This is a genomic window from Prosthecobacter sp. GW821-HT29F12, from assembly GCF_058803405.1.
The window spans coordinates 3,667,566-3,782,908 of sequence record NZ_CM179517.1 but is presented as its reverse complement, the minus strand read 5'-3'; the positions used below and the strand labels follow the sequence as shown (position 1 = coordinate 3,782,908).

Here is a 115,343-nt window from a genome sequence, read left to right as displayed (position 1 = left end):
CTGCACACAGCCCGAACCATACTGTATCACACAGATTGCTCCTGCTGAAATTGCGCGATCTCTATCCGCAGTCATGGTGTGCGAGGCTCTTTAGAGGTGAGATGATCACTCCAGGTAAGGCTGCGGCCTCTCGTTTTGCCTCGTGCATAAATGGAAAGCAGTTTGCGAGCCCACTTGTTATTCAGGATAAGCCGGGTGGTCGGAGTAAAATGGGCGTCGCTAAAGACATGCAGCCCGGGATTGATCTGATAGTAGCGGCAGTGAAGACGTGCCGCCAGAAACTCCAAGGAACGACGCTCGTAAAAAGTGATGTGCTGGCCTGCGTCAAATGCATAGTACCACCAGTCTTTGGAAGGATAAGTGGCCTGGAATGTGAGGGTTGAAAACACCAAGGTCCGGCAGTTGTATTTTTTGAACTGCTGATCAATGAACTCCAGCGGATTGTAAATGTGCTCAAGAACTTCGAATGCGAACAGGGCATCTGCATTGCATGAGCCAGGTGGCTCGAAAGTGCTTGCGAAGAGGTTTGGGCAGTAGGGATCGGTGGTAAAGCAGTCAAACCCCTTGTCTCTCAACAGACGTGTCAGCAGGCCGTATCCACCTGCCAGATCCACATAACGCGCATTGCCAGGAAAGGTAAGGGGCAGAAATGTTTGCAAAAAATGACTGTTCTCGATGTTGCGGGCCACCAAGCCGGTGTCTCCAGCGGAGATGGGTTCCTGATAGGCCTCTTCCAGCCAGTAGGGTGCTTCCGTTTGCAGCAGACCGCAGACTGGGCACGAATAATAACTCACGCTGAGTCGGCCAAGCACGGTTTCACGAAAGGCGAACTCCATCGGAGTTTGCGAAACTGGACAGATGATGTCCGCTGCATTCATGATATTGAATAAAATCTTCTACCGATCAGGGGTGTTCTGGACAAGCTTGAAAAAGCAGTCGGCATAACTCTCGTTGGAAGTGAGGTGGATCGGCTTTTCATAATGGTTTTGGAGAAGACATTGAACTGCGGCCAGGTTTTCATGGCGAACCTCAATGCAGATGGCTTTGGGGCGGAAGCGCTTGAAATCCAAACCGCGCAATACGTCGACTTCTGAACCTTCAACATCAAGGCTGAGGAGATCGAAATCTGGCGGAGTTCCTGTCATCTCGAGCACTGAGGTCAATGTTTTGATGCCCGCTGTGACCAGTTGCTCGCTTGTCGGTAAACCCTGCACTGCAAGCCCCTCCGCTGCACGTTGCCGCTCTTTTTCATCATCCCCCAACACTCCGCATGCCATGGTCATCAGACCGGCGTGTCTCAATTGCAGGTTATGACCTTCCGACTCTGGAGGTCCCAACGCACAAGATACCACGAGTGATTCTGGACGCCTTTGCCGGCATATTGCTGCGAGTTGTGGAAGGGGTTCAATCAGAACACCGCGCCAGCCCTTCATTCGTGCGAAGTAGTAGCTGTTGCTCTGCTGAAAACCATCATAAGCACCTGCCTCTACGAACCAGCCGTCACGTTGCGGTAGCAGCCGCTCGAGCGCGGTGTCGAGCCCGTTCAAAGAGGGGCGTGACAGGCAAGAAATGCCCAGGAATTCAAAAGCAGGCCTCAGCAGGTTCAGCAGGCGATCCCGTCTGGATGAAATGGGTTTGTAGGGAAGGCTGTTCATTTTCAACATTCTTGCTCCAAGGAACCATAGACAGCTGTCGGCCATTTTCCTCCCGAGTGGGGCAAAATACTGTGAGCGCGCATGAAAAGTGAAGTGCACCAGGTGTAGTCGTTTACTGGCCCAAAGCCATGAAAGTCGATCTCCACCAAGCCTTGGGCACGCAGCCAGGCGCAAACGTGTGGATGCCAGTCGGCATTGTCCAGAAGGAGAAACCCTCCTGGCGCGAGAAAGGGCAGCGATGCCTTGGCACTGTCAAAGCGCATCAGACCGTCGATGATGATCACGTGATAGGTTTGCCCACTGCCCAATGGAGCCTGCGCGTAGGCAGGCGCCTCTACAGGACCAATGACGGTCAGGTTGGCTGGAGCACACCGTCTTAAAGTCGCGGCCCATTCGCCCTCCCCTTCGACGGTGGTGACGGATTCGGCTCTTTCCGCCCACCAAAGAGAGCTTTGTCCGCCGCCGTATTCGAGTACGCTGGACTGTGAGAAGTCCAACTGACTGAGGTAATCAAGCGCCGGATAAGTGATCCAAGGAATCGGGCGACCCTGCGCATCTACTGGTAATCCTGTCCTAATGCTTTGCCACTGAGCACGCCGGACCATCAGCGTTTGCAGCACTCGCATCGCTTTGCCTGCTGGGGGGAGGAGACGATGAATCGCGCGTTCAAGAAGAGTCATGGCCGCTTTATCAATCCTTGCTTGCGACCAGACAGGCAAGCTCGTATTTGGGCCTGATGCGGGCTCCTCCTCTCATTGCAAATGTGCAGCACATGGTTTGGATCCTTGTTCCCGTCCATAACCGGCGTGTTATCACGAAGCGTTGTCTGGCACATCTGGAGACGCTTGGTATTCGTGCCTGGGCCAGTGTGCTGGTCATTGATGATGGAAGCATGGATGGAACTCCCGAAATGCTCGGAGAGGACTTTCCATGGGTTCACACCGTGAATGCTGACGGCAGCCTCTGGTGGGCCGGTGCCATCCGGCTCGGCATGCAGACGGCTCTTTCCGCTGGGGCTGAGTGCGTATGCTGGTTGAATGACGACAGCCTTCCGGAGCACGGCAGCTTGGAGCGACTGGTGCAGCTGGCAGTAGAGAGAAAGGCTGTTTGCGGCGGGGTCTGCAGGACTCCTGATGGAGGCTTTGTTTATTCCGGGGGGATCATGGAGAAGCGCTGGCCAAGATCCGCGGCTACTTCCCCAAATTCGACAGAACCTCCAATGCCCGTGGAATGGCTGCATGGAAATATGGTGGCCATTCCTGCATCGGTCTGTGCTCAAATTGGGCTCCCCGAGGGGCGCTGGATCAAACATAACTTTGCAGATGTCGATTTCACACTTCGAGCTCATCATGCTGGTATTCCTGTTCTTCTGGTCCCTTCGGCCGTAGGTGTGGCCGATCGCAATGATACGGCGACTTATTGGTCTTGGGCTGACGCTCGTCTTTCATGGATGGACATTGTACTAGGCTTTCTAAGTCCGAAAGTCTGGTGGTATGCACCAGGCCTGGTGCGCTTCAAAATAGTCCACTTCGGATTGCTGGGCGCGGTAGATTGCGGCTGGCTTTTTTTCAAGGCCGCGGCAATCATTATTTATAAGTGTCTGCCCAGCCAGTGGATGACATTCAGCAGCCGAAAGATCAAAAATTAGACTTCTTTGATGTCCGACGAATCCAAAACCAGTCAGCATCCCCTCGCGGGTTACCAATGGGTGGTCTTTGGGCCTGACTGGGGGCGTCATCCTTCGGTCAGTCAGCACCTCTTCAGTGAGTTTTTGGGATTCAGTCCGGTGCTTTGGGTGGAAACGGTTGGGCTGCGCGTGCCGCAGTTGAACAGGCGTGACCTCTGGCGTTCGGTTCAGAAAATCGTCGATTTCGTGTCTGGAAGGCGTCGTCGTTTTGCCGCAAGCCCTCATGGGCTGACGGTCATCTGCCCACCAACTCTACCGTTCACGAGCATTAAGTTCGTCAGACATCTCAATGCCTGGTTGGTGCGCCGAAGTGTGGCAAAAGCCACACGACAACTTCATTTTCAAAAGCACATGCTCGTAGTCACCACGCCGTCACAGATGGATTTTATCGGCAGGCTGGGAGAGACGCTGAGCATTTACTACTGCGCGGACCAGTATGCCATCTGGCCGGGAATGAATCAGCAGCACATTTTGCAGATGGAGCGCACTCTGATGGAGCGTGTGAATGCCATCGTGGCTGTCTCGGACCTTCTGGCTTCTCAACTGAAACGATCCGGCAAGCCCGTTTACACCTTGAACCAGGGGGTGAATCCGGTCCATTTTTCTCGTTCTCAGCCACTGCAATCCACCGGACATTTTGAGATTGTGTATTTTGGAATGATTGATGAGAGGGTTGATCTCGACCTCATTGTGGCAATCGCCCGCCAATTACCCAAGGCAGCCATCCGGCTCATCGGTCAAGCCACGATCCCTCTCCACAAACTCTCGGGTGTGGCGAATATTCATGTTGAGCCTGCCATGCCCTATGAAGATCTGCCGGAGAGCTTGAACACCACCAATTTGTTCATCATTCCTTTTGTTCTGACTGAACTCGCGCGCAGCTGCAGTCCTCTCAAAATCAAAGAGTATCTGGCATGTGGACGTCCTGTGATCTCTACAGCACTTCCGGAGGCTGAAGGGCTCTCTCAATTTGTCCATGTCGCCAAGGACCGAAACGCATTCGTCAAAGCTGTGGCCGCAGCCTCTGAAGGCCAACTCTCATTCGACATACAGGAAACTCAGCGCTTTATCGAGTCTGAAACCTGGCGGGCCAAGGCTGTGGAGTTTGGTCAGTTCGTGAGTGGGCTCCAAGTGTAAATTTCACCAGCAGATCCCCTCATACTGCCATGAAAGGGTCGATAATTCCCTCCAGCCATGAACATCGATCACGACTTGGTCCGGGCGCGCCAATTTCTCCAGCGTTTCAAAGGGGACGCATTTCTGGGAAACGACAATCACATCACTGGATTGCAGCACCTCTTTGGGGTCTTGCTTTAATAGCTGCGCGAGGTGCGGCATGCGGGCCTGGATTTGCTGCTCGTTGGCACCGATGAGGCGGGAAAGATTGATGTGCGGATCGTAGATGCTTAGTTTGTGGCCGCGTCCGAGCAACGTCTCCGCTGCGGCAACCATGGGGCTGCCGCGCAGGTCGTCCGTGTTCGCCTTGAAAGCTAGTCCAAGGAAGCCGATGCGGCGCTTCGACTTGCCTTCAATCAGGCTCACGAAGAGTTCCTGATGAGCGGCATTGGTGGCTGCAGTATTTTCAAGAAGGGGCAGGCTGAGGTTTTCCTGGCGAGAAAAGGATTTGAGCGCGGAGACGTCCTTTGGCAGGCAGGAGCCGCCGAACGGATTGCCAGGCTTCATGTAATAGCGGGAAATGTTCAGCCTTGTGTCGGCACAAAGCACATCCATGACTCGGGTGCCGTCTTCGCCAAGATGCTTGCAAAGGCGACCGATCTCATTGGCAAAACCCACCTTCAGGGCATGGAAGTAGTTGCAGGAGTATTTGATCATCTCGGCTCCCTCCCAGCGCAGAAGTTCGGGGTTTCCTCCGAGCAGTTCGGAGATTTCAATGGGTACAGGGGATTTGCCGTCCTCATTGCCGATGACCGCGAGCGATGGCTCGTCAAAGTCGCGAACTGCCGTGCCTTCACGCAGGAACTCGGGACAGTAGAAAATTTGCAGACGGCCGCCAGGGATCAGATCCGCCAGCACTTCAGCGACCAACCTGCGAGTGCTGCCCGGCAGCATGGTGCTGCGGAAGATAATGACGTGATCTTTTTGCACTGAGGACAAGGTATGGGCGATCTGCTTCGCGACGGACAGCACAAATTTCAGATCCAGGCTGCCGGAAGGCATGGAAGGCGTGCCCACACAGATGATGCTGGCATCTGACTGCGCGACGGCCTCCGCTGCGTCCAGAGTGGCGGTGATCTTGCCGCTTTCGCTGCCAGACTTAAGCAGCGCGTCCAATCCTGGCTCGACTATAGGAGAGATGCCCTGATTAAAGGCCGCCACTTTCGCCGGATGAAGGTCGACGCCGATGATGCGGTGTCCTTTTTGTGCGAGGCAGGCGGCGGTGACTGCTCCTACGTAACCGAGGCCAAAAACGGAGATATTCATGAAGGTGGTCGAGACGAAATGGGAATGTGCTGTCTGCTTATGGAATGCGGAGGCGTTTTGCAAATGCGAACTGATGGAAGGTTCAGAGATGCTTGTAGACGAGAAGCTTTCCTTTCGCGTTTGGGCCACGGGTGATGGGTTGATCGAAGTCGAGCACCCAGAGGCCGGGCGCGTTGTCGAGCGCACGTCGGAGCTGGCGTTCGTGTTCTTGCCGCAGGTCTTCTTCGCCTGACATATCGATAAAGACACGATTGATGTGAAGCTTGTCGAGACGAGTCAGCAGTTCTGCATCATCATGGCAAGCGAGCGTGTAGCCTCGGCCCATCCAGTCACTTGTGGAGAGTTCTTTGCTCCCGCGATATACGTGCAGAAGTGAAGGGGAGCGCTGAGGGCAGTGGAAGGCGGCGGCGGCGATGATGGCGCCTTCTCCGCGTGGATCGCCGGCCACGAGCCAATAGGCGGGTGGTGTGCCGATTTGAGGCAGTCCGGACGTTTCGACAGCCTGGGAGAAGCCCGAGACGCGCTTTTCAGGCCAGTGCGTGGTAAAGGCGAATGCGGCCAGCAGGATGGCGTAAAATGCCGGCCAGCGGACTTTGCCGAGCCTCGAGCAGATCCAGTTAACCGCAGTGACGGAGGCGATGAGCAGCACCGGCAGCACGGGCAGGAGGTAGCGGGTGCTTAAACCTGCCGGGACAAACAGAATGATGGTGGTGGTGCCGGCTAGAAGGCCGATGCTGGAGGCGAGCAGGGCGGAGGAATGAGGCGAACGGACGATGAAACGCAGACTTAAGCCGAGGCCGACGATGATGCAGCCGAGGAGCCACCAGCCAAAGACTTGAGGCATGGAGGTGCCATAAAAGAGTGCTGCCTCATGCAAATACGTCTGCATTGGCTGATGAATCATGCCCTCCGAGGTGATGTGCGAGGTAAGCAGCATCCAAGGTCCGGCGAGGAGAACCACAGGAAGTGCAGAGAGCCACCACGATGGCTGTTTGATGAGACGCAATTGCCCGGTGAGGAGTGTCGCCACAGGCGGCACAAGGCAGAGTGCGAGAGCGGAGCCTTTCGTGAGGATCGCCATGGCTGCGAGGAGCCCAAAGCCGAGCGCTCGGCGCTTGGTGGGCCGCTGCAGGTAGTCCGTCCATGCGGCGATGGCGAGCAGGCACAGCACACCGAGCAGGAGATCGGACATTACGAATTCGGCCTGCTTGAGCGTGAAGGGCAGAACCGCCGAAAGCAAACCCGCCGCTATTGCGGCGGGCAGCGGAAGGATCCGCGATGAGAGGCGATAGATCAATGTGCCAAACACAGCGGCCAGGACGGATTGGAGTGCGAAGAGGCTTTGAATCGACACGAAGGGCAGCAGCCAGAAGCCGGCGAGCAGATAGTAGCCTGGTGGATAATGCCCGAGTGCAACCTTTGGGAAGCTCTCGTAGTAGTTCTTGGCGAACACCATCGGTGACTGCCGCCAGCCGCCGCCAACGTAGTCGCGCACCATGAGGCTGGTGACGGCATGTGCGGCCTCATCCGGGTCACCACCGAGGTCTGAGGTCCACGCCCCGTGCATGGATTGAAAGCTGAGATGAAACGCCAGCAGCGTGATGAACAAGAACCAGGTAGTCTGGCGGCGGCAACGAGCCTGCCTCGGGGGTGGGGACTGACTGGCGGGAGAGGAATTCATGCCAGAGGTTTTTGTGCCAGCACAAGGTACTGCCCGCCAAGCGGTAGTTTGCAGAGCCAAGGTTCGAGTCCGCGAAGTGCTGCAAGGGGACCGGGGAAGACAAAGCACGAGTCGGTTTCCAAGATTTGGAAACCTGCGGCATGCAAAAGCTTGCGTGCTTGGAAAGGGAAGAGCATCTGGGCGTCTTTATCAAATGGCACGCGACTCATGACAAAGTGCACCGCCGGGTTCCAGCGGTTGTTTTCCCAGAAGGCAAACAGGCCGCCGGGCTTCAGAGCCCGCCAGACCAGCCGGGCGGCTTCCAGGCGCTGCTCTAAGGGGATGTGGTGAAAGACGCCATTGCAGAAAGCGAGGTCAAAGGTTCCTTTCGCGACAGCCGTCTCATCAGCGGTGAACTGGGCTGCTGTCCAAGGGGTTTGCTGGCGGGCTTGTAAAATGGAATCCGCCGAAGGGTCAAACCCCAGGTAATGAGCTACTCCCAGCCCATTGCGCAGGAACTCGGCCGAAGTGCCCGTGCCACAGCCAAAGTCCAGACATGATTCCGGTCGGCAGTCATGCCGCGTCAGTCTGGAGCGCAACCATTGCACCCGTCCCGCTGCATAATACTCTTTTGACTCGCCGGTCAACGCAAGGCCTTGGTTCAGAGCCGCATCGTAGTTAGCGGCGTAGGCGTCAAATTCGGCTGGAGTGGGGGTGTCGGACATGAGGCAAATTGCATCTAGGTTCACACGGGGGGGCTGGCAACTGATTCGATATGAAGCCGCAATTTTGACACAAAAATGTCAACGGGTTGACCTAGAGGGGGCGTGGTGCGAAAATTCATGCCATTGTGTAGACCGCACAATTCTCGGACATTCTTTTTATGCACCTTATCCTCGCAATTAGTCAATACTCCTTTTCTGGGGCTGCAACGAAACCGACACCGCATACTGGAACGCCCACGTCAAGGCGACACCAGAGCAGTGCACATTCCGGCATGGCTCCTGATTTTCTTCCACAGCGCTCATGAGTGCTGCCACACTCCGCGTCCTTCATGTGCTGGACTCCCTGGCTCCCGGTGGGCTCGAAAACGGTGTGGTGAATGTCGCCCGCCGGTTGCATGGCGAAGGATTCGACGTCCACGCCGCCTGCCTGCGGTTTCGCGGTGACTTCGCCGTTCGCATGCCCGAGCCGGACAAAGTCGTGGTCATGGGGAAGACCAGCGGTTTCTCGATGAAGGCCGTACGTGGGCTTCGATTACACATGAAATCGACCGGCGCTCACCTTTTGCACAGTCATAACCTAGGCACGCTGATCTACGCCGCACTGGCTACCTTGGGCGGACGCACACTACCCATTGTCCATGGCGAGCATGGGCAGGTGCAGCGTCAGGACTTAACGGCCAAGCGTCGTTGGCAGCGGCGGATTTTGTTTTCTGTCTGCCGTCATGTGCATGTTGTTTCCAGCAGCGTCCGGGACAATCTGCAAAGTCTGGGGCTGGATCCAGCACGCCGGATCATTGTGACACCGAACGGCGTGGACAGTGATCGATTTTCACCCGCTGAAGCACGCAGGGCTCTTGGCTTCGGCCCCGATGATCAGATCATCGGCATCGTGGGCCGCCTCGTGGCGCTGAAACGGCATCAGATGCTGTTTGATGCCTTCACGCAACTCGCGAAGGAATTTCCGCGTCTGCAGCTGCTGGTGGTTGGAGATGGCGGCGCAGAGAGGGAGCAGATCATCGCAGCGATGCAGCAGCACCCTCTGGCGTCACGCATTCGCTGGGCCGGACATCAGGATGATCTGCCGCCGTACTACCGTGTGATGGACCTCCTGGCCGCGCCGTCGGAGATCGAAGGCCTTTCAAATGCCGTGCTGGAGGCCATGGCGACAGCCGTCCCCGTCCTTGCCCACGCAGCTTGTGGCAATGCCGAGGTCATTGAGGACGGTCAAAACGGCTACCTCTCCCATCTCAACACTGCGGCAGATCTGGCTGCGGCGCTGCGAGCCGCGCTGTCCGCCCCTGCGGAGTTGTGCCGGCGCGGCGCTGCCGCTCGTAACACCGTTCTGCAACGCTACTCCATGGCGGCAATGGCGGAGAGCTATCGCCAGCTCTATCGTTCAGCGGTGAACGGCTCCAAGCTCTGATCGCCTCAGCCGGTGGTGGTCAGCAGTTGGTCCATCGTTTGGCGGACCATGGCTGTAGGTAATCCGTGGTTAGGCCATTGAGCGGCGATGGCCTGGGCGTTAGCTGTGACCACTGGGTGGCTCTTGAGCCACTTCGTGACGTTTTGTTCGAGGGCAAGCTTGAATTCGATGGCGACTTGGGCACGTCGCCGCTCAGGGAGATGGGGTATGACGCGTTGTTCGAATGCGGTGACTTGATCGTGCAATGCAGAGAGCAGGGCTTCGTCGTGTACGCTGACGGGCAGGAACTCCCGGCGGCTGCCAGGCAAGCGTGCAACATAGGAGGAGGGTGCATGCGCGAACTCGGCGAGGGTATGCTCGGCCTGAGTTCGCAGGTCGCCATCGCACTTGGTGACGGCAATGATGTCAGCGTACTCGATCAGCCCACGCTTGACCGCTTGCAGGCCATCGCCGCCGCCAGGATCCACAAGCAGGAGTACGAGATCAGCAATATCAGCGACATGCCGTTCGTTTTGGCCGATGCCGACAGTTTCGATGAGGATGAAATCATAGCCCGCCGCTTCGCACAGCCGCACGGCGGCGCTTGTGGAGGCGCCAATGCCGCCGAGTAGATCCGCCGAGGGCGATGGGCGGACATACGCGGCAGGATGATGGCTGAGTCCGTCCATGCGGGTCTTGTCCCCCAGCAGGCTGCCACCGTTGACAGGGCTGGAGGGATCAATCGCGAGCACCGACACGCGTCGCCCCTGCTGGCAGAGGCGGAGGCCAAATGCCTCGATGAAGGTGCTCTTCCCTGCGCCCGGCGCACCGGTGACCCCGAGCCGGAACGACGGTGCAGCGGGTGGCCCCAGGAGATTGAACAAAACAGCGGCGGCATCTTGGTCAGCCTCCCGAGTGCTTTCGACCAGCGTGATGGAGCGTGCCAGGGAGGTGCGATCACCCCTGCGAATGCCTTCGGCCAGGGCCTGTGGAGACGGGGTGGGGTTCATGATTTTGCCAGGCTGTCGAGCACGCTGTTGGCACAGTCTGGCAGACGCGAGCCAGGTCCGAAGATGGCGGCCACGCCGCTGGCAAGAAGGGATGGCTGATCCGCATCTGGGATGATGCCGCCGACGACCACGCAGACATGCCCGGCATCATTGCGTTGGAGTTGAGCCAGGAGTTCAGGCACCAGCGTGGTGTGGGCTCCGGCCAGGGTGCTGATGCCGATGACGTGGACGTCGTTATCGAGCGCCTGGCGGCACACCTCTTCCGGCGTGCGGAACATCGGCGCGAGGTCCACGTCGAAACCAAAATCTGCGAATGCTCCGGCAACCACTTTGGCTCCGCGATCATGACCATCCTGACCCATCTTCGCGACGAGGATGCGCGGCCTGCGCCCCTGCTGTGAGGCAAAGGCTGCCACGCGTTCGCGCACGGCAATGATTTCCGCATCGTCATTCATGTCCGCACCATACGCACCGGAGACCACTTGCACCACCGCGGTATGGCGGGTGAAGGCCCGCTCCAGCGCGTCGGAGATTTCGCCCAGAGTGGCGCGTACGCGGGCGGCATCGATGGTGAACTGCAGCAGATTGCCTGCACCACTGTTCGCGGCGTCTTCAAGCGTGGCCAGGGCGGCGGCGACACGCAGGGGATCGCGTCTGCTGCGCACCTCCTTGAGTCTGGCGATCTGGGCTTCGCGAACGCTCTGATTGTCGATGCTTCTGATCTCAATGGGGGCGTCGCTGTCGCGTTGAAAGCAGTTCACACCGACGATGCGGTCTGCCCCTGCATCAATGCGACCCTGACGTGCTGCGGCAGCGTGTTCGATGTGCCGTTGCGGGATGCCTTTGGAAATCGCCTCGACCATGCCGCCGGCGTTGTCGATTTCGCGAATCAATTCCAGCGCCTCCGTCGCGAGTGCATCGGTGCGCTCTTCCACTTCCAGCGAGCCACCCCATGGATCGACGACGGCACAGGCGTCCGTCTCATGTTGAAGGATCAGCTGAGTGTGGCGGGCGATCCGGGCTGCTCCGTCCGAGGGCAGGGCGACTGCTTCGTCGAGCGAATTGGTGTGCAGCGACTGCGTGTGCCCGTGAATGGCAGAGAGAGCTTCCAACGTCGTACGGATGACGTTGTTCATGGGGTCATGGCGAGTGAGGCTCCAGCCGCTGGTCTGACAATGGCAGCGCAGGGCGAGTGCCTTTGGCGAGCGGACGCCGAGATCCCAGAGCATCCGCGCCCAAAGGCCGCGTGCGGCGCGGAGCTTGGCGATCTCAGTCAGGTAATCCATGCCTTGCGCCCAAAAAAAGGACATGCGCGCGGCGAGTGTGTTCACATCCACGCCGGCTGCACGTCCTGCCTTGACATAGGCGATGCCGTTGGCAAGCGTGTAGGCCAGTTCCTGTGCGGCAGTTGCTCCGGCCTCATGCATGTGGTAGCCGGAGACGGAAATGGAATTAAACTTGGGCGCATGAGCGGACAGCCAGGCCATGATCTCCGCGACAATGCGCAGAGATGGCGCCGGCGGGTAGATGTAGGTGTTGCGCACCATGTATTCCTTGAGGATGTCATTCTGGATGGTGCCGCTCAGTGCGGAAGCTGGCACTCCCTGCTCCTCCGCAGCCACAATGAAAAAGGCCAGCACGGGCAGGACAGCTCCGTTCATGGTCATGGACACCGAGGTGCGGCCAAGTGGGATGCCATCAAACAGGCGCTGCATGTCCTCGACGGTGTCAATGGCCACGCCTGCTTTGCCGACATCGCCGGTGACACGCGGATGGTCAGAGTCGTAACCGCGATGGGTGGCGAGATCAAAAGCCACGGAGAGCCCGGTCTGGCCTCCGGCAAGGGCATTGCGAAAAAAGGCATTTGTCTCCTCCGCCGTGGAGAAACCGGCATACTGGCGCAGAGTCCACGGCGTCTTCAAATACATGCTGGCATAAGGCCCGCGCACAAAGGGCGGGAAACCAGGAACGCCCCTGTCTGCGTGCTTTGCACCCGTTGGCGGCAGCATCAGTTCCTCGAAGGTGAGGTTGAAAAGCGGTGGGATCGGATTCATCACTGGAAGTGGGTGACACCGACGATGATCCCTGGCGGGCAGGCGGCTGACTGCGCCAAGTCTTCGCCTGCTTCAATTTGTTGCAACTGGCCCCAGGCCGTGCGGGCTAGATCAGCTGTCAAGGTTTCGATCAGATAGCTGCCAGCAGTGGGATCGGCAACTGCACCTAACGCAGCCTCCTCGCGAATGATGTGGCCGACAGCCAGCGCCCGCCAGTGGGCATATTCATCGCCCGCAATCGGACTGATCTCCAGTTCGTCAGCCAGGCCTAAGATGCCCGCGACAGCCTCCACGGTCATGCGCACCAGGGCGTTGGCGGCATCTGCAGCATGATCTCCCTGCAAGCAGATCTGCACGCGGATCAACGGCTCTGGCCGGGTGCAGTGGCGGGCCAAGGCGGTGCTCAGCAGGCGAAAGGCACGGAGCTTGGCGATCGTGCGGAAGAGGGACGTGCCGGATGTCAGCACGACTCGTGCCGGCAGTGATGCATCAGGATTCTCTCGCCAGACTTGAACGAGTGCGGCGAGGGTGGTGGCGATCGCCTCCTTCTCGCCCACCGTTTGGCTGACGGGAATGGTGGCGGCAACCGGTGCGAGTCCATCCACGCCGACGAGTTGCCACGACCTCACTCCATCGCGCAAGGGGCGTGGTGCGGGTGCGTCTGCCGCCTGATAGAGCGGGCGAGGGTTTTCGCGGCCGGCTAGCTCGGGTCCCACTGCTGCAATCCATTCCTGCCAGGTGGCTGGAGGCCAAGAGTCCGCATGTGGAGAGAATGGATTCATGGCCTGCTACCGCTGCTTCCATGCTTTCAGGCGTTCGAGCATGGGGGTGTCTCCCCAAGTCATGCCGGTGACAAGCTTGCGCACGGTAGAGACCATCATCTTGCGATCATCCGAGCAGCGCCACATGACATAGTTCAGCCAGAGTCGGATGGGTTCCTGCGGGGTCGCGGGATCTTGCACCGCAACGGAGACTTGCAGGCGCAGGCGGTCGGTTTGGCTGGCGTTGCTGAGGTAGGCGGTCTGACGCTTGATCACGGTGCGCTGGTCCACGATGGCGGGTTCAAACGGTACCGGCAGGTGTTGCTCAAGCACCTGACGCTCAACGATGTCGAGGATCTGCGGATAGTTGGCAAAGTAGAGCAGGCCGGCACCATTGAGATCGCGATCGGGCACGATGTCATAGTGCACTTCCACGGGCTGGGGTGTGAGCAGGAGCCAGCCTGTGGGTGGAGTTTCGAATGCGTTGTTTTGATCGGCCTCGCGGCACAAGTCGGCGGAGTCTGGCGGGATTGCCATGTCCGGGATCAAGTCCATGCCGGGCTGGCAGGGCTTGGACCTTTTTAACCATTGTGCGCCTTGAAGCATCTTCACAAAAATGTTTGAGGTTCGGAAGTGAGGGGCACCACACTGCGAAGGGTCTTGGGGGGGGGCCGTGATTGGACCACGCAGCAGCCAGTGGTTGCCATCGAGCACACTGCCGCCGCTGGATTTGAGCGACGAAACGATATGGATCTGATCATTCTCGCCAAAAGCAGCCATTGGTGTGGCTTCGCTGAAGTTCACTTCAACATAATAGAAGGTGGCATAGAGGCGTTCGCCAGTGTCATCAGTGAGCAAACGGCTCGGCATGCCTGAGAACATGCTGATGTGCTGCCAGCGAAGGTCGCCGATTAGCTTGAGCAGCGGCGTTTCCCCCAGGTTGTTACGGCCAGTCAGGGGCATGCCGATTTCTGTGGGGTAGTGCAGGAAGCCTTGATCATCGAGCCACATGCTCTGCCGTGTCATTGGTGCTGCTGTCGCGGTTGGTGGAACTGCGACAGCAGGCAAGGGGGCAGCCACGGGCTTTTGCGGCAGACGCTTTTCGAGGAAGATGGAGGCTTTCTTGAGGGTGGCGAAGTGGTCCGAATCCGAGCCCTTCAGTGTGATGCCGAACTCCTTTTCGACGCGGTGAATGTAGTCGAGGAACTGCAGCGAATCCGCCCCGAGGTCGTCCATGACATGGGCGCCAGATTTGATGCGTGCTTCAGGGATTTTGACGACCTGGGCGAATAGTTGACGGAGTTTTTCTTCAATCATGTGGAGAGGGACTCAAAGCACATTCTGGCTACCTTTGCCAATGATTCGGCAGTGCGGCGGAGAGTGCACGGGTAAAGATCTCTTTGCCGAGGTTGTTCAAATGATCCTCATCTGCGAAATGATCAGCGGTCAGGCCGGGAATGGGATTGAGATCCAGGACACCAACCTGCTCCCGAGCCAATGTGGCCACCACACTAGGGTGCATGACATAGGGGCGCGGCATCGGTGCGACGACGACTGTCAGCCGAATGCCTCGTTGCTTCAGCCCCTGCACCAGGTGCTTGAGATGCGTGGTCGGGGCTTCGGACTGGGTGTCCGGCTTGGCCACGAGGGCGCCCTTCATGGCGGCACGATTGAGGATGAACCAGTTCTCTTGGTAGTAGGGTAGCAGCACGTTGAAAAGGCGCGGGCTCACCCGGTTGCGAAGAGTCATGAGGGTGAAAGACTTCCCCAGCATGAATTCAATCAGGCTGTCCGCAGAGGGGGCGTCATGACGCAGATAATACGGCACGTCCGACCATGACACATAATAGGCGCCAAGCTGCGCCTGATTCGTGGGTGCATCCAGCAGATGCACGCGGCCTGTGACGATGACCACGTCTTCAGGCAGCTGGCCTGGCTCAATAAAGTAACGATCCAGCAGGTAGTCCCAGATGGTGGCGTGCGACGAGTCTGGGTAGGCCGTGTAAACGCTAAGTTGCGGGTCTGCACCATGCTGCTTCGCCTCCGCGGTGAAGAGGGTGGGATCCAATCCCGCCTGAGTGATGGAGTTACCGATAAAAAGCACGCGCTGTGGCGGCGCCGCAGCCAGAGTCTTGGCCGTGCGACTTATCTCACGGATGTTTTCGATGTCATGCGAGAGGTGGTGCCCTGATACACAGAACATAACCTCCAGCGCTGCCAGCAGAGCCAGCAGGCTGATGACCACACGCGCCTCTGGGAGTTTAAAAACGGAAGTAAACGAACTCATTGGAACTCGGGGGAGGGAAGAAGAGCAGCAGCAGCAAAATGAATGCATAGCCCGCCGTGCGCCAGCCCCAGGGGACATTGGTGAGCGCCAGCAGATCATGGCGTTTCTCGGCCCAGATTTCATAGGCCATCAGGGGTACAGTGAAGAAGGCCAGGTAGGCATAGCCGAAGGAGGCGAAGTGAGTCCAATGCCAGCTTCGTCCGATGCTGCCCAACAGCTCACCAACCTGCCCGATGCTGCCGCAGCGGAACAGCACAAAGCTCAAGCAGACCAGGTGGAAGCAGCCTAGGACCTTGGCTGCGAGTTTCAAACCAGTGGAGTGCGGGGTGGCCGTAATGCCACAAATCCTGCGCCAAACGGCCTCCGCGCACAGCCAGAGCCCGTGGAAAGCCCCCCAGGCGACAAACGTCCATGACGCGCCGTGCCACAATCCCCCGAGCAGCATGGTGATGAGCAGATTTCGGCAGGTATAGAGCAGACTGCCCTTGCTGAAACTCAGCGGCATGAAGATGTAATCGCGCAAGGCCGAGGAGAGGCTCACATGCCAGCGCCGCCAGAAGTCACTTGGGTTCTCCGCGAGGTATGGATGCTTGAAGTTGGTCATGAGGTCGATGCCCAGCCACTTGGCCACACCTTGGGCGATGGAGCTGTAACCGGAGAAATCCCCATAAATTTGAAACGCGAGAGCATACGTTCCGAGCATGAACTCTGGGAATGAAACCTCCGCAGCAGGCCGGTTGTAAACGTGGTTGGCGATCACGGCCAGGTTGTCAGCAATTACCACCTTTTTGAAGAGCCCTGTGAGAACATGATACAAGCCTTCGCGGAAGGTCTCCTCATTCATGGGCGCGCGCGCTTCCTCAAACTGAGGCTGCAAGCGGTCCTGCCGTTCGATCGGTCCGGCAACGAGCTTCGGAAAGAAAGCCACGTAGAGCGCGAAGCACTCCAAATTGGTCGTAGCCTCGGATTTTTGCCGGTACACATCCGCCAGATAGGAGACTAGCTGGAAGGTGAAGAACGAGATGCCTACGGGCAGCGCGATGCTGACCACCCAGCCGGTCGGACTCTGACCGGCAAGCTTGAGGAGGGCATCAAGGCTCTCCACAAACCAACCGCAATATTTGAAAAAAAACAAGCTGCCCAAATTCCACAGCAGGCCGAGCGAGAGCCATGCGCGCCTTGCGCCTGGTGTGGCTCCTGCCTTGTCAATACGCAGAGCTACACCGTAGGTAAGCAGCGTGGCTGCTGCCAGCAGTCCGAGAAACCTCCAGTCCCAGCATGCATAGAACACATAGCTCACGAACAGCAGCCACAGGTTCTGCGCCCGCTGTCCGAGCCGCCAGTAGACGAGGGCGACAAACCCGAAAAAGATCCAGAATAGATAGCTATTGAACAACACAGCAGCGACAATGATGGGTGTAACAGCTCATTGCGTATCGCAATCTGCCGCGCTGCGCAACTGTGGCCGTGAAGTTTATCGGGACTCGCGCTCTTTCAGCGGCCGAGCATGTGGATGCGGATGCGATAGTTGGTGAATGAACGGAACCCTCTGGCGGCGCTTTTGATGGACTGGATGCGGCTGTTTAGGCCTTCGATAGTTGCATTGGTGATGTGGTGTTTGATGTAGTTGAAGATCTCGCGCCAATGGGCGTCGAAGAGTAGCGCCACCTTTTTGAGTGGCTCAAGCCTGCTGCGCTTCACCGCCCTGCGCCAGGCTTCGTAGAAGCGCTCGGCGGCAGTTGGCAGTGATCCGAACGCAGTGCATATGGCCATCCGCGACAATGCCGGACTCTATTTGCGCGACGGCGACGCCCGCCTGTGCATCTGAGCAATGTTGCGTGAGCCATGTCACGCACGAACCCTGCGGCGACGACGCATGCCAAGAGCAGCAGTCAGCGAACCAGTGAGAAGCCGTCCCTTTTCATGCGATACAAGAGTGCCGCCCGCGAAGAAAAAGTGCCCGTGCTCAAGCGTCGCGGCAGTGCGAATGAGCGCTGCACCTCGTAGCTCCCGTGGGGCACCGTGATGGCTGTCACGAGAGAGTAGTCAAAGTCCATGCCGTACTGCGTGGTGGAGTGGAAGCACATCACGAAGAACGCCGCCACACCGCGTCGGGCTCTTCGAATGGTGATGGAGCTTTTCCTTCATGTCACGGCAATGCAGAGGAGGCTTTCTTTTCAAATCTTGCGCGCAATCCCGCAGGCAGCATCCGTAACACACCGGCGCGTTCGTCACGAGTCATCACGAGTACGGTGCCGATGACGAACCAGGTGCAGGACACAAGTCCGATGACAGTGAGCACGATGTAATCCGGCCGTGCCCAGCGCAGCAGCAATGCGCATGGCGCGAGCACGAGCACCGCGCGGAGCAGAGGCCAGACGAGGAGGCTGGCCCAAATTTGCGCGAAGCTGATGCCGGCCACACGACTGGCAAGCCAGGGCCAGATGAAGGCGCACACGAGGCTTTGCTCGAAGCACGTCGCCCATGCTGCGCCAGGCGCTCCCATCCGGGCGACGAGGTGCCAGCTCAGTGCGAGATTGATCGTCCCGGCGATCCAGTCGATCACCGCCAGGCGCTTGTGCCGCGCCATGGCGAGAAGCAGCACCATGCTCGGTGTCTGGGAGATGTAGAGCGCTTTGGGCAGCACAGCAGGCAGCATCACGGCCCACGCGGCCTCTGCCTGCAAAGGCACCCAGCGCTGGAGAAAGGTCAGCCCGAAGAGCCACATCATCCCAGTACCGAGCACCGCGACCGTCGCACAGGCACGTGATGCTATGCGGAACTGACGCATCAGTCCTTCCTTGTCCCCGCTGCCAACGTAGTGGCTGAACAAACTGAGCAACTGACCGCCCGCAACGATGTGCGCGAGATCGACGAACAAAACTGGGAAGCGATTTCCGAGCGCGTAACCCGTCACTGCAGCATCACCCGCCTGCATGGCGACGATGATCGGATCCATCGTATTGCGCAGGCTTTGTCCGGCCATCATCACATAGGCGACGAAGGAATACTTCAAAATCTCCACCGCCTTCGACTTCTCGAAGTCGCGATAGGAAAACAGCAGCGGCGGCTCGATGCGATGCGCGAAGAACATCATGATCCCGCACTCCATAATGCCACAAGCCGCGTGGATGCAGGCAATGCCCATGAGACCCCAGCCCTTGTTCAGGCTCCACCAGATCAGGCAGCTCGAAAGCATGACTTTGAAGATGGAAGCCTGAGCAATGCGGTCGTAGCGGAGCTGGCCTTTGAGGTAACCTTGGAAAATTTGGCATGCCGTCTGCACCGCGAGGAAGGAGCCAAACGCCAGCACTATGCCGCGCGCCGTCTGTGGCGATCCCATGGTCGGGAACCATCCTGGTGCGAGCCACGCGACGACAAGCGTGATGCCGAACGAAATGACGGCCACAGTGCCAAAGGTCGTGGCGCCTGTTCCGGCCAGGACACGCAGTTGCTCCGCATCCTTGCTGCCGAGGGCACGCGCGAAGAAACGCGGAAATGAAATGCTCAGGCCGAGATCGAGCCAGCCGTATTGTGCAAACACGGCCATCAGCACGCACCACACGCCGTAGGGGCCGTCGCCGAGCCCAGCGACGAGCATGGGTGTCAAAATAAACGCGCTGGCGATCTTCACCACCTGGTCGATCAGGCTCAAACCCGCTCCTGTGGCGATGCGTCGCGCGAAATTCATTGCAGGTGATCGATGCGCACCAGCCCGCGACTCGCTGCAGTGAGATGTTTTTTCCGCACGAGTCGCATCTTTACGTACTCAGGAACAAACTTGCCGACAAACCTGCGAATGTGAGCAGCGAGGCTTTTCTTTGTTGCAGTCTGCTCGGCGGTCACAGTCTCATCACCCGCCTGCCAGCGCGCTGCGTAATCGCTCTGTTTCGGCCATGCGCTATACGGCGCGACGTCGGCAATCTTTTTCGCCCACACCAGAAGCAGCATCTCGTTTGGAGAGTCGAGAAGCGTGCGCACACCCGACTCCGCCGGATCGATTACGCGATGGATTTTGCCATCGCGATTTGAGAACTCCACGAGGAAAATGCGCACAATCTCGAAGCCATTCTCTGGTGAGAAAACTCGGAAATACAACTCCGGGCTGAACTGGTAAAAGCCATGCCCAAGCCACTGGTTTGCCGGCGATGAGCACATGAAGTGCCCGCCGGTTTTCACCAGCGACATGCAGTTCGCAATGGCGTTGGGGAAATGGAACACATGCTCCAGCGTGCCGCCGTCATAGACCAAATCGTAACCTTCGCGCGTTTGATCGCGTGGCAGCGGTTCATTCAGATCATGGACGACCGAGCAGCCCTGATACGCCGAGTGATCGAGGGACTCCACACGCTCCGCTCCGAGCCGCTTAAAGAACGCCTCCGCATAAGGTTCGCGTTTTTGATCCAGACCCGACACATCCGCGCCATATGTCACGCTGAGCTTTCGCAGCCAGTCCTCCGTGAGCATGGAATCTAGCCGCCCGAGGGTGAGCACCGACTTCATCGGCATCCCCTTCTGACGTGCAAACGCCACCAGCGCCGCTCCTTTGAAATCCAGTGCCATTGTTGCTGAAAGCTCGCTTGCTAAACGCTGGGGTGATTGATTTCAACATCCTTTTTCCACTGTTTGATTCCCGTCCTCTCACCATGAGAAATGAATGCCTGTTGACCGCCTCTTCCGCTGCGATCAAAACTTTTCATCAGTCCCATGGTATTCCGATCCCATTTTCGAACGCTCGGGGACAGAAATGCCGCTGTCGGGTTTGCATTCACCAACGCACCATCACCGCGCCCCACGACAAACCGACCCCGAAACCAACCAGCATGACTTGCATGCCGCTGCGGAGCTGTCCCTTCTTGAGTGCCTCATGCAGGGCGATGGGGATAGTTGCCGATACGGTGTTTCCACAGTCCTGGATGCATAACGCGAATTTTTCCACCGGGATGCTCATCTTTTGCCGCAGATGTTCGAGCATGTAGGCGTTGGCTTGATGAAAAACGAAGAGGTCAACGTCAGCCTGGGTGATTCCGGCACGCTGGCAGAGCTGCTCGACGCATGCAGGAACCGTCTCCAAGGTGAAGTTGAACACGGCGGGGCCGTTCATGCTTAGGTTCTGCGGCCCAGGTTTGTCGCCGGCTGTGGTACCGGCAGCAGGCTTTCTCTGGCCGCCTGCTTGCACTATGAGGTGCTCGGCGCCTCGGCCATCCGTGCCATAGACGAACGGGCCTATCGGCGGTTCACCCAAAGTTTCATCGGCACTCACCAATGTGGCTGCCGCTGCATCACCGAACAGCGTGACCACGCTCCTATCAGCGGGATGGATGTGCTTGCTGTAGGTTTCCGCCATGATGAGCAGCACGTTCCTTGCCTGTCCCGTTTCAATCATGCCTTTGGCGATGCCGAGTCCATAGATAAATCCCGAGCAGCCCAGATTGAAATCGAAGGCAGCCACGGTCGTGGGCAGTCCGAGCCGTGTTTGCAAAAGACAGGCCGTGGTAGGCAGGATATAGTCCGGTGACTGCGTGCAGAGCACCAGGGCATCAATGTCATTGCGGCTGCACGCGCCGGAGTCGAACAGCCGGTTAGCCGCTTTCTCCGCGAGATCGGAAGCGCATTCATCTGAAGAGGCGATGTGGCGTGTCGCAATCCCAGTCTTGGCAAAGATTCGATCAGCAGTCAACTCGGGGAATGTTTGTTCGATAGCGTGATTGGTGAGCGTGCGCCCGGGCAGGTAATATTCGATGGCGCGGATGCGTGCGTGGCTCATCATGACTGAAAGCATTGAGAGTGTGTTCAGGCAAGGTGTTTGGCCTGAAGGCCGATTTCAGTCTGCCACGCCCGCAGGGTGGTGGCCGAATCGTCGAAACGGGAACGCAGAACGCGCCGCTGAAGTGCCTCCACTGTGTACACGCAGGACCGCGGAAGCAAGAAGGGACTGGTGGAAGCGGCGAGCGAGCCTGGCACAGTCGTAACGGCAGTAGAAAAGCCAGCGCCCTCGACTGCGAGAAGTGCTTCGGGGCAGATGTCCGATGGCTGGCCGTTTGGAAAGGCGTAGTGGCGGCAACTGCCGTTGTGCTGTTTGATAAGATCGCGGGAAGTGATCAATTGCCGTCGAATTTCATCACGCCCCTGAGACTGGTTGAGGGGAAAATGTTCATGTCCGTGGGCGCCGATCACTGCACCGGCGGACTTGGCTTGGCTGACTTCGTCCCAGGTCATGAACCTGTCGCTGGTGAAGCGGCCCCTGATGTCTGCCCATTGGTCTGCTGACAAGAAATCCATCAACGCATGAGTGAGAACTATGCCAGATGAAGTCGTACATTCTTTAAGAGCGGAAGTTATTCTGCCAATGGCCCGAAGGCGTTGCCGTTCGTCGTTGAGGGAGAACTCTTCGCCAATGCCGGGGAGTCTGCACGATTTGCGGGCAGTGAGGGTCAGAGCGGCCCGAGCGACGAAGGTCGGCAGGAGTGTGTCGGTGCCTATTGCGGATGTGGTTAGATAGATGGTGAAGGGAATCCCCAGGCTCTCCAGCAGCGGGGCAACTAGCGTGGCGTTGTCCTGATAACCATCATCGAAAGTGAGCATGGCACAACGCCTGAGATCAGGCTTGCTTGCTTGCAAGCGCGCATGCAGTTCATCGGCATCAATGAGATGGAAGTGCCGCTTCAAGTGGTGGACGAGTGGCTCGAACTCATCCAGCGTTGTGTGCAGAGCCTGGAGCCTGGTATCGATAAGCTGACGCTGTACGCCGTGGAAGAACAGGATGAGCGGCTGGTACAGGGGGCCGTCGGCGAGCATGCCAACGGCTTTGTTCAGCAGCTTGGTCTTGGAGAGACAGACTAGAGCTTTACGAAGTGAAGGTTGCATTTAGTTGTGGATGCCCGGTCGACACGAGGAGGATGTCAGATTCCAATATCACCACAATTCATGGGCCAGCAGCCACCTTCAACGGGCAGATTCATTCCCTCGGGGGCATGCGCGTAAAAACGCTGAGGTATTATGCGTTTGCGGGCCAATCGAAAAGCAGTGCATGCATCCCGGATACCCGGTGACAAATGTGGAATATGAACGGCGCGAAAACCATGCCTGCGCGCCGTTTTGGTGATTAACCGAACCAGGCCTTGATAGGATTTGGCAGACGCATTCCAAGGCCAGAAATCCATCACATGCAGGGCGCCGTCACCATAGTGTGTGACTAGCGCAAACAACGAGGATTCAGGGGTGCCTCCTTTCACCGCAAACCATGTAAATGGCATTGTTGGATTCAACAAGGCATACCAGCGGAAGTAAGCTGCGTCCCTGACGGGGCCATGGGCGCACTGGTGCCGGGTCGCCTGCCAGGTTTCATTGGCCGCTTGCTGAGCCTCCTCAATCGTAAGTTTCGAATGCATTGAAACAAATGAGGGAAGAGTTTGAGAACTCCTGCCAAGCTTTAGCATGCCTCTGAAAACGCTATAAAGGCTGGCGACTAGAGTGGTGACAACGATCTCACTTCGAATCAGAGTCCACCCCCCATACTTTAGAATGGGAAGCATGGAATCAACCGATGTGGAACTGAAGTTCAACCGGTCGAAAACAAGTGTGTCGGCAAACATGATGACAGAGAGGCTGTGACTTCTAAATTCCTTGGAAACTCTCCACGTTGATCTTGCAGCGGCTAAGTGAGGTTCGCCGTTGATCGAGGTGTTCAATGGAATGCAGCAGTTTATGCCGACAATGACATCTCCTTCGATGAGTTTGACGCCCATCACCCATTCGGAGGACATGCTTGGATTGTCCGCCCACCAATGGTGAAACCTTTTCCTCCAAAACTCTTCCCCTCGGCCGTGATTATCATGGGTTGCGCAAAAAAGAACGGCTTTTTGAAGATCTTCTGATGCGAGTTGGGAAAGCTTCGTCTTAGTTTCCATAAGTTCTTCTCACGCCATGGTAGAAGCTAAATACATGTTTTGCAGATAGGCGCTTCAATAGTTTAAGATCATGCGAGTGACAAGCCACCGTCAACTATAAGAGCTTGCCCCGTGATCCAGCGAGCGCCAGAACTCAGTAAAAAAGCGATGGGCTGGGAGATGTCTCGAGGATGCCCAACACCCAAAGGATGCCGTGCCTGCAGCTTCTCCCATTGATCAGGAGGCAGGCCCGACTGGGCTGATTCAGTCATTTCGGTGACGACGTAGCCTGGAATCACGCAGTTGACATTGATACCCTCGCGGGCCAGCTCTACAGCAAGAGGACGTGTCATCGCCAAAACGCCTCCTTTGGAAGCCGCATAAGATGAAAGGCCGGGATAACCTCGAATGGCGGCGACCGATGAAATGAAAATAAGCCGAGCTTCGGGAGTTGCTCGGACGCGCTTTTGTCTAAAAGCTGATGCCAAACTGAACGAGGATTTGAGATTGATGTCGAGGATTTCCTCCAGTTTGGCCAAATCAAAAAAGCGCAGTGCCTCAGTGTGGGTAATCCCAGCAGAATGAACCAATCCGTGAATGGGGCCTGATTCGGATGCGGTGTCCAGCATCCAAGACGATGTTTGCTCATGCCGGGTAACATCGTAGGGTTTGATCAAGTGGTCTTTCCCATCCATCTGCGACAATGTTTGCCGCAGCTTTTCTTCATCGCGGGCCACCAGAATTACACGTGCCCCCAACTGGCTCAAAAAAATGCATGTGTCCCTTCCAATGCCCGACGAAGCGCCAGTTACCAAAACTGTCTTACCGGTCATGTTCATAGCGTCAAGAGCAGTATTCATTGTCACAGTTCTAATGGGTAAATTATAAGTTGGTAGGTGAGTCGAAGGTCAACGAGGATCGACTCCCTTGGTGCTCCATTGCTTCTGAAGGAAAAGGATCATTTCTTCGTCTTCGGATAGCTTTCCAGAACGATGGGAAGAAGCCATGCCCTTTTGTTGGATTTGAACAATTTTCGTGTCCTCTGCATTCAGAGCTTGCGTAAAAGCGAACGAGTTTTCAAAAAATGAATTGACCAAGCTGCTGGTTTCTTCTGTGAGAGGTCCCGGATCACAACCGAAGAAGTCGAGTGTGTACAGAGTCTCTTCAGCAGACAGAGGAAGAAATTGCTCAAAAATGGCGTTGAAACCAAAAATACTGCTGAAGCCCAGATTGGGGAATACAATGGCATGTTCATAATGCCTGGTGTGATGATGTCTTGATTGTAAAAGCCTGTTAACTCGTTCTGACCGTTTCAGCGCTGCCTCTCCAACTGGCAGATTGAGGCAGCAGTGCGCTCCAAAATATTCGAACGTGGCAGTACCGAGGTTGAGCTGACCAAATGTATCTGGATGGACACAATCAACATGATATGCCTCGGCCGAATTCTCGATCACCGCCTTCCAGTTGGCCGAGACTTTGCGTTGAATGCGACGCCTGAACGGCCCGATGGAGTCGATTAATGGACTCAGTCGGCTCTTCACCGGGGAAATGAAGTCGTTCCACGAGATCCCGGAAGGGTCAATTTGGACAAAAATTAAGGAACCCCAAGTCGCCACATTTAGTGAATGCAGGCGCAAATCGTCCATATCGTTGGGGGTGACATCGCAAAATCTAGGCTTTCGTGGAATGGCGTTAAGCGATCCGTCGTTGCGATACATCCAGCCGTGATACGGGCAAATGATCGGGCCATCGCCACAAGCGTCGGTGCGCAGCTGAGAATGACGGTGGGAGCACGAATTGGCAAAACACCTTAGATCCTCGCCATCACGCTGAACAAAATAGGACTTCCCAAATAACTCAAATGCAAGCCAGGCCGCCTCTCCCTTCAAGTCAAAGGTGTATCCAACAAAGAGCCAGCTGGGAAGGAAAAGCTTCTTCAGCTCCCGCTGATAGACAAGGGGGTCCGTATAGTCATTCGAGGTGAGTATCGGCTTCATGATGAATATTCAATGTGCGGTTGCTTGCTTCATTGGATCTTTCTTTCCAGGGAGGAAAGATCAAAAAATGAATCATGGGCGAAGCGTTCTGTGTCACTACGTTGAACAACAGGACACTCGCATTTGTCTAAAATTAGAGACTCTGTTATTGTCAAACATAGTCATTGAGCTGAACTATTAAAGTTCGATAAGCGGTGGGATTATCATTGGGCCAAGCTCGATAGCTGCCGCACCCCAAGACCAGCCGACTCCGAAGCCTACCAGAAGATAGCGGCGAGATGACGTCTGCAACTGGTCCCGTCTCTCAGTGACCAACGTCAGCGGGATGGAAGCGGAGCTAGTATTGCCGAACAACTTCAAACTGGTGGGGACTTTTTCAGATGGAATCCCCAGCTTATCTCCCAGCGTTTTGAGCATGAATCCATTGGCCTGATGAAAAACAATGTCATCACATTGCTCCAGAGTCCATTCTGCGGCTCGGAGGCATTCGTTAACCAACGGAGGGACTCCTTTCAGGGCGAAAGTGAAGACCTCGGATCCGTTCATATAAACATCCTCCTGAGATCGCACATTGCCGTCAGGTGTTACTTTAGGTTCTCGAGTTTCTGACGTGGACGGAATACGGAAGTGGCCAGCCTCAATGATGATATTCTTTGCTCCTGAGCCGTCCGTCCCGAGGCAGAAAACGGCTTTGCCGCCTGAACCATCGACTGGCCGTTCAACTGCAGTCGCCGTCCCTGCATGGCCAAACAAGGGAACCGTGGCGCGGTCCTTCAGTGGCATGTTAATAGTATCGCCCACAAGCAGAACAGCTCGTTGCCCTTGTTTCAAAAGCCGAGAGATCAGCCACAGTCCATAGGTGTAGCCGGAACATCCTAAGTTGACATCAAAGGCCGTGCATTCAGTGGAAAGGCCGAGCCGGTCTTGTAAAAGACAGGCCGTGGCAGGCAATACATAGTCCGCTGACTGGGTGACAAGAATCAGGTGCGAAATGCTGTCACGAGCCCACCCGAGGTCATTGATGAGGCGATTAGCAGCTTCAAAGCAGAGATCGGATGTGCATTTGGTGCCTGTGCGACGTTCTGCAACTCCTGTGCCTTTGACCAGTCGCTTTGCGTCAATCTCACCAAATGAAGCGGCAAGATCGGCTTCGGTCTGACGCGTTGACGGCACTGCGCAGGCAATACCACGAACGATGAGATTGGACTCGGATGCTTGTGCCATGGGGCAGGCTAGTCTGTCAGTTTGTCGCCGGCCAGCGCCACCAGATCTGCAACGGTACGACACGCTACCAGTGCCACTGGGGCCGGAGGCGAGCCGAATTGCTTGTCAAAAGCGGCCAGAAAAGCAACCACCGACAGGGAGTCCCATGCGGGGATGTCACAAAGAGCTTCGTCTCCCTTGATGGTTCCGGGCGGTGATTCGATTATCTGGTCGATAAGACGGTAGAATTCTGGTTTGTTCATAGTACGAAAAAGTAGCTGAAGTTAGCTGGGGCAGATTCGCAATCAATCAGTTTGTTGGCATGTGTCGCGACTTTGCAACGGCGACACCTTTTTCTGTAGAAAAAATAGTTCAGAGGAGTGAGTTGAATTATTTTCATGGCCCGGCCTGCGGTCGTCTGCAAGCGCCGCTGCATCTGCTCGATCAAAGGGGCGGCGGCAGGCGGCGCTCACTGCGGCAACGGTAGGCAATGCGGCACCCGTTAAGTAGATCTCGTCGATCAGCCGTTTATTTTCTCGATCCGGGCGCTTTTGCCCACCGGTGCGCATTTCAGCCTAGATCGGACCACGCCCGGCAGTTTGCATTGCTTTTTCATGCTCCGCGTAGCGTGTCGAGGCACAATGAGTTCTGCAACCCTCTATACACTCTGAGGCGGCTGGATTTTTTTCCCGCGAAGGCCAGCTTCAGGTAAGTTTGCCAAACTTGGAGTGCAAGTCGCTACAACCACGCTTTTCATGCTGCTCTCAAACACGATGCTTGCGTGCTGAGCTTATTTTCCAGTCCGACCTCTGCACCAGGATGCGTACTGAAACCTTTGGCGATTTACTGCATACTGTTGAGCCTCGGGATTATGTTTTTGTTTTTCGATTTTAATGGGTTGAATGGTGTTGGGTTGTCTGACCCAGTCCACAAACGCCATAGATTCATAACTCTAATCCTGATCTGAATTTCGGGGGGGCGTCTCAGGTTCAGCTCCGTGCTTGCAACGAACGCGCAAGCCCATGAAAGAACTCGGCGGACTGTCCGGTGACCATGTCCAGATCTTGAAAGGACTCCATCCAGCGGCGTGCGGTGAGCCCCATGCGCTCACGACGCTCCGGGTCGCTTCCTAATGTGACCAGTGCTTCAGCCCACGCAGTAGTGTCACGCGGCAGGCTGATGAAGTGCTGCCCCTCGTATCCGAACTCTCCGCCTTCATGTGGGAAGCCGAGGAACCGCGTTGACAGCACGGGCAGGCCTGAGGCCATGGCTTCTAGTACGGCATTGGGCAGGCCTTCGTGAAGGGAAGGGAAGGCAAAGACATCGGCCGCGCGATAAAACTCCTCAACTGTGCTCACATGCTCAAACAAACGAATGTCCGCCACCTTGCGCACCTCCTGCACGCGGCGGTCGAAGTCTTCGGCGAACTGAGCGTAGGCAACTCGATCTTTGTTGGCGACCGTCGGGCGGTTGGCATTGCCCCCAACGAAGGCGAGCACGGCGTCTGTTCTGTGCTCCTTCACCATGCGCTCCCAGGCATTGAGGAGAAAATCGACGCCCTTGCGCCGGGTCGCGCCACCGACGAACAGGACCACGAGCTTGTCTTCTGGTAGCCCCAACTTGCGCCGCAACTGCACCTTTTCCGCAAGGGTGCGCGCGGGCTGGAATCGCTGAGTGTTTACGCCGGTGACAATCACCTTGGCCCAGGACTCTGGTTTGCCTGCCGCCTGGCACAAGGCGCGGGCTGACACTTCACTGTTGGCGTGAATGGCCGTGACCGGCTTGTACCACTGCCGCTCCCTGATGACTCTGATCCAGTCGCGCGGGGAGAATTTTTTCACGGGTTCATGAAACATATGCACAGGCATGACGGAGGCAATCCCTTGCTGGGCTGCCCGGTGGAGGATGCTGGAGCTCAACGGCGTGGCATCCGTCGGCATTAGCAGATGAGCTTCATGATCGGAAAGGGGGTGGTGATCAATGATTTGGAGTGCTTCGCTCAACGACTCTTCATGTCCGTGGCCCGGCAAACCAAACCGCCCGGGTGTGTATCGGTGCCAATAGACACCGTTGATCTGCTCCACATCTGGCATCTCATCCGTTGCGCATGGCATGATCACATGAAAATGAACGCCTCGCTCCCGCCAGCGCGAGGTGTAGCTCAGCACCTGTGAGAAGCCGCCTGCCTTGATATTCTGAGGGTCAGCCCTGCCGCGGGTGGCAAAGTAAATGTGGGTGATGCGGGGCTTCGTGTCACTGGTCATGGGTGCGATTGAGGGTTTCCTCCAATGCTTCAATTTAGGGGGGCGGGAGAGACGAATCATCCATCTCTTACTGTTCCTGCCTCTCTTTATCAACCTCCGTCTGGCTGGACGGGAAGGCGACATAGCCGGACGAGCCCTTGTTTGAGATTGGCACGGCGGGGATGCCGGAGACGATCTCGCGCGGTGGCACATCCTTCACTACGACGGAGTTTGGACCCACCGCAGAATCATCGCCGAGCGTGATGCCGCCGAGGATCTTCGCTCCGCAGCCGAGGTACACGCGATCACCAACCGTAGGGCAGCCGGGTGTCTTGCTCCGCTGGTTGGTCTGGCCAATCGTGACACCATGACTCAGCGTGCAGTCCCGTCCGATCTCGGCGCGGGTGTTCACGACGATGCAACACAGATGTCCGAGGTAGAGGCCCGGTCCGATCTTCGACTCGAAGCTGATGTAGGTGCTGTACTTCACCTGCTGCCGGCGGTGCCAGCAGCGGAATAGATGATAGATCACCCATCGGCTCCACCATTGCGCGCGCAGGAACTTGCACCATCTCATGACGACCGTGAAACGAAAGCCGCTCTCCTGAAACCACAGCCTGAAAAAGTTCTTCCAGCCCACTCCGCCATCGTAACGGAATTGGTCGGCCACGATCAGGCTGCGAAGTTCTGTGAAACTCATGGGAGGTTGCAGTGACATCGGGAGGTGAATTTCTATCAGTGGTCGCTCTTCTCCGCGCAGACGGTCCATCCCAGACTGGAGTGTTGATTCGTGTCGAGGCGATCGATGGCGCGAAAACAAGCCTTTCTTTTGAATCCGAATGCAATGCCCCAAAAGAGGGGCAGGGCGGGCTTTAACCCCTTGGGCAGCACAGAAGCGAGGTACGCTTTCACCGAGCAGTGAAGCAGGGGGCCAAGGACACAAAAATGACCATCCCGCGCCGTTATGGCAGTGATCTTGAATCCGGCTGAGACGAGACAGTCCTCAATACCTTGCCGGGTGAAATTGAAATATTCACGTTTGACGGAAGCTGACAACATGGCTCATGCTGGCGTCTGGTAGCCGAGAAACTGAGTGGCATTGCATAAAATGTAGCCCTCGGCGTAGTCCACCTGATGAGGCATGCCTCGATAGCGGTTCAATGAAAGAATGCGCTCAATATAGTGGCGGTTTCTCTCGCACTCCTTGTTGCCGAGATTCAGCTGGGATTTGAAGACCTCCATCAGCGCACGCTTCTTTTCGATGAAATGAGAGATGTCCACCAGCAGGTTGGGAATGAGAGTGTTCCAGACTTCGTATTGCAGGACCATCCCATCATAGCTTGTGCGACGCAAGGCGTTGTCCAGCGCGACGTTCAGCCGCATGTGATCGAGGTGGCTGTCGAAAATCGAGGGAACACAGATGAGATCGGGCTTCACGTTTGCCATGAGCTGCTCAATGACCTTGACTGAATCTTCCACGACCACCGATTCACCGGCGATGGGAAAGCAATCGACGGGGTGTGCGCGAGCTCCAAGTAGCTCCATCATGCGTTTTGCCTCGGGCACCCGCACAGGATCCTGCCCCCGGCTGAACCAGGTGAAGGTCACTTGCGATCCACCCTCCGCCAGCGCTGACAGCAGACCACCAAGACCGAAGGCCTCATCGTCCTGATGCGGTGCAAGCAGTAGAACGTTCTTGAATCTGGCGGACATGTCGCGTGCCGTGATGCCTTGCGGCCAGGAACCGACGTTGTTTCCCATGAAGCTGCGTGTGTAGCGCAGCAGGTTTTGGACTTTGGTGAACTTCAGCCGGGCATGAAGCTGCGTGAATAGTGACAGCATAACCGTAATTGAGCTGGTTTTTATGGGTGCGAATTTGTAGCCGGCTGGTTTCCAAGGGGCGAAACACTCTCATGCAGCGCTGGATTTGGGGTCATGAAAAACCAGTCCTGAATTCCTCGCCGATCCTCGTTCAAGAGGGCGTCGATCTCGATAAACATCAACTGACGTAGAATGGGAAACTGTTTGTAGTCAAGGCCAGTGTTGGTGAACTGGGTGATCGAGTGCGTGGCGGCAAAAGCTGCGGTGACCGCATCGGTCACTCCGACGCGGAGACAGTCGTGCAATTCGACAAGGATGTCGGCTTCTCGCAGCCATGACACACCACCCTTGACTAGCAGCTCCACTTCATAGCCATCGACGTCGCAGATCAGCAAGGTTTTCCGCGGATCAATTTCACCAGCGAGCGCCTGAAGCTGTGCCGGGTCACAGCGGCCTCTGATCTGAACGCGGGACTGCACATCATTAAGTTTTGTCACGCGCTCCAGAAGCTCGCGGGAATAGTCGCTCATCTCGAAGGCAACGACCTTGGCCTCCGGCACTGCCAGCGCCATTCCCACGGAGAAGTAGCCGTCTGCAGCACCGACGTTGATGATGTGCTGGTACTGCCCCTTGGCGATCAACATCTGAAGCAGCGGATGCAGTTCGTGTTCATAACTGCCCACGATTTTCTGAAACCTGCAGCACGCATAGGCGCCGCTCGGGTATTTCATGCTTTTGAAGGGTCCTTTATGAACTACGTCGCCATAGCTGCCCTGGCTTTCCAGTTTCGCCATGAGATTGCGACGCCGGACGCGCTTGTGCTGATAGCTGAGGAAGTCCATGAACCTGCCAACCCATGAAATGCTTAAAAGTTTCAGGGTAGGGCGGTCTAAAAACTGCCTGATACGCTTCATAATAATAGATGACGTGTGCCATCGGTATTAAACAAAGAGCTGGCGTTGCCAAGGCTGTCCACTAAATTTCCACGTGGGAATTGAAATTCCGGACGTTTTGACGGGGGCAATGACGCACGGGTTATCAAATAATTGATGGAAGACTGGACGCTTGCATTGAATGGTGTTTCGTCCGGCAATCATTTTTCTCATGACACGGCTTAGATCCTATCAATATTTGGCACGTGTGCGTGCGCTGGAGATCCAGTATTGGCCGTTTGTGCGTGAGTCTGCGGGATGGGCAAGTGTTCTATCCGGACTTGTTTCGGCTAAACCCGCAGTGCGCGCTGCCAAACTGGCGCGGGGTATGGAGCTGATGGCTACCCAAACCTCGCAAAACCAGGTGGCGGCGATGCTGCGGAAAAGCCCCGGCTTTGAGTCGCCCGATGTTTGGAGGGAAACAATCGCCAACCACCATCAAAATGGCTTGGCTTTCAGCAAGCAGCCAGCCTTGAGCAGGTCCATCATTCTCAAGGCGCCGGCGGCGAATGGGGAGAAAGGCATCCTGCTGCTGACATTTGAATACAATTGGGCACGCCTGCTTCTCGGGGCAAGCAATGAAGCGCTGCGCTGGATTACCGAACGTTTTCACATCGTACTCTCATCGAGTTCGTCGCCGACAAACTATGCAGCCCTCTCGCTTGCACTCTCACGGATACCCGGCACCGTATTCGTTCAGGCGTGCAACCCGGACGAGTATGAACGCATTGAAAGTTTTCATCCGCGACTGAAGTGTCTGCCCGTGATGCCATGTGATTGGATCATGCCAGACCTTTACAAGCCCAAGCCCATGGCCGAGCGCACGCGCGACATCATGATGGTGGCGTTCTGGGGGCCGGTTAAGAGGCATTGGGAATTTTTCGACATGCTGACGAAACTGCCTGATTCCCTGCGGGTGACGATGGTTGGGCAGTCGGATGGTGTGAGGAACAAGGATGACATGATCCGCATTGCCCGCGACCTTGGCGTGAAACAGGATCTTGAAGTTCATCAGTCCATACGGATTGAGCAGGTGGCGGAGTTGCAGTGCGACGCGAAGGTCTCAGTGATCATGACTCGTCGTGAGGGCTGCTGTGTGGCGGCAGTGGAGTCTTTGTTTGCGGGCAGTGCACTTGCGATGCGTGCTGACGCCCATATCGGCCCCTTGGCATATATCAATGAGCAGACGGGTATGCTGCTGCGCCCGGGCCGAGTGGCAAAGGACATGGCCGCACTGCTGGAGCGTGCGCCGAGCCTGCGGCCGCAGGACTGGGCGAGTCAGAATGTCTCATGTTTTCGTAGCCAAGAGAAACTGAATGCCTACTTCAAACAGGTGGATACTCAGGAAAATAGACCTTGGACAGGCGGCATTGTTCTGCCGATTTGGCGACCACATCCAACCTTCGCTCGTCCTGAAGATCAGGCTGCTCTTCGTCCTGTGTATGCGGAACTTCATCAGCGTGTGCCTGAAGTCTTTCCAGTGGATCTCATCTCTGAGAGCTGGCGGTAGAAATGGAAAAAAAGGGGGGTATTCGCGGTGCCCGATGATGGTTCACCGCCGGTGGCGGTTTCTTTGCGCGATAAGTGTTGGCAGCTGCTTTATCCGGCTGAGCACTCGATAAATGCCAATTTTGTCTTTGGACGTTTTTGAATCACTACCTAGTATCACCTTCACGCCGCACTTTATCTTCTGTGGATTTTCGCATTGCTCAGTTTTTCTTGTTTTTGTACTTTATCCGCCCACAAGATTGGTTGGGGGCGATAGCCGGGACTAATATTATCAAGCCATTGATCTTGGCTTGGATCGTTGCGCTGACGGCGCGAAAAGAAAGGTCGCCCGTCAATGGATTGCTCTCGACGCCTCACGACTGGGTGCTGCTCATCTATTTTATCTATGTGGTGTGGAACGCACCTGATTCGGTGGATGCGTTCAAAAACTTCCTGCCGGTGGTCATATTCTATGTGTTTACCGTGCAATCCCTCACAGATTGGGAGCGGGTTTACTCCTTTCTGAAAACTTGGACGCTCATGATCGTAACGGTGGCGGCAATTGGCGTGGCAAGTCTTTACGGCATCGACATCACCGGGGCTAAGGAGATGACAGAACATAATTTTGGGAGACTTGCCATTGGGACCTGGATGTGCGACAACCCGAACGCTCTCGCTCATACTGTGGTTGTGGCAATCCCCTTGAGTTACTTTTTGTTCTTTTGGAGAGGTGGCCTGAATGGCAGAACGGTGTATTTCCCGCTCTGTGCCGTACTCGTCTGTACGTGCATGTATTACACCGAATCCAAAGGCTCCTTTCTCGTTGGAGGAGGGCTGATCGTTTTAATTTTTGTGATTGGAAGACCCGTGGCAGTCAAATTGTTTGCCGTCTCAACTGCTGCTGTTCTCGGGATCTCGTCGTTGAGTTTTCTTCCTCGAATGTCAACAATGGACAGCCTCAATTCAGAAGAGGGAGTCATGGGACGGTTGATGGCATGGAGGATCGCGAGAGACGTGCTGGATACTAAAAGCACCGGAGAAGGGTGGCTGCAGTTTGTTCCAATGATCAACTGGCAGGGAGAAATCATTCCTAAAAGCACCCACTCCAGCTATGTTCATATTGGTGCTGACCTAGGCTTGTATGGTCTCTTCTTGTTTGTTGCTGGACTTTGGACGGCCTGGCGCACCTTAGTTATGGTCTATCCTATTACCCTCGCTGACGACATCAAGGAACGCTGTCGTCGCAGCGGGTTGATTCTGCTGATCGCCTATGCCGTTTCCAGTTGGATGATCAACCGCCAGTACCACACGGAGTACTTCCTGCTGATCGCCGTGGCCGCTTCAATTCACCGACTTTGCCAAACTGAGGACGCTTTGGCAAAAGCAGAGTCCGCGGAATCGGCGCAGAGCGAAGAGGATGTCTCGGAAAATTTTACCCTCCGCGTACAATTGAAGAATGATCAGTACATGCCTTCCGTTGTTGTGCGTGACGGGCTCAACTCTGAAGGGAAAGCCCCCTTTTGGGTGCGTCTGGACCTGATGGATCTGGCCGCCAGCGCGGGTCTCACTTGGGTCGTATTGGCCATCTGGGATTATTGTCTCGAAAACTTGTGAAGCGATCGCCCTCTTCGGCTTCATCGCGCACTTCGAATTCTATCCAGCCAATGGAGGAGCAGTTTTCGATGGCGGCTCCTCGGCCTCCTCCTCGGCTTCCCAGTTGGAATCGTAGTAACTGGATGAGTAGTAGTAATAGGAGTAGTGGTTGGACCGTTTAGTGAAGTCCACTCGATTGAGGACAAATCCGTAGAAGTGGGCTCCCAGCTTTTGGAGCGCAAAAAAAGCATCCTCGACATCTTTTTTCGGGGTGCTGTCAGATTTAACAACCAAGACTACTCCATCCGCGTGGTTTTGCAAAAACGCAGTTTCACTAAGACCCAATACTGGAGGCGTGTCCAAAACGATGCGGTCAAAATCGTCTTTGAGTTTCTCGAGGATATTCGAAAACACCGCAGTGTTGAGCAGCTCGGTGCTGCCAGGCAGGACAGAACCGCGGGGCAGCAGCCATAGATTTTCGGCGGGAGACTTCTTAATGCACGCTTCGACGGTAGCCGCACCGGTCAGCAGGTCCGTCATGCCCGGGTGATTGACAACTCCGGCCACCTTGTGAACACGCCCTCGCCGCAAGTCACAATCAATCACCAAGGTGCGCTCACCCAAGGATGAAAACGCCCAGGCAGTATTCACTGCAAGAGTGGTTTTGCCCTCACCTGGCCGCGCGCTGGTCACCATCATAACGTGCGTGTCACCTTTAGGACTTTTGTTCAGGATAATGCTGCTACGGATCAAACGGAAGTTTTCCAGCAAGGCATTAGGTGTGGTGGCACCTACCGTGGGAGAACGGTTGACGTCCTCTAAAATTTGCGGGTCAGTGAGCGGTACCAGTCCGATGCCTGGAATCCCCAGGCTGAGTTCAAACTCGTTGAGGTCTGAAACAGATGTGCTGAAGCGCCGGAACAAAAATGGAATCCCGCCAGCGAGGCCAATGCCAAGCATGCACCCAATCATGGCCAGCTTGGATTTGCTAGGAGAAAGAGGGTTCTCGCTGCGAACATCGATGAATCCGCGGAACTCGATGTCAACCGCCCCGGCATCACCCCCGAACTGCAGGCCTTCGATCTGCTTGCTGAGCTCCTCATATGCCTTATCCCAGGCGAGTTGTCCCTTTTTCATGAGATCATAGCCCATTTTTTTCTCGTCGAAAGCCTTGGTGGCGCGGTGATAATCCGGCAGCTTCTCCTCAAGATTTTTGATCTGTTCCTTCGTATGGACGTATTCCAGCTCGAAGGCTTTGAGGGCCACCTCAAGTTCCAACTTCAGTGCGGAAGTCACTTCCCGCAGTTCCTCATTCATCTTGATCATCTCCGGGTGATCATCGAGAAACTTAGTGCGCGTGAGTCGCATCTTTTCCTCCAGCGTGCGTTTCTTCTTTTCAAGTTCTTTCCAGGGCTCGAGGCCGTCAACCATCTCGGGCTGTACCACAACCTGAGTGTTTGTGGTGACTTTGGCGGGGCTTGAAAAGGTGAATGGTGCTGCGGATGCACCTGAACTCCGTATGATTGATCCCGAGGTCAGAGGGTCAGCAGAAGCGGTTGCTGTCGGCAGGCTCGTCAGCAGCGCCAGCATGCCTACATCTCCCAGCACCGATTTTTGATCCTTCAAAATGTCACGCACTCGCGTCATTTCGCCGAGGCGATAACGCATTCTGACCAGCTCCACCGGGACGTTGCTGAGACGTTCAAGCTCAATCTGCGCGCTCGCCAGAGCACTTTCTTCTTCAAATTTCAACTGAGTATCCAGTTGATCGGAAACCTTGGCTCGAACGACGGCAATCTCGTCCACATAGCGTTTGATGGCTTTTTCCCGAAAATCGAATCTTTGACGCATTCGGACCGCCTCATAAGTCTCAGCGATGGCAGCTGGCAGTTCACGCACAATACGTGGTGTGAAACCCATGACACTCAGTTCGAGGTGGGTTGCATCCAAAATTCCGACTCGAACAGCGGGCAGCAGCGATTCACGTACTGTGGAATAGCTTGTTGCATCGTCTGCTAGACCAATCGATTTAGTCGCCTCAAGAAGCAAGTGCCCGCTGCCTAGTTCGAGCATGACGGAACGCATCAAATGGTAATCGATAGAGCGCCCCCCTCCATCAGCAGTTCGCGAACTGTCCACGAAGTGATTGACTCGGAGCAGGGCTGTGGAGGAATAAGTGGGACGGGTATAAACGTAAAAAATCAGGCCAGCCAAGAGGCCTGAGGTGAACAGCAACATCATCAATATCAGATAGTCCTCATAGCTGAGTAGAAAGCGCAAAAAAGTATTGCCATCCACTTTGGGGGCTGAAGTGACTGACTTTTTGTTCGGAGACGGCATGCGGGTCAGAAGAGGTGTGAGGCAAAGATGGCCAGGACTTGCCTGGCAATGATAAGAACTGGATAAATTTCAATGTTTGTTCACCCAGCGCGCGCAGAAGCACGGCAGAGAAACAGGCACGTCAAAAGCCGAACACTTTTTCCGGTACGTGGATGATATCCCCCTCGCCAACCGGTGGATCGTCAACAAGGCCCTGGCTCACTTTGCGAAGGTCAATGGTGGTGCGATGCCTTTTGCCGGAAGCATCTCTCCGTATCACCTCAACGCGCTGTTCATGCGCGAGACGGCTTAGACCGCCTGTAATGAGCAGTGTCTCATAGATGCCAAGCGAACGTCCATCCGTTATTGGCACTAAATGTGTCCCCGGCTGTTTCACCGCTCCAGTGATGTAGACCATGACCTTTGGAGTGGACGACGCCGCTCCAGGCATTGAAGAGAGCTGGTCGCTCTTGCTCATGCGTTCAACCAATACGGTGGCCTTGGTTAACTGGGTGCCTTGCAGGGCTTCTTTGACCCGCTTCTCGGCCTCCGTCAGGGTCAGTCCAGCCACCGAGATACGTCCTGCACGGGGAATGACAATGTAGCCACCTTCACGAACCGGATAGCTGTTGTTAAGGCTCGCATCCTCCTTGACAAACAACTCAAGGTTGTCGCCCGCTTGAAAAACGTCTTTGGCGGCCGGTGGTGTTACCGCGATTTCAGGTTTGATTGACGGAGGCGGAAGATTTCCGTTTTCGCGGTGTGAACACGCGGACAAAATCGAGACAACCAAAAAGAGACAACTGGAAGGAAAACTACTGAGACGGCGAAATGATGGCATAGAATATAGGTATCACCTTTGCAAGGCCATCCACGCGATCAAGCGATGGTGAGAAAAAGTTGCCATGCTGGCAGTAAGACACAATCGGAGGACTGACTGCATTCCATCTATGGGATCATGGGATCTTAATTGGAAATCATGGGAATGACAAATTTGTGATCAATAGGACCACCCGGCAGGAGCCACCCAGACACCTGCATTGTTGTCATTGATGAACTGCTTCAGGGTCGGCTTTGGTTGTACTGTCAGCAAAATGTGATCGAACGATGTGCGGAAGCTTTTAATGTTGGAAAGAATGCTCGGCTTCTTCTCTACTGGCTGCGGTTGTTTGGCTGCGGTCTCTCCGTTGGCTGCGGCATCTCCGGCACGCTGGCCCTCAGTTTGCAGTGCGCGGTGGGAAACCGTGCAAAGCAGGCGGATGTCTCCAATGTATTTAGGGGAAGGTTTGACCCCTTCCACATAAACAAATCGTGGCACAGCAATAGGCAGGTTGTAGGGATAAGTCTTGTACTGGGTGGTGAACTCCGTGACACGTTTGGTAGGATCTCTGGAATCAAGCAGCAGTGTCTTTTTGTCCTTTTCCTTCCAGACACGAATGTGGCCCATGGATGCGAGTTCCTCGTCCAAACTGGCATAATCTCCAGATTTGACGCCACGATTGATGCCTTCCACCTCCAACGTCACCACCACTTCACCTTCAAAATCCACGCGATAAGGCAGCAGACGAATGATGAAACGGGAGAGTTCTCCCACGCCCAGAATCATTCCCGGGGGGGTAGCTTCAAAGGCACCACTATCCGCCGGATCATTGTTTTGTATCAGGCCATCATGGTTCATGTCCGCATCCATATCCAGTTTGGCGATCTGGCGTTCTGAGTCGAGAAAGGAGTTGACACGCTGTCCGAAATATTTGTGGAAACTTGCCGGTACATCCTTGTTGGTTTGCGCCGATGGCGAGTCTTGAGCCTTTAGACCTGTTGCAAATGGAGAAAGTGCCAAGGTGCAAAACCACACCGTCGAGCATGTTAAAAATCGAGTTGGGGAGTACGGGGAGTTCATGGCAGTTATATATACTAAGTGGTTAAGAAAGGAAAGGTACTTTTCGTTGTCGGATTTGGCAGATGAAAATCAAAAATACCGTCTGAGCGTAACGCCTATAAGGTGTTCAGAAAACTGTGCGGGGCTGTTGATCTGATAATCTTCATACTGATAGAACACGGTGCCGGTAAGACGCGTTCCCAGTTGCTGTGTGGCGTTCAGCGTGTAACGCCACCGGTCACTGGCCATCGAATTCTGGTGCAGTTTGTCATAAATAACCGAAGCGCTGAGCTGGGTGAAGTCCAAAGGCTGGTAATGGAGGGCCACCCCAAAGGATGTTCGTCTGCCGGTCTGGTTCGTTATAAGGTTGGTTTCGCTGTCCGCATATTGGACGAATGCATTCCCATATGTCTGGTTGGTAAAGCGCTGGTTAATGCTGTATTGCACGTATCTCGAAAGGATGGATTCGCCGACGACATTGTTATTGAAAACGGTTTCCCCCACTCCGAGCGACTGGGTCGTATTCTTGGATAATGAATGCCTCAAGTCGACGTTCCAAATAAACCGGTTTCCATTCGAGCCGGAGCCAGTATTGAAATATTCACCTGCGCGCCCCAGCCAATTGAGATTTTCCGTCAGCCTTCCTGTTAAGCTCACCAAGGCCTGATGAATGATGGTATTGGATCCACCATACATATACATGTCATACGTAAATCGTGGTGCGAAGGGAATTCGAGAGCCCTCATAACCCAAGGCTGCGCCTAGATGTTCTACACGCTGGTGATTAGTAAATCCATAACCTTGCCAATAATCCATATGCTGCCCAGTAAACCAAAGCCGCCATGAATTGTCAAAGACGAGGCGCGATAAAGAGGCTCCGATGGTGTTTGTAAACCTTACATAGCTTGAATTTTGGAATGAATTGGCCGGCGCGTTTGTTTGAAAACCATAGAAGTAACGGCCTGCCCGGTCATATCCATTGACGTTGGCTGGTCCAAACCAGTTCAAACTTGGCCGACCTGTGAATTCATCGTAAAGCAACACGTCCCAAGGGCCAAAGGTTTTGCTGTAGTTAAGGCGGGTGAGAAGTCCTGGCTGTGATCCGCCGAATCGCATGGCGAAACGATTCGTAAAGGGCAGGTACATGAGATCTGCCACCGCCGAAATGTATATGGAGTCCGATACTCGGACGATTCCACGCACACCGACATCTACGTATCCAATGATGCCGTCCCCTTTGTTTCCGAGGTTGTTGCCATTGTTGCCATTGTAGTCGGACCATAAGGCACCTGCTCCGAGCCACAGTATGTCCAGATAAAGAGGACCTGCTTTGATGGTGGCTAATTCCGGCGCGAATGACCGGGTTAAAAGGCCCAAATTACCATCGACGGTCAGTGAAGTGTTATCCAGCTGGCTGAATTGCACTGTCCACGCATCTTGCGGAGTTAGCCAGCCCAAGGTCTGGTTTACTGGTTTGAAAAAGTTCTGATTGCGTTGGTAAAAATCAGGATTCGAATCCACATAGGGAAACAGACCGGTGGCGGTTTGCTCTCTTAGATCTGGGCCTTGTTCATCGCCTGGGAAGTTGCCCTGAGATCTGGCGTTGTATGGTCCCCACAGCAAAGCACTTTCCTCCAAGGTGGGGAAGTAACCCGGTTCCATTCTGCTGGAAGGCAGTGTTGGCTCAACGAGAGTATTTTGTGCGTTTGATTGGGGTGCACAAACACAAAATAACGCCATGAACAGAGCAGCTGTTGATAGTTGATGTCTGGTCATGAAAGTAAAGAGTTTTTCAGAAGAGTGTTTATGCAAAAGGATGAGGGGGGGGGGAGCTGCTCGATTCACGAATTCCAGCTTTTTGCGCCGGGACTGAATTGTTTGAGAAAGCTAAAATCTGCTAATGCAAGGCAGCGAATGCAATATACGGCGATGCCAATAACGGGTACAACAATAACGAGCAGAGTCCATGCCAGTTTCGTGGCGAGATTAGGGATATTTTTTTTAATGCTCAGTATTGAGGCGATTATGAGAAAAAGATAAATCACCCCCAATGCCCAGTATACCTCTGCACTGACATTATCAGGTGCAAAAGTAAAAAATTTAATCAGGCTGGTCAACATGGCTTATCAAGGTGTGTGTTGATCTTTAGCGGATCGAATGCAAATACTAACTGGTGTGAGTGTGCTGGCAAAGGAAAGCTGGGGATGAATTTAGTAACGCTTCGGGGGGGCGTGTGCTTACAAGAATAGTGATATGAACGCAGAAAAGAGCGTTCGGCAAATCGGAAAATGTCTTGTTTCGAAGATTTAACATTTGAACAAACATATAATTGGGCGACTCTTTGGGAACTCACGGGCAAATTGCAATGCATCGTTGCACACCTGTGAAATACTTACACTACATTTTCGTATGTCAACCCATCAATCTGCTGCACGCTCACGGTTGCTGTTGCCACTTCTTCCAGTTGTATTGTTGGCAAATTGCGCGCCTCTCTACCCCTTTGGTGCTAGCCATAACGGCCAATACTTCGGAGGGCAGGGTAATTCCGCTACTCCGTCAGTTTTTGTCCCCAAAAGTGTTCAGCGTGAAGAGCCAATGTTCAATGGCCATGCTGCGAGTGCCAAAAGGCAAGCCGTTATCTCTTACCCTTGAAACGCTCAAGCGAGCGCCACATAGTGGAATGCAATGCTTGCAAGTAAGATTTAAGCCGGTGGGTTCGCTCTCCAGTGAGTTCCTCTTGCGGAACCTGCAGGACATGGAATCGATTCAACATTGCTTATGAGGACACACTCCAACCCACGTCAATTCGGATTCACCATACTTGAGTCCTGCCTCATGCTGGTGTTGCTGACTGCCTTCTCCATGGTGACTTTTGCTGTCATCAAGAAGGGGCCGACCAGCGTGCCGGACGCCGACAATCCCGAATGGAAGAAAAATGGCGGGGATGAATCCATGAGAACCTCCGTGTCGATGCCTAGAGGTACTCTGTTACCTGACGACCAAGGGGAGCAGACCGGTCTTGGCAGCAGATCGCCTGCTAAATCGCAGCCCGTAGAAAAGCCTCGCGCTCAATGACGATGCGATGGCATTCGACGGTCCAGATCAAACCACTTCTACTGGCCTGACAGGGAGGGAAGTTCCCACACAGATGGGACAGGTGGAGCGCATGGCCGCCCGTATGGGCGGCAAACTGATTGCGGTGGCAGAGCAGGGCGGATTGCTGAAGTGGATATGCCGGTTTTTGCGCAGACTCACGCTGTGGCTGACCGTGATCTATTTTGTCTTTGGGGCTGGGCTCAGTCTTGCCATGCGGTTCGTGGGAGAGCGCAACATCGCCACTGCCTTTTTGCTCTATCTCCCACCGTCACTCTGGCTCATTCCGCTGGTGCCGCTCATGTTCCTCGGACTACTATTCCACCGTCGGTGTCTTATGGCACAGATAGCCATGGGATTTTTGCTGCTGGTCTGGCTGGGCTACCCGCTCATCAGGCTCTCTGCTGCTGGGGGTGCGGATAAGACCGCAGAGATTTCAGTGATGACTTACAACCGAGGTCAGAATATGAGCCAAAGCTTGCAGCCATTCAAGAACTCCACCCATCCTGACATTCTGGTCTTCCAGGAGGCGGCCGGACGAGCGGCGGGGTTCCTGCACTCTCCAGACTACGTGGAGTTTGGCCATGCTGCAGACATTGGGGAGTTCACCTTGCTCAGCCGTTACCCGATTGCAGACTACTCCACTGTGCCCACCGGCGCGAGCCCGAGCAGCGCCAAGGCTGCTCGTTTTGTGATCGATTGGAACGGCAGGCGAGTATCGGTCTATGCCGTGCATTTGATGACCCCGCGCGATGTGCTCAGCTCTTATATGCGAGGTGCTTTCTTGTGGGGAGTCATCGGAGTTCCTGGCACGCCCTGGGCGGCTAAGCGTAGGCAGTCTCAGACATTTTGGGATCAGCAGATCACCGATGCAAACCAGATCCTAGCGTCCGTGCGCGCAGACACCAATCCGTGCATCCTCGCCGGTGACTTTAACGCGCCTCATACAGGCTACATCCATGGGATTCTGTCTATGGAACTGGGGGATGCCCACGCGGCTGCGGGACATGGCCTTGGTTTTACTTTTCCCGGGGTGACGCGCAATCCTTTGAGCTTGGGTGGTCCTTGGATGCGTATTGACTACATTTGGTATGACCACAACTGGGTGGCGGACGACTGCATCACGGAGCCCAAACGTCCTTCACAGCATCGTGCGTTGATCGCGCGCTTGCGCTTGTTGAAGTGAGCAGGGGCTTCCTTGCGATGCCCACTTCACTCGGCATTTTTATATTTGTTATGCATTAACCGGAGTGTCCGCCTCAGCCGCCATCGTCACCGAGGCAAACAGGCGAGCGGCGACTCTGGTACGCAGGCAGTTTGGAAGGTGTTCGACCGCCCATTCTCCGAGTTCATGGACAACATTCATCCAGCCGCTCGCCACCGGCTTTCCATGGCGGTACATCGCGGCCTGGGCAAAGCCATGGCGCAGGAGCAGCCGACGCATCTCCCGGTAAGTCCACTCCTGAAAGTGGAAACATTGCAGGGAGTTGCCGAAGTGGCGAGAAACATCATGCGGCCCCGAGAAACGGTGCGGGGTATCGAAGACATAGACGCCCCCGGGTTTGAGCAGGCGTCGGGCAAGTTTGAAATGGGCGTCCACATCATCCGGGTGAAGATGCTCGAGAAACTGGTAACTGAACAGGACGTCAGCTGAGCCATCTGGCAAATTCAGGTCGTACCCATCATAAACGATCAGTTCCAGGTTGTCCGGCTTGGTCTCCGTCTCGGCACGCTGATCGGAGATGTCAACGCCAATGACTTTCCGGACCCTGCCTGCCACGGCAGCGGCGAGACGACAGTCTCCGGGTGCGAACTCCAAGAACGCAGTGTCCGGTTTGAGGTAGGGAAGCAGCAGCCGCAACTGGGACTGAACTTTGCGCTGACTGGCCTCAGGCGTATCGCGCCGTGTGAGGCGTGGATGGTCTGGCACGCGCTCGAAGAGCTCGCCGTACAAGGTTTTAAACAGTGCGGTGCGTTCGGCTCGGGTGGAACGGCGTAGTCGGGATGCCAGTTCCTTTTCCACTTGAAAGTGATGGCGCAGACGTTCGGGAGTGCGTTCGAGCTTGGAGGACATACTTATGCGGGGGAGTGAAAAGGCGGCTGCGAACGAATATGTCGATGAAACAACTTGTAACAGCAAACTGTGAATGTGTCTTCCGACTTTAAAACAAGCGTGGGCTGCCATACTGCGCTACGGCGCGGCCAAATAGTGCTTTGGTGTGGAAGCGATGTAAAACGTTCTAACACTTTTCGGACTTCTCCTTGGTGCAAAGCTGGCGGCAGTAATTCTCAAAAATCCTGTTCACGGCTGGCCAGCCGAACTTTGTCTCGACAAAGTGGCGTCCGTCCGCACCGATTGTTTCTGCTTTGTCTGGTGATTTAAACAGCGATACGATCTGCGAGGCTTGGTCCTGAGGCGAGTCAGCCAGCAGGATGTTTTTCCCATGCGTTACCGGCAAGCCTTCGGCGCCGATGCGAGTGGACACCACCGGAATGCCTGAAGCCATCCCCTCGAAAATTTTAATGCGCGTCCCGCCGCCCACACGCAGGGGAACGACCATCACCGCCGCCTCGGCCAGGTATGGCCTTACGTCACCCACAGTGCCTGTCACGCGAATGCCTGCTTCCTCAAGTTGTTTAATACGTGGCGGCGGATTGCGTCCGACAATAGTAAAGGTCACATCTGGAAATTCCATACGAACCAGAGGGAGAATTTCCTGAACGAAGAACAGGGTGCCGTCAATGTTGGCCATCCAATCCATCGAGCCGAGAAAGACTAGTGAATTGGGTTTCCGGGGTGTCGTGGACGGCGAGAAAAATTCCAGATCAACCCCTGTTGGCACGTCGCCGAGGATCTTGGTCAACCCAAGCTCTTCACGGAAGACTTTGCAGTCGTCCGCAGACACGGACACCTGGCCGTCCGCCACCGCGTCACAATCCAGCTCCCAACGGCATGTGAGACGCCATTGCTGGCGGAAAATTGCCCGTTTGATGGGATTGCCGGCGGCTTCTGTGTGGCGCTTCCATATCTGGGACTCCACGTTATGCTGGAAAATCATGAGAGGTTTGGCGCATCGCTGCGCTGATCCAGTGAAATGGATCATGGAGGCGAGGTAGTCGGCGACAACGAGGTCGGTCGCATCGTGCTGCGTGAGCCGTTTGATATGGCGCTCCATTTCCGCCGAGCGGTATTTCGCCGCAAAGAACGGGACCTTGCTGAACAGACTGTTGAACAAGACGCCCAGAAAAAACTTCAAGGAACCGTTGACCCAAGGTTCGTATGGTACGGTGATGAGTTCGTGGCAAAACTCCTTCGCACTCTCAACCGCAAGGGGGGAGTCTGCGGCTGTGTGGAAGCAAAGATAGGTGATGTGGTGGTTCTGCTTGAGCTGCTTGAGCATGTTGTAGGTGCGAATGCGGTCACCTCCGTTCAACGGGTGTAGCAGCCTGCAGTTTACCCACAGGATACGGAGCCGTTGGCCCAGTCTTGAACTTGAATCACTCATTTTGAATCTCTCATTTTCGATGAAAATTATTGGCGTAATCGGTCATAGGTTCGCAAGGCGCGCTTAGGCAGTGCCAGCAAAGCTGTGCGCAGTCGGCGTTGCAAAATATAGGCTGGTGAACCGGTGGCGATCCTGCACACTTTCGAAACCGTGTGGTTGAGTAGTACAACGAAGCGGTTGATCTCTGCGGGCAGGTGTACTGACTGGTTCATCTGCTCGACAGAATTGCCGATGAGTTGATAACCGGACTCAAAGGCCGCTTGGCGGACCTTCAGCCCGCCCTGGCCGGCCGGCAGTGACATGGTCTGTACCGAACTGCCGATAATGTCCTCAAGCCAGCACCTGCTGGCATGCAATTCTTCCCGCAGCTCAGAATCTGGCAGGCCTGACAAAGCGCGGTGGGATGCACCGTGCGTGCCGAGATCAAATCCAGCGGCTGCCAGTTCGCGTATTTCAGCCGGTTGCAAAAAATCTTGCCGGTCCCGACAGTAGTTCATCGTGAGGAAAAAAGTCCCACGGACCCCGGCAGCCGACATCAGTTCTGCGAGTTCGAGTGAACTTTTGTGCCCGTCATCAAAAGTGAGGGCGCAGAACTTTTCCGGCAGACTGCCCGGCTGCTTTAAATCTGCGAAAGTACCCAGGGCAAAGCCAGACTGAAGCAGACCGTTCAATTGCGCACGGAAGAGTTCACGCGTTGTGGTGTATTTGAGGTACTGGGCATCGGGGAACCGTCCGTCGGACAACGAATGGTACATGAGGCATGCAAACGCCATGCGGATGATCAGCGTTTGTTATAGGCCATGAGTGCTCCAGAGGCGCACATCAACGATGTAGCCGAACCTGAAAGCACTTCGTCAACGCGCTTCAAAAGCCGCCAGACTGACTGCGGGAGGCTCATGTTCCAAAACACGGGTGAACAATCGAGGTAATCAATTTTGAACTCCGTGAAGCCCTCCTCGCGCAGCAGTGGGATGAGGTCGCGTTGTGGAATAAAGGAGTTTTCCAATACGGGCGCTTCAAAGGCCGTACCGCTTTCCTTGGCTGCCGGACGCAACATGCGCCAGACCGCCTTTGCACCGTTGCGCATGATACGCGGCAGTGAGTAGTGATTGCGAAAGGAAAGAATGATGCGCCCGCCAGGCTTCACGGCTCGGGCGAGTTTGCGGAGACCGTCAGCCGGATCCTGCAAGTAATCAATCAAGCCGATCAGGAGAACCGTGTCAGCACTATTCTTAAACTCATTGAGCAGATCAAGATCACCAAGGTGATATTCGGCATTGGGCAGGTCCATGCCACGCGCCAGCTCAATCATTTTGGGAGAAATATCGATGCCGACGTAGCGCAGCCCTGCCTTGATTGCGGGGGGGGCGAAAACTGCCGGACCCATGCCATAGTCCAGCAAAGTACCTCCCTTTGGGGTGTTGAGGAGCTGACGTGTGACGATATCCTGGCGGCGACTGAAACTCAGTGAACTGACATTGAAAACGGCGGTTTGTGACCGCTCGGTATAGTCCTCCGCGATTTTGTCGAAAAATTCTTGTGCGTTCGCGTGTGTTTGTGGCTGGAGTGAGCTCATCGTTAGGATTATGACTTAATCAAAGTTGCGGATTATTGTTCCCAGCGATGCTCATTGAACACGTGGAGTGATGGTAGAGCTCTCAATGCAAAACTCGACAAGCAATTTGGTTAACCATGCCAGAAACTGCCCGATTGGGAATATGCAATTGAGAGTGTATGATCAATAGGTGTGAGTAAAAGGGATGGAGTTAACTAAATTGGTTAAAATGTGCAGACAATGCACGCAAAAGTCAGACCAATCTTGCCTAATGTTGAAATGAAGTCAAACAAACCAACCCAAAACAAGTATTACAAACCTGACCGGCTCGAATCCGTTCCAAATGGTAATGTCCCTGGAGTGTGAGCATATCGGGCAAGTGCGCCGCTTGTCATCGATTTCTTAATCTAGAGAATACGCATGGATGAAGGAGTGGAAATCATATAGCGATTTCCAAAACTGATTTCCGGATAGCGGAGCAAAAAGTGCTGTACAAAACGTGCGGCAGTGCTTTGAGGATGGTTGTTGAGAGCGCAAGAACTCAGACCTGATGTGGACAACGCCACGCTGGAGCAACTCCAGGCGGCGATGGAGGCCGCGCCCAACAAGCGCAGCTACATCAGGCTGGCCGCCATGCGCTGCCTGCTGCGAGGCATGGACCGTGTGGACGTCTGCGAGACCTTCTGCCGCAGCGAGCGCATGGTTCGGCTCTGGATCATCAAATACAACCATGGAGGCATCGACGCGCTCATCAGCAAACCCACGGGAGGCAGAAGACGCAAGATCGCCCTGCAACGGCTCGAAGAGGTGCTGGTGCCCGTGCTCAAAGACCCCGCCCAGGCGGCCATGGAGCACTGGACTGGCGTGAAGGTCCACGGCTGGCTGCTCGGGCGGCTCCAGGCCGAACTGAGCTACAGCACCGTGGTGCGCTATCTCCATGACCTGGACTTTCACCTGCGCGTGCCGCGTCCCTGGCCGCTGCCCCTGCTGGATGAACCCGAGCGTGAGGCGCAGCGCCAGAGCTTCCGCACGCAGATCGCCACACTGGCCGCAGACCCACAGGTCGAGCTTTGGTTCGGTGACGAGTGCGGCGTGGATGGCGATCCCCGGCCAAGACGCCGGTGGGTGCAGCCGGGCAGCAAGCCCAAGGTGCCGCATCTCGGCAAGCATATCCGCCGCAGCGTCGTAGGAGCCGTCTGTCCGCAGAGCGGCGAGTTCTTCAGCCTCATGTTTGATGGCGTCGATGGCGCTGTCTTCCAGTGCTGGCTTGACGAACTGGCGCGCAGCGTGCCAGCGAAACCGGATCTGCGCCGGGTGCTGGTGCTCGACAACGCCTCCTGGCACAAGGTCAAAACGCTCAACTGGCACCACTTCGAAGCGCTGTTCCTGCCGCCTTACAGCCCGGACTTCAACCCTATTGAGCGGCTGTGGCTGCGCCTGAAGGCCGACTTCTTTGCCGACTGGATCGCACGCAGCGGCGCGGAGCTCGAAGACCGTCTCTGCCACGCTCTCAACCACTTCATGTCATCGGCCTCTCAGACCGCCTCCATCTGCTCGATCCGGAAATGAGTTTTGCGATTTGCTATAAATTGGAACGGTTACCACAGCCAAGGCAATAGTCGTGGGTGTCAAAACAGACTTTGTTCGGAGTCGCTAGCTATTTTTGGACGGCTGCAGGCCGCCACAGACTCAGCGGATCACGTCGGCTGCCTACGTAGGCGAAGAAGGCCTGGGCACAGGTCCACTGCAGCAGCAAAAATCCCGCAGGGATGGTCACCAGTCTGGAGGTAATAGCTGGTCGCAGCATGCCGGTGATGCCGAGTGCATAACAAACTGTCTGGGCGACCAGCAGCAGCCAGACCAGGGGCGTTTTCGGCGCCAGTAGTGTCATCACCAGGATGGCGAGCAGCAGCCAAGGAACACCTAGTCTGGCGTATTTGTGCGAGAGCAGCTGCCACCAGAGCCGGTTATGCCAGGGCAGCAGCCAGCGCGGGTGTCGTTCCAGCATCTGGTAGTTGCCCACCAGCGTCCGGCGTTTTCGGCTTTTTTCTTTGACTGGATCCAGCGTCTGTGGGTCGTAGGCAACAGCCAGCGGTTGGTACATTACTCGCCAGCCTGAGATTGCGATCTGCATCGGCACAATGACATCGTCTAGGATCGTGTCAGCCGCCAGCGGTTGGAACGCCTCCCGCCGGATCGCATAAATGGCACCTGTGCAGCCGATGACAGAATCAAAGCGGCCCTCCCACTCACGTAGTTTGCGTTCAATTTTCCAGTACAGATCCACGCCGCGCCCGCCACCGCTGCTGGAAGCCGCGATTTCCAGCAGGCCGCTTACCGCGCCCACTGCGGGATCTTGCAAGAGGCGTGTCAGTTCCAGCAAGGCCATGCGGTCAAACGACTGGCGCACGTCTGCAAACACAATGACCGGGTGTTGCGCAGCAAGGACGGCCTCGTTCAGCGCCGCCCATTTGCCACGCTGTACTGGGGAAGAGATGACACATACCTCTGCCACGCCAGCGGTCGCAGCCTGGGTGGCGGTGTCGTCTTCACAGCCATCGCAGAAGACTAGGATTTCACGGATGCCGCTCCATTCACATGCGGCGAGGTTGCGCAGGCGCTCCTGGATGCGTGGCGCTTCATTGTGAACACACAGGATGATGCTGACTGCTTGCGGCGGCGGCTGTGCCGAATCGACGGGCCGTGGGCGCAGGCGTGCCAGCAGTCCGATCAGTGCGGCATAGCCAATCTGAACATACAACACAAACAGGAGAAGTAGGGCGATGGCGATCGTCATTGTAGGAGTATTTCAGCACTGACAATCAAGTTGACCGTGCCCGATTCGAAGGCAGAGAGTGCAGCAGTTTTTTCACCTGCAAAGTTTTGATCATGTCTTTCTTCAGGCCATGTTAACCGTAACATCAATGCCGCCATTTTACACTCTGACTGCCATAGTGCACAATGACATGGTTTACCATGCGCGGACATGCTGAAGGCTTTGCACAAATGGCTGATACCTTATTTGTATCAGCAGCTTGCCCGGCCTGCGAAGCGAGTGACCGATGTGATGCTGGCGGTTTGCGATCACTTTGAGCCCTTTCACCACACCGACAAGGCGGGGGCCTTGCGGCGCATGGAGCAGTGGCATGACAAGCTGCCGAGCATCCTGGAGACCGGCTTGGACCATGACGGCCAGAGACCCCGGCATACATTTTTTTATCCGGTAGAACAATACGACCGGGATGTCGTGCAATCGTTGACGGAGCTTTGCGTGAGCAGTCGAAACGAAGTGGAGATACACCTGCACCACGACAAGGACACGGCGGAGAATTTTTGTGCCGCCCTCGAACATGGCAAGGCTGACCTGCGTAGTCACGGGCTGCTGGGCAGCGATGCCGCCGGCGCGCCGGTGTTTGGTTTTATCCATGGCAACTGGGCGCTGGATAACTCCGACCCGGCTGGTCAAGGCTGCGGGGTTCATGGTGAACTTGCCATGCTGAAACAGGCGGGCTGCTATGCTGACCTGACCATGCCCTCTGCGCCGCATCGGACGCAGGCTCCGATCGTGAACCGTTTGTATTACTCCCGAAGCACGCCGAATGGCTGTTCGCATCACCGTGGCACATGGGTCACGGCACTGGGCGGGAGCACGCGTGCTTTGCGTGAGAAGCCGGACCATCTGCTGCTGGTGCAGGGGCCGCTGATGCTGGACTGGGAACGGCGCAAGTGGGGGGTGATGCCACGCGTGGAAAACTCCGATCTCGGTCCGGCCAATCCGCCGACCGTCCGCCGCCTGAAGAACTGGCGCAATGCACGCATCTCAGTGCAGGGTGCAGAAGGGTGGTGCTTCATCAAACTGCACACACACGGTGCACCGGAGAAGAATCATCAGTCTGTGATCGGTGACGCTCGCAGGCGCTTTCATGAGGAATTGCTTCAACTGGCAGTGGAGGAGGACTTCCGCCTGCACTACGTAAGCGCACGAGAGATGGTGAACATTCTCCACGCGGCGGAAGATGGCCACACTGAAGGGGATGCGGGGCCTTGTCGAGACTATCTGTATGCGCCGCCGCCGTGTCTGCAAAAGAACTGACCAATGAATCTGCTCGTCGCCACTAATCTGTTTCCAGATCTGAACGAGCCATGGCGCGGACTGGACAACGCCACGCTCGTGCATGCCCTGCAACAACTGGACCCCGGTCTCAATATTCGTGTGCTGGCGTTTCGCCCGTCGCTCCGGTATTTTGGTGGCGCGTCATCGCGGTTGCAGGCGCGTGCCGAAGACGCCGGTTTGCCGGTGGATTACTTTTGGACGCCCTATGTGCCGAGATTGGGGGGTATGAACCACCGGCTCTTTGCGCATGCGTTTGCCAGGGCGCGAAAAATGCTGCCGCGCGAGTTCTCGCCGCAGGCGGTTCTGGTGCCGTGGCTGTTTCCAGATGCGTGTGGGGTGTCCTTGGAGGCGGCGGCATGGGGCGTGCCTGTGGTGGCTGTGGCGCAGGGATCAGACGTGCACCAGTATCTGGACATGCCGGCAAGACGGCGTGCGATCCTGGCCATGACTCGTCGCGTGAAAGCAGTAGTGACGCGCAGTCAGGATCTGGCGCATCGGCTGATCGCGCACGGAGCAGATGCCGGCAAAGTTCACGCGATTTACAATGGGGTGGATGTTCACACCTTCAAGCCTGCATCACGCAGCGCTGCGCGCATTGCGTTCAATCTGTCCCCGAACGAACGTGTACTGTTGTTTGTGGGCAACTTCCTGCCGGTCAAAGGGCTGGATCTGCTCTTGGCGGCTTTTGCCCGCGTGGTGTCGGCTTCTCCGCAGCCGGTGCGGCTGGCGCTGATCGGCGGGGGGCCGCTGGAAGGTGCCTTGCGCGCTCAGGCGGCGGAACTTGCCATTACGGAACAAGTCTCCTTTCTCGGACGCCAGGGAGTGCCGCAGGTGGCGCTCTGGATGCAGGCGGCTGATGCGGTGTGCCTGACCAGCTACAATGAAGGCGTGCCGAATGTGGTGCTGGAGTCCATGGCCAGCGGGCGTGCGCCTGTGTGCATGGATGTGGGTGGCATCGCCGAAGTGGTTGAGCCGCTGTTGGGCAGGCGCTTTCTAGTTCAGCAGCGCGATGCCGCAGCCTATGCGTCGGCACTGCTAGAAGCGCTGGAAAATCCGCCGGACGAAACCGTGCTACAGCAGGCCACCGCAAACTTCTCCTGGGAGAACTGCGCACAAAAGTATCTCGCCTTGCTGCGTGGGAGCTGACGGTTGGGATCACACAGCCTCGGCAACTCCTGGTCGCACGTCAGAGTTGACGGCGGCTGGATCGGGGACGTCGGCTAGCCGCAGGGCGTCCCCATGCGCATAGTCAAAATCGCTGTTCTTCGTATAGCGCTGCCGGGTGTTTGCCTTCATGCCCCCTCCTAGCACAACGCGCACGGTGTCCAGCAGGATGAGGCTGTCGAAGAGCACTCCTGCGTGCTTCAAATAATAGAGGTCATACTCCAGCTTGCATTTGGCATCGTCTATGGATGCCCCGTACGGATAGCATACCTGCGCCCAGCCAGTGAGTCCGGGCTGCAGCATGTGGCGCTCCTGATAGTAAGGCAGCACACCTGCCAGCTTTGTTACAAATTCCGGTCGTTCCGGCCGTGGCCCTACGAAGGACATCTCTCCGCGCAGCACATTGAGGAGTTGCGGGATTTCATCGATCCGGTACTTGCGCAGGAAGGCACCACCCGGGAAGACACGCGGGTCTTTGGAGATTGAGGACCAGACGGCACCGGATTTTTCGGCATCAATACCCATGCTGCGCAGTTTGTAGATCTGGAACCGTTTGCCAAAGCGTCCCACGCGTTCCTGACTGAAGAACACCGGCCCCTCGGGGGAGAATATGCGCACTATCGCCATGCCCAGCAGCAAAAAAGGAGCCAGCACAACCAGCAGGATCAGAGAGTTAGTGATGTCAAAGAACCGCTTCAGTTTGCTGAAATAGAAGCAGCGCGAGATAGATTCCGACTGAAGCAGCCAGTTCATCGTCACCAGATGCAGGGGCACATAGTTCAGGTGCCGTTCACATATTGATATTAAGCTGCTGCATTGAAAGCCCAGATAGCGCAGCCGTCTGAATTCGTTTCGGGCCTTCTCGTCTTCGACCCGCTTTTCTGTGAAAACAATGCGGTCAAGTTTGTGCCTCCGTATCAGTTTGCGCACATTGCGCAGTCGGCCTAGAAAGCCGTCCTCGGCGTCCTGCTCTTCATCTATGCTGATACGCCCGACTACCTGTACACCGGCCGGACACAGGGTGCGCAGCAGTTGATATTCCTCCAACTCTTCGGCAGTTTCCGCCACGAACGCGATCCGCATCGGGGCGATTCGATGCTTGTGATACATCAGCCAGTGTCCACCCAGGAGCAGCGGATAAGCAAACAGACAGCCCAGAGCCATGAAACCACGACCGATGCGCAGGTCAAAACTCAGATAACCCACCAGAGTGATGATCATGAATGAAATGATGAACGCAAAGCTCAGCAGGATGCCATGAATGAAGAAGGTGGATCTCCGCTGCGATTCGACGGAGTAGAGTCCAAGAATATAAACCGACGAACTGAGGGCTATCGCTCCGGCAAGGATTGGAGCCACATAATCCTCAATATGCCACAGAGCGGTAAACCGCAGGTAGTTCGCAAGCAGGTACGCGCCGATGAAAACAAAGACATCTCGCAGGGCGCGAGTGCCTATCTTGGTCCAGTGACCTGTGGATGAGCTATGCATATATTACAGTCGTGCTAAAGTATAAGCTGAACAGTTAAAAGAACTGCAATTAGGTCAGTCAACGAGTCACAATTACGTTAGTTTGCAAAACTTGTCCGGTGTGTAATTCGGAAAATTCTCCCGTCAAGGCGGGGCTTGATAGGGGGGATTTCACTTTTGAGCTTTCTTAAGCACGTGCAGACCAAGCAGGCCGACACAAAATGAAATGGAGATGGAAAGAGGGTGAAACCAGAAGAGCAGATCCCGGGCCAGATTGAGGTTGCCGAATCCTGACAACGACCATCTTATGCCGATGTAAGCCGCCAGCGCAGCACAGGCGCATAATGTCGCAAGGAGTGAGAAAAACAGCACCCCTTCATCAAGATGGATGAGTTTCCGAGTGATGCCCATTGGGCGGTCCGAACTTTGCAAATAGAGCATGCAGCTGAAAAGGTAGAACTGCGCACCGATAATGCCTGCCAGCAGCAGCAAGGCCTCGCTGTGGAGGTCGAAAATGTGAAATACTCCGGCGATGCTCACTGGACCCGTAAAGAAAGCCGTCACCTGAAGTAGGGTGGTGAGCAGCACGGTCACAAAGCCAAGCAACTCAAACAGCCGCGGTTTTTCGGAAAAAATGAACAGCAGGTGACGCATGCCGTCACGCCAGGTCCGCAGGTGAGCGACGCGCCCCTCCGGTCCTTTGCGCAGTCCAGAGGAAATCTCCACGGAACTTGCGCCTGCCTTGAGGGCTTTGATCAGCAACTCGGAGGCAAACTCCATTCCATTGGAGCGGATTTGCCAGCGCGCAAAAGCCGCTTTGCGAATGCAACGAAACCCGGAATTGCAGTCGGACAGTTTGCCATGGAAGAGCCAGTTGATCAGTGTGGTCAGCACTGGTGTTCCTACCCAGCGGTGCAGGGGAGGCATTGCTCCTGGCTCGATGCGGCCGATCATTCGGGATGCAATCGCCATGTCCGCGTTCCCGTCCTTGGCTGCTCGGTAAAGCGGTGCGGCGTCCGCATAGAGATACGTGCTGTCTGAGTCTGCAAACATCACGTACTCGGCCTGGCTCGCCTCGATACCTCCCCGCAGTGCAGCTCCATAGCCACGCGCTGCCACCGGAACTACACGGCAACCCATGGAAAGTGCAATTTCCCGGGAACGGTCGGTACTTCCGTTGTCGGCTACGATGATTTCATAGCTGATCCCGCTTGGTGTCAGGCTCTCCTTAACCTGCTGAATGCATGTGCTTAGAGTTGCCTCCTCGTTGAGACACGGGAAAACGAAACTCAAATCAACAGCAGGTGCTTCTGAATGGTTGCTTATGTTGTTAAGCGGGAGGGGGCTGCTCATGGGCAGGCTTTGCTGCACCTGAATTCATCAAATGGCAAGCTTCCACTTCTGGGTTTCTGATATTCCACCCTAATAAGAGCATTAACTGCTGAACAGATTTGGTGCAAAGACGTGACTTCTCAGAAGCGAGTTGCGAATAAGTAACCGGCAGGTTCTGCCGGTCAAAATGAGGGTGCATTTCCAGGTGTTTCGGCAAGGATTTATGCGTGAGTGTAGATTCTTGCAATTGGACTTGTGCCGTTTGAACTTGAAAATCGGCAATGCCTAGGCTCCCATCAAGGCACACTCTGGAATTTTTACTGCTTTGCCGTTCAATTATTTCCATCCAATTCATTAACTCAATATGACCGCAAATGTGCGAGGAGCTTTCTTGTGCCGAGGCAGCTGCCTAACAGTCTGACTTATCAAGATTTAGGTGGTATTGCTGGATGTCCATTCAAGGTGCAAGATTTAGTGGGCGTGGCAACCATGAAAATGGTATTGCTTAATATATATTTTTATTTTGTTGGGTTGTCTTAATCCCTAGTGCGTCAGAAAATACTAGCTCGCAGCAGCGGGAGGAGCGGCGTGATGCGCGCTTGCTCTCATCTTGCCCCCGTCAATATTCGCACCGAATGATCGCCAGAACCTACTCAGCCACCCTCGTCGGCGTTGATGCCATGGAAGTGGAGATCGAATCGCATGATGGCGGCGGAACGCCCAAGATGTTCATCGTGGGTCTGCCGGATGCGTCGGTGAAGGAAAGCCGCGAGCGCGTCATTGCCGCAATTTCCTCCTCTGGTTTTATCATGAACGACGGGGTGACCACCGTGAATCTGGCTCCCGCAGATTTGAAAAAGGAGGGGCCCGGCTTTGACCTGCCAATCGCCATTTCGCTGATTGCCCATCGGGCACGCATCCCCATGGCCATTCTGGCGGAAACCGCCATGATCGGGGAACTGGCCCTAAATGGTGAGTTGCGGCCGGTGCGTGGCCTGCTCGCAGTGGCGCTCGAAGCGCGGCGCAAAGGGCGCAAACGGTTGCTGGTGCCGAAGCGTGCCGCCATCGAGGCCAGTGTCGTGGCCGGGATTGATATCGTGGGCATGCAAAATCTGCGTGAAGTCGTGGATTACCTCAAAGGCGATGTGGAAATCGCGCCCGAGCCCTGCCGTGCGACGGAACTGTTCGCCGCAGTCTCCCATTACGACATTGATTTCAATGATGTGAAGGGCCAGGCCGATGCGATTCGGGCCATCGAGATCGCCGTCAGCGGTGGACACGGGTTGCTGATGATCGGGCCTCCGGGCACCGGCAAATCGATGATCGCCAAACGCATTCCCACCATCATGCCCGGCATGAGCGAAGAGGAGGCCATCGAAACCACCAAGATACACAGCGCTGCAGGATTGCTCGGCGAAGCCAGCGCCTTCGTGGCCACGCGTCCGTTTCGTTCCCCGCATCATACCATCAGTGATGCCGGTCTGCTCGGCGGCGGCTCCAATCCAGGTCCGGGTGAAGTCTCCCTGGCGCACAACGGGGTTCTCTTCCTTGATGAACTGCCTGAATTCAGGCGCAGCACGCTGGAAGTCCTGCGCCAGCCGCTCGAAGACGGCAAGGTCACCATCTCACGCGCCGCAGGCTCCGTCACTTTCCCTGCGAAATTCATGCTCGTCGCGGCCATGAATCCCTGCCCCTGCGGCTACTACGGGGATCTCAAACGGGAGTGCCGTTGCGGGTCGGTGGTGATTCAGCGTTATCGTCAGCGCATCAGTGGTCCGTTGCTTGATAGAATCGATCTTCATGTGGATGTGCCGCTGGTTGATTACAAGGCGCTGGCTTCACGCGAGGGAGGTGAAGCCTCCGCGCCCATTCGAAAGCGTGTCGAAACCGCACGTGGCATGCAGCAGGAGCGCTTTGCCAAGCATGCGGGTGTTCATGCCAACAGCAGCATGACGCCACGCCTCATCAAAAAGCACTGCGAACTTGATGCCGAGGCCGCAGGCTGCCTCGAACACGCCATGAGCGAGATGAATTTCAGTGCCCGCGCTCACGACCGCATTCTCAAAGTGGCACGTACTCTGGCCGACCTTGGCGGCCACGAAAAAATCAGCGCCGACAACGTGTTTGAAGCCATCGGCTATCGCACGCTGGACCGTAAGATGTGGGCATGATCGCCCGAAGCGTGGCACCGCAAGACAACGACAGTACCTGACAAATGCCCGCAAGAACCCCGCGTTCATCGCATGTATGTGGTCAGCGAATATCTCCTCCAACCCCACCATGACACGCTCACTCCTCGCTCTTGCCGTTTTCAGCCTGCTGCCGCTGGCAGCTTCCGCACATTCTCTCTGGATTGAAGAACTGCCGGACAATGCCGGTCTCGGCGTGCGATTTGCCCAGTGGGGGGACGAATACGAGGTCTCGCCCGGTCACCTCGATGATTTCACGCAGGTCTCAGGCTGGACGCTTGACGACAAAGGTCAGCCACACCTCTTCGATGTGGTCAAAAAGAAGGATCATTTCTTTCTCGGCAAAGTCGATGGCACCCTGCCTGCCTTTGCCCAGGCGCAGTTCACCGTGCGCAAGCTTCATGAAGACAAGCCCGCGCGTGCGCCCATCTTTTACTGCCGCTGGCAGCCGGAAGGCGCGGGAGCCGGCAAGCCTGCCATGACGATGGATGTCGTTCCCACCGGCAAGCCCGGTGAAGCGCGTGTTTATTTCCGTGGCAAGCCCCTCGGTGGTGTCGAACTGCTGTTCTTCTCTCCCAAAGTCAGCGATCAGAAATTGCAGGCTGATGCCGAGGGTTACGTGCGTGCTCCAGACATTTCCAAGCCCGGCCAGTATCTGCTTGCCGTTGCCCGTTATTCTGAAGAACTGCCTGGCTTCTTCAATGGTGTCCCCTTCGGCATCACCAGCCACAGCGCCTCGCTGTATTGGACAGTCAAAGAAGAGAAGAAGTGAGGCGGGTCTATTTGTCTCCGCTCAAACGGCGCACCCATTGCGAAGGCGGCACGCCTTTCTCCTCCGCAAAAGCGCGGCTGAAGTGCGAAAAGCTTTGATAGCCCACTTCGAGTGCGGCTTCGGAGACATTGCACTTCCCGGTCGCGATGAGGGATGCCGCGTGTTCGATGCGCACGTGGCGCAGCCATTGCGAGAGTGTGGTGCCTTCGATCTGCGTGAAGGTGCGGCTGAGGTAGCTCGGATTGCAGCCGACCGTGGCGGCCAGTTCATCCAGAGAAGGCGGCGCATCAATCTGCGCAAGCATCAGATCCTTGACGCGCTGCACGCGCTCTTGGGCGACTCGCAAAGTGCGGCTGATGGCGCTCCCTGCTTGTTGGGCTGTATCGTTGCGGAAGATGGAGTGGATGAAAAATTCAGTCAGACGCGCCGAGTCGAGCAACTGTCTCGCCTGAGAGCACAAATGGGGTGGCATGGCTCCACGCGCCCAGCCTTCATCCTCTTCAGTCAGCGGCAGCCGCAGCACGCTGCGTGAGGTGCCGCTGATCAGCGGCTGAAATGCATCGCCCACTTGCGAGGTGACGCCTTTTAAGGTCAAACGCAGCCAGGCATCCGGAAACACCAGCGTGAGGCACTCATGGCGGTCTCGACTGGCCAGCCGGCGCGCCATCAGCATCTCCGCCGGACTGGCGCGCAGCCAGCAAGTCGTTCGCGCTGGAATCGTGGTGCTGCTGCCATCCCTCCAGCGCATCTCTGCGTCACCCCGAAAATTGAGATGAGCCACGAGAGCATTTGCAGCCGCAGCATCAACCCAGTCGGCCTCAATTCGCTCGGGCACGGTGGTCCATGAGCGAAAGGGGGCTTCTGGGGCGGCAGCGGGCATTGGTAGTTGGGATTGATACTCAGTCTCAATTTCTCATCACATCACACCTTTGCTAGGGTGGGTTCCAGTTATTTCGACTGTTTAAGATCAGGGGTGCTTGCTTGCGGCCTTCGCCGGGGCTGGGGCGGCGGGCAGTGGTGCCGAATCCACAGCAGGCAGGGCGATGACTTCAGGCGGCGCTTTGACACCTTCGCGGCTCTCCCCTCCTATGGCGATAAGTTTTCCAGTTCCTCCGCTCAGCAGCCGATGAAAATACCGTGGATGAGCGAGCTTCGCGACCGCCACCCAGTTTTCGCCGCGCAGCTCAAGCAACTGGCCGGTAACACCGCTGGAAAACAGCCGCCCTTCATGCGCAACAGCAGCAAAACCAAAACCACCGATTTTCTCAGCAGGCAGCGACGGGCCTTCACTCCATTTGCCGGTTGTCGTATCAAGCACGGAGACAGCACTCGTGGTCTTGTCCTCATCCGTCATTCCTCCGATGGCATAAACCTTCGTGCCAATCGTTTGCACTGCCAGAGCGCGGCGTTTGAACGGCTGCGGATGGCTCTGCCAGGTCGCATCAGTCTTGGCCAAATCGAGGGTGAGATAAGTGTCGTGCCACACAGAGTCCGCTTCGCCCTCCATCCTCCATCCGCCGATGGCGTAGACAGTGTCGCCACAGATGATGCTGTCATGGCTGGAACGGCGCTGGGGCAGTTTTGGCAGGGGAGCCCACTTGCCGCTGGCGATGTCATAGCGCGCCGCTGTCTCGCCGGACCACAGGTCCTGTTTCTCGCCCTTGGCGTTGCGGGCAGCCATGCCGCCGATACGGATCACACCATCCTTGGCCGCTACGAGGGATGCGCCCTGCGCCGGTTCATCCTTCGCCAGTACCTCCCATTTGTCTGAACCCTGCTTCCAGCGAAACAGATCGCCATGCACTTCGTCACGATTGTATTTGTGACGTTTGCCACTATGACCGCCATAGAAATACAAGGAGCCATTCGGCATGCCTGCGGCACCAAAGCTCGCAACAGACAGGGGCATCTCTGGCGGGGTGTCATTCGCCCTCAGGGCAGAAGTGAAGGCGATTAGAAATAGGGAAATCAGTGGAAAAGCTTTCATACAGACACCTGCGATACAGCAGCTACGTTACGCCGCTTGCGTTGGTTTGTGCAATACTGGCGTTAAAATGACCTGAGTGCCGAATGATCGGACAGGCAGGGAATGGTCAAAAACAATTCCAACGCTGCTTTTTCCAAACTTCCTGGTTGTGCGCGGCAAGTTCAGTGATGCAGTTCATGCCATGAAAACGATTTCCATGGTCTTCTTCATGCTCGGTGGCGTTCTCTCCGCTCAAACCAAACAGGACGTGCAGCAGGCCATCACACGCGGGCTGGATTATCTCAAATCACAGCAGAACAAGGACCGCGGCCATTGGGGGATGATAGAAGATCCGGCGCTCAGCGCGCTGGTGCTTTCCGCTTTGATTCAAAATCCGGCGGGGGTTGACACGTCAGACGCCTTGAAACGCGGCTACGATTTTCTCCTCCAGAATGTGAAGCCGGACGGCGGCATCTACTCGAAGGCGCGGTCAAACTACAACACCGCCATCTGCCTCATGGCCTTGGTGCTGTGTGCACGGCCCCAGGATGAAGAGATTATCCGCCGGGCAAGGAACTTCGTGGCACATCAGCAAAACGATGCTGATACCCCAGGCAAGACCGACAACCCTTTCGACGGCGGCATTGGCTACGGCGGTGCTCAGCAGGGCGCACATGCAGACCTTTCCAATACATCCTTTGCACTGGAAGCCTTGTATTACTCCAAGAAGCTCTTCGAAGACACAGGCAAGCCGGTGGAGAAAAAAGACGATCTCAATTGGGACGCAGCCATTCAGTTCGTCTCACGCTGCCAAAATCTGAAAGCATCGAACGACCAGTCCTGGGCAGGCGTTGACAAAGAAAACACCGGTGCGTTTGGCTACACGCCCGTGCCGCAGGCTCCGAGTGGCGGCAAAAAAGACGATGGCCCAGTCCCGATGCGCTATTACGGCAGCATCAGCTACGCGGGCATGCTCAGCTTCATTTACGCAGGTCTCACACCATCAGATCCACGCATGGTCGCTGCGCTCGAATGGCTGGGCAACAACTACACCGTGGAGGAGAACCCCGGCATGGGTGCAGAGGGCTTGTTCTACTACTACCACACGATGGCCAAGGCCCTGGCCACAGCGGGCATCACTCAACTGAAAACCAAGTCCGGTTCAGCCAACTGGACCGCCGACCTTTCCCGCAAACTCATCAGCCTGCAAAACAGCGACGGCTCCTGGGCAAATACTGCCTCCGGCCGCTGGATGGAAAGCGATCCTGTGCTCGTCACCGCCTACACCGTCCTGGCGCTGGAGCAGGTGCATCGTGCCATGAAGTAAGACTTCAGCACGCCGCCTCACGCAGCCAGTGATTCCACTGAATGTGATGCGTGGGCGCAGCTTCCGGGCGCAGACCCAGTCCAGTTCGGAAGTTCCCGGCTTGGTCATAGATTTCCAGGCAGAGAGTTTCCCTGCCGCGCATCTCAAAGCGTGTGACCCAGGCTTGAGCATGGCTCAATTCATGGCGCAGTGTGAGCTGCGAAGTGCCCGCAAAAAACGTGGTGCCACAGCAGCAGTCCGCCCAGTGGGTCGGAAACATGCCGGCAGGTAGAAACACCGCCTCATTGCGCACGCCGATGCCCAGCGGCGCATCTGCCAGCGTCATGGCGCGGATGAGGGGCATCACCGCAGTCTCACGGATCTGCCATGCATGCTGCGGTCCGGCCACGCCTAACGCACGCCGCCGAGAGACGCCTTCCAGACCAGGGAAGGCGCTCGTCGGCAGCGTGCGTCGCAGTCCCCCCCAGAGACTGCGCACGGCCTGGGCGTCTGGCTCTGTTCCCCATACCAACGCAGCATCAGAACCAGCCGGACCAAAGGGTGAGAGGTGCTGCGCCATGGCATGATGACGCACCAAATTTTGAAAGGCAGTGACGTCGCTGCGGTTCGTGACGAGCAGTTTCAGGCAGCCTTCGCCATCGAGATCAAAGAACTGCAGCGCGGCGCTCTGTTGTGCACCTTCCAGCGGCTCCAGTGTGGCGAGCACGCCGCCGAGATTTGCTGTGCAAATCTCAACACCCGTTTCCATGCACACCCAGTCATGTGAATCTGGCACAGGCTCAAACTTCGCCTCTTTAAGCGCCACCGCCGCCGTGACCGGGCTGGAAGGTGCGCACGCCATGAGCCATCCTATTTTGCCCAAGGCCGGCAGCAGTCGTGACCAACAGCCATCGAGCTGCACATACGCGGAACCGCATTCAGCATCATAGCTCCACAGAGCTGGATTCATGCGTTCAATGTCGAAGATGCCGGAAGCGAAACTGAAGGCGATGCGGTGAGAGGAGTGAGCGGGGTTCATGAGGTGGGGTGTGTCACTTTGATATGCCTGCACCAGGTGGCTGCGCTTTCGTTGCTTTGCCGAAATCTGGCGGTCAAATGTGCTGCCAGCTTCGCGTGCGCAAATCAGCGGCAGTCTTCGTCAAGCCGGCGAAAGCGCAGGTGCATGGCGCATGACTAAGGGCGTGCTGCCATGCAATACACCAATCATCACACCCGTCTGAACTCTCGTCCTGAACTCAACCCCGCGCTGCTGCGCCGCATTATGGAATGCCGGCGTCGCAGCCGCAAAGCGCGTACCCATGCGGAAAAAATCGCCATGACAGAGAGGGGGGAACCTCAAGCCCAGGCACATTCATGAGCCGTCTGCGTACCGAGGCTTCACAGCGCTGTCTGTTCTACAATGACTGCGTGCAGGCCCACCTGCTGGGGCTTGACCGCCGCTGCCCATGTTTCGAAGCCTGTGCGGCGGATGAAACCACGGTGGTCATCACGTTTGGGGAAGCCGCTGCGTATCTTGACGGTGCGGAGGTGCGCCTGCGCTGTGGCGAGCGCCTTCGCGTGCCCGCCGCCTGTCCTTTGCGCCTCGTGGCAGCAGAGGCTGCTGATGTGTTGCTGCTCCGAAGCCCTGCCGCCATATGATTTCACAGGGGTTGCGCTCATTTGCGAAATAGTGACGCTCAAATGATCAGGGATGCTGGTCACTGCAAATGAGCGTCATTCTTGGTCATTCCAACGAAAGCGCCACATGCCTCCGCTGAGCTAGAGCGGCGGCCCATGAAATCACCTCCCGCGTTAATACACAAACTCTCTTTGTTCATGCTCGTCTGCGGTCTCTCGCTCGTGGCCCAGGAACATCCCAAGTCCGAACAGGACATTGAAGAACTGGCGACAAAAGAAATCAAAACGCAGAACTCCGCAGCTGGCGCGGTGCTTGCGGAAGTTGTCATCGTCGCCTCCCGTCATGCACAGTCAGCCGCTGACATTCCTGCATCTGTCACGGTGTTGGACAAGGATGCCAACGTGTTCACTCTGGCCACCAGCATGCGCGATTATGCGCGTTACGAACCCGGTGTCAGCGTTCCATTTGGCGTGGGTGGTACAGGCCCGGCGGCAAACTCTCGGGCCGGAAACTCCAGCATCAACATTCGTGGTCTGGATGGCAACCGTGTCCTCATGACAATGGATGGCATCCGTCAGGCGGATCAGTTCACCTTTGGCGGTGCCTACAATATCGGCCGTGACTTCGTTGACGTGGATGCTCTCAAGCAGGTCGAAGTTCTCAAAAATGCTGCTTCTTCACTCTATGGCAGTGACGCTCTCGCTGGGGTGGTTTCCTTCACCACCATCGATCCTGAAGACCTCCTGGCGCTGTCGCCCGGTGGCAGAAACTCCGTGGCACGCCTGACCACCCGCTATGACAGTACGGATGATAGTTGGGGCCACACCATCAGCATGGCACAGCGTGCGGGGAATGTGGAGTTCCTGCTCCATTACACCCGGCGCAATGGCCACGAGATCGACAACCGCGGCGCGGTCCATCCAGACACCAGCACCTACAACGTCAACAACTGGCTCGGCAAAATGGTGTGGCGCCCCTCGGACCGTCACCGCTTCGAGCTCACGGGTGAGTACCTCGAACGCTCCAGTGACAATGATCTCCTCAGTGCGCGTCGTGTGGTGGTGGCAGCCCCCGGGGTTAATTACAACGTGAACTCCCTGCTGCTGAACGACGACCTGCGCCGCATGCGCTTCAGTTTGGAGCACAAGTATGACGCCGCTGGCCTTGGCCTGATCTTCGACAAGCTGACCTGGAACATGTACTATCAGGTTTCCGAAACGCCGGAGCATCAGGTTGAAGACCGTGACCGCATCACCCCAACTCCCCAGGATCGCCTGCGCATTCGTGATTACATGTACCGTCAGGATCACATCGGGGCGAACTTCAACTTCAGCAAAGCCTTCACGACAGGCGCTTTGAACCACACGCTGGCCTACGGCACTGAAATGGTCACTTCCTTTTCCCGCCGCGTGCGTGATGCCACGGAGTACAATTTTACCACGAATACGGTCACAAAGGTCATCAGTCCAGACACGTACCCACTGAAGGACATGCCTGATACGCGCACTTCCCGTGTGGGTGTTTACATCCAGGATGAGATTGCCTGGGGCAGGGATCTGCGTCACCGCCTCACTCCCGGCGTGCGCGCCGAGTACTACGACGTCGCCACGCATTCAGATCCGCTCTACCTGAGCGCCAGTGCCGGTAGAGCACCGCAGGATTTCAACCAGTTCGCCATCGCGCCAAAGCTCGCCTATCTCTTCAGGATCGACGAAGAGCACAGCGCCTACTTCCAGTATTCGAACGGCTTCCGCAATCCGAGCAGCGAAGAACTGAACGCCACCATCACGAACACGGCATTCGGTTATCAGACCATTCCGAATCCGGACCTGAAAAAGGAAACCAGCAACAGCTTCGAAATCGGTGTCCGCCGCAAAGGAAAAGAGTCCTCATGGAACTTCGCAGGTTATTACAATCACTACGAGAACTTCATCAACACCTTCATGCAGGTCGGCGGTACCGGCGCTCCGGGCAATCCGATCATCTACCAGAGCACCAATCTCAGTTCAGCAGAGATTTACGGTCTCGAATTCAAAGGGGACACGACGTTTGGATTCATTCATGAGTCGCTGGGCAATTTCGGTGCCTTCACCAATGCCGCGTATAGCCAGGGCTGGGATGGCCAGAACAAGCAGCCTCTTGCCAGCGTGGATCCCTTCAAGCTCGTCACCGGTCTGCGCTATCGTCGTGAGACGTGGCAGGTGGAGCTGATCTCGACCTACTATGCGCACAAGGGTTCCACCAACTCAACCCCCGCCGGGATCAATCAGTTCAAAACTCCGAGCGCTCTTACCCTCGATCTCGTAGCCCGCTGGCAGCTCTCCAAAAACATCACCCTGACCGCCGGCCTCTACAACCTGACCAATCAGAAGTACTGGTTGTATCAGAATGTGCGCGGTGTCGACTCCTCGAATCCGAGTCTCGACCGTTACACCCAGCCCGGCATCAATGGTCGCGTGGCCTTGTCAGTGATCTTCTAGGACATTTTGAGTCAGCACAAAGGTTGGTGTTGAGTCATTCAAGCGGGCGTGGCGAGTGGTGTCGCCGCGCCCGTTTTTATTTCCGGTCCGGATGCAACAAGATCAGGTTTGCACTTCCGTATTTCACATCCATGATCCTGACGTCTGATGAACCTCAAACCTGCCAGCCGAATTGCGATTCGTGCCGTTGTAAAAACGGTACGCGCCCTTTGGCATGCCTGACACCACGGTTTGAGGACCCTGCGCGAAAAGCGCTCATCATCACGAGACAAAACAATCAGATATGATGCCAGAAGGTAGCCCTCAGACCGGCACCTCCATGAGCCCCCCTGATACCCAACTCCAGCATCATCCCCGGCGCGGCGCGCAGGCGATGCTGCTCTCACTCATCTGCTTTTCCGGCAATGCTTTGCTGCTGAAGGATCTTTCTTCGCATCGCAACATCGATCCCTGGATGTCGATGACCTTCCGCGCCGCCGTCGGGCTGCTGTTGACGATCATTCTCTTCGCCCCCGCAGGCACGCTGAAGCTCCGCCGCTCCTTCCAGAGTTGGTTGCTCGCCTCACGCGGAGTCCTCGGGGCGCTTGGTACCGCAGCCTACTACACCACCATCGGGCCGCTGGGGGCCGGCAAGGCTACCCTCATTGGCAACACCTGGACCATTTTTGCCGCCATCATGGCCGCCTTCGTTCTGCATGAGCGTCTCGGACTCGTGAAGCTCTTTGGCATCCTGCTGGCTCTGACCGGCCTCAGCCTGCTCACCGGACTGGCACCCGGCACGATGGCCCGCTTTGGGCATCACGAAATGATCGCTCTTACCGGAGCGGTGCTCGCCGCTGCCGTCGTCGTCGTGATCCGTCAACTCACGCGCACAGAGACCAGCGCCACCATCTTCTCCTCTCAGTGCATTTATGCGCTGCTGCTGTCCTTGCCGCTCGCTGCTACCCATTTCACGTCGCTCAATACCATGGACGTGGTGCTGCTCACCGCGGCTGCGTTGTGCGCCAGCATTGGTCAGCTGGCCATGACGGAGGGCTTCCGTTTCCTCTCGGTTGCTGCAGGCGGAGCCTTTCAGATGACGGTGCCTGTGGTCATCTCGCTTTCCAGCATCACCCTGTTTGCCGAACCCTTCACCGTCGCGCAGGCGCTCGGCGGCGTGCTGGTGCTCTGGGGCTGCTATCACACCGTCGTGGGTGGGTTCAGCAAGAAGCCCGCCGCCAGCTGACTTAGAAGGCAAAACCCACCGTCACATGCAGGAAGCCGCTCTGCTCCCCCGTGCGGCGGTTGGGGTTGTGCCCGTAGTCGATGCGGATCGGCCCAAACGGCAGCTTGTAGCGCAAACCCGCGCCGATGGCCTCACGGAAGTCTGAGGAATACGAAAGGGGAGACGAGTTGTTGCCTTGGCCCAGGCTGCCGATGTCACCAAAGATCGCGAACTCCAAATTGGTCATGACCTCATACGAAAATTCAGCGCTGGCAAACAGCGCCGAGGTTCCTCCAAGCGGTGTTCCTCCTGGTGTCACAGGCCCGAGCTTGCGCATGCCAAAGGAGCGCACGCTGAATGGACCGCCGTTGAACACACGGCTGTCGATCGGGATTTTGTCCGCCGTAGCTCCCTGGATCGTTGCCAGCTGCGCGCCTGTGGCAAAGCGGAACTTCTTGGTGATCGGGATGTACCACGCGCCTTGCAGATCCGATCGCACAAAGCTCACACCTGAACCCAGGGCATCAGTGGAGCTCTCGATTCGCCCGGATATATACCAGCCCTTTTTGGGCAGCACCGGGCTGTCGCGTCGGTCATACATCACATTGCCACCCACGTTCATCAGTGAGTAGTTCGTGGGTCCCGTCTGCGGCAGGGTCAGTATTTTGGAGCTGACCGTGTTGGCTGTTGTGCCGATGAATAACGAATAGCTTAGCGCCTGATTCACCCGCCTCGCCACATCCAGGCTCAGGGATGTGCCCACTCGGTCATATTCGAAACGATTAAACTGCTCCAGCGCCAGGCGTGTTGTCATGGAATACTGCGAATCAAACACCGCAGGGTTGGTCAGGCTCACAAAGCCCACCGGTCCAGCCATGCTGTAGCTCAGTTCCGCCGCCAGCGTGTTGCCCGTGTCACGCCAGTTCGTGTTTTTATAAGTCACGCCAAACTGCGGTCCGAGGAAAGTATCAAAGCCCGGCTCAAAGCCGATGGTGACAGGCTTGGTCTCCTCGCCCGTGATTCGCAGATTGCCCTCAGCCATGTTGCCATTTTCAGGCAGAACCTTGGTGTCCAGCAGCGCAAACATCCCTGTGTCCAGAGCCCGCTTGAAAAGGAAGTCGGCCTCCTCAGCTTCGTAAATCTGGCCCGTCAGTGGTTTGAATTTCGCCAGCAGCACCCGCTTGGCCCCGCGGCTGAAGGCGTCATGCGTCGTGATCCGGGTGATGCGCACGCGCTCACCGGCCTGCACTCGAAACACCACATCCACCGTGCCGCCTGATTTCCCCAGAGTGTAGTCTGCCGTGGTCGTTGAGTGCAGCCATCCGTGTTCGGCGCAGATCGAATCCAGCCGCTTCTGGATCTGCTGCACACGCGCTTCATTGAAGGGCGTACCACGCGCCTCTGTCATCTCCGCCTGCGTCAGTTTTTCCAGCTCTGGCGGTGATCCCGTGATGGATGCTTGCCCAAAGGTAAACTTGGGGCCCGGTTTGATCTCCAGCGTCAGATCACGCCGCATGTCCGGGCCGGCGGTTGGCGCGGGCAGCAGCAGCGTCTCTGCATTCAAATAGCCTTCGGCGCGCAGGCGCCGCTGCACCAGCCCCGCACCCTGCTGCATGTCCGCCTCCACCCATTGCGGCAGTTTTTTGTCCACGTCTTCACGTTCCAGCGTGGGCTTCATCAGGTACTTCTTCAGCTCTTCCTCGGGCAGCGGCATTTCGCCTTTCAGAGTCACCGTTCCTACTCGTACAGCCTTGCCTGGTTTGACGGCCAGATGAATCCCCCCGGGTTCCATCTTCCATGCCGTTTCAGCGTCCGGCCATCCTTCGCGGATGAAATGCTGCCGCACAAAAAACGCCAGGTCATCCGCCAGCGGTTCACCGGGCGCGCCGCTGCCATTCAGCGTCAGCTGGTCCATCAGCATGCTGCGCAGATCCTCCCACTGTGCCGCCTCCACGCCATCCACGTGAACCGTCGTCTGGCCAAAATGCACTTCATATCCCCATGCGCTTCCCAGCACGCAAAACAGCGCCAGAAAAACCATCAGCCGGACATTCGTCATTCTGTTTTCGTCATTCGTCATTTTACTGTGGGTCCTCATCCATGGCTCTCGCGGCTTTGCCAAATCGCAGCACATACCCCAGCAGTGCCTTCATGCGACCCGACTGCGAAAATCGGCCGATGAACCTCACGCTGGGCGTGATCTCATACATCGCCTGCATGCTGTCATTCGCACGGTCTGCTCCTGAGGGATTGAAAGTCGTATGCAGCCTTGGCGGGTCGGGGCTTACGGTCTTTTTCTTGTGGAAAATTTTTCGGTAGGTCTCGGCGATCACCAGAAACGCCGCGCGCGTCATCGCTTCGCTTGCCATCTGCGCATTGTCGCCTCCCAGCGTCATGCCCGTGCCCAGCAGCGTGACAATGTCCGCTTCGGACAGCGGCGGCGTGCTGGTAAATCGTGTCTTCGGATTCGACGCATCACCATAGACATACAGCGTGATGTCATTGCTTCCCACACGCGACTCCCCACGCACATCAAGCTTTGGCGTGAAGGGGTTGTCCGGATTCATCGTCACCACGCCCTTGGTGATTTTCAGAAGGCTGAACGGCAGTTTCAAAACCATGCGGTCCACATTCGCAAAGCCGGTCACTCGTGGTGCCGCACCCGTGCCGCCCACAACGATGTCTGCCGAGATGGCCCCGTTCATCAGATTGCCCGCGATCACCACCGGATCACGCGTCTTCACCTTCAGGTCAAACGTCCAGTCCTTCAGCATCGGCGGCAGCGCCAGCTTTTGATCGATCTTCGAAGTGGAAGGCGGCGGCGGTGGCAGTTTTTCTCCCTGCTGAATCATCCCCGTCACATTGGGCAAAAGGTTCACCTCCTGGAAAATGCGACCACGCACGGCCTCCACCGTGCCGCTCACTCGTGCCGCCTTCAAAGTTCCCACGCAGGTGATGTCTGCATTTGCACGCACGCTCGAAGTAGGGTTTCGCATCACCAGGGCCTCACGTGCCTCCACCTTCAGATCAAATCGAGGGTCCTGAGTGTTGGCGGCATCCAGCATCCCGCTCACATGCACCTTGCCGCCGGCCAGCATCACTGAAATGTTTTCCAGCGTTACCTTGCGATCATGGGAGTGAATTTTCACGCGTAAATCATGCACGCTCGGCATGTCTGCGCTCACGAAGTCGATCTCCGGCGCATTCAAATCGAGCACCGAGTCAATCAGTGGTGCCTTCACCGTGCCGCCCACGCTCGCATGCAGTTTCAATTTCGCCGGCACGGATCTCACCACATCTGGGGCAAACTCGCGCACAAAACTCAAATCGCTCTCCGGCAGATCCAAGGTGGCCTTTAATGGAAGATCCTTCGCCAGCTCCGGTTGCTTCATCAGTTTCGTCAGCACCACCGGCACCGTCGCCTTCAGCGTCAGAGGTTGCAGAGGCGCCTGCACCACATTCACATCGAGTAGCAGTTCATTCGCCTTCAGCGTCGTCAGCACATCGACCGTGGCGGGTTGAAACGATTTCGGCAGTCCGGGCGCTTTCAGTTCCTTCACACCGATTTTCACCATGGCATCCGTCGTGTCCAGCCGCCCGCCAATCTTCACATCCACGCTCAACAATCCCGGCGGCACACTCTTCACACCCGCCGCAGCCGCGATTTCATGTATTGGCAGCTCATGTGCATTCAGCACCACGTCCATTGGCACGCCATTTGTCACGCCAGTCTGCATCACATCAAAAGGCGCATATGCATGCCCGCTCATCAGTTGCCGCTCCTTTTGCCAGAAGCTCAGCTCGGTCATTCGCGCTTCCTTGTCTGTCACCACGCCCTTGGTGACCAGCTTCCACGGTCCCAGCACCGCCTGCATCGTCTCGATCTGCGCCGTGGTGCCGGCAAAGGTAGTCTTCAAGTTCATATCCGCCGCTTCCGGCATGCCTGCCACCTTCGCCTTCACCACCTGCATCTCCACACGTCCTTCACCGCGCCATGGGCTCGCGTCACCATTGAGGGTCAGCTTCAGCGCAAGACTTCCCGACTCAATGGCGGGCGCTTTCACCGCAGCCAGCAGCGGGTTCAAACTCGTGAGCACCGGCAGTGCGATGTCTCCATTCAGATCAAATCCCCATGGCGCCTTTAGCTTCGCTTGGCCCTTCAGGTCAATGCGGTTCTGCTCATCCACCACGATGCTGCAGGACTGCAATGTGGCGGTGCCATTGGCCACATTCACTTTCACCGTGATCACTGGCAGCGCGGCCCCGCCGTAGCGGCCTTCCGTCACGCTCAAATCTACATCCGCGGTCGCGTTCATCACATCATTCACCTTGAAGGCTGCCTTGCCCGCTGTGGAGATCTTCGCCGTAACCGTTTGCGTCTGCGGTGGCAGCCCCACCGTTTGCATCAAGGCAGCCGGATCATCGATTTGGATCTGCCACTGCGCATTCACCGGCATGGCATCCTCCATCATCATCGTCGCATTCAGATCCACGCGATTTTCTGCGCCCAGCATCAGCGCAGGCATGCTCACTTTCGCCTCCTTTCCATCCAGGCTCACCAGCATCGCGAGCTTGGGCAGTTTGTAGGTTTCAAAACCCAAGTCCGTACCATTCACCTGCGCAGCGACTTGAGTCGGCGTGGCTCCGATTCCCTTGGCACTGGCGGTCAGTTCCACCAAACCATGCGCCGGGGGCGGCTTTGCCAGAAGCTGGGTCACATCGGCGATCTTCGCATTCACCTTGGCCGTCCAAGGTGACTTCATCACATCTTCCGCCAGCTTCGCCTCAAGCTCCGCCACCACTTCGTTCACTCCGCGCACCACCTTCAGCTCCGGTACCCGGGCCACGCCATTTTTGATCTCCAGCGTGGTCGTGATCGAATCCAGCAGGGCACCCGCCGCCCGCACATCCGGAATGCTGATCTTGCCATCTGCGGTCAGCGTCATCGGTTTCAGCGGATCGCCTTCCGCATGCAAATCCACACTCACCGGCCCGAACTCGACTCCCTCCGGCAGCTTCAAGGCCTTCAATTCGCTCGATGCCAGATCCCGCACACGCACATCAGCCTTGGTTTGCAGCGTGCCTCCAAACATGCCGCGTGCCAGGGCCTCCACAACAACGGCTGCTTTGCCCATGCCCACATCGAGTTTCACGCTGGCGGCATCCTTGTCCCACTCGCTCAAATCCACCGCGAACGACTTCAGCTTTCCGCCATATGGCAGATCGAGGCCTGCAACAGTCATCATGTGCTGCCCCCATTGCACCTGCGCCTTCACATTCGCGACACGCAGGTCCCCGGGCTCCATCTTGAATTCCGCGAGTTCAAAAATTCCCGGCATGCCTTCGCCCACCCGCAGGGTCAGACCTCGCACTGTGATCTTTCTTCCGTCTGCCAGCGTCACCTCGGCGTTCACATTCTCGATGTCGATGGCCTTTGGCCACACCAGCGGCGGCGGCTTGCCCGACGACGGCTTTTTCACTTTCACCTCCACCTTGGTGTCCTGCGTCAGCTTGCGCAGATCCAGCGCCACATCCGCATCCTTCAGCACCACGCTCCTGATGATGTCCAGGTTCCGGGTTCGGATGAAAGTCCAGGCGTCATAGTTTACCTCGACTTGCCCGATCGTCGCATGCTCCACCAGCGACCCGCTGGCTTCGATGTGGCTGAGCTTTAAATCCCGCAGGACGGAGCCTTCCACCTCCCATTTGAGATCGATCCCCGCCATTCGTGCTCCGCGGTGGCCGCCATATCCAATCACCCAGCGAAGCAGCGGTTCATGGAAAGTAACGGCTAGTACCAGCAGGACTAGGCCGGCCAGCATCAGTCGTTTGAACCATCGCCACCAGCGGCGGGTCTTTTTGGGGGCGTCAGAAGGCACGCTCATTCGATGCCTTAAATCGCAGCAAGTTCAATGCTAGCCGTGAATCCTTTTACTTTGCCAGGTCGCTTTCTGTCCACAAGGCGGTGCGGTCTGCCGTGGCTGCACGCACGGTTTTCACCTGTTCGGGTGTCACGGCGGGCGCTTGATTGCTGAAATTGGCCCTCAAATAGCTCAGCACATCGGCCACCTGCTGGTCGTTCAGCCCCATGGGAGGCATCGGCAGCGGTGCCAGTTGCTTGAATTCCTCGCCATTCACGCGGATCGGCCCGCTCAGGCCATGAGTCAGCATTTTGATCAGGCGCGCCGGATCTCCGGCCGCCCAGTCGCTGCCGGCGATGGAAGGATAGATGCCCGGCAAGCCCTTGCCCTCAGGCTGGTGGCAGTTCAGGCAGAGCGCGTCATACACCGCCTTTCCCGGATGATCCACCACGGCTGCTGCGCTGGCGATCTTCTTTACATACTCGGCCTGTTTGGCATTGCCGCCAAAAGTAAGCTTTGCCATCACCGGCACATACTGTGGCTTCAGGCTCTTCACCACCTGCTTGAGTGCGTAGTCAATGAACCGGTCCGTCGGCTTGTCGAGCGCCTGCACCGCCACCTCCACGGCCTCGGGCTTGGCCACGTGAGCACAGGACACCACCGCCTCCAGACGCACCCGCGGATTCTTGTCACGCACAGCCTGGGTCAGCAGTTCCAGCGAATCCGTCGCTCTTGCGCCATAGGCCCGCACCCGCGCGTCCTTCGCCTTGAGCAAACGCTTCACCAGGTCCGCGTTCGGCGACTCATGCGATTCATACACACCGCAGACCTCCATCAGCAAATGTTCGTCGTCATTCTTCGCGATGAACTCATCGGCCGCCTTCAGCACCTCCGCCGTCGGTGCATCAAACAGCAGGCGCTTGACCTGGTAGCGCGTCCACCGCTCCGATGATTTCAGCTGCTCCAGCAGTTCCGCCGGTTTCATCTCCGCCAGCTTCGGCTGTTTCACCGGTGCACGGCCCTTGGCCGTGATGCGCCAGATGCGGCCATGCGAGCGGTCACGGCGTGGGTCTGCATAGCTCGCCTGATAGTGTCCGATCACCGGATTGAACCAGTCACACAGATACATCGCGCCGTCCGGCCCGATGCTCACGTCCACCGGACGAAACGAAGTGTCGCTCGATTTCACCAGTTTCGGCAGCTGAGTGCTCTTGAAGCCGGAGCCATCATCTTCCAGGCGGTGCAATTCCACCACATTGCCAAAGTAACCGCCGATCAGCGCGCAGCCCTGGATGTCATCTGGCAGCGCTTTCGTGCCGATGAACTCCAGGCTGTTCGTTTTGGGATTCGAGTCAAACAACGCCCCGGTGGGGTGGTATTCATCAGGATCTGCCAGCGCCACCAGTCCAGGCACGCTGTAATAGCCCACCGGGCGGTCGCCGCTCTTGTGGAAGACCTGGTTGTAGTCGTCAAACGCCACGCCCCAGCAGTTGTGCCCCGCCTTGCCGCCGTTGAAGTAGGCCGCCATCTTCTGTGTTCGCGGATTCAGCTTCCACACCCCCGCTTTTTCCAGCCGTGCCAGCCCCCAGGCCGTTTCCACCCGTGAAAAGGCATGCAATCCCTGCGTGAACCACAACGCGCCATCCGGACCGTGGCAGATCGAGTTCGCGAGTTGATGCGTGTCGCCAATACCGAAACCCGAAAATAGCACCGTCTTCTCATCCGCCTTGCCGTCGCCGTTCGTGTCCTTGAGATGCACGATCTGGTCGAAGTCACAGACATAAACGCCGCCCGCTCCCACCTCAACGCCCTGTACCATCGTCAAACCTTCCGCAAAGCGCGTGGACTTGTCCGCCTTGCCATCGCCATCCGTGTCTTCCAGAATGAGGATGAAATCAGATGGCTTGATGCCCGGCCGGGTCTGCGGATACGTGGGTGAGCAGGCCACATACAGGCGGCCGCGTTCATCCCAGGAGAACTGCGTCGGCTTCGCCACGCCTTCCACCTCAGAAGCGAAAAGGTTCATCTCATAACCTTCAGCCACCTTGAAGGAGGCCATCTGCTGCTCCGGCGTCAGCACCGTCTCCGTCACCACTTTGACTTCAGGCTTCGGCTCATCCTGCACCTTCTCGCCCTTGGCCAGCGCATGAATGCGTGCATCCAGTTTGGCTACGAGCGGCTTGCGTTCTTCAAAGCTCTCGCGCAGCGACGGCGCATCCTGCGCCGGCTTGCCAAACATCTGCGTGACGCGATCACCGTACACGAACGACCAGTTCGCCGGACGCCAGCAGTCGAACCACAAACGGTTCTTTTCCACAATCGCCGCCTTCAGCGCGGTGAGGTCATCTGCCTCACTCGATGAGGCCCCAAGTTGCTGAGCAATCTCCCGCGCCACCACGCGCAGTCCCACTGCATTCAGATGCAGGCCATCGTCGGTGATGCGTGCTTTCGCCGCCGGAATCGACAAAGGAGTGAACAGATCGACAAAGATCGCCCCGCGCTGCTTTGCCACTTCGCGCACCGCCTCGGCATAAGCCTTCACATCCTCATTCCGCTGTGTCAGATCCGGTGCATGGGATGCCGTGGGCTTTTCAAACGGCATTGGCGACACCAGCACCAAACGCTTGGTCTGCGCGGAAAACTGGTCCAGTAGCCGATGATAAGCCGACTTGAACTCCGCCAGCCGCTTCACGCCATCAAACGACTCCGTCTGGCCAAATTGCGCGATCACAATGCCCGCGCCCGCTGCATCCAGCTGCGCCTTCCAGTCGCCGAAATTCAAATCCCGCCACTGCTCATACACCGTGTCGCCCTCCCAGGCCATCGAGCGAAACCGCGGCTGCTTGGCTGCAAAAGCCGTGCCGAATACCGCTTCAAATTCGCCCACCTTCTGCTCGCGCACCAGATTCTCCTGGCCCGCCATGACGATGACCTCGTCCTGCTCCAGCACAAATTTGCCATCCTTGAACGCCTCATGTTTAGCCACCGCAGCTCCCGGATTTCCAAAGCGATTCAGCACATCCTTCTCCTCAGGCACCATCGCGTCCGGCAGGGCTTCAATCGTGATGTTACGGAACGAAATCTGCGCCTTGCACTTGCCGTGGATCTGCAGCGCGATGAGCCCCTTCAAATCAATGCCCGGCTCCCGCTCCGTGTAATCAACCGTGCGCACCTTGTTCACAAACAACTGAATGCGCTGCTCTTCGGCCCGAATCTCATACGTGTTCCACTCGCCCGGCTTCTCGGCTTTCTCGATCAGTTCCTTCGCCGGCTGCAGCAGCATCTTCTTCCGCCGCGATTCATCATACAGGCAGCCCGAGTAACCTGCGCCGATGTCCGCCTGATAGCCGCTCATCTCATTCGGCGGCTGCGGAATGCGCACGCTGCGGAACTGCACCCCGCCGTTCACAAAGCCCTCGGTGCCCTCCAGCTTGTATTCCAGCCGCAGGATGAAATTTCGGTACACCTTCTTCGCCGTCAGGAATTCGTTTTGCGGATTCCCCTCCAGCGACCCGCCCACGATCACTCCGTCCTGCACCCGCCAGACTTTCGTCGTTTCGCCCTCCCAGCCTTTGAGCGTCTTGCCATCAAACAGAGACACCGGTTCGGCGGCGGAAACCAGCAGGGGAAATAGAGCGAGCAGGGGGAGTAAACGCATGGTCGGAAAAAAGGTCGGGGCGGATCAAACGCGGATTCGAGCCGGATGCATGCGCAAAGTTTCTGCAAACATCCCTGCCAGACGTATGTTCTTTATCCCAAACCATGCGCCTGCTCGCCTTCCTTTTCCTTTCCACTGCCGTCTTTGCCCAGACCGAGGCGGATTTCATTACAGCCCCCCGCCAGCTCACCTTTGAGGGCAAACGCTCGGGGGAGGGCTACTTCTCCGCCGATGGCAAGAAGATGATCTTCCAGTCCGAGCGCGAAGAGGGGAACCCGTTTTATCAAATCTACCTGATGGATCTCGAAACGGGCGATCAGGAGCGCATCTCCCCCGGCATGGGCAAGACCACCTGCGCCTGGATCCATCCCGATGGCAAACGCGTACTCTTCGCCTCCACCCACACCGACCCCGACTCGAAAAAGCTGCAAGCCGCTGAGTATGAGGAGCGCAAGAACGCCAAGGTGCGCCGCTACTCCTGGGACTACGACGAGCACTACGACATCTGGGAATACTCGCTCGTGGACAAATCCCTCAAAAACCTCACCCACACCCGCGGCTACGATGCCGAGGGCGACTACTCTCCTGACGGCAAAAAGATCGTCTTCGCCAGCAACCGTCAGGCCTACGAAGGCAAGCTCAGCAAGGAGGACGAAGAACGCCTGAAGATCGACAAACAGTACTTCATGGAGATCTACACCGCCGATGCCGACGGCTCGAACGTGAAGCGCCTCACCGATGCCCCCGGCTACGATGGCGGCCCCTTCTTCAGCGCCGATGGCAAACGCATCTGCTGGCGCCGCTTCACCCCGAAGGGAGATGTGGCCGAGGTCTGGACCATGAACGCCGATGGCAGCGATCAAAAACCCATCACCAAGCTTGGTGCCATGAGCTGGGCCCCTTACTTCCACCCCAGCGGCGAGTACCTCATCTTCACCACCAACCTGAACGGCTTCGCCAACTTCGAACTCTACATCGTCGATGCCGCAGGCAAGCACGACCCCGTGCGCGTCACCACCACCGACGGTTTCGATGGCCTCCCCGTCTTCTCCCCAGATGGCAAAAAACTCTCCTGGACCAGCGGTCGCGGGGCAGGTGGAGCCTCGCAGATTTACCTCGCGGACTGGGACCACGATCACGCACTCACCGCGCTCGGGCTCAAGACCGATCCGCTGGCGGTTGTCGCCAAGACTCCCGAACCCGACTTCTCTGCCACCGCCGCCGAGATCCGTCCCGAAGACATGAAGCAGCAGGTCAGCTACCTCGCCAGCGATGCCCTCGGCGGCCGCCTCACCGGCACGGAAGGTGAAAAACTCGCCACCCAGTATGTCGCAGACGTCTTCCAAAAGATCGGCCTCGCCCCCATGGGCGACGACGACACCTACTTCGACAACTTCGACTTCACCGCCGGCGTCGCCCTTGGTGAGGGGAATGAACTCAAGCTCAACGGCAGTGGTTTGAAAGTCGATGTGGATTGGAAGCCCCTCTCCTTCTCCCAAAACGGCGAGGTCAAACCCGCAGGCATCGTGTTCGCCGGTTACGGCATCGAAACCCCAGACGAAGCCACCGGCAACGATGGCAAAAAGATCGAGACCTACAGCAGCTACGCACATCTGGACGTGAAGGACAAATGGGTCCTCGTCTTCCGCTACCTGCCCGAAGGCATCACGCAGGAGCGCCGCAACGATCTCAGCCGCTACGCCAGCCTGCGCTACAAGGCGCTCACCGCACGTCAGAAAGGCGCGCGCGGTCTCATCGTCGTCAGCGGGCCCAATTCCAAAGTAGTGCAGCAGCTCTCCCCGCTCACGTTTGATGCCTCCCTCGCCACCAGCGGCATCGCCGCCATCAGCATCACCGATGCCGTGGGAGACAAGTTGCTCGCCAGCGCCGGCAAGAACCTCAAGGAACTCCAGGACAAGCTCGACAACGGCGATCTAATGGGGGGAATCGACTGCAAAGGGCTCACGCTCACCGCAAACATCGTCATTCAGCAGGAGAAGAAAAAAGGCCGCAACGTTCTCGGTGTGCTGCCCTACAGCGACAAGCCCGACCCTCACGTCGCGCCGCTCATCGTTTGCGCGCATGTGGACCACCTCGGCAGCAGCGGCGGCTCAAACTCTCGCGCGAAGGGCGATGAAGTGAACAAAATCCACCACGGTGCCGACGACAACGCCTCCGGCACCTCCGCCGTTCTCGAAATCGCCCAGTGGCTCGCCGACTTGAAAAAGCAGGGCAAGCTCACCCTCAAACGCGACATCATCTTCGCCGCCTGGAGTGGTGAGGAACTCGGACTTCTCGGCAGCAACCATTTCGTCGAAGCCTACGCCAAGATGATCAAGGGCGATCCCAACGCGAAACTCACCGGCATGTTCGCCGCCTGCCTGAACATGGACATGATTGGCCGCTTCCAAAAGACGCTCGTTATGCAGGGACTTGGCAGCAGCTCCATTTGGGCCAAGGAAATCGAAAAGCGCAACGCACCCATCGGTCTGCCCATCACCACGCAGAACGACGCCCACCTCCCCACCGACAGCACTGCGTTTTATCTGAAAGGCATCCCCTCCCTGAACGCCTTCACCGGCTCCCATGCCGACTACCACATGCCCAGCGATACGGCGGACAAGATCGACTACGTTAACGCCGTCAAGATTGCCAAGCTCATGGGTCTCATCGCCCGTGGCATCGCCACCACCGATCCCGCACCTGACTATGTCGCCATGGAGGCCCCAAAAAATCAGGGAGCCCGCACCGGCCTCCGCGCCTACCTCGGCACCATCCCCGACTACGCCCAAGGCGACATCAAAGGCGTCAAACTCAGCGGCGTCTCCCCCATTGGCCCCGCTGCCAAAGTAGGCGTCAAAGCCGGTGACATCATCATCAAACTCGGCGGCAAAGACATCACCAACATCTACGACTACACCTACGTCATGGGAGATCTCAAGATCGGCAAGGAAACCACCATCAGCGTGCAGCGCGAGGGTAAAGAAGTCGAAATGAAGATCATCCCCGGCTCACGGGACTGATCCCTACCTGAACATGAATTCCTTCGTGTTCAGCAGCGCCCACGCCACGTCCCTGTTCGCCGCTGCATTGCGTTGGATCACCACCTGCTCGCTCTCGGTCGGCTTCCGTCCCAGCAGCTCCAGAAACATTCTCTCGGCATCGCCCGCCTTCGCTGTCGCTCGACCGATGAGCTTGTCATTCATCATGAAGCGCACCAGCTCATGCGAGAGCGGCGTCCGGCTTTCATCCGTGTATTCGCGCGTGCCACGGCCCAGCATGCGCAGCGGGTGCTCGGGCTCCGGCACCTGTGGCAGCTGGCTGTCGTCTTCAGCCGTGAGCGTTTTCCAGATCACTTCGGAAGGCAGTCTGCGGATCTGCGGTGCCGGTGCCAGATAGCACTCTCTCCAGTTCGAGTTGTAGTCGATGCCGGAACGCCTGTACGCCTCCGTACGCGCCAGGATGCGCTGAAATTCCGCCAGTCGCCCGCCACACCTCAGAAACTCTTCCGTCAACAGCTTGGTCGCTTGGGTGAAATCGCTCGCAGAATTGAGCTGCAGTCCCATCCACGTGGCCGCTCCGCGTGGCGATCCATCAAAACAGCTCCGGTGATAGTGATCAGGCGTGTTCTCTCCATGAAAGCCATGCCACGGCGGCGCATCATCCACCCCGCCCACCGTCATGTCCACCTCCTGCCCCGGCATACCAAACAGTCCGCTCCACACCCGCAGAGACGCCACCATCGCATAGCGCCTGCTCGGCTCTTCCTCCGTCATCCATTTGACCACCTGGACAAGTTTGTCCTGATCACTTCGCAGTTCCCGCGACCAGCCCAGGCCTAGCGTACGCGGTTGTATCACCTCTCCGGGTTTGCCTTTACGGTACTTGTAGTCCAGTGGCAGCCTCATCTCCTTCTGGCCCGTGAAACACGCGGCAAAGGCATAAAACTCGTGCTGCGTATGGTCATTGAAAGGATGGTCGTGGCACATCGCGCAGTATAGGTTCTCACCGAGCACCGTGTAGGCGGCCTCCGCACTCGTGCGCCTCGGATCGCTCTCTCCAGATTCGGCCACATGCCAGCCCCCGATCAAGTGCGCCACGATTTCCGCATATGGGCGGTCTTCCGTCACCGCCTGTCTTAGCCACTCGATGGTTTTGTATTCGTAGTCCTTCACTCGAAACGCCTCGGCCAGCATCCGAAAGCGCACCTCCGCCGCGCCCGGCTCACGTGTCAGCGCATCAGTCAGTTTTGCGTGTTTGTCAGGTGACCTGTCAGCAATGAATGCGTGCACCTCCTCGGCTCGCGGCAGCCTTCCTGCCAGGTCAATACACGCCCGCCGCAGAAAGGTCGTGTCATTCGCCGCCGGTGGCAGCATCGGCGCTGCGCCTGAGTGCGGACTCTTCAGCCGCTTCTCAAACATCAGCATGTAATCATGCATTAGCGCAGCATCCAGTTGGTCGGCCGCCTGCTGGATCGTGTCGGGCATCCCTGCGGGCGAATCCGCCTGCTTGCCTCCTTTCTCAGGCACGCAGGAAATCAACAGGGCGCAGACGGGCAGGCAGCATTTCATGCTGGCTGCAACGGCTGGCCCCCCAAGTTCTTAGAACCTGCCATTCGTGCAAGCTTGCGCAGACCACGGGCCGCGCTAAGAAACACCCCCCATGAAAATCCTCGTTACAGGCAAAGGCGGTCGTGAACACGCGCTCATCACCGCACTCAGCGAATCCCCGCAGAAGCACGAACTCTTCGCGTACCCGGGCAGCGATGCCATCGCCACCTTGGCCACGCGTGTGGATGTGGCCGGGCTTCCAGAGCTGATTACCTGGATGAAACAGAACAGCATCGACCTCTGCATGGCGGGTGAAGAAGCACTGCTCGTGAAAGACAGCGGCCTGTCCAATCTCTGCGCCGAGGCCGGCATCCCGTGCTGGGGCCCCCGGAAAGAGATCGCCCAGCTCGAAGCCTCCAAGACCTTCGCCAAAAAATTCCTCAAGCGCCACGGCATCCCCACCGCAGATTTCACCATCTGCACCACCGCTGCTGAAGCCAAGGCCGCCCTCACGGAAATGCCCATCGTGCTGAAGTTCGACGGCCTAGCCGCGGGCAAAGGCGTCGCCGTCTGCACCGCCAAGGACGAGGCCGAGACCTTCGTCGATGATGTCATGGAAAAGCGCTGCTTCGGCTCCGGCGATCTGCTTGTGGAGAAATGCCTCACCGGCCCCGAGATCTCCATCTTCGCCTCCGTGTGCGATGACAAATACCAGATCCTCATGCCCGCGCGCGATTACAAGCGCATCCGTGACAACGACCAGGGCCCCAACACCGGCGGCATGGGCGCGGTGGCTTCTCTTGAACTCGCAGACCCCGCACTCATGCAGCGCATCGAGCGCGAGATCGTGCAGCCCACCGTGCAGGGCATCTTGAAGGACGGCCTGAAATACCGCGGCTTCCTCTATTTTGGCCTCATGCTCACTCCCGCCGGTCCGCAGGTGATTGAGTACAACTGCCGTTTCGGTGATCCCGAAGCCGAAGCCGTTCTCCCCATGCTGCGCGGTGATTTCGCCACCTACTCGCTAGAAGCAGCGAAGGGCAATCTGCAGCCAGCCCTCATTCAATTCGCCCCCGGCTGGAGCATCTGCCTCATCAGCGCCAGCGCCGGTTATCCCGCCTCGTCGCGCAATGGCGATGTCATCTCCGGACTGGAATCTGTGAGCGGCGCCCGCGTCTATCACTGCGGCACGAAGAAGAACACCGCCGGCCAGTTTGAAACCAACGGCGGCCGCGTGCTCGCTGTCGTAGCTCAGGGGGCGACCCGCGTGGAGGCCCGCGAAAAAGCCTACGCCGAAAGCACCAAGATCACCTTTGATGGCCTGCAGCGCCGCTCGGACATCGGCAAGATGCACTTTGAGTGAGACATTTGGAATTCGACAAAGCGGACCGGTTTGATTAGCATTCAGCCATGCCTGCCACACTTGATGCTGTTGCCAGAGATGCGTTGGTGCTCACTCGCGACGAGCGCCTGATCCTTGCGCGACAGCTGCTTGTCAGCGTGGAGCCAAACGTTGACGAGGGGACGGAGGCTGCCTGGGAGGAAGAGATCGGACAACGCATTCATCGCTTTGATGCTGGGCTTTCCCAGACGGTTCCTGCTTCGGAGGTTTTTGCCCGCCTTGCCGTTATAGCTCCTGGCCGATGAATGGCGGCTTCGAGTTTCTCCCCGAAGCGTTTCGCGAGGTGGAAGAGGCCACTCGCTACTACCAATCCTGCGATCCCGATCTAGGCCTCCGCTTCCGCCAACTAGTCGAAATCGCATGTGTAGCAATTGCCCGTTCACCGCTGCATTGGAATGAGCGGGCAGGTGGTTTCAGGCGGGTGAACTTGAAGGGTTTCCCATATTACGTCGCCTACTTCATACGGGGTGATCGAATCATCATCGCTGCGGTAGCGCATGCGAGCCAACATCCTGATTATTGGAAGCAACGTTCGGGATCAGACCGCTGACTTCCCCATCTTCGCCAGCCTCTCATCACTCTCCAGATGCCCGGCCCAGCCAAAGTGGCATTGAAACTCGAAACAATGCTTCATCTGCTCAAAGGGTCCGGTCCATTCAGGCTTGTTGGATGCGACGGTGATGTCTGAGGGCGCAAATCCCGTGATCGGCAGTCGCTGAATGGCGAAAGCATCGTTAAGCAGCCGGGTCTTTTTCCAATTAAGCCCCATGAGCTGCGCGCTCACACAATCCACCGCCACCGGATGCGTCCCCGCGATGATGACACCGCTGGCCACAGGATCGCATGACATCGGACCATCGCCATCACCGCCGATGATCCCATCCACAATCGTCAGGTAGCGCAGCGGTTTGTCGCGCCGCACGCCGCGCCCGTCGAAGTAGAAGAAGCACTTATGCAGATCCAGGATCATGCGCCAGGCCGTGTTATTGCCATGCCAGTTGCCTGAGCGAACCACCTCCTTGGTGTCTCCGAAGATGACACGCCCCAGCTTCTTCAGCGGCACGAAAAGCTTGGAGAGGAAAAAGCGCCCGAAGAGGATCTTTTTGGCAGTGCGCATCAGCGTGCCTTCCAGCGCCCGCTTGGCGGTAGATTCGGCAAATTGATCTCCACCCTCCGCTGGCGTACCCTCCGTATGGCGCGGCAGCCAGTTCGTGCGCGGCGTGGTTCCCACCAGATTTTTCAGCGCCACGGTGAGACCGACTTTCTTGTGCGTCTTGAGCTTCGGCACATTGATCAGCACGTCCGCATTCATCGGCGTGCGGCAGATGCGGTATTCATGATGCGGGTCGGTATGCTGCCGGTTCGTCGTGGCGAAATCAAACGACGCTCCATACAGCTTGCCCAGGCCAGGATGCCCCAGAAATTCGCTGTCCGCATCCAGATGAATGTCCACAGCCCCGGAGGGATCACTCGGCAGTTCTCGTTTGGCGATGGTCACCCCATCATCAATCGTCCATTCCTCACACCGCATGTCGAACAGCAAAAACGCGACCCCCGGAAACTCCTTCGTGAGATCAGTGATGAGATCATCCAGACGGTGCAGACGGCGGATGGTGGCAAAAGATGAGTCACTCTGTGGCGCATCACACAGCGTCACAGATCCATGTCCCTGCAGCTTCCTCGCGGCCCAGCGCGCGACTTCGCGCACGACGGCGGGATGCGTGATGATCGTGAGCCAGCCCCCTTCATCATCTGGTTTGCTGGCATTGTGCTCCTTCACCCAGTTCGGCTTGATGACCACACGGTCACCCGGAGTGATGAAGTCCGCAGAGAGCTCCAGTGCATTGATCGCGGCTTCAATCTGCTGCCGCAGGGCATCGGCATCGTCATAGCTGGCTTGGCCGCTGAAGACGGAGACTTTGGGGGCGCCGAACGAGGAAGGGGAGAGCGTGTTCACAGGAATCCAGCTATTTAAGAGCGGCACGTTCCCTTTGCAACGCTCCCGCAGCCCTCGAATCTCCCTCATGCAGACATTGATGCGGATCATGTGCGTGCTTTTGACCCTCGCCCTCACGGCGTTGGTCATCGTCATGATCTGGCTGCGGTTTGGGGTCTCGCCCTCCCATTCACTCACGCCGCTCGATCCGGCCTTCGTTCGGCTGACTCCGCTTGAAGTCGCCACCCTGCCTATTGCCACCCGTTTTGACATGCCCATGGGGTCTGAGCACGGCGCCCTCATCTACAATGCCCGGCCTTTTCGCATTTCACGGCACCTTGGCGATGACTTGAACGGCATCGGCGGCGGCAATTCGGATTTGGGCGCTTCGGTCTACGCCTCAGGAGCCGGGCGCGTGGTGTATGCGGGCATTCCAGGACCGGGTTGGGGCAAAATGATCCTCATTGCCCATCGCCTGCCTGAAAGTGATGAACTTGGTCCGGTGATCCAGACCATGTATGCGCATTTGCAGTCGATCCGAGTAGAAGTCGGCCAGCTGGTGCAGCGCGGCGATGAGATCGGCACGGTGGGAACGGCTGAGGGTGCCTATTTGGCACATTTGCATTTCGAAGTGCGGCTTGGTCCTTATGTGAATCCTGGCCAAGGATATGCTGATACTCCCTTGAACCGCGTCGCACCTGAACAGTTCATTCGAGCACATCGGGGTGCTGAAGCAGACTTTCTGAACCCACCGCCAGAAAAAGACTAAAAACCCCAAAAGATGATTTGAAGGAAGCCCATTTGAATCCGTCATTCTTGAAGCTTCTTCAACCCATGCGTTTGACCCGTGCATTTTGCTGTCTGCTTGTCCTGGTGACCACACCAGGGCTCGCTCAGCCAGTGAAATCGACTCCGGCCCAGGTCACCTGCGAGACACTTTGCGGGGAGCTCTTCACTTCGATCCGCATGGAGCCTGACAAGTTGGTGATGCGGCTGGAAGAAGCGCTGATCATCCACGAAGCCTGCGCCGCAGAGATAGTCACCGCCGCCATGGATGCTGTAAATGCAGATCCAGCCCAGGTGCGCAAAATTGTCGAAACGGCGATGGATCTCGCACCCGCTCGTGCAGCCCTGATTACCGCAGCGGTGAAAAACTACACAGCGCCGGTAGTTGTGGCTGCTGCCGAGGAGCAGATGGAGGTCCGTCGCGCCGTCCTGCCCACTGCCGCGCCACCTCAGCCAATGGCGGGAGAGCAGGTGAAGCGTGCAGAACTGCCGTTGCAAACCCGCAGCATTCCCATTGTGGAAGTGCGGCGTGCGGAGCCTGCAGCGCCCATGCAACTCCAGGTGCAAGAACCCGAGTCATCCTTGAAACTGATGGATGTGCCCAAGGCAAAACCGATGAAGTGAGAATGGGGGGCAGTCCCTCCTACTTCGCAGGAATCTCATTCAGCGTGTAATAGCCCACCTTGTGCAGCAGAGGAAGCTTTTCAGTGCTCTTCACTCCATCCAGATGCAACTCATGAATATGGCCTTTGGTCAGTGGCGAGATCGCCAGACGCACGGATTTGCCATCTGCGGCGACGGTTGCGGCGGTGATCTTGGGCAGGATTTCTGAGACTTCATCGCCGCCGTATTGTTCGCGATACGCATACGTAAACTCGCGCATGCTGTAGCTCTTCAAATCACCGGCGGTGGCTGGGTCCACGGGCTGCGTGAAGGTGATCTCAAAGCCGTCCGACTTCGCGTGCATTTCATGCACTTCAAAGGGCGTCTTGCCGGTCCACTCGCACTTTTCAAAGCAGAAGGGCTTTCCACCACGTGCGCCCCAGCCTCGGTCACTGCCTCCGACGAAGACTCGGCCTTCTTCATCCATGCGTCCGCCGATGATGCCGCTGGCAAAGCCGCTGCGGAAGGGAATGACCACCCCCTGCTTGATGCCGTTCACCGTTTCGAGATAGACGCGGCTCAGATTGCTGTGGCTTTGATCCGCCACGAAAAGCTGCTTGCTGAAGGGGCCGAACTTGCCCGCACTGAGATCGCAGATGATGGCGCTGGCGGAGTTGCCGATCTTGCCGTGCACGAGATAAACCGCCGGCGGCAGGAGTTGCTTGATGCGCTCACGTTCCGTCACTATGCGGTCAGGATCTCCTCCTTCGCGTTTGTCTTTGCGGCCTTTGTCACCTTGAAAGGCTTCAGGGATCGGGTCGATCGGACGTGGTCCCATGTTCGGGGCGAGATCATACCAGATGTTGCCGCCCGGATGTCCTTGAAAGCTGCCAGGAACCAGATGCTGCAGCGTGCATGAGCCATGCCACGGTCCTTGATTGTCGCAGTAATACACTTCGCCATCCGCATCGAAACCAATGCCTCCCGGGCTGCGGATGCCGGAGCAGGTGGGCACCATGGTGCCATCAGGTTTGATCCGCAGCGCCCAGCCACGAAACGGCACCGCGCTGCTGAAAGACCCCGTCAGGCACAGAGTCACCCAAAGGTCCCCAGCTTTGTCAAAACGGCTGCCAATGGCGTATTCGTGGTAGTCGCCGGACACGCCCCAGTTGTCGTTCACATTTTCAAAAACATCCGCGCGTCCATCATTGTCGGTGTCCTTGAGCCGGGTGATCTCATAGCGCGTGGTCGCATAGAGATTCTTGTCCTTCGGATTGTACGCAACGCCCAGCACCTCATGCAGGCCCGAAGCAAACAGCTTGTAGCTCACATTGGAGGCATCATTGCTGCCAGCACCGCTGACGATCCAGATCTCACCTCGGCGCGTACCCAGTGCCAGCTTGCCATCCGGCATCAGGTCGATGGAGCCCACCTCCATCGCCGTCTCCTTCGGTGTTTCAAAAGTGGTGATCTTGTAGAAATCAGCTTCCACCGGATCAGCGGCGAAAAGCGGCGTGCAGAGCAGGGAAAGAATGAAAAAGCGTTTCATGGCAGTGCGTGGCGAAAGGATTACTGGACCCACTGGTAGGTGATGGTCATCGTTCCCGCTTTGGCAGGGACAACAAGGTTCTGGCCGGCGAGCTGCGCTCCTTCAGCGGTGATGCGGTAGGGAAGCGGCCCTTTGCTGAAAAAGCTGCCGTCCTTGCTTTCAAACACGCCGCTGCCGATGCGATACCATGCATTGGCTGGGAGCTTGCCACTGACATTGATCGTGCGGATCAGCTTTGCGTTGCCCTCAGGCTTGTTGCCGTTGCCCTCCACTTGGAAGGACTCCTCCACCTCGGCTCCCTGCCACGTATAGCGGAAGGTGGGGCTGCGTTTTGCATCCAGCGAGTAGCCCAGCCAGTGAAAGCCTTCATAGCGTTTGGTCTTGTCCCACTTCGGCCATTCGGCCTCGGGTTTGTCCGTCACAAAAAATGCCGGTGTCACCTCCCCGGTGGGCTGCAGCACATCGTACCCCAGAGGCTTTTCGTGGCCACCACCGCGTGAGTTCCAGTGCCTGGAGGCATCCATGAACGCCCCCCGCCAGATGAGCGCCAGATTCATGCTCTCAGCACTCCACGCAATATTCACTCCTCCAGGATAACCGACTCCAATGCCGCGATTGCCCGCACCTTGAATGAAATTGCGATAGATCACTGCCTCGTCCTTCACCACCAGCGGGATGGGATCGAACTCCTTCTGCTTTTTCGTGCCGCCCTGCCATTTCGGGTGCAGCCACTTGGACATTGGCGTGATTTGCGTGTCCGCGCCTTTCCAGGCCGCATACAGCTCGATCTGTCCGCCGCCTTGGAAATATTCGAGGCGAAACACATGCTCACCCTTTTCCAGTGTTATGCCTGCTTCCTTGATGTCACCCGAAGGGTGAATGCCGTCGTAAGCAAGGATCTCCTTGCCATCGATCAGGATGCGCGAGCCATCATCACTGGAGAGGTAAAAACGATACGAGCCCTTCTTCGGAGCGATGAGCTTGCCGGTAAAGACCACACCGAACTCATTCTTGTAGTCGTCCAGTTTCACCTGAAGCAGGTTGTCCTCGATTTTGCCCTCACGGTGCGGCTTTAATGTGGAGAAATCAGGCAGCTGCTTCCAGTTGCCGAGGTAAAGCGCGAACTGCAGGTCATGCAGCGTGTCTCCCACCGGTGCCACTTTCAGCACGCCGCGCATCGTCAGCGCATGGCCGGGGAAGGTGCAGACATACGGGTAGCTCCCAGCCTTCTCGGGCGCAGAAAAATTAAGGACCTCTTTTTCATGTGGATTGAGCATCTTGGAATGCGCCCAGATGCGTTTGTCGTCGGGCAGCCAGTTGCGCTTCAGGGCCTCCTCCGGCTTTTCCATCTGCTTCATCGCCATGGCGGCGGTGTCGGTTCCCGGCTGGCAGAAGACCAGGTTGTGCGGCAGATCATCCCCGTTTTCAAAAGTGATTTTCACCGGCTGCCCCGGCTGCACCAGCAGTTCGGCAGTGTCGTATTTCATCTGCGCAGTCATCGTCTTGAGCGAAAAGACGGCGGGCTCGACGCCCCGGGCAGTGGCGGCGGCGAGAAGAATGGCGAAAAGCAGGCGGGTCATAAGGAGCGCGTTTAAACGAAGGCGGCGGAGGTTGCCTTGCGAAAAGGCAGCGTCAATGTCCTGAGTTTTATTTCATTCGCACTTTGGGCTTGGCGCATGCCTCGGAATTTGGTTATCTCTCCCCATGCACACTTGGTATCTGCTCAAAGCCTCGGACAAGGAAGTTTATGAAGCCAAAGATCTCGAAACTCTGCGTGGGTGGGCGGCTGACGCCAAGATTTCTCCGCTCGACAAGATCTCCAGCGACAACCGCATGAGCTGGCAGCGTGCGCCGATGATCCCTGAACTGCAGATGGACCTGCTGGTGCAGATGCCGGACAATTACCTTTACGGCCCGACGAACGTGGCGACGATCCAGGAATTCATGGCCACTGGCGAGATCGATGAAAATGTGACCATCATCAACTGCCTCGACAACAAAGAGTCGCGCCTGGCGGATCTCTCCTGGTTTCAGGCCAGCCCGCATCATATTCGCAGCGCCGCCACCACCCTGATCGGCACCGGGCGCCCGGATGAAAAGAGCGGCATGGGAGACGTCATGCAGCAGTCGCGCATCTCCACGCTGGAAAAGCAGGTGATGGAACTGCAGCGCGTGGTGGATGAATGGCAGCAGGCTTACAACGGCCTGCGCCAGCAGTATGTCGAAGCCACCGGCCGCGAGCCGATGTGATCCGTATCAGGCTTCGTCGGTTGTATCGCCGCTGTTCATGCCGGGGAGGTCCTTGGCTTTGTCCGCATAGCGGTCGAAACGATTGGAAAGGATCAGCAGCGTCGGCGCCCACAGGCCGATGAAAATGCCCAGGCGTTCGGCGTGCGCCGCCTGCTCGGGCGTTTCGCCGTTAAAAAACCACCAACTCCAGATGGAGAGGATGACGGAGAGCATGCCCGCTTGGAAGCAGATCGTACTGAGCGTGCGGCAGATGGAAGGGTTCATAATTGAAAGTCTGCCACGCATCAACGCTCCTCGGCAAGCAATCCCCGTTCTCAGCACAAATCCGGCGGACTAAATCGCAGCCGCAGGCGCGTGGTGTATGTGGGAGCTTGAGAGAAGGCCAGGCTGAGGCATATTGTATCCAATGATTTCCCCTGCTGACATCCGCTGCGCGACCGCTCCGGTGAGACCGCGGCAGCCCCGCGTGGCTCCGCACCAGCCGCGTGTGCAGCCGCTGACGGCTCCGCCCGCGATGGAGCCCCCCTGGCATGTCATCCTGCTGGATGATGATTTTCACACTTTCGAATACGTGGTCGAAATGCTGCATGCCATCTTTGGGCATTCGCGAGAGCTCGGCAAGCGCATGGCCGATGAGGTGAACGACACGGGCCGCGTGATCGTGGCCACAGTTCACAAAGAGCTGGCGGAACTGCGGCAGCAGCAGATTGAGGAATTCGGGCCTGATCCGCACGAAAATACACCCCAAGGCCAGGTCTCCATGAAGGCTTTGATCGAGTGCTCGGAGTAGCCGCAGGGCTCAGCTTTTTCCTCGCGGTTCCGGAATGCCGCACAGAATCAGGATGGAAACCACCGACATCACCGCCGCGAGGCAGGCGACGAGGTAAAACGAGCCGCTGAGAGAGTAAATCACTCCGCCCAGACTCGTCGCGATCATCAGCGACCACACATTGCAGAATCCAAGAATGGCCTGCAATGTCGAACGGCGTTCCGTAGGGCAGAGTTCTGCGGTCAGCGTCAGATCGCCCACCCGGTCAAGGAACAGGCCAAAGCCGAGGATGAAGTAAGCGGCGGTGAAGCCGCCAAATGAATGCGTCAGGCTGGACCAGATGCACATGGTGATGCAGATGAGGCGGGAGAGAATCAGCAGCACCCTGCCACCTTTATGATATCCCAGCCAGGCCGCGAGCAGGCTGCCAAGAATGGTGCCGATGTTCTGGAAGGTAACGAAGCTGCCCTCATCCGCCTCCGGTCTGCCTGTGGTATGCAGCGCATGCAGGGTGAGAAATGAAACCACCATCAAATAGCCCATGCCGGTGAAACGTGCTGCGATCAGCTTGAGCAGCTGCGGATGTTTGCCCAGCAGGCCGGGCAGACTGCGCAGATAGCTCCAGTAGCTGCCTGAGTGCGGATGGTAATGGCGTGCCGCCGGCAGTTCACGCATGAACGACTGGGACAACCACGAAAGAAACAAAAAGCCAAACGTGATCAGGTGCAGCACCGCGTAGCCGCGCTGTCCGGGAGCATGGGTGAGCACCTGATGGATCACCGCTCCTGCCACCATGCCAATGCACGCCTGGGTGATGTAGCGCGCGGCCCAGCCTGCGGCGCGGACACGCTCCGGCACCATGCGCGTGACCATTTCCATCCAGGCCACCACACCCACACCGCCAATGAGGCCGGAGACCACCGGCGTCAGCACCACCACGGGCAGCAGCCACGGTCCGGCATCCTGCCAGAACCACAGCACCAGCCCCGTGATGAGGTAGGGCAGTCGTTGCAGCAGACCAAAGCTCATCACCCACAGCTTGAACTTCGTGAGTCGTTCCACCAGCGGTGACACAAACAGTCCCGCCATGGCAAACGCCGCAGGCAGGATCGCCGGCATGATCGCGATGATCGCCGATCGTCCCCCCAGCTGCTCCACCATTTTGGGCATCACCGTCTCCGGCTGCAGAAACGCCACTCCACCCATGTACAACCCGCCTTCCAGGCAGTGGCAGATGAAGTTCCGCCGCACGACCTGCGGGTGATGCTGTTGAGGTGAGACTGCGGTGTCGGGTGGCATCGCTGGAGAGATCGCATCGTGGCGTGGACTGGCCCTAAAGGAAAGCGAATCGTCTTTTACCTTTCATGGGTGCTTTCCCAATCTGAAAAAAACGGTGAGCAGTCTTGCGTTGGGTTCGCTCTGCTGGTTCAATCTCTTCAGATACCAAACCCATCGCACGCCATGACACTCAATCCCAAACTCACCAAGCTGCTCAATGAGCAGATCAACAACGAAATGTCCTCCAGCTATGTCTATCTCGCCATGGCGGGGTGGTTTGAGCGGACTCCTTATGCGGGCTTTGCTCAGTGGATGTTTGCCCAGAGCCGCGAGGAGACCATGCATGCGCTGAAGTTTTACCAGTACCTCGTGGATCGTGATGCCAAAGTGGAGCTGCAGCCCATCGAGAAGCCGAAGATGGACTACAAATCGGTGATGGACGCCTTTCAACACAGCCTGAAGCAGGAAGAAAAGGTCACCCAGCAGATCAATGACTTGTACGAAGTGGCGGAGCAGGTCAAAGACCACGCTTCGAAAAACCTCCTGCTCTGGTTCCTCAATGAGCAGATGGAAGAAGAGAAGACCGTGCGCGACATGCTCGACCGCCTCAAACTTGCTGGCGATGACCCGGCCAGCCTCCTCGTCCTTGACCGCGAAGCGGGCAGCCGAAAGTCCGCAGGCGGTGGTTCCCGCCCCAGCATGGCTGGCGGTGGTGCTTGAGACTGACGCTTTTTACGGCAGCAACTGCATATCCCACGGCCACAACGGTGTGTACGTGGCGGATTCAACCCAGCCGCGCACGTGGTCGTCGCCGCTGGGGACTTCCACATAGCTCCAGGCTCCGCGTTTTTCGAGCAAACGCACCTGGCTGCCGGGTGGGAGCGCAATGACATTGCCGGACGTGATTGTGGCGGCGGTGTAGGCGCTGACTTCGCGCGCCGTGACCACCATCACATCCTTCACGCGGTCTCCCGGCACGGGCCGGATGGATGCGAAAGTGGCGGAAGGGATGAAAACCAGCAGACCGATGATGCTGAAAATCAGTGCAGAAGCACCGCCGCTGCCGCCTTTCTGTGAGGCGGCAAGAATCCAGCGCATGAGCGCCAGCAGAATGATCCATACGCCTGCGGATGCGGCGATGACCCAGGTGTTTTTGTTCAGCAGCAGACTCCACTCAGCCAGCGGAGAGTCCTCACCGAATCGGAAGAATCGCAGCTTTTCATCAAGGTGTCGCAGGTTCTGCCGCACTTCGGGATTCAAAGGGTCCAGCAGCTGCGCACGCTGGTACCACAGCGCCGCACGCCCCATGTCTTCCTGACGGTACCGGGCGTTGGCGATGAGAGTGAAAACCGCAGAGCTCAAGGCGGGGGGCTGCTGCTTGGTGAGTGATTCAGCCAGGTACTGTGCTTGGGTGAATTTGCCTTTTTCCAGAGCCTCGCGTGCCTGCTGATACACTTCATCAGGGGAAGCATCCGCGGCACCGGCATGGAGTGAAAGCGTGGCCAGGGTTGCGATGAGCAGTGCGGTGCGTTTCAGCAGCGGTGACAGTGTGGACAGGATGCGGCTGCGTTCGCTCGCGCTAAGCGCTTGTCCCGAGGTGGGGGCTCCGGTGAAGCTTTGGGTCTCATAACGGCGGATGATCTGCCGCAGTTCCTCGTCCTTCACTTCTCCCGGCTGGCTGCGGTGAATGAAGTGGGCGGCGCGCTGCAGGAAATCACGATCCGCGAGATTGCTTTCCTCCAGCCCATGCCACAATTGCTGCAGTTCGCCCCGCAGTCCGCTCGTTGCTTCGGCTCGATGTCGGCGGAACCACGTGAACAGCGCTACCAGAATCACGAGTGCCGCAGGGATCGACTGAATGGCCCAAAAACGTGCGCTGGTGGTCAGGGGTGGACTGACGGCGGTCGTGCTCAGCCACCGTGCCTTGGCCGGAACGTTCATGAGGATGTCGCTGATCTGCGGCTTGGGCTGCTGCACAGGTGGCGGCTTGGGTGCCTCTCCACTGCCGCTGCTTTCCACACCCGCAGCAGCTGCCGCCATGACGCCTGGCTTGATGCGCAGCGCAATCGGCGGCGTGCGTGCGGCCACGTATTTCTTCTGCGTCGGACTGAAGTAGCTCAGCTCAAACGGTGGCAGCTCGGGATGCACTTTCTCCGGCACAAAGACCATCGAATAACCGATACGGCGCTGCATCGCGGGCGTGAGATTGGGGTCGATCGGGCCGTCCACATTGTAACGCCGCGGGGGGTAGGCCTTCCAACCCTCAGGTGGCATCAGGCCGGGTGCGTTGAGCGCGTCGAAATTGCCTGAGCCATCGATGGTGATGTCCACCGCCAGCGGATCACCCACGCTGAGTTCGTTAGGTGTGGCCGTGGCGCTGATGCTGAAATCACCGACCGCACCGCTGAAGTTTGCGGGCTTGCCCTCGGTCGGAAGCGGCAGAACCTTGATCTTCACCTCCTGGCTTTTAACCACTTGCTTGCGTGGCTCCGCTCCACCCATGATCATGCCAAACGGCAGGCCCCGGCTCATCTGCCTCTGGGTGGTTTCGTCAAACACCTCGTACAACAGCTCACAAGTGGCAGGGCCCACTTTTAGATCTCCAGCATGAAGTGCGGAAAGCGTACTCCGGTAAGTGATGACCACGTAGTCAATGTCGTTGATGCGCTGTGGGTTCTGGTCGGCCTGCTGCGGAAAGCGGGCGATGGCAAAATCACTCTTGTTCACTTCGATCAGGCCGACTCGGCGCAGCATCACACTGCCGCGTGGCACAAACAGGCTGGCACTGATGGGAACCACCTCGCCCTGATAGACCTCCGTCTTGCCCACTTCGATCTGAAACAGCGGTATGGTGGGATCTTCGGCTGCATTGGGAGCAGCCGTTGGCGATTCACTGACGATCAGGCGAACCTCATTGGTTTTGAGGATCTCTCCATTAACAAGCACCTCCTGCGGTGGAATGACAAACTCGCCGGGTTCGTTGCTGGCGACACCCCAGACGAACTGCGAGGAGATGATCTGCTGCGCACCTTGAATGTCGATTTTCTGCCGGGTGGAGAGAGCAGTGGTCAGGCCTACTTGCACCGGGAGTCGCAGTTCGGGTTCTTTTTGGATGATGCCGTTTTGCACGGTGATCACGTAACTGACTTCCTGCCCGGTGCGCGCATGGTCTGGCTGGAGATAAGCGCGCACCGTTGCTGCAGAGGCACTGGAAATGAGGAAAGTCAGGAAGAGCAGAGCCTGCATCAAGATGGAATGAGGGATGCGCTTCCAAGGACGAACTCCCTGAATGCCGGTCATGGCTGCGGACCGTGCCTGGATTGAGTGGGGATGGAGGCTTTGAATCATTCGAGCTTGGAAATTTCGTTCGTCATTGCCGGAGGCGGCGGCTCACCAGTCTTTTTTATTCGGCGGCGGGGTGTGGTAGCGGTTGGTCAGCGGCGCTGTGATCTCGTCCATGTACTGACGGATGATCCCTTCCGCCTCCCCGGGGGTATAGCCGGTGCGCGGGTTGCGTTGGTCAGACAGACCTTCCTTGGCTGTTTTTTTCTTTTCGTCTCCGCCAGGCTTTTCGCCTTCTTTGCCCTTCGTGCCTTCTTTTTCGCCTGGGTTGCTGCCAGCGGCCTGGAGCCGGCCTTCGGGCAATTCTTTGGCATCCTTGCCGCCGATGCCGTCATCAGCCTCCTTCTTTTCACCTTTGCCCTCTTTTTGTTCCTTGGGTTCCCCCTCACCATTAGGGTCGCTGCCTTCTTTGCCTGCTTCTCCCTCGTCTCCCTCTTCACCTTGCTGGCCTTGACCCTTGTCGCCTTTTTGCCCCTTCTTGCCTTTGTCGCCTTTTTTGCCCTGCTTCTCTTCCATCTGCTTCATCACCTCGCGCAGCTGGGCCAGCATTTTGTCCACATGTTCCCGGTTCTCGCGCAGTTCCTTGTTTTCAGGGTCCAGGTCCTGCGCTGCTTCCAGATGGCGCAGCGCGTCGGTCCAGCGTTGCAGCGTGATCTTCGGCTGCTGCTGCAGGCCTCGCACGCCTTGATCATACAGCGTCTGGCCGAGACCGCGGTGCGCTCGTGCACGCAGGGACTTGTCCTGCGTGTGGAGTACTTCGCTGAAATTCTTGACGCTGCCATCGTAGTTGGTCAGGTCATGCTCCGCCGTGGCCAGACCGTAGAGGAGTTCCTCCCGGGAATGCGCGTCGAAGTCCTCGCGTTCCAGCAGCGTTCCATAAAGGTCACGAGCTTTTTTGAATTCCCCGCCCTTGAGTGCCTTGAGCGCATCATCCGGTGTGGGCCCGCTCGTTGAAAAAAGAGCGGCCAGCATTTCTCCTGCTCCAGCGGCTTGTGCAGGTGGTGCAGGTGCAAAGGCGGCAACAGCCAGTGCCAGCACGACCGGGCGTGCGGCAGGGCGGGGCAGGGCGCTGATGATCCAGGCGAGCATGAGCAGGAATATACCCAGACTCAGCGGCCAGGCAAAGCGCTCAATCGGCCTCGAAGTCTGCCGGTTGGCGGACTCTTGCTCCGTCAGACGGTCGAGCACAGGCTGGATGGACTGTCGGCTGAGCGGCCGGGTATCAAGTTTCAGGAAGCGTCCGCCGGTGGCGGTGGCCAGTTGTTGCAGCACACCGCTTTGCAGTTGTGACCGCACCACATTGCCGGCCTCGTCTCGGATGTAATCACCTTCCACCTCAGGGTTTGGAATGAGCGTGCCTGTTTCGGTGCCTACCCCTACGGTGACGACAACGATTCCCGCCGCAGTGAGCCGTTGGATGTAAGGAACGAGGTTTGCATCGGCGTCCCCGCCGTCGCTGAAAATGACCAGCGCGTAATTGCTCTTGGGCAGGCCTTTGATGGCCCGCAGCGTTACCTCCAGCAGATCAGCCAGATTGCTCCCTCCCCACTCGATGATCGTGTGGTCGAAGGCCAGCAACGACTCAATGATGGCGTCATGGTCGGTCGTGAGCGGAGCCTGCAGGTAGGCTCGCCCGGCAAAGGCCAGCAGGCCCACGCGCTCTCCGCTGAGCTCCATCACAAGGTCATGCGCTGCCAGTCGTGCCCGCGTGAGGCGGTCTGGTGGCACATCCCGCGCGAGCATGGACCGTGAGGTGTCGATGGCGATGAAGATGTTGCGCCCCTTGTCAGGAACCTCGAGCTTTTCCTCCCCCCAGCGCGGTTGGGCCACAGCGACGACGAGGCAGGCCATGGCCATGATGTACAAACCATACACCAGCCATGAACGCCACAGCGAGCGGCCCATGACGAGCGCCGGGCGCAGACGCACCGCCGTGAAAAGGCGTTCTGCTTTGGAGGCATGTCCATCCACCAGTAGCTTCATTCCCACCAGCGCGGGAATGAGCAGCAGGAACCAGAGCAGATGTTGATGGGCAAAACTCATGACAATCAGGTGGCGACCGGCTCAGGGGCCGAGTGCAAAACGGTCAAAGACAGCAGCAGCGCGAGAAACAACGCGATGGCGGAAACGGCGAGCGGCCAGGGAAACAGCTCTTCGGTTTCGATGATTTTGTGATGCTCGATTTTGGTTTTTTCGAGCTTGTCGATGGTGCCAAACACATCGCTGAGCGAACTCAGGTTTTGCGCCATGTAGAACTGTCCGTTGCCGATGGCCGCGACCTCTTTGAGCGTCCCTTCATCAAACAACTGCTGCCCCACCGGCGTGAACGTGCCGCGCCGGGGATCGGGGATGCTGTGAATGCCCGGTGTGCCGATGGCGATGGTGTAGATCTTGATGCCCAGCGTAGCCGCCAGTTTCGCTGCATCCTGCGGGCTGAGGCGCCCGGAATTGTTCGCGCCATCCGTCAGCAGCACGATGACTTTGCTCGGCGATTTTTCACGGCGCATGCGGTTGGCCGCGGACGCGATGCCGGACCCGATGGCGGTGCCGTCACCCACGCGCTGGGTCTGCACACGGTCGAGATTGTTGATCAGCCAGTCGCGGTCCAGCGTAAGCGGGCAGGGCAGGTAGGTTTCCCCGGCAAAGGCCACGATGCCGATTTTGTCACTGCGGCGCCCTTTGATGAAGTCCGACATCACGCGCTTGGCCGCCGTAAGTCGGTTCACGGGCTGTCCCCCGATGTAGAAGTCTTCAATCAGCATCGACAGCGATACGTCCACCGTCAGCATGATCGAGATGCCATCCGCTTTCTCCTCTTCGTAGGACAAGATTTTCTGCGGTCGAGACAGCGCCACGATGCCAAAGATCAGGCTGGTTAAAATCAATCCAAAGACGAAGCCGCCAAGACTGCTGCGTGCCGGCCTCCCGAGTTCACCCAGCAGGGAGGCTGTGGGAAATTTGATGGCAGCCCGTTTGCCGCGTGCACCACGCAACATCGCGAGCAGTGGCACCAGGGGCAGCAGCAGCAGCCACAGCGGGTGGAAAATCTGAAATGCAGGAAAGCCCGGTATGATCATGGTTTCTCCTCCTGCATGCGTGCGAGCGCTTGATCGATGAGCATCGTCGATTCCTCTTCCGTACGTGGGGCTGGCATGAAGGAAATCTCGTCACACAAATGAGCCACCGGCTCAAACCGTTCGCGCCACAATCCCTGGGACCTCGGCACCGGCATGCCGGGCTGTCGGTCTGTTTTGCCTTCAAACAGTTCACGTGTTGTGCGCGCTGGCGCCGGCACGGAGTAGCGTTCCTGCAGGTAGCGCCGCAGGATCTGCGAGATCCGGTGGCTCATGTCCTGCGGCGGGATGGTTTGAATGCGTGCGCGCAGTTCATTCAAGGCACGAAAGGCTGAGCTCCATGGCTGCCGCAGAGGCGCTGATGGCGTCTCTTTCGGGCGCACCAGCAGCCAGACGATCAGGGCGATCAATAGACAAAGCAGCAGCACGGTCGCCCAGGGAATCCACCAGGGCGGCGGCAGTTGCACGCTGTCAGGCGGTGGCAGATCAGGATGCGGCAACGGGGGCGGCCCCTGAAATTGCGCCAATAGGATATGCAGGAAGTGCAGCGGTGGCTTCATCCGCGTTTCCTCCTTTTGCGCGAACGAAAATAGGCCTTCAGGGCAGGCGCGTAGTCCTCGTCAGTGCGCACGGTGATGCGCTCCACGCCGCAGCGCCGCAGCAGGTGCACCAGCGCGTTCTGTCGTTCCGCCAGACGTTGTTCATACTGCTCGCGGACGGCCGGATGGGAGGTGTTGACGAGAAATTGCTCCCCGGTCTCCGGGTCTTCGAGGCAGACGCGGCCTGCGTCTGGCAGCGTGATTTCACGCGGGTCCAGAATCTGCGCCGCCACCACATCATGTTTCGCCGCCACAGCCCGCAGACTTTTCTCCCAGGCATGATCGGGGGTGATAAAATCCGAAACCAGGATCACCAGCGCCCGATGGGCGATGCGTTCGAGCGCAAGATCAAGCGCGGGCTTGATGTCCGTGCCGTGCCTCTTGGGTTCATTGTTTAAAATGTCACGCAGGATGCGCAGGGCATGCGGCGCTCCTTTTCGTGCGGGCAGGTAGTGCTCGATGCCGTCGGAAAACAGCGTGAGCCCCACCTTGTCCTGGTTCTGCACGGCGCTGAAGGCAAACACCGCCGCAATCTCCGCCGCACGTTCGCGCTTCGAGTCCTCCTGGCTGCCGTAGTCACCGGAGCCGCTGACATCAACGCAGATCATCACCGTCAGCTCACGTTCCTCGACATATTTTCGCACAAACGGATCGTTCATGCGCGCAGTCACATTCCAGTCAATGAAGCGCACATCGTCCCCGGGTTGGTACTCCCGGAAATCATCAAACTCGATTCCCTGGCCCTTGAATCGTGAGTGATACTGGCCGCCCAGCATCTCCTTCACCATGCCTCGCGTGAGCAGCTCGATGCGCCGCACGCGCTTGAGGATGCGCGTGAGTCTGGCGTCGTTGTCGTTCTGCACAGTTTCCCCGTTCACAGTGTGGGCGGTGTTAAGGAACAGGCAGCTTGTCGAGGAGTGTCTTCACCACATCATCCGTCGTCACCCCTTCAGCTTCGGCTTCATAAGAAAGCAGAATACGGTGGCGCAGGATGTCCGGGGCGAGATCTTTGATATCCTGCGGAATGACGTAGTTGCGGCCGTTCAGGAAGGCCAGCGCCTTGGCGGCCAGCGCCAGATTGATCGTGCCGCGCGGTGATGCGCCGCAGCGGATGAGCAGCTTCAGGTGCGGGGCCAGCGCCTCAGGGTGGCGCGTCGCATGGATCAGAGCCACGATGTAATCGCGGATCTTTTCATCCATGAACAAATCGTTCACCACCACGCGGCTGGCGCTGATCGCCGTCACGTCGGTGACTTGGTTCACATCGAGTTTCGGCGCAGAAGTGGCCATCGCATCCAGCACCATGCGTTCTTCCACGGGTGTCGGATAGGTGACGCGTATTTTGAGCAGGAAGCGGTCGAGCTGGGCTTCTGGCAGCGTGTACGTGCCCTCCTGGTCGATCGGATTCTGCGTGGCTAGCACCATGAAGGGGTCGGGCAGCTTGTGCGTGTTTTCACCGATGGTGACCTGCCGCTCCTGCATGGCTTCCAGCAGGGCGCTCTGCACCTTGGCCGGTGCGCGGTTGATTTCATCTGCCAGCACCAGATTGGCAAAGATCGGCCCCAGTCGCGGTGTGAAGGTGCCGTCTTTTGGATGGTACACCATGGTGCCGATGACATCCGCAGGCAGCAGGTCGGGTGTGAACTGAATGCGCTGGAATTTGGCTTTCAACGTTCCCGACAAAGTGCGCACGGCCAGTGTCTTGGCGATGCCCGGCACACCTTCGAGCAAAACGTGCCCGTTGGTCAGCAGCGCCACCAGCAGGCGGTCCACCAAGGCGGTCTGCCCGATCAGCACGCGGGCGATTTCGGTTCGGAGCGGAGCCACCCAGAGGGAGGCTTTGGCGATGGCTTCCTGATCAGGAACAGCAGGGGGGGCGACGGAGGCGGGCATGTGTGTGTGCGGTACTGGTCAACGGGGGCGTTCCCCACGTCAACTCTCAAGGATCAATGTATTAACGCCCCATGGGCCGGTTTATGTTGCTGGAATTGTAAGACGTTTGGGCTTTCTTGCCTTCAATGACCCTCCAAGACCTCCGTGAAAAAGTCTGTGAAGCCAACCGCGCCCTGGAACCCAGCGGCCTCGTACGCCTGACCTGGGGCAACGTCAGTGGCATCGACCGTGCCTCCGGTCTCTGGGCCATCAAACCCAGCGGCGTGGATTATTTGGAGCTTAAGCCCGCCGACATCGTCGTTCTCGACCTGGATGGCCGGGTGGTGGAGGGCAGCCTCCGGCCCTCCTCCGACACGAAAACGCACCTCGTCCTCTACCGCGAATTTCCCGAAATCGGCGGCATCACACACACACACAGCCTGCATGCCACCATGTTTGCACAAGCGGGTCGCGAGATCCCCTGCTTCGGCACCACGCACGCGGACCACTTTCACGGCACCGTTCCTCTGGTGCGCGCGCTCACTCCCGCAGAAGTGACTCAGGACTATGAACATTTCACCGGGGTCGCCATTGTCGAGCGCCTGCGCGAGCTGCAACTCAGCCCGCTCGAAATGCCTGCTGTCCTGCAGATCCACCACGCCCCGTTCACTTTCGGCAAAAACGCCATGGATTCGCTCAAGAACAGCATCGCCCTCGAAATGTGCGCTCACATGGCCCTCGGCTCTGCCACCCTGAATCCCGCCTTGGGTCCCATCCCCGGGCATATCTTGGAAAAGCATCATTTGCGCAAGCACGGCCCGGGCGCGTATTACGGACAGAAATAACCCAGCCTTCTTCACTGATGAAAACCCGCAAACCACTCTCCCCCATTCGTTTTCAGCGCCTGTTTCTGCTGCCAGGGCTGCTGGCCGCTTATCTCCTGACTGGATGCTCCAGCGAAAAAAGGGACCAGATCTGGCAGACGATCGATCCAGCCGGCTACAAGCATGCTCATAGTGAAAGCTTCAATGGTGCCAGGGCTTTGCGCAGGCCCGAGCCCAGCAGATCCTCGGAGTCCGGCGATATACCGTTGGAACTCAATTAATAAAAACGAGAATCGAAAGGTCTGCGGTTCTAAGCGGTTCGGTCGTATCAAATAAAGCATGGCTTAGTTGGGGGGCTTTGGCGCTGACCCTTATGTTTAGGGGTGATTAGCCCCAGCTTGCCAAACTCAGCTCATTCGACGACCTCACCTGACAAGGTGATTGGACCAAGGCGCTTTGGCTCTGCCGCATTGAAAATCAGCACCTTTGCCGCGGCTTGGCTTTGCGTGGTTGTCACGGGAAGCTTGCTGCTGGCACAGTACTCCCAGACCGCTGGCGCCACCGGCCTCCCACCAGCACACTGGCCGGAAACCAGTCAGGCACATCGTCATCCAGGTCAGGCCCAGCTCGTCATGTTTCTTCATCCACGCTGCCCCTGCTCCCGCGCGACGCTGGGCGAACTGGAACAACTCGTGGCACACTGCCAGGGAAAGTTCAGCGCTCAGGTGTGGTTCATCCAGCCGCAAGGCATGGAGGACGATTGGGTGAAAACCGATCTGTGGCATGCTGCAGCTTCCATCCCTGGAGTGCAGGTGAATGTCGATCATGAGGGCAATGAAGCCCGCCTTTTTCAGGCCGTCACCTCAGGCCAGACTCTGCTCTATGATCCCGAAGGCGGGCTGGTTTTCCAAGGCGGCATCACCCTGGCTCGAGGCCATGCCGGGGACAATCCAGGGAGGGATGCCGTCGAGAGTTTGTTGAAACAAAAAGCCCCCCCCGCCACCAGCCTCCCTGTTTTCGGCTGCGCTCTCGGATGGGTAAACAACCAAAAGGAATGCACAGTATGTCAGCCGTAGCCGCGAACACCCTGCCACAAGGCCACCCCTTGAACCCAGCAACCGCGTTATTGCGTGTTTCCTCCAGCGGGCTGCGTCAGCAAACCAGCCCGCTGGTCGATGAAACTGCGGCCTCTCCATTGGCCAAGAAAGACTCAGCACTGCAACAACATGCGGCAGAGCTGTTTCGCGCCGCAGAGAATGACTTGCACCGGCACACCGATCAGCTCTTTGCCCGGCTCATGATCGTGCAATGGTTGGCGGGAATTGCAGCCGCCTTGTGGATTTCCCCCCTCACTTGGATTGGCGACTCCAGCCAGGTCCACGTCCACGTCTGGGCAGCCATTCTGCTCGGCGGAGCAATCAGCGGTTTTCCCATTTGGCTGGCCTGGCAATATCCTGGCTTGGCCGTGACCCGTCATGTCATTGCCGTCGGCCAGGTGCTGACTTCGGCCCTGCTCATTCACCTGACGGGAGGCCGCATCGAGACGCACTTTCACATTTTCGGCTCCCTGGCCTTCCTCGCCTTTTACCGTGACTGGCGTGTGCTTGCCACGGCCACCATTGTGGTGGCCGCTGATCATCTGCTCCGCGATTTGTACTGGCCTCAGTCAGTGTTCGGCGTGCTGACCGCCAGTTCATGGCGCTGGGTCGAGCACGCAGGCTGGGTGCTGTTTGAGGACGCCATTCTGTTCGTCGCCATCCGCAGGATGCTCCAGGAAATGTCAGAGATTGCCCTGCGTCGCGCCACACTCGAAGGCAGCAACGAGGAAATCGAACGTCAGGTGGTGGAGCGCACGACGGAATTGAACAGGACGCAGGCCGAATTGCTCGAAACCTCACGTCTCGCCGGCATGGCGGAGGTCGCCACCAGCGTGCTCCACAATGTGGGCAACGTCCTCAACAGCGTCGGTGTCTCGGCTGAGCTCGCGACCAGCAAGGTGCGCGAGTTCAGGACCGGAAGTCTGAAAAACGTGGCCGAGCTCTTGCAGCAGAACTCGGCAGACCTGCCTGCATTCCTTACCACTGACCCGCGTGGGAAAATGCTTCCGGACTACCTGCTCAAGCTGGCGGTGCACCTGGCAGAGCCTCAGCAGGCCATCCTGCAGGAAATGGAAATGCTGAAAAAAAACATCGATCACATCAAGGAGATCGTGGCCATGCAGCAGCGCTACGCACGTGGCACCGGCGTCGTCGAGGTGCTTTCCGTGGCCGACTTGGTCGACGACAGCCTCCGCATCAACGCCGCCAGCTTCACTCGTCATGAAGTCAATGTGGTCTGTGAAATCGCCCAGGTGCCGCCTTTGAAAACGGACCGGCATAAAGTGATGCAGATTCTCGTGAACCTGTTGAGCAATGCCAAGCACGCCCTGGATCAAAGTGAGGGCGACCGGCGCATGATGGTGCGCGTGACGCAAAACCAGGAGGGCATGCTGGAAATTGCGGTCATCGACAACGGCACCGGCATCGCCCCTGAAAACCTCAGTCGCATTTTCTCCCATGGCTTCACCACCAAAAAACTGGGTCACGGTTTTGGTCTGCATAGCGGCGCGCTGGCCGCCAAGGAGCTGGGCGGAACTTTGAAAGCTCACAGTGATGGTCCGGGCCTGGGCGCCACCTTCACGTTGACACTGCCATTGGAAAATTAATCCAACCATGACACACACAACCACGACAGCTGCGCATCGGCGCATTTTAGTCATCGATGACAACCGGTCCATTCATGATGACTTCCGCAAAATCCTCGCACCGGTTAGTGCGGCAGATGATGCGCTGGAGGCTGCTGAGGCCGCCTTGTTTGGCTCCCCAGTGCAGGCGCAGGCCGCCAGACAGACTTTCACCATCGACACCGCATCCCAGGGTGAGGAAGGACTGCAGATGGTCAAAAACGCGCAGGCGGAGGGGCTGCCCTATGCCATGGCTTTTGTCGATGTCCGCATGCCGCCGGGCTGGGACGGCATCGAGACCACTCGGCAGATCTGGCAGGTCTGCCCAGACATGCAGATCGTGATCTGCACCGCCTATGCGGACTGCTGCTGGAGCGAGGTGCAGGAGCAGATCAAGCCACGTGATCGCATGCTCATTTTGAAAAAGCCCTTCGATATCATCGAAGTGCTTCAACTGGCCATTTCACTCACGGAAAAATCGCGGTTGCTGCTGGAGTCCAAATCTCATCTTCAGGACCTCGAACAACGTGTGAAAATGCGCACGCAGGAGCTGGAGGCTTCCAAGCTGGCAGCCCACGAAAAAGCATCCCTGCTCGAACTCTCCAGAGATGCCATCTTGGTGTGTGGGCTTGATCATCGTATCACCTATTGGAACAAGAGCGCTGAACGCCTCTATGGCTGGACTGCCGCGGAGGCGATCGGACGCCTGGTGACCGAGATCAAAGACCAACACTCGGAAGTTTTTCAGCAAGCATTCGAAAAAGTCATGCAGGCCGGGGAATGGGACGGTGAGCTGCAACAAGTGGGCAAAGATGGCCGCAAGCTGATCGTTGAAGGCCGGTGGACCCTGCTGCGTGATGCTGCGGGCCATCCACGCAGCATTTTGGTGATCAATACTGACATCACCGAGCGGAAAAAAGTCGAAGAGCAGCTTCTGCGCGCCCAGCGTATGGAAAGCCTCGGCACACTGGCTGGAGGCATCGCTCATGATCTCAACAACGCACTGACTCCGATCATGATGTCCATCGAGCTGCTCAAACTGCATGAGCAGGATGCAATGCGGCTGGGCGTGCTGGCAACCATTGAAAGCAGTGCCAGGCGCGGAGCGGACATGGTGCGCCAGGTCCTCTCATTTTCGCGTGGAGTTGAAGGGCAGCGCGTGGAGGTCCAGGCCGGGCATCTTCTCAAAGGCATTGAAAAAATCGCCAATGAAACCTTCCACAAGAATATCCGGGTCAGCAGTGACATTCCCGCAAATCTGTGGATCGTTCTCGGAGATCCCACGCAGATTCACCAGATGCTGCTGAATTTGTGCGTCAACGCACGCGATGCCATGCCCAACGGCGGCACTTTAAAACTCAGCGCCGGCAATCTCATGCTGGATGAGCAATGTGCGGCGATGATCGCCGGCGCAAAGCCCGGGCCTTATCTCTTCATCGAGCTGGAAGATTCCGGCACAGGCATGCCGCCAGAGGTGGTTGACCGCATTTTTGAGCCGTTTTTCACCACCAAAGAGCTCGGCAAAGGCACTGGGCTGGGATTATCCTCCGCTCTTGCCATCATCAAAAGCCATCAAGGTTTCATCCGAGTCTCCAGTGAATTGGATAAAGGCTCCAAATTTCAGGTGTACCTGCCGGCGCAGATCGTGGAAGGCGCGAGCATGCCGCCCCCGCTGCAAAATGAAATGCCGCATGGCAATGGCGAACTCGTGCTCCTGATTGATGACGAGGAACCCGTGCGTCACATCACCGGACAAACGCTGGAGTCCTTTGGCTATCGCGTACTGCCGGCGGCGGACGGTGTCGAGGCGTCCACCTTGTACGCCACTCACAAAGACCAAATCTCAGTGGTGCTGACGGACATGATGATGCCGGTCATGGACGGGCCTGCGACGATTCAAGTGCTCATGCGCATGAATCCCAAGGTGCGCATCATCGCCGCCAGCGGCCTCAGCGTGAAAGACATGGTGGCCAGGGCGGCAAACGCGGGCGTCACACACTTCATCCCCAAACCCTACACGGCGGAAACACTGCTGAAAATGCTTCACACAGTGCTGAATGCACAGCGCACCTCCTCTCTTTAACCGGATGAAACGAAATTCATTTTCATGCCAAGAATGGCGGCACTCCAGCTTCGAAACCGCCTTGAAGCATGACTGAATTTCACGCCTTCATTCCCGGTTCATTTCCCTCTTGCACCATGGCGCTGGGAGCTGGTTCGACATCGGTGCTGCGTCGCTTCAATTCCTCCGCTGCTTCAGCGCGGGCTCAGCCTGGAGGCGTGCGCTGCCACATGAGTTGGATCCTCATGCTTTTGTCGTTCCTTCTCATCTCTATGGATGTGTCGGGGCAGGAGTCTGCGATTCCTCACACCATCAGTGTGGTGACGGATGACAATTTCCCTCCCTATGTTTTCAGAGACAATGAGGGCCGTCTGCAGGGCATCATCATCGATCAATGGCGTGTATGGGAAAAGCGCACCGGAGTCACCGCTGAGATTCATGGCATGGACTTGAATGATGCCGTGCGCCGGATGAAAGAGGGCGAGTTTGATGTCATCGACGCGATGTTTAAAACACCGGAGCGCACGGCTTATCTGGATTTCGGGAAGCAGTATTCCACCATCGAGGTTTCCATCTTTTTTCGTTCCTCGATCGCTGGCATCAACAATCTTTCCTCCCTGCATGGATTTCCAGTAGCTGCGAGGCTGGGAGACACAGTCGTCAAGCTGCTGCAGGAAAATGACATCACCCCCATGTTGTTGTACAACAACTACGAGGCCATCATCACCGCGGCCAACGAGCGCAAAGTGAACGTCTTCGTCATGGACAAGCCGCCCGCTCAGTATTTTCTTCAGAAGCTAGGCTTGGGATCTGAGTTCAGAATGTCTGACCCGGTCAGCATCGGAGAACTCCACCGTGCGGTCCGCAAAGGAAATACCAAACTTCTGCAGCTGGTTGAAAAAGGATTTGAAGATGTGGGGCCGAAGGAACTCGCCTGGATCGAGAAAAAATGGTTCGGGCAGACTCTGGATGGGCATCCCTATTTGCGCAGCCTGGGATACGCTGCATTGGCAGCCGTCTCATTGGTGACGCTGTTGCTTGGATTGAACTGGATGCTGGCGGGCCAGGTCAGGGTGCGCACACGCGCGCTGCAGGAAAAAGAGGAGCAGCTGCGCCTCTGTGTTCAACACAGTCCTGCTGCCATCGCCATGCTGGATCGTGACATGAAGTATCTCGTGGTCAGTCTGCGCTGGATGCATGACTACCGTCTGGGTGAGCAGTCCGTCACGGGACGCAGCCACTATGATGTCTTTCCCGAAGTGCCGGCCCACTGGATGGAGATCCACCGTCGTTGCTTGGCTGGTGCTGTCGAAAAAAGCGATGATGAAAAATTCGTTCGTGCGGATGGTTCCATTGACTGGATCCGCTGGGAAATCAGGCCATGGCATCAGGCTGACGGCACGATCGGTGGCATCATCATTTTTTCCGAGGACATCACGACGCGTAAGCAGGCCGAACTGGCCCTGTTGGCGAGCGAGGCCGAGTTCCGTACCCTCATTGAGTCAGCCTCTGACGGCATCCTGGTCTCGAACACTGCCGGGCGTCTGCTCGAAGCCAACGCCGCAGTCTGCCAGATGCTGGGCTGCACTCGTGAGGAACTGAGACGGATGGGTTTTGTCGATATTGTTGCTTCCGGAGAGATGGTGAGAATCCTGCCCGAAGTGTCGCAGTTGAGCGAAGGTGAAGTGGTGCGGAGTGAATGGTTGTGCCGGCGTAAGGATGGCTCGCAGTTTCCCGCCGAAGTCGGCTCAACGATTCTTCCTGACGGTCGCCTGCAGTGCATCATGCGTGACATCACCCAGCGCAAAATGGCCGAGGACAAAATTCGCGAGCAGGCCTCCCTCCTGGACAAGGCGCGTGATGCCATCATCGTCTGCAGCCCGGAGGAGCATCGCATCCTGTATTGGAACCGCAGTGCGGAGCGGCTTTATGGTTGGCAGGCCGCTGAGGTTTTGGATCATTCGCAAATGGAACTGCTCAATCGAGATCCGGTGCAGTTCCTTGCCGTCATGAAAGCCGTCATGGCTCAGGGAGAGTGGGCCGGTGAAATGCAGCAGCATGACAAAGAAGGCCGGCTGGTGATCGTCGAGTCACGGTGGACTCTGATCAAGGATGCTCAGGGGCGCCCCAAGTCCATCCTCTCGATCAACACAGATATCACCGAGCGCAAAAAGCTGGAGCAGCAGTTTTTACGCTCTCAGCGCATGGAAAGCATCGGCACTCTTGCTGGCGGCATTGCGCACGATCTCAACAACGTGCTCGCCCCCATCATGATGTCCATCGAGCTCCTGAAGCTTCAGGAGCGGAGTGCTCAAAAGCATGAAATTCTTGCCACCATTGAGTGCAGCGCCAAACGCGGCGCGGACTTGGTGAAGCAAGTCCTGTCATTTGCCAGAGGCGTGGAAGGAAAGCAGCTGGCGGTGCAGGTCGGGCATCTGCTCAAGGAAGTCGAAAAGATCACCAACGAGACTTTTTTGAAAAGCATCCAGATTCGCTGCACCATTCCCGCACCATTGTGGGTCGTGCAGGGGGACCCCACCCAAATTCACCAGGTGCTGCTCAATCTTTGTGTCAATGCACGTGACGCCATGCCCAACGGCGGCCAGTTGAAACTTTCTGCCAGGAACATGCTGTTGGATGGACAATGCGCATCAATGATGCCCGGCGCCAAGCCCGGGCAGTACCTCCACATCCAGGTGGAAGACAATGGCACTGGCATGCCACCAGAGGTGATTGACCGCATATTCGAACCGTTTTTTACCACGAAGGAACTCGGAAAAGGCACCGGGCTTGGGCTCTCATCGGTCATGGCCATCGTCAAAAGCCACCATGGCTTCCTACGGGTGGAGAGTGAACTTGGGAAAGGCACAACCTTTCATATCTATCTGCCCGCGCACATGTCCGAACATGCAGAAATTGAAGCGGCCATCCCGGGAGAGCTGCCGCGTGGAAATCGTGAATTGATCCTCGTCGTCGATGATGAGGCCGCCGTGCAGCAGATCACCAAGCAGACTTTGGAAACCTTTGGCTACCGTGTTTTGCTGGCTGCGGATGGGGCCGAGGCTGTCTCCCTCTATTCTAAACATCGCTCGGAAGTCGCTTTGGTGCTTACAGACATGATGATGCCGGTGATGGACGGACCGGCAACGATTCAGGTGCTGATGCGGATGAATCCAGAGATCTGTGTCGTTGCTGCCAGCGGAATGAATGCCGCCGGCATGGAGGAAAAAGCCGCCAATGCGGGTGTCAAGAATTTCATCCCCAAGCCCTACACGGCAGAAACTCTCCTCAAAACATTGGATGCGGTGCTGCATGCTCAGGTCGCCGCATGATGGAATCCGCTCCCTCATCACTAAAAGAATGCCTGTAACCTCCATCGCTTTGATGCTCAAAGCGGTAGACTCTGCGGATTCGATAGGGTAATTTAAGTGTCATGAATTTTCACACGCTCTAACATACATGAATTATGTTGGAAACGTCCTTCATTGTTCTCAATTCGGATGGGGCTTGTGCAATGGAACAAGCGAGGTGCCCGACCTCAGGACTGAAATTTTTAGAGACATTGAGTGAACGGTCGGGGGGCTGTTCAGGCATGAAGAAATTCACCGCCGCCAAACGTGGTTTGCACCGCATTCGCGGACTCATCGTCGCCTTTTTAATCGCCTGTATTTGCACCTCCGTCTCTGGTCAGCTGCCTGCTCTGCCAGGCAAGATCAGCGTGGTCATGGACGACAATTATCCACCCTATGTTTTCAGGGATGGCGCAGGGGTGTTGCAGGGCATCATTATCGATCAGTGGCAGGCTTGGGAAAAAAAGACGGGCGTCACCGCCGAGATCCACGGCATGGATTGGGGCGATGCCATTGAGCGGATGAAAGCAGGCGAGTTTGATGTCATTGACACCGTCTTCGTGACCGCCGAGCGCGCCACATATCTGGATTTTTCGCGCCCATACGCCACCCTCCAGGTCCCCATCTTTTTTCGAACGACTATTTCAGGCATCACCGGCCTGGCATCCCTGAAGGGGTTTCCCGTGGCGGCCAAAGCGGGCGATGCAAGCGCTCAGCTCCTCCAGGTCAATGGCGTAGGCCCGCTCCTGCTCTACAAAAACTATGAGGCCATCATTGCCGCTGCCAATGAGCGCAAAGTGAATGTCTTCGTCGCGGACAAACCGCCGGCTCTTTATTTTCTCCACAAGCAGGGCTTGGAGGCAGAGTTCAGGATGACGGAGCCGGTCAGCGTCGGAGAGTTTCATCGTGCCGTTCGCAAGGGAAATGCCGGTCTGTTGCAGTTGATTGAAAAGGGGTTCGCTGATGTGGGGCAGGTGGAGTTTTCCCGGATCGAAAAGAAGTGGTTTGGGCAGACATTGGGCACCACCCGGTATCTGCGCTATCTCGGCTACGGCGCCCTGGGGGGCGCGATACTGCTGGCGCTGCTCGTCGGCTGGAATTGGTTTCTGGCCGGGCAGGTGAAAAAGCGCACGCGTGCTTTGCGGGAGCGTGAAGAACAGCTGCGCCTGTACACAGAGCACAGTCCGGCGGCCATCGCCATGCTGGATCGTGACATGAAATATCTCGTCGTCAGTCAGCGCTGGATGCAGGATTACCGCCTCGGATCTCAGTCCATTGTGGGCCGTAGCCATTACGAGGTCTTTCCTGAAGCGCCGCCACATTGGGCTGCAATCCATCAGCGCTGCCTGACTGGCAAGGTCGAAAAATGCGATGAAGAAGCCTTTTTGCGTGCCGACGGACGGACCGACTGGATTCGCTGGGAGATCCAGCCATGGCGTCAGGCGGATGACTCGATTGGAGGCATCATCATGTTCACTGAAGACATCACGGCACGCAAGCAGGCCATGGAGATGCTTCGTGAAGTCGAAACACGGCTGATCAAGGCGTTTCGCAGCAGTCCGGTTGCTTTGACCATTAGCCGCAGGCGCGATCAACGAATCGTGGAGGTCAATGACGCTTTCTCCAGCCTCGTCGGATGGACGCGTGAAGAGGCGGTGGAGCGTTCCATGATTGAGCTGGCCGTGCTTGATGAACCTGTGGCCGCTATGCTCCGCAAGACTCTCGATGAGCATCGTTCGGTTCGCGACATGGAACTTGCCCTGCGTGCGCGCAACGGCGGTGTTCTTCATGCCATCGCCAGCATGGAAACCATCGAGTTCCAGGGAGAGCCCCATGTGGTCGCCACTTTCGTGGACATCAGTGATCGCAAACGCACCGAGGCCGCCCTGACCCAGGTAAGCGCAGATCTTGGCCGCGCCCAGTCCATCAGCCACATTGGCAGCTGGGAATACACGGTGGCGGATGGCAGCATCAAATGGTCGGACGAGCTCTACCGGATTTTCGGGCTGCAGCCACAGTCTGTCGTACTCTCCTATGACCGGGTGCAGGAAATGGTGCACCCGGACGACCGAGGGCGCCATGACGCCTATCTTGCACAGCTTATAAACGCGCGGCCTGGCGCAGTCATCGAGCCGTTTGAATACCGTGTGCTGCGTGCGGACGGGCTGGAGGCTCAGGCGCTCGTGAAGGTGGAGTTGCTCTTTGATGATCAGGGCAGGTCCTCGCGGTGTTTTGGCACGGTGCAGGACATCACCGAACGCAAACGGGCGGAGGAGGCGTTGCGTGAAAGCGAGGCCACCTTCGCCACAGCCTTCGAGAATGCCCCCATCGGCAAGGCGCTCGTCGCTCCCGACGGGCGTTTTTTACGCGTCAATCGGGCCCTGTGTGAAATTGTCGGCTACACCGAATCCGAAATGCTTTCCGTCAATTTTCAGCAGATCACCCACGCGGACGATCTCGAAATGGATGTTGCCAATGTGCAGAAAATGCTCCGTCACGAGATCAAGACTTTTGAGATGGAGAAACGCTATCTCCATAAAAACGGCGGTGTGGTGTGGGTGCTGCTCACTGTTTCGATGGTGGACGACGAGCAGGGGAATCCCGCGTTTTTTGTTTCCCAGATGCAGGACATCACTGGCCGTAAAAAAGCCGATCAGCGCATCCGGCAGCTCAACCGTCTTTATGCCATGTTGAGCGGCATAAATGAGACCATTGTTCGTGAAAAAAATCAGGAGGCAATGCTGTTGACGGCCTGCCGCATCGCGGTTGAAAAAGGCCAGTTTGGCCTCGCATGGATTGGTCTGCTGGATCCTGACACCGGTCGGCTGCAAATCGCCGCACAAATCGGTGCCACGCAGGAAACCCTGGCAATGCTCGAGGCTGTCATCAGTGGTGCGCAGTCCGGCTCTGGCTGTGCCATGACCGCGCGTGCATTGCAGTCCGGCCAGCACTCGGTTTGCAATGACATTGAGCATGATCCTGACGCCGCCTGCTGGCGTGCCGATGCCCTGTGCCGGAGTTATCGCTCCATGGCTTCGCTGCCGTTGAAATCAGGGGGCAAAACCATCGGCGTGTTCAATTTGTATGCCGATACGACCGAGTTCTTCGACGCAGATGAACTGGCTTTGCTGGATGAACTGGCTGCGGATATCGGTTTTGCTCTCGACATCAGCCGGCGTGAGGCAGAATTGCGCGAGGCGGACAAACGCTTCATCAAGCAGCGCAAGACCTTGATCGAACTGACGCGCCATTGGGCGGGTGATGCTGAAGATGCCTTGCTGCTGCTGCGTAAAATCGCCGAAGGTGCGGCTCAGACCCTGAACGTCTCCCGCGTCAGCATCTGGCGCTATAACAGCGACCGCTCCGCCATAAATTGCGTGGATTTGTTTGAGTGGGAGGAGGGCAGGCACTCGTCTGGCATGGAGCTTTCAGCAGCCACCTATCCGGCCTATTTCCGCGCCCTCATCGAACAGGAGATGATCATTGCGGATGATGCCGCCCAGAACCCAAACACCAGTGAATTCGTGGAAGGCTATCTGCAGCCTCACGGCATCCGGTCCATCCTGGATGTGCCCATCATCGTGGGCGGGTTTCGCACCGGTGTGCTCTGCCTTGAACATGTTCGCACGTTGCGGGAATGGACGGCCGATGAGAAAACCTTTGCACTTGCGATGTCCAATCTGGTCTCTCTGGCGCTGGAAGGCGTGGAGCGCAGGCAGGCGGAGACTTCCCTGCGCGAGAGTGAAAAGCGCTTCCGTCAGTTTGCTGAAACCATCGAGGAGGTGTTCTGGATGACGGATCCCACCGGCAGCGAAATGATCTACGTCAGTCCCGCGTATGAAAAAATCTGGCACCGCACCTGCACCAGCCTGTATGCAAATCCGCTCAGCTGGCTGGGCTCAGTGCATCCCGAGGACCGGGAACGCATTGAGCAGGCGACGGCTTCCAAGAGGGCACGCGGAGAGTATGACGAGCGCTACCGCATTCTGCGTGCTGACGGCACTCAGCGGTGGATTCATGACCGGGCTTTTCCCGTGCGCGATTCACACGGTGCCGTGCTGCGCATCGTCGGCACGGCGGAGGACATCACCGAGAGCAAACAAGTGGAGGCCCAGTTGCTGCGCTCGCAGCGCATGGAGAGCATCGGCACGCTGGCCGGCGGCATTGCGCACGATCTCAACAACGTGCTCACCCCCATCATGATGTCCATTGAACTGCTCAAGCTGCAGGAAACCAATGAACGGCGGCTGAACATATTCTCAACGATCGAGACCAGCGCCAGACGCGGAGCTGACATGGTGCAGCAGGTGCTCTCTTTTGCGCGGGGCGTGGAAGGGCGGCAGCTCGCCGTTGAAATAGGACGCCTGCTCCGGGAGATCGAAAAAATCGCCAACGAAACCTTTCTCAAGAACATCCAGGTGCGCAGCAGGATCCAGGCGGATTTGTGGGGCGTGCAGGGAGATCCCACTCAATTGCATCAGGTTTTGCTCAATCTCTGCGTCAATGCTCGTGATGCCATGCCCAATGGCGGCATGCTCAAGCTCTCAGCCAGCAATGTGGTGCTGGACGAGCAATGTGTGGCGCTGAGCCCCGATGCAAAGCCCGGACGGCATGTGTTGATCGAGGTGCAAGACAGCGGCATAGGCATGCCCCCCGATGTGTTGGAGCGCATTTTTGAGCCGTTTTTTACCACAAAGGAAACCGGCAAAGGCACTGGTCTTGGTCTGTCCACCACACTCGCCATCATCAAAGGTCACCACGGCTTCTTGCGGGTGCAAAGCGAGATCGGGGAAGGTTCTAAATTCCAGGTTTATTTGCCTGCAAATGATTCATCAGACACGCAACCGCACGTTCCTGTTGAGACGACGCTGCCGCGTGGCAACGGCGAGTTGGTGCTGGTTGTCGATGATGAAGACACGGTTCGTCAGATCATCAGTCAGACGCTGGAGGCCTTCGGCTATCGTGTGCTGCTGGCGGCGGATGGTGTCGAAGCCTCGACGGTATTCACCGCCCACCAGGAAGAAATAGCCGTGGTGCTCACCGACATGATGATGCCTGTCATGGACGGTCTGGCAACCATCCAGGTGCTCATGCGCATGAATCCTCAGGTGCGCATCATCGCGGCCAGTGGCTTGGGAGTCAAAGACATGGTGGCCAGGGCCATGGGGGCCGGTGTGAAACACTTCATCCCAAAACCCTACTCGGCCGAAACTCTCTTGAAGACCCTGGCCGAGGTGTTGCAGCCTGACTGAACTACTTCTGCTTGGCTTCGTAGCCGGGCAGTGGCTTGCCATCTTCGCCAAGCTTGCCACAGGTCCAGAGCAGGCCGCGGGCGACGAGGTCGAGATAAACGGGTGACTGCATCGTTTCATTGCCATGGCCCAGCGTGGTGCCGAAGACCTTGGCTTTGCCATACTCGTTCACCCAGATCACGTTGTGGTCCATCTTCGTGTCCTCGCCATAGGCCTTGGCCAGCGGGACGAAGTGCTCCCAGAGCTTTTCGTTCTTGTACAGTTCGTCCTTGGCATCGAGCCATTCCGCCGGGAAGCCCTTCATGACCGGATGGCCCTCCGCGATGTTCTTCACGTTCAAATCACGGTTCTTCTCATGGCTCATGGAGGTCTGGCCCACGCACTTGCGCCACTCGTCGGTCTTGGCCGTGCGGTAGCTGTGGGTGGAGCAGTGCAGCATCACCGCCGGGACACCGTTATGGTGTGCCTTGGCGATCCGTTCCACAAACGCCACATCATCCACGCCACCGAAGCATTCGTTGTGCAGGATCACATCATAGCCCTCGGCCCAGTTGTCCTTTTCATAGATCGAGATCTTGTGACTTTTGTCCTTTTTACCTTCCGGCCCTTCTTCATGCACGATGGTGAATTCCACATTCGCCCGGGCGCTGAGCCCCTCGCTCAGGATCAGCTTCTGGTTTTCATAGTCATGGCAGCAGCCGCCGGTGATCATGAGGACCTTGAGCGGTTTCACCTCTTCTTTCGGGGCGGCGACGGCAAACAGGCAG

The 115,343-nt window shown here is 57.3% G+C and carries 96 protein-coding genes (2 of these 96 cut by a window edge); 36 read left to right on the top strand and 60 right to left on the bottom strand.

Annotated features, from left to right (window positions below; translation table 11 throughout):
* Positions 1–94 carry the end of a glycosyltransferase family 9 protein gene (locus AC3RLQ_RS15585; protein ID WP_493038621.1) on the top strand. 1,034 nt of this gene lie to the left of the window's left edge, so 94 of the gene's 1,128 nt are visible here — the last part of the coding sequence; its start codon lies beyond the left edge, outside the window; its stop codon occupies positions 92–94.
* On the opposite strand, the gene AC3RLQ_RS15580 is transcribed toward AC3RLQ_RS15585, so the two are convergent.
* The 3 genes from AC3RLQ_RS15580 to AC3RLQ_RS15570 are packed head-to-tail and all read right to left on the bottom strand — an operon-like array spanning position 72 to position 2,335.
* On the bottom strand, positions 72–836 hold the full coding sequence (locus AC3RLQ_RS15580) for a class I SAM-dependent methyltransferase (RefSeq protein ID WP_493038619.1): 765 nt from the start codon (positions 834–836) through the stop codon (positions 72–74). The two genes, AC3RLQ_RS15585 and AC3RLQ_RS15580, sit on opposite strands and share 23 nt — an antisense overlap.
* 60 nt (positions 837–896) lie before the next feature.
* Positions 897–1,655 (bottom strand): FkbM family methyltransferase, encoded by a 759-nt coding sequence (locus AC3RLQ_RS15575; RefSeq protein ID WP_493038617.1) that lies wholly within the window; start codon positions 1,653–1,655, stop codon positions 897–899.
* Between the two features lie 2 nt (positions 1,656–1,657).
* The gene (locus AC3RLQ_RS15570; protein ID WP_493038615.1) at positions 1,658–2,335 is read right to left on the bottom strand and encodes an O-methyltransferase; all 678 of its coding nucleotides are present in this window, start codon (positions 2,333–2,335) and stop codon (positions 1,658–1,660) included.
* A 92-nt stretch (positions 2,336–2,427) separates the two neighbouring features.
* Between AC3RLQ_RS15570 and AC3RLQ_RS15565 the strand changes: the two genes are divergently transcribed.
* Together AC3RLQ_RS15565 and AC3RLQ_RS15560 are read left to right on the top strand one after the other, a co-directional pair.
* The gene (locus AC3RLQ_RS15565) at positions 2,428–3,303 is read left to right on the top strand and encodes a glycosyltransferase family 2 protein (protein ID WP_493038613.1); all 876 of its coding nucleotides are present in this window, start codon (positions 2,428–2,430) and stop codon (positions 3,301–3,303) included.
* Between the two features lie 9 nt (positions 3,304–3,312).
* Complete coding sequence (locus AC3RLQ_RS15560; protein WP_493038611.1) at positions 3,313–4,479, top strand: glycosyltransferase; 1,167 nt, start codon at positions 3,313–3,315, stop codon at positions 4,477–4,479.
* Between the two features lie 3 nt (positions 4,480–4,482).
* Here AC3RLQ_RS15560 and AC3RLQ_RS15555 read toward each other — a convergent pair whose 3' ends face one another.
* The 3 genes from AC3RLQ_RS15555 to AC3RLQ_RS15545 all read right to left on the bottom strand — a co-directional run bounded on the left by AC3RLQ_RS15555 (position 4,483) and on the right by AC3RLQ_RS15545 (position 8,169).
* Positions 4,483–5,784, bottom strand: a complete 1,302-nt coding sequence (locus AC3RLQ_RS15555) for a nucleotide sugar dehydrogenase (protein ID WP_493038609.1) — start codon at positions 5,782–5,784, stop codon at positions 4,483–4,485.
* Between the two features lie 82 nt (positions 5,785–5,866).
* A complete protein-coding gene (locus AC3RLQ_RS15550; RefSeq protein WP_493038607.1) occupies positions 5,867–7,465 on the bottom strand; it encodes an ArnT family glycosyltransferase in 1,599 nt (532 codons plus the stop codon).
* Positions 7,462–8,169 carry a class I SAM-dependent methyltransferase gene (locus AC3RLQ_RS15545; protein WP_493038605.1) on the bottom strand — a complete coding sequence of 236 codons (708 nt, stop codon included), beginning with the start codon at positions 8,167–8,169 and terminating at the stop codon, positions 7,462–7,464. The genes AC3RLQ_RS15550 and AC3RLQ_RS15545 overlap by 4 nt, the downstream gene beginning before the upstream one ends.
* Positions 8,170–8,470: 301 nt before the next feature.
* Here AC3RLQ_RS15545 and AC3RLQ_RS15540 point away from each other — a divergent pair, with 301 nt between their 5' ends.
* The gene (locus tag AC3RLQ_RS15540; RefSeq protein ID WP_493038603.1) at positions 8,471–9,592 is read left to right on the top strand and encodes a glycosyltransferase; all 1,122 of its coding nucleotides are present in this window, start codon (positions 8,471–8,473) and stop codon (positions 9,590–9,592) included.
* A 5-nt stretch (positions 9,593–9,597) separates the two neighbouring features.
* Here the strand turns inward: AC3RLQ_RS15540 and AC3RLQ_RS15535 are convergent, their stop codons facing one another.
* The 7 genes from AC3RLQ_RS15535 to AC3RLQ_RS15505 all read right to left on the bottom strand — a co-directional run bounded on the left by AC3RLQ_RS15535 (position 9,598) and on the right by AC3RLQ_RS15505 (position 17,456).
* On the bottom strand, positions 9,598–10,581 hold the full coding sequence (locus tag AC3RLQ_RS15535) for an ArgK/MeaB family GTPase (protein WP_493038601.1): 984 nt from the start codon (positions 10,579–10,581) through the stop codon (positions 9,598–9,600).
* Positions 10,578–12,590: a methylmalonyl-CoA mutase gene (scpA, locus tag AC3RLQ_RS15530; RefSeq protein WP_493038731.1), complete on the bottom strand. Its 2,013-nt coding sequence runs from the start codon at positions 12,588–12,590 to the stop codon at positions 10,578–10,580. The genes AC3RLQ_RS15535 and scpA overlap by 4 nt, the downstream gene beginning before the upstream one ends.
* 44 nt (positions 12,591–12,634) lie before the next feature.
* Positions 12,635–13,417: a methylmalonyl-CoA mutase family protein gene (locus AC3RLQ_RS15525; protein ID WP_493038600.1), complete on the bottom strand. Its 783-nt coding sequence runs from the start codon at positions 13,415–13,417 to the stop codon at positions 12,635–12,637.
* A 6-nt stretch (positions 13,418–13,423) separates the two neighbouring features.
* The gene (locus AC3RLQ_RS15520; RefSeq protein WP_493038599.1) at positions 13,424–14,713 is read right to left on the bottom strand and encodes an LnmK family bifunctional acyltransferase/decarboxylase; all 1,290 of its coding nucleotides are present in this window, start codon (positions 14,711–14,713) and stop codon (positions 13,424–13,426) included.
* A 28-nt stretch (positions 14,714–14,741) separates the two neighbouring features.
* The gene (locus AC3RLQ_RS15515) at positions 14,742–15,683 is read right to left on the bottom strand and encodes a hypothetical protein (protein ID WP_493038597.1); all 942 of its coding nucleotides are present in this window, start codon (positions 15,681–15,683) and stop codon (positions 14,742–14,744) included.
* Complete coding sequence (locus tag AC3RLQ_RS15510) at positions 15,658–17,082, bottom strand: MBOAT family O-acyltransferase (protein ID WP_493038595.1); 1,425 nt, start codon at positions 17,080–17,082, stop codon at positions 15,658–15,660. The genes AC3RLQ_RS15515 and AC3RLQ_RS15510 overlap by 26 nt, the downstream gene beginning before the upstream one ends.
* 95 nt (positions 17,083–17,177) lie before the next feature.
* Entirely contained in the window at positions 17,178–17,456 is a 279-nt protein-coding gene (locus tag AC3RLQ_RS15505) for a transposase (protein WP_493038593.1), read from the bottom strand.
* A 72-nt stretch (positions 17,457–17,528) separates the two neighbouring features.
* Between AC3RLQ_RS15505 and AC3RLQ_RS15500 the strand changes: the two genes are divergently transcribed.
* Positions 17,529–17,690 carry a hypothetical protein gene (locus AC3RLQ_RS15500; protein ID WP_493038591.1) on the top strand — a complete coding sequence of 54 codons (162 nt, stop codon included), beginning with the start codon at positions 17,529–17,531 and terminating at the stop codon, positions 17,688–17,690.
* Between the two features lie 142 nt (positions 17,691–17,832).
* Here AC3RLQ_RS15500 and AC3RLQ_RS15495 read toward each other — a convergent pair whose 3' ends face one another.
* The 4 genes from AC3RLQ_RS15495 to AC3RLQ_RS15480 all read right to left on the bottom strand — a co-directional run bounded on the left by AC3RLQ_RS15495 (position 17,833) and on the right by AC3RLQ_RS15480 (position 22,304).
* Positions 17,833–19,374, bottom strand: coding sequence for a lipopolysaccharide biosynthesis protein (locus tag AC3RLQ_RS15495; protein WP_493038589.1), 1,542 nt, complete (start codon positions 19,372–19,374; stop codon positions 17,833–17,835).
* The gene (locus tag AC3RLQ_RS15490) at positions 19,371–20,246 is read right to left on the bottom strand and encodes a class I SAM-dependent methyltransferase (protein WP_493038587.1); all 876 of its coding nucleotides are present in this window, start codon (positions 20,244–20,246) and stop codon (positions 19,371–19,373) included. The genes AC3RLQ_RS15495 and AC3RLQ_RS15490 overlap by 4 nt, the downstream gene beginning before the upstream one ends.
* A 205-nt stretch (positions 20,247–20,451) precedes the next feature.
* On the bottom strand, positions 20,452–21,453 hold the full coding sequence (locus tag AC3RLQ_RS15485) for a 3-oxoacyl-ACP synthase III family protein (RefSeq protein ID WP_493038585.1): 1,002 nt from the start codon (positions 21,451–21,453) through the stop codon (positions 20,452–20,454).
* Between the two features lie 23 nt (positions 21,454–21,476).
* Entirely contained in the window at positions 21,477–22,304 is an 828-nt protein-coding gene (locus AC3RLQ_RS15480) for a polysaccharide deacetylase family protein (RefSeq protein WP_493038729.1), read from the bottom strand.
* A gap of 6 nt (positions 22,305–22,310) precedes the next feature.
* Between AC3RLQ_RS15480 and AC3RLQ_RS15475 the strand changes: the two genes are divergently transcribed.
* On the top strand, positions 22,311–22,526 hold the full coding sequence (locus AC3RLQ_RS15475; RefSeq protein WP_493038856.1) for a hypothetical protein: 216 nt from the start codon (positions 22,311–22,313) through the stop codon (positions 22,524–22,526).
* A gap of 59 nt (positions 22,527–22,585) precedes the next feature.
* On the opposite strand, the gene AC3RLQ_RS15470 is transcribed toward AC3RLQ_RS15475, so the two are convergent.
* The 11 genes from AC3RLQ_RS15470 to AC3RLQ_RS15420 form a co-directional block, all read right to left on the bottom strand.
* A complete protein-coding gene (locus AC3RLQ_RS15470; RefSeq protein ID WP_493038583.1) occupies positions 22,586–23,593 on the bottom strand; it encodes a hypothetical protein in 1,008 nt (335 codons plus the stop codon).
* 68 nt (positions 23,594–23,661) lie between these two features.
* Positions 23,662–24,432, bottom strand: a complete 771-nt coding sequence (locus AC3RLQ_RS15465; protein ID WP_493038581.1) for an SDR family NAD(P)-dependent oxidoreductase — start codon at positions 24,430–24,432, stop codon at positions 23,662–23,664.
* Positions 24,433–24,480: 48 nt separating this feature from the next.
* A complete protein-coding gene (locus tag AC3RLQ_RS15460) occupies positions 24,481–25,569 on the bottom strand; it encodes an aromatic ring-hydroxylating oxygenase subunit alpha (RefSeq protein ID WP_493038579.1) in 1,089 nt (362 codons plus the stop codon).
* 177 nt (positions 25,570–25,746) lie between these two features.
* Positions 25,747–26,793, bottom strand: a complete 1,047-nt coding sequence (locus AC3RLQ_RS15455; RefSeq protein WP_493038577.1) for a ketoacyl-ACP synthase III — start codon at positions 26,791–26,793, stop codon at positions 25,747–25,749.
* An 8-nt stretch (positions 26,794–26,801) separates the two neighbouring features.
* On the bottom strand, positions 26,802–27,035 hold the full coding sequence (locus AC3RLQ_RS15450; protein WP_493038575.1) for a phosphopantetheine-binding protein: 234 nt from the start codon (positions 27,033–27,035) through the stop codon (positions 26,802–26,804).
* Between the two features lie 42 nt (positions 27,036–27,077).
* Positions 27,078–27,341 (bottom strand): hypothetical protein, encoded by a 264-nt coding sequence (locus AC3RLQ_RS15445; RefSeq protein WP_493038573.1) that lies wholly within the window; start codon positions 27,339–27,341, stop codon positions 27,078–27,080.
* 420 nt (positions 27,342–27,761) lie between these two features.
* The gene (locus tag AC3RLQ_RS15440; protein ID WP_493038571.1) at positions 27,762–28,940 is read right to left on the bottom strand and encodes a glycosyltransferase family 4 protein; all 1,179 of its coding nucleotides are present in this window, start codon (positions 28,938–28,940) and stop codon (positions 27,762–27,764) included.
* Between the two features lie 163 nt (positions 28,941–29,103).
* Positions 29,104–29,715 carry a serine O-acetyltransferase gene (locus tag AC3RLQ_RS15435; protein ID WP_493038569.1) on the bottom strand — a complete coding sequence of 204 codons (612 nt, stop codon included), beginning with the start codon at positions 29,713–29,715 and terminating at the stop codon, positions 29,104–29,106.
* A gap of 35 nt (positions 29,716–29,750) precedes the next feature.
* Positions 29,751–30,074, bottom strand: coding sequence for a hypothetical protein (locus AC3RLQ_RS15430; RefSeq protein ID WP_493038567.1), 324 nt, complete (start codon positions 30,072–30,074; stop codon positions 29,751–29,753).
* A gap of 3 nt (positions 30,075–30,077) precedes the next feature.
* Positions 30,078–30,857: a PIG-L deacetylase family protein gene (locus AC3RLQ_RS15425; protein ID WP_493038565.1), complete on the bottom strand. Its 780-nt coding sequence runs from the start codon at positions 30,855–30,857 to the stop codon at positions 30,078–30,080.
* Between the two features lie 20 nt (positions 30,858–30,877).
* The gene (locus AC3RLQ_RS15420) at positions 30,878–31,678 is read right to left on the bottom strand and encodes a class I SAM-dependent methyltransferase (RefSeq protein WP_493038563.1); all 801 of its coding nucleotides are present in this window, start codon (positions 31,676–31,678) and stop codon (positions 30,878–30,880) included.
* A 232-nt stretch (positions 31,679–31,910) separates the two neighbouring features.
* Between AC3RLQ_RS15420 and AC3RLQ_RS15415 the strand changes: the two genes are divergently transcribed.
* Together AC3RLQ_RS15415 and AC3RLQ_RS15410 are read left to right on the top strand one after the other, a co-directional pair.
* On the top strand, positions 31,911–33,278 hold the full coding sequence (locus tag AC3RLQ_RS15415) for a glycosyltransferase family protein (protein WP_493038561.1): 1,368 nt from the start codon (positions 31,911–31,913) through the stop codon (positions 33,276–33,278).
* Between the two features lie 182 nt (positions 33,279–33,460).
* Positions 33,461–34,870 carry an O-antigen ligase family protein gene (locus AC3RLQ_RS15410; RefSeq protein WP_493038559.1) on the top strand — a complete coding sequence of 470 codons (1,410 nt, stop codon included), beginning with the start codon at positions 33,461–33,463 and terminating at the stop codon, positions 34,868–34,870.
* 39 nt (positions 34,871–34,909) lie between these two features.
* On the opposite strand, the gene AC3RLQ_RS15405 is transcribed toward AC3RLQ_RS15410, so the two are convergent.
* From AC3RLQ_RS15405 to AC3RLQ_RS15385, 5 genes are all read right to left on the bottom strand, one after another.
* A complete protein-coding gene (locus tag AC3RLQ_RS15405) occupies positions 34,910–37,189 on the bottom strand; it encodes a polysaccharide biosynthesis tyrosine autokinase (protein WP_493038557.1) in 2,280 nt (759 codons plus the stop codon).
* 121 nt (positions 37,190–37,310) lie between these two features.
* Positions 37,311–38,009: a polysaccharide biosynthesis/export family protein gene (locus AC3RLQ_RS15400; RefSeq protein ID WP_493038555.1), complete on the bottom strand. Its 699-nt coding sequence runs from the start codon at positions 38,007–38,009 to the stop codon at positions 37,311–37,313.
* Positions 38,010–38,168: 159 nt separating this feature from the next.
* Entirely contained in the window at positions 38,169–39,068 is a 900-nt protein-coding gene (locus AC3RLQ_RS15395) for a hypothetical protein (protein WP_493038553.1), read from the bottom strand.
* A 69-nt stretch (positions 39,069–39,137) separates the two neighbouring features.
* Positions 39,138–40,823: a hypothetical protein gene (locus AC3RLQ_RS15390; protein WP_493038551.1), complete on the bottom strand. Its 1,686-nt coding sequence runs from the start codon at positions 40,821–40,823 to the stop codon at positions 39,138–39,140.
* Between the two features lie 65 nt (positions 40,824–40,888).
* A complete protein-coding gene (locus AC3RLQ_RS15385) occupies positions 40,889–41,167 on the bottom strand; it encodes a hypothetical protein (RefSeq protein WP_493038549.1) in 279 nt (92 codons plus the stop codon).
* Between the two features lie 715 nt (positions 41,168–41,882).
* On the opposite strand from AC3RLQ_RS15385, the gene AC3RLQ_RS15380 reads away from it, so the two are divergent.
* Together AC3RLQ_RS15380 and AC3RLQ_RS15375 are read left to right on the top strand one after the other, a co-directional pair.
* Complete coding sequence (locus AC3RLQ_RS15380) at positions 41,883–42,122, top strand: hypothetical protein (RefSeq protein WP_493038547.1); 240 nt, start codon at positions 41,883–41,885, stop codon at positions 42,120–42,122.
* Between the two features lie 91 nt (positions 42,123–42,213).
* Positions 42,214–43,326, top strand: a complete 1,113-nt coding sequence (locus AC3RLQ_RS15375) for an endonuclease/exonuclease/phosphatase family protein (RefSeq protein ID WP_493038545.1) — start codon at positions 42,214–42,216, stop codon at positions 43,324–43,326.
* Positions 43,327–43,374: 48 nt separating this feature from the next.
* Here the strand turns inward: AC3RLQ_RS15375 and AC3RLQ_RS15370 are convergent, their stop codons facing one another.
* The 4 genes from AC3RLQ_RS15370 to AC3RLQ_RS15355 all read right to left on the bottom strand — a co-directional run bounded on the left by AC3RLQ_RS15370 (position 43,375) and on the right by AC3RLQ_RS15355 (position 47,222).
* Positions 43,375–44,214, bottom strand: coding sequence for a class I SAM-dependent methyltransferase (locus AC3RLQ_RS15370; protein ID WP_493038543.1), 840 nt, complete (start codon positions 44,212–44,214; stop codon positions 43,375–43,377).
* Between the two features lie 166 nt (positions 44,215–44,380).
* Entirely contained in the window at positions 44,381–45,541 is a 1,161-nt protein-coding gene (locus AC3RLQ_RS15365; protein WP_493038541.1) for a glycosyltransferase family 4 protein, read from the bottom strand.
* Between the two features lie 131 nt (positions 45,542–45,672).
* Complete coding sequence (locus AC3RLQ_RS15360; RefSeq protein ID WP_493038539.1) at positions 45,673–46,401, bottom strand: polysaccharide deacetylase family protein; 729 nt, start codon at positions 46,399–46,401, stop codon at positions 45,673–45,675.
* A gap of 26 nt (positions 46,402–46,427) precedes the next feature.
* Positions 46,428–47,222 carry a class I SAM-dependent methyltransferase gene (locus AC3RLQ_RS15355; RefSeq protein WP_493038537.1) on the bottom strand — a complete coding sequence of 265 codons (795 nt, stop codon included), beginning with the start codon at positions 47,220–47,222 and terminating at the stop codon, positions 46,428–46,430.
* A gap of 531 nt (positions 47,223–47,753) precedes the next feature.
* Between AC3RLQ_RS15355 and AC3RLQ_RS15350 the strand changes: the two genes are divergently transcribed.
* The gene (locus AC3RLQ_RS15350) at positions 47,754–48,770 is read left to right on the top strand and encodes an IS630 family transposase (protein ID WP_493030878.1); all 1,017 of its coding nucleotides are present in this window, start codon (positions 47,754–47,756) and stop codon (positions 48,768–48,770) included.
* Between the two features lie 88 nt (positions 48,771–48,858).
* Here the strand turns inward: AC3RLQ_RS15350 and AC3RLQ_RS15345 are convergent, their stop codons facing one another.
* Positions 48,859–49,998, bottom strand: coding sequence for a glycosyltransferase family 2 protein (locus tag AC3RLQ_RS15345; protein ID WP_493038535.1), 1,140 nt, complete (start codon positions 49,996–49,998; stop codon positions 48,859–48,861).
* 189 nt (positions 49,999–50,187) lie between these two features.
* On the opposite strand from AC3RLQ_RS15345, the gene AC3RLQ_RS15340 reads away from it, so the two are divergent.
* Positions 50,188–51,294, top strand: a complete 1,107-nt coding sequence (locus AC3RLQ_RS15340; protein ID WP_493038533.1) for a hypothetical protein — start codon at positions 50,188–50,190, stop codon at positions 51,292–51,294.
* Between the two features lie 3 nt (positions 51,295–51,297).
* A complete protein-coding gene (locus AC3RLQ_RS15335) occupies positions 51,298–52,461 on the top strand; it encodes a glycosyltransferase (protein WP_493038531.1) in 1,164 nt (387 codons plus the stop codon).
* A gap of 9 nt (positions 52,462–52,470) precedes the next feature.
* Here AC3RLQ_RS15335 and AC3RLQ_RS15330 read toward each other — a convergent pair whose 3' ends face one another.
* From AC3RLQ_RS15330 to AC3RLQ_RS15320, 3 genes are all read right to left on the bottom strand, one after another.
* Positions 52,471–53,970 carry an exopolysaccharide biosynthesis polyprenyl glycosylphosphotransferase gene (locus AC3RLQ_RS15330; RefSeq protein WP_493038529.1) on the bottom strand — a complete coding sequence of 500 codons (1,500 nt, stop codon included), beginning with the start codon at positions 53,968–53,970 and terminating at the stop codon, positions 52,471–52,473.
* A 150-nt stretch (positions 53,971–54,120) separates the two neighbouring features.
* Complete coding sequence (locus AC3RLQ_RS15325; RefSeq protein WP_493038527.1) at positions 54,121–55,302, bottom strand: glycosyltransferase family 2 protein; 1,182 nt, start codon at positions 55,300–55,302, stop codon at positions 54,121–54,123.
* Positions 55,280–55,636: a hypothetical protein gene (locus AC3RLQ_RS15320; protein WP_493038525.1), complete on the bottom strand. Its 357-nt coding sequence runs from the start codon at positions 55,634–55,636 to the stop codon at positions 55,280–55,282. The genes AC3RLQ_RS15325 and AC3RLQ_RS15320 overlap by 23 nt, the downstream gene beginning before the upstream one ends.
* A 280-nt stretch (positions 55,637–55,916) precedes the next feature.
* On the opposite strand from AC3RLQ_RS15320, the gene AC3RLQ_RS15315 reads away from it, so the two are divergent.
* Entirely contained in the window at positions 55,917–57,452 is a 1,536-nt protein-coding gene (locus AC3RLQ_RS15315) for a YifB family Mg chelatase-like AAA ATPase (RefSeq protein WP_493038523.1), read from the top strand.
* Positions 57,453–57,561: 109 nt separating this feature from the next.
* Entirely contained in the window at positions 57,562–58,242 is a 681-nt protein-coding gene (locus tag AC3RLQ_RS15310) for a hypothetical protein (RefSeq protein WP_493038521.1), read from the top strand.
* Between the two features lie 7 nt (positions 58,243–58,249).
* Here AC3RLQ_RS15310 and AC3RLQ_RS15305 read toward each other — a convergent pair whose 3' ends face one another.
* Both AC3RLQ_RS15305 and AC3RLQ_RS15300 read right to left on the bottom strand, forming a co-directional pair.
* A complete protein-coding gene (locus AC3RLQ_RS15305; protein ID WP_493038519.1) occupies positions 58,250–59,122 on the bottom strand; it encodes a helix-turn-helix domain-containing protein in 873 nt (290 codons plus the stop codon).
* Positions 59,123–59,209: 87 nt separating this feature from the next.
* Positions 59,210–60,151, bottom strand: a complete 942-nt coding sequence (locus AC3RLQ_RS15300; protein ID WP_493038517.1) for a Kelch repeat-containing protein — start codon at positions 60,149–60,151, stop codon at positions 59,210–59,212.
* Between the two features lie 259 nt (positions 60,152–60,410).
* On the opposite strand from AC3RLQ_RS15300, the gene AC3RLQ_RS15295 reads away from it, so the two are divergent.
* Complete coding sequence (locus AC3RLQ_RS15295; protein ID WP_493038515.1) at positions 60,411–61,535, top strand: prenyltransferase/squalene oxidase repeat-containing protein; 1,125 nt, start codon at positions 60,411–60,413, stop codon at positions 61,533–61,535.
* A gap of 4 nt (positions 61,536–61,539) precedes the next feature.
* Here AC3RLQ_RS15295 and AC3RLQ_RS15290 read toward each other — a convergent pair whose 3' ends face one another.
* On the bottom strand, positions 61,540–62,553 hold the full coding sequence (locus AC3RLQ_RS15290; RefSeq protein WP_493038513.1) for a ChuX/HutX family heme-like substrate-binding protein: 1,014 nt from the start codon (positions 62,551–62,553) through the stop codon (positions 61,540–61,542).
* Positions 62,554–62,724: 171 nt separating this feature from the next.
* On the opposite strand from AC3RLQ_RS15290, the gene AC3RLQ_RS15285 reads away from it, so the two are divergent.
* The 4 genes from AC3RLQ_RS15285 to AC3RLQ_RS15270 all read left to right on the top strand — a co-directional run bounded on the left by AC3RLQ_RS15285 (position 62,725) and on the right by AC3RLQ_RS15270 (position 66,858).
* Entirely contained in the window at positions 62,725–62,892 is a 168-nt protein-coding gene (locus tag AC3RLQ_RS15285; RefSeq protein ID WP_493038511.1) for a hypothetical protein, read from the top strand.
* The gene (locus AC3RLQ_RS15280; protein ID WP_487680193.1) at positions 62,889–63,173 is read left to right on the top strand and encodes a cupin domain-containing protein; all 285 of its coding nucleotides are present in this window, start codon (positions 62,889–62,891) and stop codon (positions 63,171–63,173) included. Before AC3RLQ_RS15285 ends, AC3RLQ_RS15280 begins: the two co-directional genes overlap by 4 nt.
* A 135-nt stretch (positions 63,174–63,308) precedes the next feature.
* Positions 63,309–65,633: a TonB-dependent hemoglobin/transferrin/lactoferrin family receptor gene (locus AC3RLQ_RS15275; RefSeq protein WP_493038509.1), complete on the top strand. Its 2,325-nt coding sequence runs from the start codon at positions 63,309–63,311 to the stop codon at positions 65,631–65,633.
* Positions 65,634–65,952: 319 nt separating this feature from the next.
* Positions 65,953–66,858 carry a DMT family transporter gene (locus AC3RLQ_RS15270; RefSeq protein WP_493038507.1) on the top strand — a complete coding sequence of 302 codons (906 nt, stop codon included), beginning with the start codon at positions 65,953–65,955 and terminating at the stop codon, positions 66,856–66,858.
* 1 nt (position 66,859) lies between these two features.
* Here AC3RLQ_RS15270 and AC3RLQ_RS15265 read toward each other — a convergent pair whose 3' ends face one another.
* Genes AC3RLQ_RS15265 through AC3RLQ_RS15255 form a run of 3 tightly spaced genes read right to left on the bottom strand, consistent with a single transcriptional unit; the run spans position 66,860 to position 76,356 of the window.
* Positions 66,860–68,917, bottom strand: coding sequence for a BamA/OMP85 family outer membrane protein (locus AC3RLQ_RS15265; RefSeq protein WP_493038505.1), 2,058 nt, complete (start codon positions 68,915–68,917; stop codon positions 66,860–66,862).
* Between the two features lies 1 nt (position 68,918).
* A complete protein-coding gene (locus tag AC3RLQ_RS15260; protein ID WP_493038503.1) occupies positions 68,919–72,716 on the bottom strand; it encodes a translocation/assembly module TamB domain-containing protein in 3,798 nt (1,265 codons plus the stop codon).
* Between the two features lie 52 nt (positions 72,717–72,768).
* Positions 72,769–76,356, bottom strand: coding sequence for a PVC-type heme-binding CxxCH protein (locus AC3RLQ_RS15255; RefSeq protein WP_493038501.1), 3,588 nt, complete (start codon positions 76,354–76,356; stop codon positions 72,769–72,771).
* A 104-nt stretch (positions 76,357–76,460) separates the two neighbouring features.
* On the opposite strand from AC3RLQ_RS15255, the gene AC3RLQ_RS15250 reads away from it, so the two are divergent.
* Positions 76,461–79,379, top strand: coding sequence for a M28 family peptidase (locus AC3RLQ_RS15250; protein ID WP_493038499.1), 2,919 nt, complete (start codon positions 76,461–76,463; stop codon positions 79,377–79,379).
* A gap of 3 nt (positions 79,380–79,382) precedes the next feature.
* Here the strand turns inward: AC3RLQ_RS15250 and AC3RLQ_RS15245 are convergent, their stop codons facing one another.
* Positions 79,383–80,927, bottom strand: coding sequence for a DUF1549 domain-containing protein (locus AC3RLQ_RS15245; RefSeq protein ID WP_493038497.1), 1,545 nt, complete (start codon positions 80,925–80,927; stop codon positions 79,383–79,385).
* A gap of 91 nt (positions 80,928–81,018) precedes the next feature.
* On the opposite strand from AC3RLQ_RS15245, the gene purD reads away from it, so the two are divergent.
* Genes purD through AC3RLQ_RS15230 form a run of 3 tightly spaced genes read left to right on the top strand, consistent with a single transcriptional unit; the run spans position 81,019 to position 82,858 of the window.
* The gene (gene purD, locus AC3RLQ_RS15240) at positions 81,019–82,269 is read left to right on the top strand and encodes a phosphoribosylamine--glycine ligase (RefSeq protein WP_493038495.1); all 1,251 of its coding nucleotides are present in this window, start codon (positions 81,019–81,021) and stop codon (positions 82,267–82,269) included.
* Between the two features lie 47 nt (positions 82,270–82,316).
* The gene (locus AC3RLQ_RS15235) at positions 82,317–82,553 is read left to right on the top strand and encodes an addiction module protein (RefSeq protein ID WP_493038493.1); all 237 of its coding nucleotides are present in this window, start codon (positions 82,317–82,319) and stop codon (positions 82,551–82,553) included.
* Positions 82,550–82,858 carry a type II toxin-antitoxin system RelE/ParE family toxin gene (locus AC3RLQ_RS15230; protein ID WP_493038491.1) on the top strand — a complete coding sequence of 103 codons (309 nt, stop codon included), beginning with the start codon at positions 82,550–82,552 and terminating at the stop codon, positions 82,856–82,858. The genes AC3RLQ_RS15235 and AC3RLQ_RS15230 overlap by 4 nt, the downstream gene beginning before the upstream one ends.
* Here AC3RLQ_RS15230 and AC3RLQ_RS15225 read toward each other — a convergent pair.
* Entirely contained in the window at positions 82,847–84,265 is a 1,419-nt protein-coding gene (locus AC3RLQ_RS15225) for a DUF362 domain-containing protein (RefSeq protein ID WP_493038489.1), read from the bottom strand. The genes AC3RLQ_RS15230 and AC3RLQ_RS15225 overlap by 12 nt on opposite strands.
* A gap of 121 nt (positions 84,266–84,386) precedes the next feature.
* On the opposite strand from AC3RLQ_RS15225, the gene AC3RLQ_RS15220 reads away from it, so the two are divergent.
* Positions 84,387–85,013: a M23 family metallopeptidase gene (locus tag AC3RLQ_RS15220; RefSeq protein ID WP_493038487.1), complete on the top strand. Its 627-nt coding sequence runs from the start codon at positions 84,387–84,389 to the stop codon at positions 85,011–85,013.
* Positions 85,014–85,078: 65 nt separating this feature from the next.
* The gene (locus AC3RLQ_RS15215) at positions 85,079–85,654 is read left to right on the top strand and encodes a hypothetical protein (RefSeq protein ID WP_493038485.1); all 576 of its coding nucleotides are present in this window, start codon (positions 85,079–85,081) and stop codon (positions 85,652–85,654) included.
* A gap of 19 nt (positions 85,655–85,673) precedes the next feature.
* Here the strand turns inward: AC3RLQ_RS15215 and AC3RLQ_RS15210 are convergent, their stop codons facing one another.
* Positions 85,674–87,182, bottom strand: a complete 1,509-nt coding sequence (locus tag AC3RLQ_RS15210) for a DUF7133 domain-containing protein (RefSeq protein ID WP_493038483.1) — start codon at positions 87,180–87,182, stop codon at positions 85,674–85,676.
* Positions 87,183–87,202: 20 nt separating this feature from the next.
* Positions 87,203–88,762, bottom strand: a complete 1,560-nt coding sequence (locus tag AC3RLQ_RS15205) for a PA14 domain-containing protein (RefSeq protein ID WP_493038481.1) — start codon at positions 88,760–88,762, stop codon at positions 87,203–87,205.
* 124 nt (positions 88,763–88,886) lie between these two features.
* Here AC3RLQ_RS15205 and AC3RLQ_RS15200 point away from each other — a divergent pair, with 124 nt between their 5' ends.
* A complete protein-coding gene (locus AC3RLQ_RS15200; RefSeq protein WP_397382139.1) occupies positions 88,887–89,432 on the top strand; it encodes a hypothetical protein in 546 nt (181 codons plus the stop codon).
* A gap of 6 nt (positions 89,433–89,438) precedes the next feature.
* Here the strand turns inward: AC3RLQ_RS15200 and AC3RLQ_RS15195 are convergent, their stop codons facing one another.
* Complete coding sequence (locus AC3RLQ_RS15195; RefSeq protein WP_493038479.1) at positions 89,439–89,696, bottom strand: hypothetical protein; 258 nt, start codon at positions 89,694–89,696, stop codon at positions 89,439–89,441.
* A 142-nt stretch (positions 89,697–89,838) separates the two neighbouring features.
* Here AC3RLQ_RS15195 and AC3RLQ_RS15190 point away from each other — a divergent pair, with 142 nt between their 5' ends.
* Positions 89,839–90,222 carry an ATP-dependent Clp protease adaptor ClpS gene (locus AC3RLQ_RS15190; RefSeq protein ID WP_493038477.1) on the top strand — a complete coding sequence of 128 codons (384 nt, stop codon included), beginning with the start codon at positions 89,839–89,841 and terminating at the stop codon, positions 90,220–90,222.
* Positions 90,223–90,231: 9 nt separating this feature from the next.
* Here AC3RLQ_RS15190 and AC3RLQ_RS15185 read toward each other — a convergent pair whose 3' ends face one another.
* A complete protein-coding gene (locus AC3RLQ_RS15185; protein WP_493038475.1) occupies positions 90,232–91,500 on the bottom strand; it encodes an MFS transporter in 1,269 nt (422 codons plus the stop codon).
* Positions 91,501–91,662: 162 nt separating this feature from the next.
* Here AC3RLQ_RS15185 and AC3RLQ_RS15180 point away from each other — a divergent pair, with 162 nt between their 5' ends.
* Positions 91,663–92,199, top strand: coding sequence for a ferritin (locus tag AC3RLQ_RS15180; RefSeq protein ID WP_422320071.1), 537 nt, complete (start codon positions 91,663–91,665; stop codon positions 92,197–92,199).
* Between the two features lie 12 nt (positions 92,200–92,211).
* Here AC3RLQ_RS15180 and AC3RLQ_RS15175 read toward each other — a convergent pair whose 3' ends face one another.
* The 6 genes from AC3RLQ_RS15175 to AC3RLQ_RS15150 form a co-directional block, all read right to left on the bottom strand.
* Positions 92,212–94,779: a hypothetical protein gene (locus AC3RLQ_RS15175; RefSeq protein ID WP_493038473.1), complete on the bottom strand. Its 2,568-nt coding sequence runs from the start codon at positions 94,777–94,779 to the stop codon at positions 92,212–92,214.
* Positions 94,780–94,869: 90 nt separating this feature from the next.
* Positions 94,870–96,864 carry a VWA domain-containing protein gene (locus tag AC3RLQ_RS15170; RefSeq protein WP_493038471.1) on the bottom strand — a complete coding sequence of 665 codons (1,995 nt, stop codon included), beginning with the start codon at positions 96,862–96,864 and terminating at the stop codon, positions 94,870–94,872.
* A gap of 5 nt (positions 96,865–96,869) precedes the next feature.
* The gene (locus AC3RLQ_RS15165) at positions 96,870–97,898 is read right to left on the bottom strand and encodes a VWA domain-containing protein (RefSeq protein WP_493038469.1); all 1,029 of its coding nucleotides are present in this window, start codon (positions 97,896–97,898) and stop codon (positions 96,870–96,872) included.
* On the bottom strand, positions 97,895–98,455 hold the full coding sequence (locus AC3RLQ_RS15160) for a DUF4381 family protein (RefSeq protein WP_493038467.1): 561 nt from the start codon (positions 98,453–98,455) through the stop codon (positions 97,895–97,897). Before AC3RLQ_RS15160 ends, AC3RLQ_RS15165 begins: the two co-directional genes overlap by 4 nt.
* Positions 98,452–99,372, bottom strand: a complete 921-nt coding sequence (locus tag AC3RLQ_RS15155) for a DUF58 domain-containing protein (protein WP_493038465.1) — start codon at positions 99,370–99,372, stop codon at positions 98,452–98,454. Before AC3RLQ_RS15155 ends, AC3RLQ_RS15160 begins: the two co-directional genes overlap by 4 nt.
* 13 nt (positions 99,373–99,385) lie before the next feature.
* Positions 99,386–100,387 carry an AAA family ATPase gene (locus AC3RLQ_RS15150; protein WP_397383846.1) on the bottom strand — a complete coding sequence of 334 codons (1,002 nt, stop codon included), beginning with the start codon at positions 100,385–100,387 and terminating at the stop codon, positions 99,386–99,388.
* Positions 100,388–100,512: 125 nt separating this feature from the next.
* Here AC3RLQ_RS15150 and araD point away from each other — a divergent pair, with 125 nt between their 5' ends.
* From araD to AC3RLQ_RS15115, 7 genes are all read left to right on the top strand, one after another.
* Positions 100,513–101,211 carry an L-ribulose-5-phosphate 4-epimerase AraD gene (gene araD, locus AC3RLQ_RS15145; protein WP_493038463.1) on the top strand — a complete coding sequence of 233 codons (699 nt, stop codon included), beginning with the start codon at positions 100,513–100,515 and terminating at the stop codon, positions 101,209–101,211.
* A gap of 17 nt (positions 101,212–101,228) precedes the next feature.
* Positions 101,229–101,471, top strand: coding sequence for a hypothetical protein (locus AC3RLQ_RS15140; protein WP_493038461.1), 243 nt, complete (start codon positions 101,229–101,231; stop codon positions 101,469–101,471).
* A 351-nt stretch (positions 101,472–101,822) separates the two neighbouring features.
* Positions 101,823–102,266, top strand: coding sequence for a thioredoxin domain-containing protein (locus AC3RLQ_RS15135; protein WP_493038459.1), 444 nt, complete (start codon positions 101,823–101,825; stop codon positions 102,264–102,266).
* Positions 102,254–103,894 (top strand): sensor histidine kinase, encoded by a 1,641-nt coding sequence (locus AC3RLQ_RS15130; protein ID WP_493038457.1) that lies wholly within the window; start codon positions 102,254–102,256, stop codon positions 103,892–103,894. Before AC3RLQ_RS15135 ends, AC3RLQ_RS15130 begins: the two co-directional genes overlap by 13 nt.
* A 7-nt stretch (positions 103,895–103,901) precedes the next feature.
* Entirely contained in the window at positions 103,902–105,995 is a 2,094-nt protein-coding gene (locus AC3RLQ_RS15125) for a response regulator (protein ID WP_493038455.1), read from the top strand.
* Positions 105,996–106,204: 209 nt separating this feature from the next.
* On the top strand, positions 106,205–109,306 hold the full coding sequence (locus AC3RLQ_RS15120; RefSeq protein ID WP_493038453.1) for a PAS domain S-box protein: 3,102 nt from the start codon (positions 106,205–106,207) through the stop codon (positions 109,304–109,306).
* Positions 109,307–109,566: 260 nt separating this feature from the next.
* Positions 109,567–114,576, top strand: coding sequence for a PAS domain S-box protein (locus AC3RLQ_RS15115; protein WP_493038451.1), 5,010 nt, complete (start codon positions 109,567–109,569; stop codon positions 114,574–114,576).
* A 1-nt stretch (position 114,577) separates the two neighbouring features.
* Here AC3RLQ_RS15115 and AC3RLQ_RS15110 read toward each other — a convergent pair whose 3' ends face one another.
* On the bottom strand, positions 114,578–115,343 hold the 3' portion of the coding sequence (locus AC3RLQ_RS15110) for a ThuA domain-containing protein (protein WP_493038449.1). 35 nt of this gene lie beyond the right edge of the window; only the last 766 of its 801 coding nucleotides appear in the window; the start codon falls outside the window, past its right edge; it ends in the stop codon at positions 114,578–114,580.

Excerpts from the sequence above, each read along its gene's own strand:
- AC3RLQ_RS15580 (WP_493038619.1), bottom strand. The coding sequence starts at position 836 with ATGGAGTTCGCCTTTCGTGAAACCGTGCTTGGCCGACTCAGCGTGAGT.
- AC3RLQ_RS15575 (WP_493038617.1), bottom strand. The coding sequence starts at position 1,655 with ATGAACAGCCTTCCCTACAAACCCATTTCATCCAGACGGGATCGCCTG.
- AC3RLQ_RS15570 (WP_493038615.1), bottom strand. The coding sequence starts at position 2,335 with ATGACTCTTCTTGAACGCGCGATTCATCGTCTCCTCCCCCCAGCAGGC.
- AC3RLQ_RS15565 (WP_493038613.1), top strand. The coding sequence starts at position 2,428 with ATGGTTTGGATCCTTGTTCCCGTCCATAACCGGCGTGTTATCACGAAG.
- AC3RLQ_RS15560 (WP_493038611.1), top strand. The coding sequence starts at position 3,313 with ATGTCCGACGAATCCAAAACCAGTCAGCATCCCCTCGCGGGTTACCAA.
- AC3RLQ_RS15555 (WP_493038609.1), bottom strand. The coding sequence starts at position 5,784 with ATGAATATCTCCGTTTTTGGCCTCGGTTACGTAGGAGCAGTCACCGCC.
- AC3RLQ_RS15550 (WP_493038607.1), bottom strand. The coding sequence starts at position 7,465 with ATGAATTCCTCTCCCGCCAGTCAGTCCCCACCCCCGAGGCAGGCTCGT.
- AC3RLQ_RS15545 (WP_493038605.1), bottom strand. The coding sequence starts at position 8,169 with ATGTCCGACACCCCCACTCCAGCCGAATTTGACGCCTACGCCGCTAAC.
- AC3RLQ_RS15540 (WP_493038603.1), top strand. The coding sequence starts at position 8,471 with ATGAGTGCTGCCACACTCCGCGTCCTTCATGTGCTGGACTCCCTGGCT.
- AC3RLQ_RS15535 (WP_493038601.1), bottom strand. The coding sequence starts at position 10,581 with ATGAACCCCACCCCGTCTCCACAGGCCCTGGCCGAAGGCATTCGCAGG.
- scpA (WP_493038731.1), bottom strand. The coding sequence starts at position 12,590 with ATGCTGCCGCCAACGGGTGCAAAGCACGCAGACAGGGGCGTTCCTGGT.
- AC3RLQ_RS15525 (WP_493038600.1), bottom strand. The coding sequence starts at position 13,417 with ATGAATCCATTCTCTCCACATGCGGACTCTTGGCCTCCAGCCACCTGG.
- AC3RLQ_RS15520 (WP_493038599.1), bottom strand. The coding sequence starts at position 14,713 with ATGATTGAAGAAAAACTCCGTCAACTATTCGCCCAGGTCGTCAAAATC.
- AC3RLQ_RS15515 (WP_493038597.1), bottom strand. The coding sequence starts at position 15,683 with ATGAGTTCGTTTACTTCCGTTTTTAAACTCCCAGAGGCGCGTGTGGTC.
- AC3RLQ_RS15505 (WP_493038593.1), bottom strand. The coding sequence starts at position 17,456 with ATGGCCATATGCACTGCGTTCGGATCACTGCCAACTGCCGCCGAGCGC.
- AC3RLQ_RS15500 (WP_493038591.1), top strand. The coding sequence starts at position 17,529 with ATGTCACGCACGAACCCTGCGGCGACGACGCATGCCAAGAGCAGCAGT.
- AC3RLQ_RS15495 (WP_493038589.1), bottom strand. The coding sequence starts at position 19,374 with ATGAATTTCGCGCGACGCATCGCCACAGGAGCGGGTTTGAGCCTGATC.
- AC3RLQ_RS15490 (WP_493038587.1), bottom strand. The coding sequence starts at position 20,246 with ATGGCACTGGATTTCAAAGGAGCGGCGCTGGTGGCGTTTGCACGTCAG.
- AC3RLQ_RS15485 (WP_493038585.1), bottom strand. The coding sequence starts at position 21,453 with ATGATGAGCCACGCACGCATCCGCGCCATCGAATATTACCTGCCCGGG.
- AC3RLQ_RS15475 (WP_493038856.1), top strand. The coding sequence starts at position 22,311 with ATGCAGTTCATCGGCATCAATGAGATGGAAGTGCCGCTTCAAGTGGTG.
- AC3RLQ_RS15470 (WP_493038583.1), bottom strand. The coding sequence starts at position 23,593 with ATGGAAACTAAGACGAAGCTTTCCCAACTCGCATCAGAAGATCTTCAA.
- AC3RLQ_RS15465 (WP_493038581.1), bottom strand. The coding sequence starts at position 24,432 with ATGAATACTGCTCTTGACGCTATGAACATGACCGGTAAGACAGTTTTG.
- AC3RLQ_RS15460 (WP_493038579.1), bottom strand. The coding sequence starts at position 25,569 with ATGAAGCCGATACTCACCTCGAATGACTATACGGACCCCCTTGTCTAT.
- AC3RLQ_RS15455 (WP_493038577.1), bottom strand. The coding sequence starts at position 26,793 with ATGGCACAAGCATCCGAGTCCAATCTCATCGTTCGTGGTATTGCCTGC.
- AC3RLQ_RS15450 (WP_493038575.1), bottom strand. The coding sequence starts at position 27,035 with ATGAACAAACCAGAATTCTACCGTCTTATCGACCAGATAATCGAATCA.
- AC3RLQ_RS15445 (WP_493038573.1), bottom strand. The coding sequence starts at position 27,341 with ATGCGCACCGGTGGGCAAAAGCGCCCGGATCGAGAAAATAAACGGCTG.
- AC3RLQ_RS15435 (WP_493038569.1), bottom strand. The coding sequence starts at position 29,715 with ATGAGTTTCACAGAACTTCGCAGCCTGATCGTGGCCGACCAATTCCGT.
- AC3RLQ_RS15430 (WP_493038567.1), bottom strand. The coding sequence starts at position 30,074 with ATGTTGTCAGCTTCCGTCAAACGTGAATATTTCAATTTCACCCGGCAA.
- AC3RLQ_RS15425 (WP_493038565.1), bottom strand. The coding sequence starts at position 30,857 with ATGCTGTCACTATTCACGCAGCTTCATGCCCGGCTGAAGTTCACCAAA.
- AC3RLQ_RS15420 (WP_493038563.1), bottom strand. The coding sequence starts at position 31,678 with ATGGACTTCCTCAGCTATCAGCACAAGCGCGTCCGGCGTCGCAATCTC.
- AC3RLQ_RS15415 (WP_493038561.1), top strand. The coding sequence starts at position 31,911 with ATGGTGTTTCGTCCGGCAATCATTTTTCTCATGACACGGCTTAGATCC.
- AC3RLQ_RS15405 (WP_493038557.1), bottom strand. The coding sequence starts at position 37,189 with ATGCCGTCTCCGAACAAAAAGTCAGTCACTTCAGCCCCCAAAGTGGAT.
- AC3RLQ_RS15400 (WP_493038555.1), bottom strand. The coding sequence starts at position 38,009 with ATGCCATCATTTCGCCGTCTCAGTAGTTTTCCTTCCAGTTGTCTCTTT.
- AC3RLQ_RS15395 (WP_493038553.1), bottom strand. The coding sequence starts at position 39,068 with ATGAACTCCCCGTACTCCCCAACTCGATTTTTAACATGCTCGACGGTG.
- AC3RLQ_RS15390 (WP_493038551.1), bottom strand. The coding sequence starts at position 40,823 with ATGACCAGACATCAACTATCAACAGCTGCTCTGTTCATGGCGTTATTT.
- AC3RLQ_RS15385 (WP_493038549.1), bottom strand. The coding sequence starts at position 41,167 with ATGTTGACCAGCCTGATTAAATTTTTTACTTTTGCACCTGATAATGTC.
- AC3RLQ_RS15380 (WP_493038547.1), top strand. The coding sequence starts at position 41,883 with ATGCTGGTGTTGCTGACTGCCTTCTCCATGGTGACTTTTGCTGTCATC.
- AC3RLQ_RS15375 (WP_493038545.1), top strand. The coding sequence starts at position 42,214 with ATGGCCGCCCGTATGGGCGGCAAACTGATTGCGGTGGCAGAGCAGGGC.
- AC3RLQ_RS15370 (WP_493038543.1), bottom strand. The coding sequence starts at position 44,214 with ATGTCCTCCAAGCTCGAACGCACTCCCGAACGTCTGCGCCATCACTTT.
- AC3RLQ_RS15365 (WP_493038541.1), bottom strand. The coding sequence starts at position 45,541 with ATGCTCAAGCAGCTCAAGCAGAACCACCACATCACCTATCTTTGCTTC.
- AC3RLQ_RS15360 (WP_493038539.1), bottom strand. The coding sequence starts at position 46,401 with ATGTACCATTCGTTGTCCGACGGACGGTTCCCCGATGCCCAGTACCTC.
- AC3RLQ_RS15355 (WP_493038537.1), bottom strand. The coding sequence starts at position 47,222 with ATGAGCTCACTCCAGCCACAAACACACGCGAACGCACAAGAATTTTTC.
- AC3RLQ_RS15345 (WP_493038535.1), bottom strand. The coding sequence starts at position 49,998 with ATGACGATCGCCATCGCCCTACTTCTCCTGTTTGTGTTGTATGTTCAG.
- AC3RLQ_RS15340 (WP_493038533.1), top strand. The coding sequence starts at position 50,188 with ATGCTGAAGGCTTTGCACAAATGGCTGATACCTTATTTGTATCAGCAG.
- AC3RLQ_RS15335 (WP_493038531.1), top strand. The coding sequence starts at position 51,298 with ATGAATCTGCTCGTCGCCACTAATCTGTTTCCAGATCTGAACGAGCCA.
- AC3RLQ_RS15330 (WP_493038529.1), bottom strand. The coding sequence starts at position 53,970 with ATGCATAGCTCATCCACAGGTCACTGGACCAAGATAGGCACTCGCGCC.
- AC3RLQ_RS15325 (WP_493038527.1), bottom strand. The coding sequence starts at position 55,302 with ATGAGCAGCCCCCTCCCGCTTAACAACATAAGCAACCATTCAGAAGCA.
- AC3RLQ_RS15320 (WP_493038525.1), bottom strand. The coding sequence starts at position 55,636 with ATGAATTGGATGGAAATAATTGAACGGCAAAGCAGTAAAAATTCCAGA.
- AC3RLQ_RS15315 (WP_493038523.1), top strand. The coding sequence starts at position 55,917 with ATGATCGCCAGAACCTACTCAGCCACCCTCGTCGGCGTTGATGCCATG.
- AC3RLQ_RS15310 (WP_493038521.1), top strand. The coding sequence starts at position 57,562 with ATGACACGCTCACTCCTCGCTCTTGCCGTTTTCAGCCTGCTGCCGCTG.
- AC3RLQ_RS15305 (WP_493038519.1), bottom strand. The coding sequence starts at position 59,122 with ATGCCCGCTGCCGCCCCAGAAGCCCCCTTTCGCTCATGGACCACCGTG.
- AC3RLQ_RS15300 (WP_493038517.1), bottom strand. The coding sequence starts at position 60,151 with ATGCCCCTGTCTGTTGCGAGCTTTGGTGCCGCAGGCATGCCGAATGGC.
- AC3RLQ_RS15295 (WP_493038515.1), top strand. The coding sequence starts at position 60,411 with ATGAAAACGATTTCCATGGTCTTCTTCATGCTCGGTGGCGTTCTCTCC.
- AC3RLQ_RS15290 (WP_493038513.1), bottom strand. The coding sequence starts at position 62,553 with ATGAACCCCGCTCACTCCTCTCACCGCATCGCCTTCAGTTTCGCTTCC.
- AC3RLQ_RS15285 (WP_493038511.1), top strand. The coding sequence starts at position 62,725 with ATGCAATACACCAATCATCACACCCGTCTGAACTCTCGTCCTGAACTC.
- AC3RLQ_RS15280 (WP_487680193.1), top strand. The coding sequence starts at position 62,889 with ATGAGCCGTCTGCGTACCGAGGCTTCACAGCGCTGTCTGTTCTACAAT.
- AC3RLQ_RS15275 (WP_493038509.1), top strand. The coding sequence starts at position 63,309 with ATGAAATCACCTCCCGCGTTAATACACAAACTCTCTTTGTTCATGCTC.
- AC3RLQ_RS15270 (WP_493038507.1), top strand. The coding sequence starts at position 65,953 with ATGAGCCCCCCTGATACCCAACTCCAGCATCATCCCCGGCGCGGCGCG.
- AC3RLQ_RS15265 (WP_493038505.1), bottom strand. The coding sequence starts at position 68,917 with ATGACGAATGACGAAAACAGAATGACGAATGTCCGGCTGATGGTTTTT.
- AC3RLQ_RS15255 (WP_493038501.1), bottom strand. The coding sequence starts at position 76,356 with ATGCGTTTACTCCCCCTGCTCGCTCTATTTCCCCTGCTGGTTTCCGCC.
- AC3RLQ_RS15250 (WP_493038499.1), top strand. The coding sequence starts at position 76,461 with ATGCGCCTGCTCGCCTTCCTTTTCCTTTCCACTGCCGTCTTTGCCCAG.
- AC3RLQ_RS15245 (WP_493038497.1), bottom strand. The coding sequence starts at position 80,927 with ATGAAATGCTGCCTGCCCGTCTGCGCCCTGTTGATTTCCTGCGTGCCT.
- purD (WP_493038495.1), top strand. The coding sequence starts at position 81,019 with ATGAAAATCCTCGTTACAGGCAAAGGCGGTCGTGAACACGCGCTCATC.
- AC3RLQ_RS15235 (WP_493038493.1), top strand. The coding sequence starts at position 82,317 with ATGCCTGCCACACTTGATGCTGTTGCCAGAGATGCGTTGGTGCTCACT.
- AC3RLQ_RS15230 (WP_493038491.1), top strand. The coding sequence starts at position 82,550 with ATGAATGGCGGCTTCGAGTTTCTCCCCGAAGCGTTTCGCGAGGTGGAA.
- AC3RLQ_RS15215 (WP_493038485.1), top strand. The coding sequence starts at position 85,079 with ATGCGTTTGACCCGTGCATTTTGCTGTCTGCTTGTCCTGGTGACCACA.
- AC3RLQ_RS15210 (WP_493038483.1), bottom strand. The coding sequence starts at position 87,182 with ATGAAACGCTTTTTCATTCTTTCCCTGCTCTGCACGCCGCTTTTCGCC.
- AC3RLQ_RS15205 (WP_493038481.1), bottom strand. The coding sequence starts at position 88,762 with ATGACCCGCCTGCTTTTCGCCATTCTTCTCGCCGCCGCCACTGCCCGG.
- AC3RLQ_RS15200 (WP_397382139.1), top strand. The coding sequence starts at position 88,887 with ATGCACACTTGGTATCTGCTCAAAGCCTCGGACAAGGAAGTTTATGAA.
- AC3RLQ_RS15195 (WP_493038479.1), bottom strand. The coding sequence starts at position 89,696 with ATGAACCCTTCCATCTGCCGCACGCTCAGTACGATCTGCTTCCAAGCG.
- AC3RLQ_RS15190 (WP_493038477.1), top strand. The coding sequence starts at position 89,839 with ATGATTTCCCCTGCTGACATCCGCTGCGCGACCGCTCCGGTGAGACCG.
- AC3RLQ_RS15185 (WP_493038475.1), bottom strand. The coding sequence starts at position 91,500 with ATGCCACCCGACACCGCAGTCTCACCTCAACAGCATCACCCGCAGGTC.
- AC3RLQ_RS15180 (WP_422320071.1), top strand. The coding sequence starts at position 91,663 with ATGACACTCAATCCCAAACTCACCAAGCTGCTCAATGAGCAGATCAAC.
- AC3RLQ_RS15175 (WP_493038473.1), bottom strand. The coding sequence starts at position 94,779 with ATGACCGGCATTCAGGGAGTTCGTCCTTGGAAGCGCATCCCTCATTCC.
- AC3RLQ_RS15170 (WP_493038471.1), bottom strand. The coding sequence starts at position 96,864 with ATGAGTTTTGCCCATCAACATCTGCTCTGGTTCCTGCTGCTCATTCCC.
- AC3RLQ_RS15165 (WP_493038469.1), bottom strand. The coding sequence starts at position 97,898 with ATGATCATACCGGGCTTTCCTGCATTTCAGATTTTCCACCCGCTGTGG.
- AC3RLQ_RS15160 (WP_493038467.1), bottom strand. The coding sequence starts at position 98,455 with ATGAAGCCACCGCTGCACTTCCTGCATATCCTATTGGCGCAATTTCAG.
- AC3RLQ_RS15150 (WP_397383846.1), bottom strand. The coding sequence starts at position 100,387 with ATGCCCGCCTCCGTCGCCCCCCCTGCTGTTCCTGATCAGGAAGCCATC.
- araD (WP_493038463.1), top strand. The coding sequence starts at position 100,513 with ATGACCCTCCAAGACCTCCGTGAAAAAGTCTGTGAAGCCAACCGCGCC.
- AC3RLQ_RS15140 (WP_493038461.1), top strand. The coding sequence starts at position 101,229 with ATGAAAACCCGCAAACCACTCTCCCCCATTCGTTTTCAGCGCCTGTTT.
- AC3RLQ_RS15135 (WP_493038459.1), top strand. The coding sequence starts at position 101,823 with ATGTTTCTTCATCCACGCTGCCCCTGCTCCCGCGCGACGCTGGGCGAA.
- AC3RLQ_RS15130 (WP_493038457.1), top strand. The coding sequence starts at position 102,254 with ATGTCAGCCGTAGCCGCGAACACCCTGCCACAAGGCCACCCCTTGAAC.
- AC3RLQ_RS15125 (WP_493038455.1), top strand. The coding sequence starts at position 103,902 with ATGACACACACAACCACGACAGCTGCGCATCGGCGCATTTTAGTCATC.
- AC3RLQ_RS15120 (WP_493038453.1), top strand. The coding sequence starts at position 106,205 with ATGAGTTGGATCCTCATGCTTTTGTCGTTCCTTCTCATCTCTATGGAT.
- AC3RLQ_RS15115 (WP_493038451.1), top strand. The coding sequence starts at position 109,567 with ATGAAGAAATTCACCGCCGCCAAACGTGGTTTGCACCGCATTCGCGGA.